Source organism: Janthinobacterium sp. SUN206 (assembly GCF_030587305.1).
Taxonomy (GTDB): Bacteria; Pseudomonadota; Gammaproteobacteria; order Burkholderiales; family Burkholderiaceae_D; genus Janthinobacterium; species Janthinobacterium kumbetense.
Genome location: NZ_JAPWIB010000001.1, coordinates 1,536,154 through 1,648,408, shown reverse-complemented (window position 1 = coordinate 1,648,408; position 112,255 = coordinate 1,536,154). Strand labels below are relative to the sequence as shown.

109 protein-coding genes, 6 tRNA genes and 1 pseudogene (2 of these 116 running past the window's edge) are annotated in these 112,255 nt (G+C 62.7%); 75 read left to right on the top strand and 41 right to left on the bottom strand.

Annotated features, from left to right (window positions below):
* On the bottom strand, positions 1-259 hold the beginning of the coding sequence (locus O3300_RS07435; RefSeq protein WP_305052594.1) for a tetratricopeptide repeat protein. Its footprint begins 623 nt before the window's first position; only the first 259 of its 882 coding nucleotides appear in the window; it begins with the start codon at positions 257-259; the stop codon falls past the left edge of the window.
* 153 nt (positions 260-412) lie between these two features.
* Between O3300_RS07435 and O3300_RS07430 the strand changes: the two genes are divergently transcribed.
* Entirely contained in the window at positions 413-1,177 is a 765-nt protein-coding gene (locus O3300_RS07430; RefSeq protein WP_305052593.1) for an AraC family transcriptional regulator, read from the top strand.
* Between the two features lie 58 nt (positions 1,178-1,235).
* Entirely contained in the window at positions 1,236-2,183 is a 948-nt protein-coding gene (locus tag O3300_RS07425; RefSeq protein ID WP_305052592.1) for a DMT family transporter, read from the top strand.
* Positions 2,184-2,205: 22 nt separating this feature from the next.
* Here O3300_RS07425 and O3300_RS07420 read toward each other — a convergent pair whose 3' ends face one another.
* The 3 genes from O3300_RS07420 to O3300_RS07410 all read right to left on the bottom strand — a co-directional run bounded on the left by O3300_RS07420 (position 2,206) and on the right by O3300_RS07410 (position 3,876).
* Complete coding sequence (locus O3300_RS07420; protein WP_289897335.1) at positions 2,206-2,772, bottom strand: carboxymuconolactone decarboxylase family protein; 567 nt, start codon at positions 2,770-2,772, stop codon at positions 2,206-2,208.
* 108 nt (positions 2,773-2,880) lie between these two features.
* A complete protein-coding gene (locus tag O3300_RS07415) occupies positions 2,881-3,228 on the bottom strand; it encodes a hypothetical protein (protein WP_099667338.1) in 348 nt (115 codons plus the stop codon).
* Between the two features lie 147 nt (positions 3,229-3,375).
* A complete protein-coding gene (locus tag O3300_RS07410) occupies positions 3,376-3,876 on the bottom strand; it encodes an Lrp/AsnC ligand binding domain-containing protein (protein ID WP_070222192.1) in 501 nt (166 codons plus the stop codon).
* Positions 3,877-3,982: 106 nt separating this feature from the next.
* Between O3300_RS07410 and O3300_RS07405 the strand changes: the two genes are divergently transcribed.
* The 16 genes from O3300_RS07405 (at position 3,983) to O3300_RS07330 (ending at position 20,309) form a co-directional block, all read left to right on the top strand.
* Positions 3,983-5,272, top strand: a complete 1,290-nt coding sequence (locus O3300_RS07405; protein ID WP_099667339.1) for a D-amino acid dehydrogenase — start codon at positions 3,983-3,985, stop codon at positions 5,270-5,272.
* 13 nt (positions 5,273-5,285) lie between these two features.
* Positions 5,286-6,404: an alanine racemase gene (gene alr / locus O3300_RS07400; RefSeq protein ID WP_289910643.1), complete on the top strand. Its 1,119-nt coding sequence runs from the start codon at positions 5,286-5,288 to the stop codon at positions 6,402-6,404.
* An 88-nt stretch (positions 6,405-6,492) separates the two neighbouring features.
* Complete coding sequence (locus tag O3300_RS07395; RefSeq protein ID WP_099667341.1) at positions 6,493-7,050, top strand: NADPH-dependent FMN reductase; 558 nt, start codon at positions 6,493-6,495, stop codon at positions 7,048-7,050.
* Positions 7,051-7,212: 162 nt separating this feature from the next.
* Positions 7,213-8,763 (top strand): sensor domain-containing diguanylate cyclase, encoded by a 1,551-nt coding sequence (locus tag O3300_RS07390; protein WP_305052591.1) that lies wholly within the window; start codon positions 7,213-7,215, stop codon positions 8,761-8,763.
* Positions 8,764-8,917: 154 nt separating this feature from the next.
* A complete protein-coding gene (locus O3300_RS07385; protein ID WP_305052590.1) occupies positions 8,918-10,351 on the top strand; it encodes a cytochrome ubiquinol oxidase subunit I in 1,434 nt (477 codons plus the stop codon).
* The gene (gene cydB / locus O3300_RS07380; protein ID WP_099667344.1) at positions 10,341-11,348 is read left to right on the top strand and encodes a cytochrome d ubiquinol oxidase subunit II; all 1,008 of its coding nucleotides are present in this window, start codon (positions 10,341-10,343) and stop codon (positions 11,346-11,348) included. Before O3300_RS07385 ends, cydB begins: the two co-directional genes overlap by 11 nt.
* Complete coding sequence (locus O3300_RS07375; protein ID WP_305052589.1) at positions 11,348-11,479, top strand: DUF2474 domain-containing protein; 132 nt, start codon at positions 11,348-11,350, stop codon at positions 11,477-11,479. The genes cydB and O3300_RS07375 overlap by 1 nt, the downstream gene beginning before the upstream one ends.
* A complete protein-coding gene (locus O3300_RS07370; protein ID WP_305052588.1) occupies positions 11,479-12,012 on the top strand; it encodes a hypothetical protein in 534 nt (177 codons plus the stop codon). Before O3300_RS07375 ends, O3300_RS07370 begins: the two co-directional genes overlap by 1 nt.
* Before the next feature lie 45 nt (positions 12,013-12,057).
* The gene (locus O3300_RS07365; RefSeq protein ID WP_305052587.1) at positions 12,058-12,483 is read left to right on the top strand and encodes a hypothetical protein; all 426 of its coding nucleotides are present in this window, start codon (positions 12,058-12,060) and stop codon (positions 12,481-12,483) included.
* Between the two features lie 127 nt (positions 12,484-12,610).
* Entirely contained in the window at positions 12,611-12,952 is a 342-nt protein-coding gene (locus O3300_RS07360) for a hypothetical protein (RefSeq protein WP_305052586.1), read from the top strand.
* A 1-nt stretch (position 12,953) separates the two neighbouring features.
* Positions 12,954-14,312, top strand: a complete 1,359-nt coding sequence (locus O3300_RS07355) for a TolC family protein (protein ID WP_305052585.1) — start codon at positions 12,954-12,956, stop codon at positions 14,310-14,312.
* A 2-nt stretch (positions 14,313-14,314) separates the two neighbouring features.
* A complete protein-coding gene (locus O3300_RS07350) occupies positions 14,315-15,697 on the top strand; it encodes a multicopper oxidase family protein (RefSeq protein WP_305052584.1) in 1,383 nt (460 codons plus the stop codon).
* A 184-nt stretch (positions 15,698-15,881) separates the two neighbouring features.
* Positions 15,882-17,537: a methyl-accepting chemotaxis protein gene (locus O3300_RS07345; RefSeq protein WP_305052583.1), complete on the top strand. Its 1,656-nt coding sequence runs from the start codon at positions 15,882-15,884 to the stop codon at positions 17,535-17,537.
* 78 nt (positions 17,538-17,615) lie between these two features.
* Complete coding sequence (locus tag O3300_RS07340) at positions 17,616-18,389, top strand: transporter (RefSeq protein WP_305052582.1); 774 nt, start codon at positions 17,616-17,618, stop codon at positions 18,387-18,389.
* Between the two features lie 93 nt (positions 18,390-18,482).
* Positions 18,483-18,995: a hypothetical protein gene (locus O3300_RS07335; RefSeq protein WP_305052581.1), complete on the top strand. Its 513-nt coding sequence runs from the start codon at positions 18,483-18,485 to the stop codon at positions 18,993-18,995.
* 15 nt (positions 18,996-19,010) lie between these two features.
* Positions 19,011-20,309: an NAD(P)/FAD-dependent oxidoreductase gene (locus O3300_RS07330; RefSeq protein ID WP_251348150.1), complete on the top strand. Its 1,299-nt coding sequence runs from the start codon at positions 19,011-19,013 to the stop codon at positions 20,307-20,309.
* A gap of 57 nt (positions 20,310-20,366) precedes the next feature.
* Here the strand turns inward: O3300_RS07330 and O3300_RS07325 are convergent, their stop codons facing one another.
* On the bottom strand, positions 20,367-20,882 hold the full coding sequence (locus tag O3300_RS07325; protein WP_305052580.1) for a DUF6265 family protein: 516 nt from the start codon (positions 20,880-20,882) through the stop codon (positions 20,367-20,369).
* A 147-nt stretch (positions 20,883-21,029) separates the two neighbouring features.
* On the opposite strand from O3300_RS07325, the gene O3300_RS07320 reads away from it, so the two are divergent.
* Complete coding sequence (locus O3300_RS07320; RefSeq protein ID WP_305052579.1) at positions 21,030-21,629, top strand: hypothetical protein; 600 nt, start codon at positions 21,030-21,032, stop codon at positions 21,627-21,629.
* A 27-nt stretch (positions 21,630-21,656) separates the two neighbouring features.
* Here O3300_RS07320 and O3300_RS07315 read toward each other — a convergent pair whose 3' ends face one another.
* Entirely contained in the window at positions 21,657-22,370 is a 714-nt protein-coding gene (locus O3300_RS07315) for a sensor histidine kinase (protein ID WP_099667356.1), read from the bottom strand.
* Between the two features lie 282 nt (positions 22,371-22,652).
* Here O3300_RS07315 and O3300_RS07310 point away from each other — a divergent pair, with 282 nt between their 5' ends.
* Positions 22,653-23,048, top strand: coding sequence for a hypothetical protein (locus O3300_RS07310; RefSeq protein ID WP_077406391.1), 396 nt, complete (start codon positions 22,653-22,655; stop codon positions 23,046-23,048).
* 74 nt (positions 23,049-23,122) lie between these two features.
* Here the strand turns inward: O3300_RS07310 and O3300_RS07305 are convergent, their stop codons facing one another.
* Positions 23,123-24,106 carry a diguanylate cyclase domain-containing protein gene (locus O3300_RS07305; protein WP_305052578.1) on the bottom strand — a complete coding sequence of 328 codons (984 nt, stop codon included), beginning with the start codon at positions 24,104-24,106 and terminating at the stop codon, positions 23,123-23,125.
* Positions 24,107-24,412: 306 nt separating this feature from the next.
* Complete coding sequence (locus tag O3300_RS07300; RefSeq protein ID WP_305052577.1) at positions 24,413-26,902, bottom strand: ATP-binding protein; 2,490 nt, start codon at positions 26,900-26,902, stop codon at positions 24,413-24,415.
* A gap of 427 nt (positions 26,903-27,329) precedes the next feature.
* On the opposite strand from O3300_RS07300, the gene O3300_RS07295 reads away from it, so the two are divergent.
* The 3 genes from O3300_RS07295 to O3300_RS07285 all read left to right on the top strand — a co-directional run bounded on the left by O3300_RS07295 (position 27,330) and on the right by O3300_RS07285 (position 27,718).
* Positions 27,330-27,406: transfer RNA gene (locus O3300_RS07295), tRNA-Arg, on the top strand.
* Positions 27,407-27,488: 82 nt separating this feature from the next.
* A tRNA-Arg gene (locus O3300_RS07290) sits at positions 27,489-27,565 on the top strand.
* A gap of 76 nt (positions 27,566-27,641) precedes the next feature.
* Positions 27,642-27,718: transfer RNA gene (locus O3300_RS07285), tRNA-Arg, on the top strand.
* 113 nt (positions 27,719-27,831) lie between these two features.
* Here the strand turns inward: O3300_RS07285 and O3300_RS07280 are convergent.
* Positions 27,832-30,000 (bottom strand): hypothetical protein, encoded by a 2,169-nt coding sequence (locus O3300_RS07280; protein ID WP_305052576.1) that lies wholly within the window; start codon positions 29,998-30,000, stop codon positions 27,832-27,834.
* A 270-nt stretch (positions 30,001-30,270) separates the two neighbouring features.
* Between O3300_RS07280 and O3300_RS07275 the strand changes: the two genes are divergently transcribed.
* A tRNA-Arg gene (locus tag O3300_RS07275) sits at positions 30,271-30,347 on the top strand.
* 55 nt (positions 30,348-30,402) lie between these two features.
* Here the strand turns inward: O3300_RS07275 and O3300_RS07270 are convergent.
* Positions 30,403-31,278 (bottom strand): AraC family transcriptional regulator, encoded by an 876-nt coding sequence (locus O3300_RS07270; RefSeq protein ID WP_305052575.1) that lies wholly within the window; start codon positions 31,276-31,278, stop codon positions 30,403-30,405.
* A gap of 114 nt (positions 31,279-31,392) precedes the next feature.
* Between O3300_RS07270 and O3300_RS07265 the strand changes: the two genes are divergently transcribed.
* Both O3300_RS07265 and O3300_RS07260 read left to right on the top strand, forming a co-directional pair.
* On the top strand, positions 31,393-32,349 hold the full coding sequence (locus tag O3300_RS07265; RefSeq protein WP_305052574.1) for a phytanoyl-CoA dioxygenase family protein: 957 nt from the start codon (positions 31,393-31,395) through the stop codon (positions 32,347-32,349).
* Positions 32,350-32,443: 94 nt separating this feature from the next.
* A complete protein-coding gene (locus O3300_RS07260) occupies positions 32,444-33,589 on the top strand; it encodes an alpha-hydroxy acid oxidase (RefSeq protein WP_251348158.1) in 1,146 nt (381 codons plus the stop codon).
* Here O3300_RS07260 and O3300_RS07255 read toward each other — a convergent pair.
* The 3 genes from O3300_RS07255 to O3300_RS07245 form a co-directional block, all read right to left on the bottom strand.
* Positions 33,586-34,092 (bottom strand): ATP-binding protein, encoded by a 507-nt coding sequence (locus O3300_RS07255; RefSeq protein ID WP_305052573.1) that lies wholly within the window; start codon positions 34,090-34,092, stop codon positions 33,586-33,588. The genes O3300_RS07260 and O3300_RS07255 overlap by 4 nt on opposite strands.
* Before the next feature lie 192 nt (positions 34,093-34,284).
* On the bottom strand, positions 34,285-34,941 hold the full coding sequence (locus O3300_RS07250) for a hypothetical protein (protein WP_305052572.1): 657 nt from the start codon (positions 34,939-34,941) through the stop codon (positions 34,285-34,287).
* Between the two features lie 41 nt (positions 34,942-34,982).
* On the bottom strand, positions 34,983-35,750 hold the full coding sequence (locus O3300_RS07245) for a CPBP family intramembrane glutamic endopeptidase (RefSeq protein WP_099667366.1): 768 nt from the start codon (positions 35,748-35,750) through the stop codon (positions 34,983-34,985).
* 179 nt (positions 35,751-35,929) lie between these two features.
* Between O3300_RS07245 and O3300_RS07240 the strand changes: the two genes are divergently transcribed.
* The 7 genes from O3300_RS07240 to O3300_RS07210 all read left to right on the top strand — a co-directional run bounded on the left by O3300_RS07240 (position 35,930) and on the right by O3300_RS07210 (position 41,044).
* On the top strand, positions 35,930-36,493 hold the full coding sequence (locus O3300_RS07240) for a GNAT family N-acetyltransferase (protein WP_305052571.1): 564 nt from the start codon (positions 35,930-35,932) through the stop codon (positions 36,491-36,493).
* 62 nt (positions 36,494-36,555) lie between these two features.
* The gene (locus tag O3300_RS07235; protein ID WP_305052570.1) at positions 36,556-37,095 is read left to right on the top strand and encodes a GNAT family N-acetyltransferase; all 540 of its coding nucleotides are present in this window, start codon (positions 36,556-36,558) and stop codon (positions 37,093-37,095) included.
* Positions 37,092-37,802 carry a response regulator transcription factor gene (locus O3300_RS07230; RefSeq protein WP_305052569.1) on the top strand — a complete coding sequence of 237 codons (711 nt, stop codon included), beginning with the start codon at positions 37,092-37,094 and terminating at the stop codon, positions 37,800-37,802. The genes O3300_RS07235 and O3300_RS07230 overlap by 4 nt, the downstream gene beginning before the upstream one ends.
* Positions 37,799-39,022, top strand: a complete 1,224-nt coding sequence (locus O3300_RS07225) for a HAMP domain-containing sensor histidine kinase (RefSeq protein WP_305052568.1) — start codon at positions 37,799-37,801, stop codon at positions 39,020-39,022. Before O3300_RS07230 ends, O3300_RS07225 begins: the two co-directional genes overlap by 4 nt.
* A gap of 71 nt (positions 39,023-39,093) precedes the next feature.
* Positions 39,094-39,969: a PHB depolymerase family esterase gene (locus O3300_RS07220; protein ID WP_305052567.1), complete on the top strand. Its 876-nt coding sequence runs from the start codon at positions 39,094-39,096 to the stop codon at positions 39,967-39,969.
* 89 nt (positions 39,970-40,058) lie between these two features.
* Entirely contained in the window at positions 40,059-40,535 is a 477-nt protein-coding gene (locus O3300_RS07215; protein ID WP_305052566.1) for a hypothetical protein, read from the top strand.
* Entirely contained in the window at positions 40,532-41,044 is a 513-nt protein-coding gene (locus tag O3300_RS07210; protein WP_305052565.1) for a DUF1993 domain-containing protein, read from the top strand. The genes O3300_RS07215 and O3300_RS07210 overlap by 4 nt, the downstream gene beginning before the upstream one ends.
* A gap of 3 nt (positions 41,045-41,047) precedes the next feature.
* Here O3300_RS07210 and O3300_RS07205 read toward each other — a convergent pair whose 3' ends face one another.
* The 3 genes from O3300_RS07205 to O3300_RS07195 are packed head-to-tail and all read right to left on the bottom strand — an operon-like array spanning position 41,048 to position 43,436.
* Entirely contained in the window at positions 41,048-41,503 is a 456-nt protein-coding gene (locus O3300_RS07205) for a hypothetical protein (protein WP_305052564.1), read from the bottom strand.
* Entirely contained in the window at positions 41,500-42,477 is a 978-nt protein-coding gene (locus O3300_RS07200) for a D-2-hydroxyacid dehydrogenase (RefSeq protein ID WP_305052563.1), read from the bottom strand. The genes O3300_RS07205 and O3300_RS07200 overlap by 4 nt, the downstream gene beginning before the upstream one ends.
* Positions 42,474-43,436, bottom strand: a complete 963-nt coding sequence (locus tag O3300_RS07195) for a LysR family transcriptional regulator (RefSeq protein WP_099667375.1) — start codon at positions 43,434-43,436, stop codon at positions 42,474-42,476. Before O3300_RS07195 ends, O3300_RS07200 begins: the two co-directional genes overlap by 4 nt.
* A 175-nt stretch (positions 43,437-43,611) precedes the next feature.
* On the opposite strand from O3300_RS07195, the gene O3300_RS07190 reads away from it, so the two are divergent.
* The 6 genes from O3300_RS07190 (at position 43,612) to O3300_RS07165 (ending at position 51,605) form a co-directional block, all read left to right on the top strand.
* On the top strand, positions 43,612-43,797 hold the full coding sequence (locus O3300_RS07190; RefSeq protein WP_251348171.1) for a hypothetical protein: 186 nt from the start codon (positions 43,612-43,614) through the stop codon (positions 43,795-43,797).
* Positions 43,794-44,654 carry an alpha/beta hydrolase gene (locus O3300_RS07185; RefSeq protein ID WP_251348172.1) on the top strand — a complete coding sequence of 287 codons (861 nt, stop codon included), beginning with the start codon at positions 43,794-43,796 and terminating at the stop codon, positions 44,652-44,654. The genes O3300_RS07190 and O3300_RS07185 overlap by 4 nt, the downstream gene beginning before the upstream one ends.
* 271 nt (positions 44,655-44,925) lie before the next feature.
* On the top strand, positions 44,926-46,170 hold the full coding sequence (locus O3300_RS07180) for an efflux RND transporter periplasmic adaptor subunit (RefSeq protein ID WP_099667377.1): 1,245 nt from the start codon (positions 44,926-44,928) through the stop codon (positions 46,168-46,170).
* A gap of 2 nt (positions 46,171-46,172) precedes the next feature.
* Complete coding sequence (locus O3300_RS07175; RefSeq protein WP_099667378.1) at positions 46,173-49,373, top strand: efflux RND transporter permease subunit; 3,201 nt, start codon at positions 46,173-46,175, stop codon at positions 49,371-49,373.
* 44 nt (positions 49,374-49,417) lie between these two features.
* Positions 49,418-50,863 carry an efflux transporter outer membrane subunit gene (locus O3300_RS07170; RefSeq protein ID WP_305053137.1) on the top strand — a complete coding sequence of 482 codons (1,446 nt, stop codon included), beginning with the start codon at positions 49,418-49,420 and terminating at the stop codon, positions 50,861-50,863.
* A 265-nt stretch (positions 50,864-51,128) separates the two neighbouring features.
* Positions 51,129-51,605, top strand: coding sequence for a fasciclin domain-containing protein (locus O3300_RS07165; protein WP_257219082.1), 477 nt, complete (start codon positions 51,129-51,131; stop codon positions 51,603-51,605).
* 80 nt (positions 51,606-51,685) lie between these two features.
* On the opposite strand, the gene O3300_RS07160 is transcribed toward O3300_RS07165, so the two are convergent.
* The 6 genes from O3300_RS07160 to O3300_RS07135 form a co-directional block, all read right to left on the bottom strand.
* Positions 51,686-51,952 carry a hypothetical protein gene (locus O3300_RS07160; RefSeq protein WP_152257397.1) on the bottom strand — a complete coding sequence of 89 codons (267 nt, stop codon included), beginning with the start codon at positions 51,950-51,952 and terminating at the stop codon, positions 51,686-51,688.
* 55 nt (positions 51,953-52,007) lie between these two features.
* Complete coding sequence (locus O3300_RS07155; RefSeq protein WP_099667380.1) at positions 52,008-52,346, bottom strand: hypothetical protein; 339 nt, start codon at positions 52,344-52,346, stop codon at positions 52,008-52,010.
* A 115-nt stretch (positions 52,347-52,461) separates the two neighbouring features.
* On the bottom strand, positions 52,462-53,484 hold the full coding sequence (locus O3300_RS07150; protein WP_305052562.1) for a serine hydrolase: 1,023 nt from the start codon (positions 53,482-53,484) through the stop codon (positions 52,462-52,464).
* A gap of 205 nt (positions 53,485-53,689) precedes the next feature.
* Positions 53,690-54,022 carry a hypothetical protein gene (locus tag O3300_RS07145; protein ID WP_289897371.1) on the bottom strand — a complete coding sequence of 111 codons (333 nt, stop codon included), beginning with the start codon at positions 54,020-54,022 and terminating at the stop codon, positions 53,690-53,692.
* A 41-nt stretch (positions 54,023-54,063) separates the two neighbouring features.
* On the bottom strand, positions 54,064-54,417 hold the full coding sequence (locus tag O3300_RS07140) for a hypothetical protein (protein WP_289897372.1): 354 nt from the start codon (positions 54,415-54,417) through the stop codon (positions 54,064-54,066).
* A 222-nt stretch (positions 54,418-54,639) separates the two neighbouring features.
* Positions 54,640-54,951, bottom strand: coding sequence for a hypothetical protein (locus O3300_RS07135; RefSeq protein WP_077406305.1), 312 nt, complete (start codon positions 54,949-54,951; stop codon positions 54,640-54,642).
* A gap of 281 nt (positions 54,952-55,232) precedes the next feature.
* Here O3300_RS07135 and ligD point away from each other — a divergent pair.
* Positions 55,233-56,153 (top strand): annotated as a pseudogene (ligD, locus tag O3300_RS07130) (non-homologous end-joining DNA ligase); the annotation flags it as partial.
* Here ligD and O3300_RS07125 read toward each other — a convergent pair.
* Entirely contained in the window at positions 56,137-58,470 is a 2,334-nt protein-coding gene (locus tag O3300_RS07125) for a PAS domain S-box protein (protein ID WP_305052561.1), read from the bottom strand. The pseudogene ligD and the gene O3300_RS07125 overlap by 17 nt on opposite strands.
* A 141-nt stretch (positions 58,471-58,611) precedes the next feature.
* Entirely contained in the window at positions 58,612-59,589 is a 978-nt protein-coding gene (locus tag O3300_RS07120; protein WP_305052560.1) for an SDR family oxidoreductase, read from the bottom strand.
* Positions 59,590-59,716: 127 nt separating this feature from the next.
* Between O3300_RS07120 and O3300_RS07115 the strand changes: the two genes are divergently transcribed.
* The 6 genes from O3300_RS07115 (at position 59,717) to O3300_RS07090 (ending at position 63,211) form a co-directional block, all read left to right on the top strand.
* A complete protein-coding gene (locus O3300_RS07115; RefSeq protein WP_305052559.1) occupies positions 59,717-60,298 on the top strand; it encodes a TetR/AcrR family transcriptional regulator in 582 nt (193 codons plus the stop codon).
* 67 nt (positions 60,299-60,365) lie between these two features.
* Positions 60,366-62,018, top strand: coding sequence for a SulP family inorganic anion transporter (locus O3300_RS07110; protein WP_305052558.1), 1,653 nt, complete (start codon positions 60,366-60,368; stop codon positions 62,016-62,018).
* Complete coding sequence (locus O3300_RS07105; RefSeq protein ID WP_305052557.1) at positions 62,015-62,404, top strand: Imm1 family immunity protein; 390 nt, start codon at positions 62,015-62,017, stop codon at positions 62,402-62,404. The genes O3300_RS07110 and O3300_RS07105 overlap by 4 nt, the downstream gene beginning before the upstream one ends.
* Position 62,405: 1 nt before the next feature.
* Entirely contained in the window at positions 62,406-62,690 is a 285-nt protein-coding gene (locus O3300_RS07100; protein WP_305052556.1) for a hypothetical protein, read from the top strand.
* Complete coding sequence (locus O3300_RS07095; protein WP_305052555.1) at positions 62,680-63,057, top strand: DUF2750 domain-containing protein; 378 nt, start codon at positions 62,680-62,682, stop codon at positions 63,055-63,057. The genes O3300_RS07100 and O3300_RS07095 overlap by 11 nt, the downstream gene beginning before the upstream one ends.
* Positions 63,050-63,211, top strand: a complete 162-nt coding sequence (locus O3300_RS07090) for a hypothetical protein (protein WP_251348185.1) — start codon at positions 63,050-63,052, stop codon at positions 63,209-63,211. Before O3300_RS07095 ends, O3300_RS07090 begins: the two co-directional genes overlap by 8 nt.
* Before the next feature lie 4 nt (positions 63,212-63,215).
* On the opposite strand, the gene O3300_RS07085 is transcribed toward O3300_RS07090, so the two are convergent.
* From O3300_RS07085 to tssF, 7 genes are all read right to left on the bottom strand, one after another.
* A complete protein-coding gene (locus tag O3300_RS07085) occupies positions 63,216-63,695 on the bottom strand; it encodes a GNAT family N-acetyltransferase (protein WP_305052554.1) in 480 nt (159 codons plus the stop codon).
* 82 nt (positions 63,696-63,777) lie between these two features.
* Positions 63,778-64,884, bottom strand: coding sequence for a T6SS immunity protein Tli4 family protein (locus tag O3300_RS07080; protein ID WP_305052553.1), 1,107 nt, complete (start codon positions 64,882-64,884; stop codon positions 63,778-63,780).
* A 1-nt stretch (position 64,885) separates the two neighbouring features.
* Entirely contained in the window at positions 64,886-66,796 is a 1,911-nt protein-coding gene (locus O3300_RS07075; RefSeq protein ID WP_305052552.1) for a triacylglycerol lipase, read from the bottom strand.
* Positions 66,793-69,390: a type VI secretion system Vgr family protein gene (locus O3300_RS07070; RefSeq protein ID WP_305052551.1), complete on the bottom strand. Its 2,598-nt coding sequence runs from the start codon at positions 69,388-69,390 to the stop codon at positions 66,793-66,795. Before O3300_RS07070 ends, O3300_RS07075 begins: the two co-directional genes overlap by 4 nt.
* A gap of 12 nt (positions 69,391-69,402) precedes the next feature.
* Positions 69,403-69,657: a PAAR domain-containing protein gene (locus tag O3300_RS07065; RefSeq protein WP_092605755.1), complete on the bottom strand. Its 255-nt coding sequence runs from the start codon at positions 69,655-69,657 to the stop codon at positions 69,403-69,405.
* Between the two features lie 29 nt (positions 69,658-69,686).
* Positions 69,687-70,676, bottom strand: a complete 990-nt coding sequence (tssG, locus tag O3300_RS07060; RefSeq protein ID WP_305052550.1) for a type VI secretion system baseplate subunit TssG — start codon at positions 70,674-70,676, stop codon at positions 69,687-69,689.
* Positions 70,676-72,481, bottom strand: coding sequence for a type VI secretion system baseplate subunit TssF (tssF, locus tag O3300_RS07055; protein ID WP_305052549.1), 1,806 nt, complete (start codon positions 72,479-72,481; stop codon positions 70,676-70,678). The genes tssG and tssF overlap by 1 nt, the downstream gene beginning before the upstream one ends.
* A gap of 175 nt (positions 72,482-72,656) precedes the next feature.
* Here tssF and tssK point away from each other — a divergent pair, with 175 nt between their 5' ends.
* From tssK to O3300_RS06995, 12 genes are all read left to right on the top strand, one after another.
* The gene (tssK, locus tag O3300_RS07050) at positions 72,657-74,003 is read left to right on the top strand and encodes a type VI secretion system baseplate subunit TssK (RefSeq protein WP_305052548.1); all 1,347 of its coding nucleotides are present in this window, start codon (positions 72,657-72,659) and stop codon (positions 74,001-74,003) included.
* Between the two features lie 165 nt (positions 74,004-74,168).
* Positions 74,169-77,231, top strand: a complete 3,063-nt coding sequence (locus tag O3300_RS07045; protein WP_305052547.1) for a PAS domain-containing hybrid sensor histidine kinase/response regulator — start codon at positions 74,169-74,171, stop codon at positions 77,229-77,231.
* Positions 77,228-79,393, top strand: a complete 2,166-nt coding sequence (locus O3300_RS07040) for a HAMP domain-containing sensor histidine kinase (RefSeq protein WP_289914218.1) — start codon at positions 77,228-77,230, stop codon at positions 79,391-79,393. Before O3300_RS07045 ends, O3300_RS07040 begins: the two co-directional genes overlap by 4 nt.
* A 175-nt stretch (positions 79,394-79,568) precedes the next feature.
* Complete coding sequence (locus O3300_RS07035) at positions 79,569-81,791, top strand: EAL domain-containing protein (RefSeq protein ID WP_251348195.1); 2,223 nt, start codon at positions 79,569-79,571, stop codon at positions 81,789-81,791.
* A 141-nt stretch (positions 81,792-81,932) separates the two neighbouring features.
* Entirely contained in the window at positions 81,933-82,799 is an 867-nt protein-coding gene (locus tag O3300_RS07030; protein WP_305052546.1) for an urease accessory protein UreD, read from the top strand.
* A 25-nt stretch (positions 82,800-82,824) separates the two neighbouring features.
* Positions 82,825-83,127, top strand: coding sequence for an urease subunit gamma (locus O3300_RS07025; protein ID WP_034751936.1), 303 nt, complete (start codon positions 82,825-82,827; stop codon positions 83,125-83,127).
* A 93-nt stretch (positions 83,128-83,220) separates the two neighbouring features.
* On the top strand, positions 83,221-83,550 hold the full coding sequence (locus O3300_RS07020) for an urease subunit beta (protein ID WP_251348197.1): 330 nt from the start codon (positions 83,221-83,223) through the stop codon (positions 83,548-83,550).
* Position 83,551: 1 nt separating this feature from the next.
* Positions 83,552-85,252: an urease subunit alpha gene (gene ureC / locus O3300_RS07015; protein WP_305052545.1), complete on the top strand. Its 1,701-nt coding sequence runs from the start codon at positions 83,552-83,554 to the stop codon at positions 85,250-85,252.
* A 13-nt stretch (positions 85,253-85,265) separates the two neighbouring features.
* Positions 85,266-85,781, top strand: a complete 516-nt coding sequence (gene ureE, locus O3300_RS07010; RefSeq protein WP_305052544.1) for an urease accessory protein UreE — start codon at positions 85,266-85,268, stop codon at positions 85,779-85,781.
* Positions 85,781-86,461 (top strand): urease accessory protein UreF, encoded by a 681-nt coding sequence (locus O3300_RS07005; protein WP_305053136.1) that lies wholly within the window; start codon positions 85,781-85,783, stop codon positions 86,459-86,461. Before ureE ends, O3300_RS07005 begins: the two co-directional genes overlap by 1 nt.
* 23 nt (positions 86,462-86,484) lie before the next feature.
* Complete coding sequence (ureG, locus tag O3300_RS07000) at positions 86,485-87,123, top strand: urease accessory protein UreG (RefSeq protein WP_305052543.1); 639 nt, start codon at positions 86,485-86,487, stop codon at positions 87,121-87,123.
* A complete protein-coding gene (locus O3300_RS06995; protein ID WP_289914223.1) occupies positions 87,120-87,680 on the top strand; it encodes a HupE/UreJ family protein in 561 nt (186 codons plus the stop codon). The genes ureG and O3300_RS06995 overlap by 4 nt, the downstream gene beginning before the upstream one ends.
* On the opposite strand, the gene O3300_RS06990 is transcribed toward O3300_RS06995, so the two are convergent.
* Positions 87,677-88,288, bottom strand: a complete 612-nt coding sequence (locus O3300_RS06990; RefSeq protein WP_305052542.1) for a 1-acyl-sn-glycerol-3-phosphate acyltransferase — start codon at positions 88,286-88,288, stop codon at positions 87,677-87,679. The two genes, O3300_RS06995 and O3300_RS06990, sit on opposite strands and share 4 nt — an antisense overlap.
* A gap of 249 nt (positions 88,289-88,537) precedes the next feature.
* Here O3300_RS06990 and O3300_RS06985 point away from each other — a divergent pair, with 249 nt between their 5' ends.
* Positions 88,538-88,759 (top strand): hypothetical protein, encoded by a 222-nt coding sequence (locus tag O3300_RS06985; protein WP_077406246.1) that lies wholly within the window; start codon positions 88,538-88,540, stop codon positions 88,757-88,759.
* A gap of 163 nt (positions 88,760-88,922) precedes the next feature.
* Here O3300_RS06985 and O3300_RS06980 read toward each other — a convergent pair whose 3' ends face one another.
* The 5 genes from O3300_RS06980 to O3300_RS06960 form a co-directional block, all read right to left on the bottom strand.
* Entirely contained in the window at positions 88,923-89,987 is a 1,065-nt protein-coding gene (locus tag O3300_RS06980) for an alkene reductase (protein ID WP_099667401.1), read from the bottom strand.
* Positions 89,988-90,055: 68 nt separating this feature from the next.
* Positions 90,056-90,352, bottom strand: a complete 297-nt coding sequence (locus O3300_RS06975; RefSeq protein WP_034751927.1) for a helix-turn-helix transcriptional regulator — start codon at positions 90,350-90,352, stop codon at positions 90,056-90,058.
* A 124-nt stretch (positions 90,353-90,476) separates the two neighbouring features.
* The gene (locus tag O3300_RS06970) at positions 90,477-91,649 is read right to left on the bottom strand and encodes a helix-turn-helix transcriptional regulator (protein ID WP_305052541.1); all 1,173 of its coding nucleotides are present in this window, start codon (positions 91,647-91,649) and stop codon (positions 90,477-90,479) included.
* A 73-nt stretch (positions 91,650-91,722) separates the two neighbouring features.
* Positions 91,723-92,298 carry a hypothetical protein gene (locus tag O3300_RS06965; RefSeq protein ID WP_099667403.1) on the bottom strand — a complete coding sequence of 192 codons (576 nt, stop codon included), beginning with the start codon at positions 92,296-92,298 and terminating at the stop codon, positions 91,723-91,725.
* Between the two features lie 158 nt (positions 92,299-92,456).
* Positions 92,457-92,819, bottom strand: coding sequence for a DUF1304 domain-containing protein (locus O3300_RS06960; protein WP_077406232.1), 363 nt, complete (start codon positions 92,817-92,819; stop codon positions 92,457-92,459).
* A gap of 208 nt (positions 92,820-93,027) precedes the next feature.
* Between O3300_RS06960 and sugE the strand changes: the two genes are divergently transcribed.
* A complete protein-coding gene (gene sugE / locus O3300_RS06955; protein WP_034783172.1) occupies positions 93,028-93,348 on the top strand; it encodes a quaternary ammonium compound efflux SMR transporter SugE in 321 nt (106 codons plus the stop codon).
* A gap of 23 nt (positions 93,349-93,371) precedes the next feature.
* A complete protein-coding gene (locus O3300_RS06950; RefSeq protein WP_289898402.1) occupies positions 93,372-93,701 on the top strand; it encodes an SMR family transporter in 330 nt (109 codons plus the stop codon).
* A 161-nt stretch (positions 93,702-93,862) separates the two neighbouring features.
* On the opposite strand, the gene O3300_RS06945 is transcribed toward O3300_RS06950, so the two are convergent.
* A complete protein-coding gene (locus O3300_RS06945; RefSeq protein WP_369812264.1) occupies positions 93,863-94,825 on the bottom strand; it encodes a succinylglutamate desuccinylase/aspartoacylase family protein in 963 nt (320 codons plus the stop codon).
* A gap of 150 nt (positions 94,826-94,975) precedes the next feature.
* Between O3300_RS06945 and O3300_RS06940 the strand changes: the two genes are divergently transcribed.
* A complete protein-coding gene (locus O3300_RS06940; RefSeq protein ID WP_305052539.1) occupies positions 94,976-96,088 on the top strand; it encodes an acyltransferase in 1,113 nt (370 codons plus the stop codon).
* 3 nt (positions 96,089-96,091) lie between these two features.
* Here the strand turns inward: O3300_RS06940 and O3300_RS06935 are convergent, their stop codons facing one another.
* A complete protein-coding gene (locus O3300_RS06935; RefSeq protein ID WP_305052538.1) occupies positions 96,092-96,556 on the bottom strand; it encodes a hypothetical protein in 465 nt (154 codons plus the stop codon).
* A 136-nt stretch (positions 96,557-96,692) separates the two neighbouring features.
* Between O3300_RS06935 and O3300_RS06930 the strand changes: the two genes are divergently transcribed.
* The 12 genes from O3300_RS06930 to O3300_RS06875 all read left to right on the top strand — a co-directional run bounded on the left by O3300_RS06930 (position 96,693) and on the right by O3300_RS06875 (position 107,442).
* Positions 96,693-96,769 (top strand) — tRNA-Val (locus O3300_RS06930).
* 89 nt (positions 96,770-96,858) lie between these two features.
* Positions 96,859-96,935: transfer RNA gene (locus tag O3300_RS06925), tRNA-Val, on the top strand.
* 210 nt (positions 96,936-97,145) lie between these two features.
* Positions 97,146-99,053, top strand: coding sequence for a threonine--tRNA ligase (gene thrS / locus O3300_RS06920; protein WP_102294334.1), 1,908 nt, complete (start codon positions 97,146-97,148; stop codon positions 99,051-99,053).
* A gap of 12 nt (positions 99,054-99,065) precedes the next feature.
* A complete protein-coding gene (infC, locus tag O3300_RS06915) occupies positions 99,066-99,626 on the top strand; it encodes a translation initiation factor IF-3 (protein WP_205711303.1) in 561 nt (186 codons plus the stop codon).
* A 227-nt stretch (positions 99,627-99,853) separates the two neighbouring features.
* Positions 99,854-100,051 (top strand): 50S ribosomal protein L35, encoded by a 198-nt coding sequence (rpmI, locus tag O3300_RS06910; RefSeq protein ID WP_038493025.1) that lies wholly within the window; start codon positions 99,854-99,856, stop codon positions 100,049-100,051.
* A gap of 26 nt (positions 100,052-100,077) precedes the next feature.
* Positions 100,078-100,437 carry a 50S ribosomal protein L20 gene (gene rplT / locus O3300_RS06905; protein WP_010399214.1) on the top strand — a complete coding sequence of 120 codons (360 nt, stop codon included), beginning with the start codon at positions 100,078-100,080 and terminating at the stop codon, positions 100,435-100,437.
* 147 nt (positions 100,438-100,584) lie between these two features.
* Complete coding sequence (pheS, locus tag O3300_RS06900) at positions 100,585-101,601, top strand: phenylalanine--tRNA ligase subunit alpha (protein ID WP_034751917.1); 1,017 nt, start codon at positions 100,585-100,587, stop codon at positions 101,599-101,601.
* Between the two features lie 78 nt (positions 101,602-101,679).
* Positions 101,680-104,106 (top strand): phenylalanine--tRNA ligase subunit beta, encoded by a 2,427-nt coding sequence (pheT, locus tag O3300_RS06895; RefSeq protein WP_305052537.1) that lies wholly within the window; start codon positions 101,680-101,682, stop codon positions 104,104-104,106.
* 170 nt (positions 104,107-104,276) lie between these two features.
* Positions 104,277-104,624: an integration host factor subunit alpha gene (locus O3300_RS06890; protein ID WP_010399205.1), complete on the top strand. Its 348-nt coding sequence runs from the start codon at positions 104,277-104,279 to the stop codon at positions 104,622-104,624.
* Positions 104,625-104,634: 10 nt separating this feature from the next.
* Entirely contained in the window at positions 104,635-105,039 is a 405-nt protein-coding gene (locus O3300_RS06885) for a MerR family transcriptional regulator (RefSeq protein ID WP_305052536.1), read from the top strand.
* A 210-nt stretch (positions 105,040-105,249) separates the two neighbouring features.
* Entirely contained in the window at positions 105,250-105,882 is a 633-nt protein-coding gene (locus tag O3300_RS06880) for a response regulator transcription factor (protein WP_034783185.1), read from the top strand.
* A gap of 144 nt (positions 105,883-106,026) precedes the next feature.
* Complete coding sequence (locus tag O3300_RS06875) at positions 106,027-107,442, top strand: CHASE3 domain-containing protein (protein ID WP_077406205.1); 1,416 nt, start codon at positions 106,027-106,029, stop codon at positions 107,440-107,442.
* A 77-nt stretch (positions 107,443-107,519) separates the two neighbouring features.
* Here the strand turns inward: O3300_RS06875 and O3300_RS06870 are convergent, their stop codons facing one another.
* Both O3300_RS06870 and O3300_RS06865 read right to left on the bottom strand, forming a co-directional pair.
* Positions 107,520-108,329, bottom strand: a complete 810-nt coding sequence (locus O3300_RS06870) for a Crp/Fnr family transcriptional regulator (protein WP_034783188.1) — start codon at positions 108,327-108,329, stop codon at positions 107,520-107,522.
* Between the two features lie 225 nt (positions 108,330-108,554).
* The gene (locus O3300_RS06865; RefSeq protein ID WP_305052535.1) at positions 108,555-110,612 is read right to left on the bottom strand and encodes a methyl-accepting chemotaxis protein; all 2,058 of its coding nucleotides are present in this window, start codon (positions 110,610-110,612) and stop codon (positions 108,555-108,557) included.
* A 174-nt stretch (positions 110,613-110,786) separates the two neighbouring features.
* On the opposite strand from O3300_RS06865, the gene O3300_RS06860 reads away from it, so the two are divergent.
* A protein-coding gene (locus O3300_RS06860; protein ID WP_369811518.1) for a peptide chain release factor 3 crosses the window boundary here: on the top strand, positions 110,787-112,255 show its 5' portion. Its footprint extends 220 nt past the window's final position; the window shows 1,469 of its 1,689 coding nt (coding positions 1-1,469); it begins with the start codon at positions 110,787-110,789; the stop codon falls past the right edge of the window.

Sequence of the window (112,255 nt, the reverse complement as noted above, 5' to 3'; positions counted from 1 at the left end):
CAGCATCGCCGGCTGCCGCGTGGGCGCGCAGGAAAGCGGCCAGGCTGGAAAAGTGCGGCTGGATGCGCCATTCGTCATGCCACGTTTCGACGACGATGGGTTCGGACGCTTCGCGGCCGATGGGCCAGTACAGGCCGAACGTGTCGCCATTGCCCAGCGCGCCTTCGAAGAAGGGATTGAAGCCGAGCGGCGGGTAGGGTGCGCTGTGTTGCCAGTCTTGTTCCACCGAGGTGTGGGCGAGTTGTGCAGGTAGTAGCATGGAAGTGGCAGAGGAAAAAACGTCAGTGTAGAGCAAGCGGGCGCTACTGGCGCGCACCGTCGGAGCGTGTGGCGGCACGCCAGGCCTGGAGCATTGCCGTGCTGATAATCGCCATGCTGATAAAATAATTGCTTCTTCGCCCAGGCCGGCCCCATGTCCAGCACCCCCCATCCTGCCATCGACCTCAGCTTTCGTAGCTACGCGGAAATCGGCGCGCCGAACCGGCATGACTTCGTGCAGCTGGTGCTGCCCCTGCACGGCCAGTTGCTGCTGGATATCGACGGCAAGCAGGGCAAGGTAGATGCGCAGCAGGGAGTGGTGATCCCGGCCAAGACCTGGCACGCCCAGCATAGCCGGGTGGCCAACCACTCGATCATTCTCGACGTGGATGCGGCGGCCGTGGAGCAGGGCAGCTGGGGCCGCCTGCTGGAGCGGCCGTATGCGGCGCTGGGGCCGGGTGCCCGCAAGCTGATCGAATACCTGGGCATCATGGCGGGGCAGCAGGCGCTGACGCCGGCCGTCATCCAGGGCTGGACACCGCTGCTGCTGGACACCTTGCTGCAGACCGCGCCGCAGGTCCGCTCGCGGCTGGCCGCGCTGCTGGCGCGCGTGCAGGCCGAGCCTGGCTTGCCCTGGTCGACGGCATCGATGGCGCGCTTTGCCAACCTCAGCGTCAGCCGCCTGCATGCACTGTTCCGCGAAGAAATGGATACCAGTCCGCATGCCTGGCTACAGCAGCAGCGGATAGGGCGGGCCTGCGACTTGCTCACCGCCAGCGACGCCAGCATTGCCGAGATCGCGCTGGCGGCCGGATTTTCCGAGCAGAGCGCGCTGACGCGGGCCATGCGCGACAGCATCGACGCCACGCCAGCCGCTTACCGGCGCCAACGTCGCGAGAACCGGTCAAAAACGCAGTAGATGGCGCCAAGAATGGGCGCGCCGCAGCGGCCACAATCTCCTTTTCGGGAGATTGAATATGTTGCAAAAGAATAAGACACGCCTGGGCATGCTGGCCGGTATCGCTGCGGGCGCGCTGTGGGGCCTGGTGTTCCTGGCGCCGGCGCTGCTGCCCGCGTTCCAGCCGCTGGAATTGTCGGTGGGTCGCTACCTGGCCTACGGCCTGATCGCGGCCGTTCTGGTCGCGCCGTCGTGGCGGCGCCTGCTGCGCAGCCTGGGCTGGCGCGAATGGCGGGGCTTGATCTGGCTCAGCCTGACCGGCAACATCATCTATTACGTGCTGCTGGCCAGCGCCGTGCAGATGGGCGGGGTGGCCATGACGTCGATGGTGATCGGCCTGCTGCCGCTGGTCGTCACGTTCGTGGGCAGCCGCGACCGGCATGCCGTGCCCCTGCGGCGCCTGATTCCTTCGCTGGTGCTGAGCGCGGGCGGGCTGGCCTGCATCAGCTGGCAGTCGCTGGCGCATCCGGGCCACTCGTCCCTGCTGGGGTTGCTATGTGCGCTGGCGGCGCTGCTGTCGTGGACGGTGTATGCGGTTGGCAACAGCCGCTGGCTGGGGCGGCTGCGCTCGGTGTCGGCGCAGGAGTGGAATCTGCTGACGGGCGTGGTCACGGGCGCTGCCGCGCTGCTGCTGGCCATTCCCGTCGCGCTTGCCGCACCGGCCCAGCATGGCACCACGGCGTGGCTGCAGTTTGCCGGCGTCGTCACGGGTGTGGCGCTGCTGTGTTCAGTCGTCGGCAATGGCTTGTGGAACCATGCCAGCCGCGTCCTGCCGCTGACCTTGATGGGACAGATGATCGTCTTTGAATTCCTGTTTGCGATGCTGTACGGCTACTGCTGGGAGCAGCGCTGGCCCACGCTGGCCGAGGCGGCGGCCGCCATGCTGTTGCTGGCAGGCGTGGCGGCGTGCGCCGCGGCGCACCGGTCGCAGCGGACGGCCAGCGCGGCGACGGCCCGGGCGGCATAAGGCGCGGCGCGGGCCAGGCCCTTCAGTCGCGTTCCGGCACCGGCACGTTAAAGCCGTTCAGCGTCGTCGATACCAGTGCGTACAGGCCCACGAGGTAGATCAGCTCGTTGATGCCATGCTGGCCGAAGGTGGCCAGCGCCAGGCGGTACAGCGGCTCCGGCAGCGTGCCGCCACGGCTGAGCGCGTAGGCCAGGTCGTAGGCCACGCTTTCCTGCTTGTCCAGGTCGAGCGGCTTGACGTCCGCTACCAGCGTGGCGAGGCGCTCGGCAGGCATGCCTTCGCGTTCCGCGACGGCGATGTGGGCGTAGATTTCATAGGCGGCGTTGTAGCGCGCGCCAACCACCAGGATGGCAATCTGGCGCACCTTGTCGGGCAGCGTGGCGTTGGCCGTCATGGCCAGGGTCAGGTTCCAGATCGCCTTGCCGATGGCCGGTTCGTGCAGCCACGGATTCCACGGCCCCATCAGGGCGCCATCTTCGCGTACGGCGATGAAATCGTTGAAATTGCTGGTGATGCCTTTGCGCATATCGTCGTACAGCGGCTGTTGTTCTTGTGTCAGGTCTTTCGGAGCGATCAGGGGCAGGCGCATGGAAACTCCTTGCAGGGTAGGTGGGCGGTGGGCGGCGGGAGCCAGCAGCCAGTATAGCCATCTGGCTGGCGGCTGCCTTACGCTGTCGCACACGTGCGCGGCCTGCGCCTACCTGCGCGGCTCGTGGATGCGGAACTTCTTGACGATGCCGGCCTGGTCGAACATGACGGCCACTTCGCGCGTGCCTTTTTCGCCCAGCAGGGGGATCAGCCGCGTCACGCTGGGCGTCTTCAGCTGGTTCTTGTAGACCCAGACTTCATAGCCGGGATCGAAGCTGACGACGGTGGCGTTGCCCAGGGCCGCGTCGAGGTCGAGGCGGGTGGTCTTGCCGACCTTGATGTTTTGATAGATGGCGCCATTGTCCGGCGCACGGTTGACCTTGTATTCACTGGCGGTGCACATGGCCACGGCCAGGCCCGCGAGGCAGGAAGCTGCCAGTTTTATCAATGTGTTCATATGGACTCCCAGTGTGCATCACTGCTTCCAATCTCAGAGGGGACGGGCGTGATGTCAGGAGGGAGTGTGCTTGTGTCGCCGCGAATGTGCTACAAGATTATACAAAGGTGCAAAATTTGATGCTGTCGGTACCGGCAGGCGGTACCTTCAGCGATTTTGCAGTACGTCGGTCGACAGCGCCAGGGTTTCCTTGATTTCTTCCATCACCACATAGCTCTTCGATTGCGCGGCACCCGGCAACTGCAGCAGCATGTCGCCCAGCAACTTGCGGTACTCGGCCATTTCATGGATGCGCGCCTTGATCAGGTAATCGAAGTCGCCCGACACCAGGTGGCATTCCTGCACTTCGGGAATCTGCAGCACTTCGCGGCGGAATTGCTCGAAGGCGGACGCGGATTTTTGATTCAGCGTAATCTCTACAAAGACGAGCAGCTTGGCGCCCAGCGCGGCCGGGTTCACCTTGGCGTGGTAGCCCGTGATGACGCCGTCGCGCTCCATGCGCTTGACCCGTTCGATGCAGGGCGTAATGGACAATCCCACCTGTTCGCCCAAGTCTTTCATCGAGATGCGGCCATCCTGTTGCAGGATGCGCAGGATGTGGCGATCCAGCTTGTCGAGGCCACGTGCCGATTCTTTAAGGATTCTCATGATTTATTGCTGAATATCTCGATTTATACGTGAACAAATACTGGCTCTTTCCCAATATGATAGCGGTTAATCTGGCGTCAGCCTAAAAAAATATAATGAGGAAACTATGCGTATTGTGATTCTGGGTAGCGGCGTCATCGGCGTCACCAGTGCTTACTATCTGGCCAAGGCAGGACATGAGGTGACCGTCATCGACCGCCAGCCGGGCCCGGCACTGGAAACCAGCTTCGCGAATGCGGGGCAAATCTCGCCCGGCTACGCTTCGCCATGGGCTGCGCCCGGCATTCCCCTGAAGGCCGTGAAGTGGATGATGCAGCGCCACGCGCCCCTGGCCATCTCGCTCGACGGCAGCGCCGCCCAGCTGAAATGGATGTGGCAGATGTTGCGTAATTGCACACCGGAAGCGTATGCCGTGAACAAGGAACGCATGGTGCGCCTGGCTGAATACAGCCGCGACTGCTTCAAGGTGCTGCGCGCCGAGGCCGGCATCACGTATGAAGGCCGCCAGCAAGGCACGATGCAATTGTTCCGCACCGAAAAACAATACAACGACGCCGCCAAGGATATCGAAGTATTGAAAGACGCGGGCGTGCCGTACGAAGTGCTGCAGCGCAACGAACTGTCGCGCGCCGAGCCGGCCCTGGAAGCGGTCAAGGATAAACTGTTCGGCGGCTTGCGCCTGCCCAACGATGAAACGGGCGATTGCCAGCTGTTTACCACGCGCCTGTCCGAGATGGCCGAGGCGCTGGGCGTGAAGTTCCGTTATGGCGTGTCCATCGATGCATTGCTGACACAGGGCGACGAAATTGCTGGCGTGCAATGCGGCGCGGAAATCGTCAAGGCCGATTCCTATGTCGTGGCGCTCGGCTCCTACTCGACGGGCTTCATGAAGCCGCTGCTGGACATTCCCGTGTATCCATTGAAGGGCTATTCGATCACCGTGCCTATCGTTAACGCGGCCAAGGCGCCCGTGTCAACCATCCTCGATGAAACCTACAAGATCGCTGTCACGCGTTTCGACGACCGCATCCGCGTGGGCGGCATGGCGGAAATCGCCGGCTATAACCTGAACCTGAACCCGCGCCGCCGCGAAACCCTGGAAATGGTCGTCAACGACCTGTTCCCCGGCGGCGGCAACACGGCCGAGGCTACCTTCTGGACGGGCTTGCGCCCGATGACTCCGGACGGCACGCCGATCGTCGGCCGCACGCCGTTGCGCAATCTGTTCCTGAACACGGGCCACGGCACCCTGGGCTGGACCATGTCCTGCGGTTCCGCGCAATTGCTGGCCGACCTGATGTCGTCGAAAAAGCCGGCCATCCTGGCCGACGACCTGTCCGTCAGCCGCTACAGCGGCGCGCAGGGCAATGGCAAACTGCAGCACGCGGTGGCTTGAGATGGGGGCCAGCATGCCTCCCAAGGAACGTAGCGGCGCCATCCTGACGGTGGACCTCGATGCCGTGCGCGCCAACTACCGCTTGCTGCGCGACAAGGCGCACCCGGCCGCCTGTTCGGCCGTCGTGAAATCCGACGCGTATGGCCTGGGCGCCGCGCAAGTGGGCGCGGCCCTGTATGAAGAAGGGTGCCGCCATTTCTTCGTGGCCCACCTGGAAGAGGGCATCAGCCTGCGCCCGCACGTGGCGCCGGACGCGTCCATCTTCGTGCTGCACGGCCCGCCCGTCGGCACGGAAGGCGAATTCACGGCCCATGGCTTGACGCCCGTGCTCAACAGCGAGCCGCAGGTGGCGGGCTGGCGCGCGCATGCAAAAGCGCTGGGCAGCACCCTGGACGCCATCGTGCAGGTGGATACGGGCATGTCGCGCATGGGCTTGTCGCCGCAGGAAATCGACGCCTGGCTGCTGGACCCGCACTTTCTTGACGGCATCAAGGTGCGTTACCTGATGAGCCACCTGGCGTGCGCCGACGAGCGGAGCAACCCCATGAATGGCGAGCAGCTGGCCCGTTTCATCGCCATCCGCGCCCGTTTGCCGCAGTACCGCGCCAGCCTGGCCAATTCCTCGGGCATCTTTTTGTCGCCCGATTATCACTTCGACCTGGTGCGCCCGGGCGCGGCCCTGTACGGCATCGGACCGCAGGGCGGCGAACCGAATCCCCTGCGCTCGGTTGTGCGCCTGCAAGGCAAGGTCTTGCAGACGCGCACGATCGCCGCCGGCGACCACGTGGGCTACAGCCGCCGCTACACGGCCAGCGAGCCGCGCCAGGTGGCGACGGTGTCCGTCGGCTATGCCGATGGCTGGCTGCGCAGCATGAGCAATCAGGGCCTGGCCATCGTCGACGGCGTGAAAGTGCCGCAGATCGGCGCCATCTCGATGGATTCCATCACCCTCGACGTGAGCGCCATCGCCGGCGACCGCGTCGCGCCGGGCAGCCTGGTCGACCTGATCTGCGCCGAACACCCGGTCGACGCCGTGGCGGCCATGGCCAATACCATCGGCTACGAGGTGCTGACGAACCTGGGCGGGCGCTATTACCGCGAGTACCGGGGCCTGGCTGGCGGCGCACGCTAAACAGCGCAAACCCCATGATTGTGTGGCAAGATAGTCCTGCAGTGAAGTTCACTCCAGGGCTATTTTTTCACCATCATCGGGGATATATATGAGTCAATATAACGTTGCTATCATCGTCGGCAGCCTGCGCAAGGATTCCTTCAACCGCAAGCTGGCCGACGCCATCATCAAGCTGGCGCCGCCCGAGTTTTCCTTCAAGCACATCGAGATCGGCGACTTGCCGCTGTACGACCAGGATGACGACGGTGCGCAGTCCGAGCAGGTGCTGCGCCTGAAATCGGAAATTTCCGCATCGCAAGCCTTGCTGTTTCTCACCCCCGAATACAACCGCTCGATTCCCGGCGTGCTGAAAAACGCCCTCGACCAGGGCTCGCGCCCGTACGGCCAGAGCGTGTGGGGCGGCAAACCGGGCGCCGTGCTCGGCGTTTCCGTCGGCGCCACGGGCACGGCCCTGGCGCAGCAGCATTTGCGCAATGTGCTCGCCTACCTGGACGTGCCGCTGCTGGGACAGCCTGAAATGTTTATCCAGGCCAAGGAAGGCCTGTTCGACGAGCATGGCGGCATCGGCCCGGCCAGCCTGGGTTTCTTCCAGGGCTGGATGCAGCGCTACGTGGACTGGGTCCGCAAACACGCCATCCACGCTTGATGCATGTCAAGGCGGCAACGCTCGGCGTTGCCGCTTGTACACATTCTTTGACCATTGATGCCAAGATTTCAATATTGGCACGGGTGTCTCGGTATAATGCGCCCTTTCTTTAGCGCAATACTTCTTCTTGTCGACCCCATGTGGACTAAACCTGTTCTGCGCATGAATTTGCGCCGCTTGATCGTGCTCGTGGCCTTTACCAGCGCCCTGGTGTCCCTGGCCAATACCTTCTATGCCAGCTACAGCGTGCAGCGCCAGCTGCTGATCGATACCACCCTGGAAGCGAACCACGCCTACGCCAGCAAGCTGGCCAGCACGGCCGAGGACTTCCTGCAATCGGCGCGCCAGCAACTGGCCTACAGCGCTAGCGGGCTGCCTTCGCGCATGGGCGACGAGCAATGGCTGACGGACGAGGCGCAACGCCTGCGCCTGCAAACGAACAGTTTCAATTCCGTGCTCATCGTCGATGCCCAGGGCAAGGTGCTGGGCGTGTCGCCGGAAACCCTGGCCCTGAAAAACCGCACGCTCGATTCGGCCGGCGCGATCCAGGCGCTGCGCGAGCGGCGCCCGCTGGTGACGCAGCCGTATGTGTCGTCGGCCGGCAACCTGGTCGTGTTCATTTCGCATCCCATCCTGGGCAAGGATGGCCGCTACCTGGGCTACGTGGGCGGCAGCATTTACCTGAAACAGAAAAACATCCTGTACACCATGCTGGGCCAGCATTACTACCGCGACGGCTCCTACCTGTACGTGGTCGACCAGAACCGGCGCCTGCTGTACCACCCGGACCCCGACCGCCTGGGCGACGTGGCCGGCAGCAATGACGTCATCGACGCCATCATCGCCCAGCAGGGCGGCGGCAACCGGCGCATGAACAACAGCCTGGGCGTGGACATGCTGGCCGGCTACGCCATCATGCCGTCGACGGGCTGGGGCATCGTGGCGCAGCGCCCGACGGCCATGACCCTGGCCCCGCTGAACCAGCTGATGGCCAACACGGTATGGCATTCCCTGCCCATCGCCTTGCTGAGCCTGCCATTCATCTGGTGGCTGGCCAGCCTGATTTCGCGCCCCCTGGTGCAGCTGGCCGAAGGCGCGCGGCGCATGGATGCGCCCGGAACGGCCGAGCACATCGCCGCCATCCGCTCGTGGTATGTGGAGGCGGCGCAAATCAAGAAAGCCCTGCTGAAAGGCTTGGCATTGTTGCAGAACAAGATCGGCAAGTTGAAGACCGACGTGCAGACGGACCCGCTGACGGGCCTGTCGAACCGGCGCGGCATGGCGGCGGCGCTGGAAGGGTGGCAGGCGCAGGCGCGGCCGTTTTCCGTCATCGCCATCGACATCGACCATTTCAAGCAAGTCAACGACCGCTGGGGCCATGCCGTGGGCGACGAAGTCATCCTGCGACTGGCGCAGCTGATGCGCGCCTGTTCGCGCGATGCCGACGTGCTGTGCCGCAATGGCGGCGATGAATTCATCATGCTGCTGCCCGATGCCGACCTCGACGTGGCCATGCAGGTGGCCGAGCGCTTGCGCGCCAAGGTGGCCGCCGCCGTGATTCCCGGTGCGGGCCTGGTCACGATATCGCTGGGCGTCGTGTCGTCGGAACAGGAAGCGGGCAGCACGGACGCCGTGCTGCGCGCCGCCGATGCGGCCCTCTACGTGGCCAAGGAAAACGGCCGCAATTGCGTGGGCATCACGGAGCCCGCCTGACGCGCTTTTCCGTTGGACCGGCTTGACCTTGTCATTCGGTAAACGTCAAACTGATCCTATGTTTTCTCCCGTTTCTGAGTCTGTTATGTTTTACCCGGAAAGCCTAGAGTGGAGGCCTGGGTAAAACAGACGTCACACGTCGGGAAGGCAACACATGTTAGGGCTTACGGCACTGGAACTGGCGCGCGTCCAGTTCGGCTTCACCATCTCGTTCCACATCATTTTTCCTGCAATCACGATCGGCCTGGCCAGTTACCTGACGGTGCTGGAAGCGGCGTGGCTGCGCACGCAGGACGGCGTGTACCGCGACCTGTACCATTTCTGGTCGAAGATTTTCGCCGTCAACTTCGGCATGGGCGTCGTTTCCGGCCTCGTCATGGCGTACCAGTTCGGCACCAACTGGAGTTTCTTTTCCGATTACGCGGGCAGCATCACGGGGCCGCTGCTGGCCTATGAAGTGCTGACGGCCTTCTTCCTGGAAGCGGGCTTCCTCGGCGTGATGCTGTTCGGCTGGCACCGCGTGGGGCCCGGTCTGCACATGTTCGCCACGGCCATGGTGGCGCTGGGTACCCTGATCTCGGCCACGTGGATCATCGCCTCGAACAGCTGGATGCAGACGCCGCAGGGCCATGAAATCATCGACGGGCGCGTCGTGCCCGTGGACTGGCTGGCCGTCATCTTCAATCCCTCGTTCCCGTACCGGCTGCTGCACATGAGCGTGGCCGCCTTCCTCGCCACGGCCTTGCTGGTGGTGGCGTCGGCCGCCTGGCATTTGCTACGCGGCAATGACAATGTGGCCATCCGCAAGATGATGACCATGGGCTTGTCCATGCTGCTGGTCGTCGCGCCCATCCAGGCCGTCATCGGCGACGTGCACGGCTTGAATACCCTCGAGCACCAGCCGGCCAAGCTGGCCGCCATGGAAGGCCACTGGGAAAACACGGGCAACGAAGGCACGCCGCTGATCCTGTTCGGCTGGCCCGACATGGCGCGCGAAGAAACCCTGTACAAGGTGGAAATCCCCCGTTTGGGCGGCCTGATCCTCGCACACGACTGGAATGGCACGATTCCCGCCCTGAAGGAATTTGCGCCGCGCGACCGGCCCCCTTCCGCCGTCGTGTTCTGGTCGTTCCGCCTGATGGCGGGGCTGGGCATGCTGATGATCGCGCTGGGCATCTGGAGCGCATGGTTGCGCTGGCGCAATACCTTGTGGCGCTCGCGCCTGTTCCTGCGCTGCGCCCTGTGGATGGGACCGAGCGGACTGGTGGCCATGCTGGCCGGCTGGTACACGACGGAAATCGGCCGCCAGCCGTGGACCGTGTACGGCTTGCTGCGCACGGAAGACGCCGTCTCGGCCCACGGCGCCACGCAGCTGGGCATCACTTTGCTGTTGTTCATCGTCATCTATTTTGCCGTGTTCGGCACGGGCATCGGCTACCTGCTGCGCCTGATCCGGGTGGGGCCGCAGCCGCAGGAAGGGGAGAGCGTCGAGCATGGCGGCCCCGGCCAGGAACGCACGCCTGCACGGCCGATCTCGGCCGCGCATCTGGAAGAGCAAGCGCAAGGAGGACATTCGCATGGGCATTGATCTGCCACTACTGTGGGCCATTATTATCTTGTTCAGCATCATGATGTACGTGGTGATGGACGGTTTCGACCTGGGCATCGGCATCCTGTATCCGTTTTTCCAGGACAAGAGCGAGCGCGACGTGATGATGAATACGGTGGCGCCCGTCTGGGATGGCAATGAAACCTGGCTGGTGCTGGGCGGCGCCGGCATGCTGGCGGCCTTTCCGCTCGCGTATTCCGTCGTGCTCAGCGCCTGCTATCTGCCGCTCAGCTTCATGCTGATGGGCCTGATCTTCCGCGGCGTGGCCTTCGAATTCCGCTTCAAGGCGCGCGAGCACGAGCGCCACGTGTGGGACAAGGCCTTCATCGCCGGCTCGGTGGCGGCCGCCTTCTTCCAGGGCGTGACCCTGGGCGCCTACATCCAGGGCATGCCGGTGGTCAACCGCAGCTATGCGGGCGGCGCGCTGGACTGGCTCACGCCGTTTTCCCTGTTCACGGGCGCCGGGCTGGTGGCGGCGTATGCCTTGCTGGGCAGCACCTGGCTGATCATGAAGACGCAGGGCGGCCTGCAGGCGCGCGCCGTGCGCCTCACGCGCGTGCTCGTGTGGCTGCTGCTGGGCGTGATCGCCGTCATCAGCGTCTGGACGCCGCTGGTCGACCCGGCCATCGCCGCGCGCTGGTTTGCGCTGCCGCAATTGTTCTGCTTCCTGCCCGTGCCGCTGCTGGTGCTGGGCGCGGGCTGGCTGCTGCTGCGCTCCCTGCGGCAGGGGCGGCAGGCGGCGCCGTTCCTGTGCACGCTGGCGCTCGTCTTCCTCGGCTATACGGGCCTGGGCATCAGCGTGTGGCCGCACATCATCCCGCCATCGGTCTCGATCTGGGAAGCGTCGTCGCCGCCGCAAAGCCAGGGCTTTACGCTGGTGGGCGCGCTGTTCATCATTCCCGTGATCCTGATGTATACGGTGTGGTCATATTATGTGTTTCGTGGCAAAGTCCTGCCGGAAGATGGGTATCACTGATGCAAGGACAACAGACATGGTGGAAACGACTGGCCTGGATGGCCGGCCTCTGGCTGGCCAGCGTGGCGACCCTGGGCTTGGCGGCCTGGGCGATGCGCCTGCTGATGCGGGCGGCGGGGATGGGCCGCTGATGGCGGACGGGCAAGCATCCGGCATCCGCTGCGAGGTCGGCGGCCGGCGCCATCCGCTGGCCTTCCTCGGCTGCCGCGGACTCAATTACGGCCAGCACAGCGCGCTGCCGCTGCATCCGTTCCGCCTGAGCGTGCCGGAAACGGCGCTGGCCGGCCTGCTCGACGAGCCGTTCAACAGTTTTCTCCAGACTTGCCGCGAAGACGATTTGCAGTACGAGGAAAGCGACTTGCCCGAGCTGATGCATGCCGGCTATCCCGACATCACGGCCATGCTGGCGGGCCACCGGCCGCTGCTGGCCGGGATGCTGCTCGACTTCATGATCGGCGATGTGATGGATGCGATCGGGCGCGCCAGCGGCTACCGGCCCCTGCACGCGCGCTACTGGGGCGATGTCGAGGCGGCGGACGGCCGCGCGTACTTCACCGTGAATCAAGTGCAGACCGTGTCGTTTGCCGATGGCCAGGTCATCTTCGAAGGGCAGGGCTACTACGGCGTGTACGTAATCTGGCTGACGCATGGGCAGCGAGCGTGAATAGGGACTTGACCTTCCTCATGTGGGAAGGTTTATAGTGGTGTCATGAACCGTGCCTTTTCCCGCTTTCTCGCCCGCTCGCTGCTCTGGCTGCTGGCCGTCACGCTGCCCATGCAGGGCTTTGCGTCGGCCATGCGCAGCTGCTGCGTGGACGAGCTGGCGGCGGTGGTCACGGTCGCCGTCGAGGCAATGTCTACGCCCCAGTGCCACAGTATGGCCGACATGGCCGACATGCTGGTGGCGGACCAGCCGATGAAAATGGTCATGGACGATGGCGGCGCCATGCACCATGGCCACGATTGCAGCAACCATGGCGCTTGCACCGTGGGCGCCGCGGCGCCGCCCGGCATGCCGCCCCTGCATGCCTTGACCCTGCGCGCGCCGCCCCCGGCGCTGGCGCCCGATTCCCTGTTCGCCGGGCATATCCCGTCCGGTCCCGAACGTCCCCCGAGAAGCACGCGCTCCGCCTGACCGCCCGTTGAACCTGGCGGTGCCGCCGTCGCACGTCCCTGCAGCTTGTATCGTGCACCGTGTTCCGGCCGCGCCAGCGTTCCAGTCGCGCGCCCGCCGCGCCATACCCTGCTCTTCAAGGAATACCATGAAATACCTGTTCAGCTTTGCGCTGGCTGTGCTGCCGCTGGCCGCCGCAGCGCAGTCCCAGCCCGCCCCGCAAGAGGCGCAAGCCTCCGTGCCGGCCACCACTTACCGCTCCGCCTTCGCAGGCTACCGTCCCGCCGCCGAGGATGACGCCACGCCCGACCAGGCCTGGCGCGCCGTCAACGACAAGGTCGGCAAGGCTGGCGGCCACATGGGCATGATGAAGATGGGCGGCCACAAGATGGAAGGCCATGCCATGAAGGGCCACACGATGCCGATGGATAAGCCCAGCCCCAAGCCCGATGCCCAGCCGGCCCCGCAACTTCAGCACGAAGGACACTGACATGCCACGTTTCACCAAATCAACTTGCCTCACGCCGCTGGCGCTGGCGGCCGTCCTGCTGCTCAGCGGCTGCGCCAGCTTCAGCGCCGATGGCGGCATGCAGGCCGTGTCCGCGCTGGCCGACGCCCGCACGGGCGCACCCGAGGCGCTGGCCGACAAGGGCGGCGGGGAAAAACTGGCGACCTTGCTGGCCCAGCCCCTGGACGCCGACAGCGCCGTGCGCATCGCCCTGATGAACAACCACGGCATGAAAGTGGCGCTGGCCGAACTGGGCGCGTCCGAGGCGGACCTGGTGCAGGCGGGGCGCTTGCGCAATCCCGGCCTGTCGTTCGGCCGCTCGCATGGCAGTCACGGCAATGAAATCGATCGCGGCGTCAGCTTCGACCTGGCCGGCTTGCTGACCATGCCGATGCGCGTGAACATCGAACGGGGCCGTTTCGAGCAAGCCAAGCTGCAAGCGGCCGGCAGCGCCGTGCAACTGGCGTCGGATACGCGCCGCGCCTACTTCAACGCCGTGGCTGCCGTGCAGACGGAACAGTTCATGCAGCGGGCGCTGCTGTCGGCCGAGGCGGGCGCCGAACTGGCCACGCGCTTGCAGCAGGCGGGCAACTGGAGCCGCCTCGACCAGGCGCGCCAGCAAGTGTTTTACGCGGACGCCGTCGGCGACCTGGCCCGCGCGCGCCACCAGGCCACGGCCACTCGCGAGCATCTGACGCGCTTGCTGGGCCTGTGGGGCAAGCAGACGACGTTCACCTTGCCGTCGCGCTTGCCCGATTTGCCGGCCAAGCCAGCCGAGGCGGGCAATATCGAGGCGCAAGCCATGGAGCAGCGCCTCGACGTGCAGATGAGTAAACTCGACGCGCACGCCACGGCCAGCGCGCTGGGCCTGTCCAAGGTGACGGGTTTCATCAACGTGCTCGACGTGGGCTACACCAACAAGAGCACGAGCGAGGCGCCGCGCGAAAACGGCTACGAAGTGTCGCTGGAGCTGCCCCTGTTCGACTGGGGTTCGGCGCGCAATGCGAAGGCGCAAGCCATGTATGAGCAGTCGCTGCAGCGCACGGCGGGCACGGCCGTACGGGCCCGCTCGGAAGTGCGCGAGGCGTATTCCAGCTACCGCACGGCCTACGACCTGGCGCGCCACTACCGCGATGAAGTCGTGCCGCTGCGCAAGACGATTTCGCATGAAGTATTGCTGCGTTACAACGGCATGCTGGCCAGCGTCTTCGAACTGCTGGCCGATGCGCGCGAGCAAGTTGCCAGCGTCAACGGCGCCATCGACACCCAGCGCGATTTCTGGATTGCGCAAACTGAATTGCAAGGCGCCATCAATGGCAGCGGCCCTGCCAACAAGGAATAATGATGATTACACGTAGAAACTTTTTCATGAATGCGGGCGCGGTCGCCCTGAGTGCGGCAGCGGTGAGCCGCGTGGGCGCGGCATCGTTGCCGGAAGCCGTCAGCATGGCCGGCGCGGAGACGAAGGCGCCGCCACCGCCGCCGAACGGACGGCCGTACAACCCCGTCATCACCCTGAATGGCTGGTCCTTGCCTTGGCGCATGAACAACAACGTCAAGGAATTCCACCTCGTGGCCGAACCCGTCGTGCGCGAACTGGCGCCCGGCATGATGGCCAATCTATGGGGCTACAACGGCCAGTCGCCCGGCCCCACCATCGAAGTGGTGGAGGGCGACCGCGTGCGCATCTTCGTCACCAACAAGTTGCCGGAACACACGAGCGTGCACTGGCATGGCCAGCGCTTGCCCAACGGCATGGACGGCGTCACGGGCCTGACCCAGCCGGGCATTCCTCCCGGCAAGACCTTCGTCTATGAATTCGTCGCCAAGCGGCCCGGCACCTTCATGTACCACCCGCACGCGGATGAAATGACGCAGATGGCCATGGGCATGATGGGTTTCTGGGTGACGCATCCGAAAGACCCGAACTTCATGAAGGTGGACCGCGATTTCGTCTTCTTGCTGAGCAACTACGACATCGACCCCGGCAGCTACACGCCGAAGATCATGACCATGACGGATTTCAATCTGTTCACGTTCAATAGCCGCGTCTTCCCCGGCATCGACCCGATGGTCGTGCGCCAGGGCGACAAGGTGCGCGTGCGCGTGGGCAATCTGACCATGACGAACCACCCGATCCACATGCATGGCCATGAATTCGAGGTGACGGGCACGGATGGCGGCTGGACGCGCCCCGAATCGCGCTGGCCCGAAGTGACGACGGACGTGGCCGTGGGCCAGATGCGCGCCGTCGAGTTTACTGCCACGGACCTCGGCGACTGGGCTTTCCACTGCCACAAGTCGCACCACACGATGAATGCCATGGGGCACGACGTGCCCACCATGATCGGCGTCGACCACCAGGGCGTGGCGGCGAAGATCAATCAATTGGTGCCCGGCTACATGGTGATGGGCGAGCGGGGCATGGCCGACATGGGCGAGATGCAGATGCCGATCCCCGACAATACCTTGCCGATGATGGCGGGCGACGGCCCCTTCGGCGCCATCGGCATGGGCGGCATGTTTACCACGGTCAAGGTGCGCAAGGATCAAAAAACCGGCGATTACCGCGATCCGGGCTGGTACAAGCACCCGGCCGGCAGCGTGGCCTATGAATGGACGGGCGCCTTGCCGGAACCCGTGCGCGGCCAAGGCACGGGCAAGCTGCCGGCCAAGGGCAGCGTCGAGATGACGGTGCGCAAGCCGGCCAGCCATAGCGGACATTAATTGTCGGCATTTCCGAGATGACAGCGAACGGCTTGCCTAGCATGGCAAGCCGTTTTGCATGTTGCTATAAATCAAGGAATTGTTGTTTGGTGACAATCCGAGCATTTTTTTCCGTGTTTTTTCTTTATATTCAAGCCAGTACGCTCCAGTTGCATCGAGTATCGGCCAGTCTATGGGAGAAATCATGTTGAACCGGATGAAGGTGGGAACGCGCTTGCTGGCGGCATTCTTTTGCGTCGCGCTGATGGGGGCCATCGTGGCCGGCATCGGCATCTTCAACATGGGCAAGATCGATACCATGGCGGGGCAGATGTACAACCATGAACTGTTGGGCTTGTCGTACATCAAGGAAGCCAACATCGCCTTGATCAAGGTGGGCCGCGCGCGCAGCAATTTCTTGCTGGCCACGACCGCCGAGGAGCGCGCCACGCGCCAGGCCGATATCGCCAAATTCCTCGAGTTGAATAAAAGCTATTTGGCCAAGGCGGAACCGCTGTTCGTCACGCCGGCCGCCAAGGAACTGTTTGCCCGCTTCGCCGCCGTCGAAGCGGAATATATCGCCACCATGCAGCAGGCGCTGACCCTGGCCGCGGCCGAGCCGCTGGCCCAGCGCAGCGCGCAACTGACCGAGCTGCTCAACAAGACGCGCCAGCATGCCGATGAACTCGACGGCGTGCTGGACAAGCTGTCGCAGCAGAAGGAAGAGCGCGCCAAGGCTGCTTCCGAGCAGGCGTCCGGCGTGTATCAGGCCAGCCGCAGCTTCATGATCGCGCTGGTGCTGGGCAGCGTGGCGGCAGGCCTGGCGCTGGGGGCGCTGATCACGCGCGGACTGACGCGCCAGCTCGGTGGCGAACCGGCGTATGCCGTCAAGATCGCCGGCGCCATCGCCGAGGGCGACCTCACCGTCGATATCCGCACGGCCAGCCACGACAGCGCCAGCCTGCTGTTTGCCATGAAAACCATGCGCGACAAGCTGGTGGGCATCGTCAGCCAGGTGCGCTCGGGCACGGACACCATCAACACGGCCTCGGGCGAAATTGCCCAGGGTAACCTCGACTTGTCGTCCCGCACGGAAGAGCAGGCCAGTTCGCTGGAAGAAACGGCGTCGTCGATGGAAGAGCTGACGTCGGCCGTGCGGCAGAATGCGGACAATGCGCGCCAGGCCAATGCGCTGGCCGGCGCCGCGTCCGACGTGGCGGGCAAGGGCGGCGCCGTGGTGGGGCAGGTGGTGCAGACGATGGAATCGATCAATGCTTCGTCGCGCAAGATCGTCGACATCATCAGCGTCATCGACAGCATCGCCTTCCAGACGAACATCCTGGCCTTGAACGCGGCCGTGGAAGCGGCCAGGGCGGGCGAGGAGGGGCGGGGATTTGCCGTCGTCGCATCCGAAGTGCGCAACCTGGCGCAACGCTCGGCCAGTGCCGCCAAGGAAATCAAGATTCTGATCGGCGACTCCGTCGAGCAGGTGGAAATCGGCTCCAGACTCGTGCATGACGCGGGCAAGACGATGGATGAAGTGGTCACCAGCGTGCGCCAGGTGGCCGACATCATGCAGGAAATCACGGCCGCCAGCGCCGAGCAAAGCGCCGGCATCGAGCAAGTCAACCAGGCCGTGCTGCAGATGGATCAGGTGACGCAGCAAAACGCGGCCCTGGTGGAAGAGGCGGCGGCCGCCGCCGAATCGCTGCAGGACCAGGCGCAAACCCTGACGGAACTGGTGGGCGTGTTCCGCCTGCATGCCCAGGCGCAACAGATGGCCGTGCCGGCGTCCAGCAATGTCACGCCGCTGCGCCGGCCGGTGCCGGCCGCCAGGCAGGGCGTGCGGCGCCTGGCCTGAAATGGGGCGGGTCCGGGCGCAATCGGCGCGGCAGTGGTAGGCTGTCGTTATTGCGCGTTTGCCACTTCCGGGTTTCCCATGCCGTCTTCTTCCCTGCCGCTGTTGTGTTTCTCCGTGTTATTGCTCTCCCTGCCGCCGCTGGCGCAGGCGCAGGAGGGCGATCCCGTGCTGCCGTACCGGCCTTCCGTGGCCAGTCCCGCCCAGCTGCCTGTGCCGGGCCAGCTGGAATTCGAGGCGGGCGGCCTGCTGTCGAAAACGGACGACACGCGCCGCGCCAGCCTGCCGTACACGTTCAAACTGGCGTTCAGCCCGGAATGGGGCGTATTGCTCGAAGGCGAGGGCTTCGTGCGCGCGCGCGACGACACGGGGCGCCGCGAAACGGGCGTGGGCGACACGACGGTCGTGCTCAAGCGCGCCTTTTTGCTCGACAGCGCCACGGCGCTGGGCCTGGAACTGGGCTGGAAGTTGCCCACGGCCAAGGACAGCATCGGCAGCGGCAAGAGCGACGTGTCGCTGAACGGCATTTTCAGCCGCGACCTGGGCGCCGTGCACATGGACGCCAACCTGAACGCCACGCGTCTGGGGGCATCCGACCCGCATACCGGCAGGGTGCAAACGGGCTGGGCGACCTCCTTTTCCACGCCCGTCAGCGAGCGCTGGGGCGCCACGGCGGAAGTGTCGGGCACGCGCTTGCGCGGCGCGCCGGCAACGGCGCAGCTCTTGCTGGCCGCCACCTACAGTCCCACGCCGCGGCTGGCCATCGATATCGGCATGGCGCGCGGCTTGACGGCGGCGTCGCCGGACTGGTCGCTGTTCAGCGGCGTGGTCGTGCCTTTAGGCAAGCTGTGGTGAGATTGCCACGGCAATCCTTATGTGTCCTTGCGAACAAACAGTTGGTTGCACAAGGTCTACAATTGCGGCATAACTGATAAAAGGAGTGTCCCCATGAAAACCCTGATTCTTGCCGCCGTCTTGCTGTCGGCCGCTACCGCTGCCGTCGCCCAGGTGGGCGTCTCCGTCACCGTCGGCCAGCCGGGCTTTTACGGACGCATCGACATAGGCGACTATCCCGCGCCGCAATTGATCTATGCCCAGCCCGTCATCGTGCAGCGCCCGCAATACTATTCGGCGCCCCCCATCTATTTGCGCGTGCCGCCCGGCCATGCGAAACACTGGTCCAAGCACTGCCGCAAGTATAATGCCTGTAACCAAGAGGTATATTTCGTCCAAGATAGTTGGTATAACAACCAATATGTGCCCCGTTACCGCCAGCAGCATGGCGACCATGGCCGTCCCGACTACCGGGACCATGACCGTGATCGTGGCCATTACGACAAGCATGATGACAAGCGCGATAAACATGAAGGCAAGCGCGACAAGCATGATGACAAGCCAGGCAAGGGCCATGGCAATGGCAATGGCAACGGCAATGGCAATGGCAACGGGCACAGGGATTAACAAGCAGGAGGATCTTTGCATAGTAAAATCGTTATCGTAGGGGGAGGTGCAGGCGGCCTGGAGCTGGCCTGCAAACTCAGCCGCAAGCTCGGCGCCGGCCAGGTCACCCTGGTCGACAGCCGCCTGTACCATATCTGGAAACCGTCGCTGCATGAAGTGGCGGCCGGCACCCTGGACATTCATCAAGAGGGCCTGTCGTATCAGATGTTGGCGCATGACAATGGTTTTACCTATGTCTATGGCCCCCTGATCGCACTCGACGCCGCGTCGAACAGCCTTACCGTGGGCGCCATCGCCACGGACAAGGATGAGCAACTCTTGCCGCAGCGCACTGTCAGCTACGACCAGCTGGTGCTGGCCGTGGGCAGCACCTCGAATTACTTCGGCGTGCCCGGCGCCCAGGAAAACACGATTTCCCTGAATGCCACGGAAGACGCCGAACGTTTCCGGCTGACCCTGCTGAAACTGCTGGCCATGGCCGAACAGCGCCAGGGCGACGCGGGCCATCCCGGCGTCGACATCGTCATCATCGGCGGCGGCGCCACGGGCGTGGAACTGGCGGCCGAATTGCGCGAAGCGAGCGGCGTGTATGCCGCGTATGGTTTCCAGAATCTCAACGCCATCAAGGATGTGCGCATCACCCTGCTCGAAGGGGCGCCGCGCATCCTGGCGCCGCTGCCCGAGCGCGTTTCCATCGCCGCTTCGAAATTGCTGCACCAGCACGGCATCACCGTGGTGACCGATACGCGCGTCACCACCATCGAAGCCGACAAGGTGACGGTGGCCAGCGGCACCAGCTATGCGGCCGACATCTGCGTGTGGGCCGCCGGCATCCGCGCGCCGGAATTCCTGTCTACCCTGGGCTTGCCGACCAACCGCGCCGGCCAGCTGGAAGTGACGGGCATGCTCAACGTGCAGGGCCATGCGAATATCTTTGCGCTGGGCGACTGCGCCGCCTGCATGGGGCCGGACGGCAAGCTGGTGCCGCCGCGCGCCCAGGCTGCCCACCAGCAAGCCGATTACCTGCTGAAAACGTTCCTGCTGCAAGCGAAGGGCAAGCCGCCGCAAACCAAGCCGTATGAATACCTGGACTACGGTTCGCTCGTGTCCTTCGGCCGCACCACCTCGGTTGGCACCCTGATGGGTTCGCTGAAGGGCCTGAGCTGGTTCGTCGAAGGATTTGTTGCGCGCATGATGTATGTGAGCCTGCACCTGATGCATCACAATGCCGTGCTGGGCAGCGTGCGCACGGCCGTCATGGCCATGGGCCGCTTCCTGATCAAGCGCAGCACGCCGCAAGTCAAGCTGCACTGATCGCGCTGTAGTAAACGGTTTGCGCCGGATCAAACAAGGGGCCTTGCGGCCCCTTTTTTATTTGCCGCGCGCGGCAGGCGCCGCTTCGCAACGGCCCCGCGTCATGGGAAAGTCGATGGTGGTGAATTTGCCCTTCAAGGTGCCGACGATGCTGGCATGCAGGATGCGCTCGCTGTCGCGGCGGTAGATGATGCGGCTCGGAAAATCGTTATCCAGGTTGGCGAAGATGAATTCATTCGGCTTGTCCTGGCGCAGCAGGTTGAAGATCACGGGCGGCTGTCCCGACGGCTGCACGATGTAGGCCAGTTGTCCCGGTTCCGTGAGGCGGATCTGCACGAATTCAAAGGCCGTCGTCTTGCCGCCCTTGACGGTGCGGCTGGTGCCGAGGATGGTGCCGCCGGCGGCCGCGCTCCATTGTTCGCCGGAACCGGGTTCGGCACCGTCGACGTTCCAGCAGCCGGCCAGCCAGGCCAGCTTGTCCACGGTTTCCGGCGGCGGCACGGTATTGTCGGCGGCCTGGGCGGCGCCCATGGCCAGCAGCGCTGCCAGCAAGGTCGTTGCGAGTCGTTGCATGCCATCTCCTGTCGTTGCGATGTTAGCGGTCACTGGGGCACGCCGGCGGCGCGCCTGCCCAGTGTAGCCGATGCTGGGCTGCACACGGCAAACACTTTATACTCGGGAAAGATGCCGACCGTCACCACCATCACGCCAAGGACAATCATGCACGATACTTCCACGCAGCCGCGCGGCGCCGTAAGGCCGGGCCAGTTCGACGACCGCTACCTCAGCCTGAAAAGCCTTGGCCTGGACCCGGAGCAGCTCGATTTTTACCAGCTGCTGCTGGCCTGCAGGGCGAAGGGGGACGCCGGGGAAAGCCTGCGGCAGGTCGTGCGTTTCCGCACGGATGGCTATGGCAAGTCCCGCTTCATCAGCGGCCTGGACGCGTTGCCGGCGCCGCTGGCCACGTTTCCCCTGTGGCGTGCCGAGCTTGACGGCTGGCCCGGCGAACTGGCGCGCGAGGACTTGCTGGCGCGGGCCAGTGCAGCGCTGGAGCAGCCGGCCGGCGTCTTTCTCGCCTCGGCCGGCTGGCGCACGGCATTGCCCGACATTTGGCAAACCCTGCTGGTGCTGGGATGGCGGCAGGCGGGTTCCCCGGCCGATGCCGCCCTGGCGGCCCAATTGACGGATGTGTTGCGTGTTGGACATTTCTTGCAGGTGCTGGAAGGCGATCGCGCCAGCCTGGCCGGGCATGGCGCGCGCCGCGATGTGCTGGGGGCGCAACTGCTGTTGCCGGAAGAGGGCATGCCGCTGCCCCGTTGAGGCGGGCAGGGCGCCCGCTGCGGGAAATTATTCTTTTGGCGTAATGCGCGGCAAGACGACGGTCAGGGCCGTGCCGCCTTGCGGATTGGCCGTCAGGCTCAGGGTGCCGCCCAGGTAATGCACGCGCTCGCGCACGGAGCGCAGGCCGTGCTTGCTCATTTCGACGGGCTCGTTGGCCGGCAAGCCGCTGCCGTTATCCTTGACCGTCATCATCAGCGCCTCGTCATTGTCGTCGATGATGATGTCCACCTGCGTGGCGTGGGCGTGCGCGGCGATGTTGCCGAGCGCTTCTTCCAGGGTACGCAGCAGGGCCACGCCCACGTTGCGCGGGCAAATCAATTCATCTTCGGGCAGGCTGCAGCGCACGGTGATCTTGTGCTGTTCGGCAAATTGCGCGGCCAGCTCACCGAGCGCGACATTTACGCCGAGAAACTCGAGCTTGTCGTTCCACAGCTTCATCTGCATCTGGCGGTTGGTCTCGATCACATTCAGCAGCAATTGCTTCATCGTTGCCGCGCGGTCGAGCAAGGCGGCTTCCTGCGGCATCTTTTGCGTCAGCAGCGACAGGTGCATGGTGAGCGCCGTCAGCGAGGAACCGAGGCTGTCGTGCAGCTGGCGCGACAGGGCGCGCCGTTCATTGTCCCAGCTGGTGTTGACATGGCCGAGCAGTTCGCTGAGGTCGGCGGCGCGTTCCGCATCGGCCTGGGACGCTTCCTTGTTCGGATCTGTTTGTGCGGACATAGCGCCCCGTGAATGGTGAAAGGTGAGGACCAAATTCAAGTTGTGGATCATACATGAGGATTTCATCGCGGGGCGCATGGATGAAAAATTTCTGTCTTTTCGGCAATTTTAATCTCCTTCCATCATTTTTATGTGATAGGCAATATTATCGTTTGCGCCAGCGGGCACCGTTCCCGTCGTTACGTACGGCTGCGCACATACCGGGGCGCGGCACGCTGCCATAGTGGGGCTGTGCCTCCCCCATGCAGCACTGGCCCGCTTACCGAAACGAAAGGACATGCCATGAATATCGATACCATCGTCGACAAGGAATACCTCGACAAAAGCTTCCGCGACATCGTCAACGCGCCCATCAGCGCCCTGCGCGGCGTCAGCGCAAAAGACGCCAAGGCCTTGCAGCAGGCGTTTGGCGTGACCACCGTGCGCGAATTGTCCAACCTCAACTTCGTCAAATGGGCCAGCGCGCTGGCCATCCTGGCCGATGAAGAGGGCATGAGCGGCGAAGAGCGGGCCAAGGAAGAATTGCTCGACGACGCCGTGGAAATGACCTTCCCCGCCAGCGACCCGATCTCCGTCGATGCGGGCATCACGCGCATCGAAGTGTCGCCCGACACCGTCAATGCGCAAACGGACCACCAGCATGCGGGCCAGCATGAAGTGACGGCTGGCAAGAAATAAAGCCTGCAGGACATGAAAAAACCGGCTGGCCGCAAGGCTTGCCGGTTTTTTTTACGCGCCGCACGGCGTCACGGTCAGGCGATCGATGGAATGCTGCTTTTCTGCATGTTGACCTGCGCCGCGATCACCTCGTGCGGCGTGCAGCAAAAGCGGTTCTTGCCGGCGCGCTTGGCTTCATACAGGGCCGTGTCCGCCGCGCCGAGCAGGGATTCGACGGTGCTGGCGTCGTCCGGGTAGATGGCGATGCCGATGCTGGTCGACAGGCGCAGGGTCAGGTCGTTGATGAAATACGGCTCGGAAATGACTTCGATCAGCTTGGCGGCCGGTTCGCGCGCGTCGCCCTTGCCGGCCAGGTTGCCCAGCACGATGACGAATTCATCGCCGCCGATGCGCGCCACCGTGTCTTCCTTGCGCGACGCGCCCACCAGGCGGGCCGCCACCATTTTCAGGATCTCGTCGCCATAGCCGTGGCCGTAACTGTCGTTGATGGCCTTGAAACCGTCCAGGTCCAGGTACAGGATGGCCGACTTGCCGCGGTTGCGGGCCGATTGCTGCAGCGTATGCTCGATGCGGTCTTCCAGCAGGCGCCGGTTCGGCAAGCCCGTCAGCGGATCGTGCAGCGCCAGTTCCTGCTGCTGCTTGCTGTATTGCGCCAGTTCCTTGTACAGCAGGCGCACTTCCAGCATGTTGTGGATGCGCTTGTGCACTTCCATCAGGTCGAAGGGCTTGCTGATGAAGTCGCGCGCGCCCGCTTCCAGGGCGGCGATCTTGAAACTCGGTTGCGCCGTGAGGGCCAGCACGGGCAGGTAGCCGCCATGTTCGATTTCTTTCAAGCCTTTCATGACCTGGAAACCATTGAGTTCCGGCATTTGCAGGTCGAGCAAGATCAGGTCGTAGCAATGCTCCTGGTGCAGGGGGCAAACCTGTGCCGGACGCATGGTGGCCGTGACGTTGGTATAGCCGGCATCGCGCAGGATTTCCAGCATCAGGTCGACATTGTCGGGTGAATCGTCGACGACCAAAATTTTGGCTTTCAAAATCTCATCTTGGCTGGGCATGTAAGGTCTCGGTTATACGGTCTATGCAACGCTGGCTTCTACCGCAGATGATGGGCTGACGGCGGTGGAAAAGATAGTAGCGCCTTGCAACAAGATAGGGCGCACAACTGCGCATGAACTCGCTTCTGCCGTTCTCCCCGGCCAAGGTCGCCGCTTCCAGCCTGCCGTGCAGGTGTGCTTCTGCATTTCAGTGTAGCAAACTTCAGCTTAGTTGCTTGTAGGACAGTGCCGCGTCTGAAAGTAGGAAGGCTGACCCATGAAAATAGTCATTTTGTACTGCACTATTTATTTCTTTGCATCATCTTTTTAAGATGGTGTTTTGCGCTCCCGTCCCGGGCGCGCAGCGGCCAGCTGCGCCACGGCCGCCACCAGTCCGGCCGGGTCGAGCGGCTTCGAGATCCAGGCCTGGAAGCCGCTGTCGAGCGCCCGCTGGCGATCTTGCGGTTGCGCAAACGCCGTCAGCGCCAGCGCGGGCAGCCGGGCCAACTCCGGGGCGGCGTGCGCGCGCACTTGCGCCAGCAAGTCGAAACCGTCGGCGTAGGGCATGCCGATGTCGCTGACCAGCACATCCGGGCGCACCTGCTCCAGCAATTGCAGCGCTTGCGCCACGCCGCCGGCGCCGTGCACTTCGGCATTGTTGTCGCGCAAGATGCGTTCCGTCAGTTCGCGTGCGTCGGCGTCGTCATCGACCAGCAGCACCTTGACGCCGCGCAAGTCATGGCTGGAGGGCGGGGCGCTGCCCGCCTGGCGCGCGGCGGCCGGCGTGCCCAGCGGCAGGCGCACGGTAAAGCTGGCGCCCTGCATGTCGCCGGCGCTGCTGACGGTGACCGTGCCGCCATGCTGCTCCACCAGATGCTTGACGATCGCCAGTCCCAGCCCCAGGCCGCCGTGCCGGCGCGTGGTGGAGGCATCGGCCTGGCGGAAGCGGTCGAACACGTGCGGCAGGAAATCCTTCTTGATGCCGACGCCGTTGTCGGCCACCGTGATGGACAGGCGCGACGCCTCGCGGCGCACGCCGATATCGACCCGCCCCCCTTGCGGCGTGAACTTCAGGGCATTCGACAGCAGGTTCCAGATCACTTGCTGGATACGGCTGGGGTCGCCCGTGATGGTGCCCGCATCGCTGGCGATGTTGCAGTGGATGGCGATGTGCTTGGCGTCGGCCGCCGGGCGCAGGGTTTCGATGGCCGAGGCGATGATGCTGGCGGGCGCCAGGGTTTGCAGGTCGAGCAATACCTTGTCGGAGGTGATGCGGCTCATGTCGAGCAAGTCCTCGATCAGCTGCGCCTGCGCGCGCGCATTGCGTTCGATGCTTTGCAGGCCGCGGTGCAGGTCGGCCTGGTCGCGCGTGCCGCGCCGCAGCACCTGGGCCCAGCCGAGGATGGCCGACAGGGGCGTGCGCAGCTCATGCGACAGGGTGGCGAGAAAATCGTCTTTCAGCTGGTTCGTGCGCTCGGCTTCGGCGCGCGCCTCGCGTTCGCTGTCGAGCAGTACCTTGCGCTCTTCGGCGGCCCGCGTGGCGGCCGCGTACAGGCGCGTATTGTCGAGCGCGACGGCGGCCTGGGCCGCGATGGCCGAGACGATGCGTTCGCTGCGCGCGCTGAACATGCCCGCCTGCGGATGACCGAGCAGCAAGCGCCCCAGCAACAGGCCCGAGCGGGAGCTGACGGGCAGGCTCAGGCAGCTGCGCAGCGGCGGCGCGCCATCGGCGCTGGCATCGGGCGCGGCCAGCAAGTCGTTCTGGCGCATGGCCGGCCCCTGGCGCAGTTCGGTGGCGATGGCATCGGCCTGGCGCATGCTGATGCCGTTGACGGCGCGCGCCGAGGGCAGGGGCGCGGCGCTGTCGGGAATCTCGCCCGCATCGTCATAATAGAAGGCGCCGAAGCGCGCGCCGCTGATGCGCGTGGCTGCATCGACGGTTTCCTGCAGCAGGGCGGGCAAGTCGAGGGTGCTGGCCAGGGCCGCCCCTGTATTGTTGAGCAATTCGAGCACGCGCGTTTCATCGCGCAAGGCTTCCTGCGCGCGCTTGACCTGGTCGACGTCGGTGCTCGTGCCAAACCAGCGCAGCAGCTGGCCGCCCCGGTCGCGCACGGGATTGGCGCGCGTCAGGAACCAGCGGTACTGGCCGTCGGCGCCGCGGATGGGAAATTCCATTTCGAAGGGCGTGCCGTCGCGCAAGGCGGCCTTCCACGCGTGCAGCATGGGTGGCAAATGCTGTGCGTGATAGGCGATGCTCCAGCCGTCGCCCGCCATCTGTTCGGCGCTGGTGCCCGTGTAGTCGTGCCAGCGCTGGTTGTACCAGGCAATGGTGCCGTCGAAGCTGGCGATCCAGGCCAGTTGCGGGATGGAATTGGCCAGCGCGCGCAAGTCTTCCTCGCTGTGGCGCAAGCTTTCCTCGGCCGCCTTGCGCTGGCTGATGTCCTGGATGTACGTGGTCAAGCCATCGCTGGAAGGGAAGATGCGCACTTCCAGCCAGCGCCCCAGCGGCCGGTACAGCAGTTCGAAGCTGCAGCTGTGCTGCTGCGCCATGGCGCGCCGGTATTGCACTTCCAGCTCCGTCCCCTGCAGGGCGGGACAGGCTTGCCACAGGCTGCTGCCCGCCAGGCTGGCGCCGGGCGGACGCTGCGGTGCGAGCATGTCGGCGCCGCGCGTATTGATATAGCGGATGGTCCAGTCGCGGTCGAGCAGGCAAAAGCCATCGGTGATGCTTTCCATTAAGTTTGCCAGGCGCTCGCCGGAGAGGCTCAGCGGCGCTGATGGGGGCAGCAGATCTTGCGTGCGGTCAGGCTTGGCCATCGGAAATCCTGCAACAGTGAGTCTGCCGCACGGGCTCTTGCCCCGCCGGGCCGCCGCCGCTAAGCTCAGTTAAATGGGTCATGATGGTCAATGCCCGCGCCATGAATGAGGGGAGGCACAAGCGCCCCTGTCTGGCTGGTATTGTAGCCCCAAGCGGCGCAGCGCCACCGCACGCTTGCGCGTTGCCTGCAGATAGCACTGGACAGGCTGGAAAGCAGTCCCTATAATCCCGCTTCTTTCGAGACAGCAACTTCTCGATTCGCTGGAAGCTCCTGTGAAAGCAGAAGTGTCCATCGATAAAAAGGCGTCAGCTTTTTAGCAGTGAAAAGGTAGTCGATCATGCGGGGCGGTATTCTGCAAAATCAGCTAAGCGATTGAAAAATCGAACTTTTCAAAGCGAAATGAATACGCTATAATGTTTGCCTGCGCGGCTGTAGCTCAGCTGGATAGAGTACTTGGCTACGAACCAAGGGGTCGTGGGTTCAATTCCTGCCAGCCGCACCAGAATACTGAAAATCAGACTTTGCCTGGTTTTGTTGTAACAAGTTTCACCTCCATGTCGTTCGTGGAATGTTGTAGAAGTTTTGCGGCTGTAGCTCAGCTGGATAGAGTACTTGGCTACGAACCAAGGGGTCGTGGGTTCAATTCCTGCCAGCCGCACCAGTATTGCCAGTATCGGGTTTCCCGTGCTGATGAAAGTTTCAAGCTTCGCGCCGTCCGGCGAAGTGTGTCAGAGTTTGCGGCTGTAGCTCAGCTGGATAGAGTACTTGGCTACGAACCAAGGGGTCGTGGGTTCAATTCCTGCCAGCCGCACCAGTATTTGCAGTAAAGGAAAACCCGGAAAGTTCGCTTTCCGGGTTTTTTTTCGTCCGGCGCAACTGCAGCGGGCCGCCGACGGCGCGGCCTGCCGCAGTTGCGCCAATATCCCATCAATTCGGATACGGCTGGCCCGAGGACGCCTGGTTGCCCAGGACGATGGTGGTCACCCACAGCCCGCCATTCGTCACGGGGCCGGTGAACTTGAACAGCGAGCCGCCCGATTGCGCCGGGTCCGCCACATTCGACGCCAGGCTATTCAATCCCGAGGTCGTGAAGGTGCATGCGGTTTCTTGCCCAACAGCATTTTGTTCCGCGTTCAGCACGGGCGTGGCGCCATTGAACAGGTACAGGCCGCAATTGTCCATTTTCGATCCGTAGGTGGCGGACTGCGTGTAATTGAAGGTCACCGCGCCATCGAGCAGGGTGGCGGCCGGGATGGACGACAGTTTCGCCGGCGTGATGCTGGTGATCGTGGCGAACAGGCTGGCCTGGTTTGCCCGGGCAAACGCTTTCGACAGGGGCACCGCATTGATCTGGAACGGGAAGGCGCTGACGGGGCCGTTCGCTGTTTTCAGGGTCCAGACATACACCTTGCCCGGCGCCACTTTCGTCTCGTCGATGCAGGCCGTGCCGGCGCCCAGGCCCGGCGTGCCGGCGGGCAAGCTGGCCAGGTCCTGGCAGCTCTGGATCGCTTCCGCGTTATTGTAGAAAGCGCTGGCAGCGCCATTGCTGTCGGCAATCCGCATGTGGGTGTAGCCCGTGGCTGGCAGGATCAGCTGCAATTTGCTGCCGGCCGTGCCCGGTGTCTGGAAGTCGCCGAATGTCGTCAGGCCCGGTCCCCGCACGTCGATCTTGTTGATGGCCGGATTGTCCTGCAGCACGGTGTCGAGCTCGACGTGCGCGGCCCATTCGCGCGCAAAGGTGGCCGCGCCCGCACCGTCGAGGCTGCGCTGGATGCGCGCATTCATGTGCATGTCCAGGTGGCCGCTGCCGGCCAGCTTCCAGCCGCCGGCACAGGCGCTGGTATCGCTCGTCTTGACCAGCTTCCAGTTGAGCATGCCCGCATCTGTTCCTATGCGCAACTGTACCCATGCGCTGCTCGGCTTGCCTGCGGTGAAGCCGATGGCTGTCGCCCCGGCGCCCAGGCGATTGTTGATGAAGTCGGCGACGCGCGATGTCGAGGTGCTGCTCGACGACGTCAGCGTGGCGATTTCATCCGTGCTCAACGGTTGCATGTTGACGCTGGCCAAGCCCAGCGCTTCGATGGTCAGCCCGGCATGAGCGGCCTGGTCGGTGCTGGTCAGGGCCGACACGATTTCCGCCTGGCCCACACCCGTCCCCATATTGAAGGCGCTGTCGATGAACGGCGACACGGCCGCCGTCGACGGCGCGACGAAGCCCGTCTTCGGATACAGGGCGCTGAGCGAGGCCATGCAGGCGCGGATTTCCGGCAAGACGCTGGCCGCGGCGTTCGCCTTGAGCAAGTCGGCATCCGATGGCGGCGTCGCTGCGGGGATGGTGGCGGCGCCGCCGGCGGCGGCAGGCAAGGTCACGCTGCCCAGCGTGCTGTTGGTGGCAATCAGGGTGACCGTCGCCATGGCGCCTTGCGCTTCCGCGGGCGCGACGAGAATCTGGTCCAGCACGGCATCCATCCCCGTGCCGTTGGCAACAAAGGCGCCCGTCAGCGGATTGGTGTTGCTGGCGTTAATCGGTTTGATCATGGCGACGACTGCGGCGATGGCCGCATCGAGCCGTTGCTGGGTCGCGGCACTGGCCAGCGCCGCGGTGCAGGCGGCCGGGACGGCATTGGCAACGGGCGCGCAAACGCTTGCCAGGGTGGCGCCGCCGGGCTGACCCGACGCCGTGGAAACGATCAGGTCGGTCAGCGGCGTGATATTGACGGTTTGTCCCGCTGTCGTGGCGATGGAATTCATGGTCACTTGCTTGCCGCCGGCCGTGCCGGTGATGCTGAGGAGAAAGGGCGCCGTCATGCCGCCCACGTCGAGCGTGTATGCCCCGCCGGCGCCGGTACTGACCGCCACGGATACTTTGCCCTTGCTATCGATGGCAATCACGCTGCCCGCGACGGGCGCGCCGACGGCGGCGGTGCCGCTGAGCGTCGTGGCTGGCGGCGGTACAACGGGCACGACGGGAGGGATGGGTGCAACGGGGGCGACCGGGTCGGCGGGGGTGCTGCTGCCGCCGCCGCACGCGGCCAGCATGAGGGCGGCCGCGCAGGCGGCAGCCAGAGGCAATAATTTGTGCAAGTTCTTCTTCATGGTATCCCCTTAGTATTTTTATTAAAATTACTGCTAGTAAACATTCTCAAAGTTTTCCATGAATTGCAATTTATTTTTCTTGGATGTATTAATAATGCGCAACAAGTAACAAAGCTGTCGGTTTCGCGCCGCAGTCTGGAAAGAAATGTGATGAAATGAGCAAGAGTGCGGCGTGCGTGTGCCGCCGCAAGACAGGAGTGGCCGCCAATTGTGAAATATCGCCGCCACGGCTTTGCCATTCTGCAAAGCCCTGCTATAATCTTGTCTTAGGCGGCTGTAGCTCAGCTGGATAGAGTACTTGGCTACGAACCAAGGGGTCGTGGGTTCAATTCCTGCCAGCCGCACCAGAATATCGGGGGTCAGATTGTAAAATCTGATCCCCTTTTTCGTTTCCGAATGGATTTATGCTGCGCCTGTGGCGCCGCGCCGGTATTGCTGGCGAAACGCGCGCGGCGTCACCTGCCTGGCGGCGCGGAACTGGCGGTTGAAATGCGCGAGGTTGCGGTAGCCCGCCTCTTGCGCGATGACGGCGATGGCCAGATTGCTTTCGATCAGCTGTTGGCAGGCGCGGCCGATGCGCAGCCGCGCCAGGTACTCGCCGGGCGTGCAATGCGCGTGGCGCTTGAAACAGCGGTGGAAGGCGCCCAGCGACAGGGCCGCCCGCTGCGCCAGCGTTTCCAGTGCAATCTCTTCCCGGAAATGCGCGTGCATGAAGTCAAACACGATTTCCATGCGCTTTTGCTGGCCATCGGCATGCACCGGCGCCAGCGCTTCCGAGGCCAGCGGCTGCGCACCGCCATCGCCAGCCAGGTCCAGCAGCACGTCGAGCAGCAGCGGCAGGCGCTGCGGTACGGGCAGCGCATTCAATTGCAGTAGTTTCTCTGCGCTGCGCGCGCTCGTTGCCGGCGAAAAATGCAGGGCGGGGCCGGCGCGGCGCGCCAGTTGCCGCACGCCGTGCAACTCCGGAAAACAGGCCGCCAGCTGTTCCACCCATTCCAGCGAAAACCACACGACGACGGCCAGCATCGGCTGCGTGCCGTCGATGCGCTCGCTGGCCGACCAGGTGTGCGGCAAATTCGGTCCCAGCAGCACCAGGTCGCCCGGTTCGAAGTCGCCCAGGTGGTCGCCGATATAGCGTTGTCCCCGCGCATTGACCGTCAGGGTCAGCTCGAATTGCGGGTGGTAATGCCAGAGGAAGGGAATCGCATCGAGTTCGCGCCACAGCAAGCCCCAGGAGTGGCCCGTCGGAATCGTGACTTGTTCAAATAAAGGCGTCATTGTGACGTTTTAAGGAGGGTGGTGGTCAGGATAGTATCAGTTTTGGTTGCTGCGCACGCATTTTACGCGGCACTGCCGGAGCACAATCTGTCCACACCAACACAGGAGACAGTGATGCAAAACCGATATCAATACGGCGAAGACCGTCCCGGCAATCCATCCGTGGCTTACACGGAACAAACCCAGTTGCGCGACATACAAAAACAGCTGCCCCTGCGCGTGCTGTCCAACAGCGATTTCCTGCACTGGCAAACCTACGGTTACGTCATCGTCAAGGATGCCGTGACGCCGGAACAGGTGCGCCGCACGACCGATTTCCTGTGGGAATTCCAGGGACTCGACCAGCACGACCCCTCTACCTGGAATCGGGACCAGTTGCGCGACCACGCGATGAAAGAGCTCAACGGTTCCGGCATGGTCGAGGCCTATCACAACCAGACCCTGTGGGATAACCGCCAGACCCAGCGCGTGTACGACGCCTTTGTCGACATCTGGGACCGTCAGGATTTGTGGGTGACCATCGACCGCGCCAACCTGAACACGCCGAACAATGGCAAGCGCAAGTTCGGCGGCTTCATCCACTGGGATGCCGACACCACGCTCGACCCGCTGCCCGTCAACGTGCAGGGCGTGCTGGCCCTGTCCGACACTTCGCCCGACAGCGGCGGCTTTCAATGCTACCCGGAACTGTTCAACAATCTGCTGGCGTGGCGCAAGACCGTGCCGCAAGACCGCAACCCGTGGCAGCCGGATCTGGCGACGGTGCCGTATCCGATGGAATTCATCGCCATGAAGAAAGGGGAGTTGTTGATCTTCAACAGCCTGCTGGCGCACGGCATCCGCCCGAATACATCGACGGATCAGGTACGCCTGGCGCAATACATTTCCTTCACGCCAGCCCAGGAAGACAATCAAGCCTTGCGCGACTGGAGAGTGCAAAGCTGGCGCGAGCGCAGCGCGCCGCAAGGCTATGCATTCCCTGGCGATCCCGAGGAAAAGGAACAGCTGCGCTATCCGCAGGCGCAGCTGACTGCGCTGGGCGAGAAGATCCTCGGCGCGCGCGGCTGGTAAACGTCGCGCCGCGTCCGATGGCATTGCCTGCCGGATAGACAATTGCCGGCAAATGCACGATCATGGCTTGACTTGCCATCGACCGAGGAAACGCATGAGTATCATCACCTGCATCGAAGACTTGCGCGTGCTGGCCCAGAAACGGGTGCCGCGCATGTTTTACGACTACGCCGATTCCGGTTCCTGGACGGAATCGACGTACCGCGCCAACAACAGCGACTTCGCCAAGATCAAGTTCCGCCAGCGCGTGGCCGTCAACCTGGAAAACCGCAGCCTGGCCTCGACCATGGTGGGCCAGCACGTGTCGATGCCGGTAGCCCTGTCGCCCACGGGTTTGACGGGCATGCAGCATGCGGATGGCGAAATTCTCGCGGCCCAGGCGGCCGAGCAATTCGGCGTGCCGTTCACCCTGTCGACCATGAGCATTTGCTCGATCGAGGACGTGGCGGCGAACACGACGAAACCGTTCTGGTTCCAGCTGTACGTGATGAAGGACCGCGAATTCATCAACCGCCTGATCGACCGCGCCAAGGCCGCCAAGTGCGGCGCGCTGGTATTGACGCTGGACTTGCAGGTGCTGGGCCAGCGCCACAAGGACTTGCGCAACGGCTTGTCGGCGCCGCCGAAACTCACCATTCCGAATATCCTCAACATGGCCACCAAGCCGCGCTGGGTGGCGGGCATGCTGGGCACGAAACGGCGCGGCTTCGGCAATATCGTCGGCCACGCCACGTCCGTGTCGGACATGTCGTCCCTGTCGGCCTGGACGCAGCAGCAGTTCGACCTGAGCCTGTCGTGGGCGGACGTGGAATGGATCAAGCAGCGCTGGGGCGGAAAACTCATCATCAAGGGCATCATGGACCCGGAAGACGCGCGCCTGGCCGTGGAAAGCGGCGCCGATGCGCTGATCGTTTCGAACCACGGCGGACGCCAGCTCGATGGCGCGCAATCGTCGATCGAAGCCTTGCCCGCCATCGTCGACGCCGTCGGCAGCCAGATCGAAGTGCACATGGACGGCGGCATCCGCTCGGGCCAGGACGTGATCAAGGCCGTGGCGCTGGGGGCGAAAGGCGTGTACATCGGCCGCCCCTTCCTGTACGGCCTGGGCGCCATGGGCGGGCCGGGCGTCACCAAATGCCTGGACATCATCCGCAACGAACTGGACCTGACGATGGCGTTTTGCGGCTTGCGCGATTTGCAGCAGGTGGATAAGAAAATCCTGCTGCCGGGGACGTTTTAAGTGGCAATCCGCACGACATGAAAACCTTCGGCCTCTGAAGGCGGCACGAAATGGCGCGTGATGGCGTCAAACTCGGCGTCGCTGGTGGAAAACGGGTGCAGCCCGCTGGCATTGCGCTGGCGCAAGCGCGCCTTGCATTCCTCATCCGTCACGTCCAGGTAATGCAGCACGTGCGGCGTGCCCGCCTGCTGGAACAGCTCGCGCATCCAGGCGCGGCTGGCCGGCGTATTCGCGGGAAAATCGAGGACGACGGACGCGCCCGCCTGCAGCATCTGCAGGCACAAGGGGGCGATGGCCGCGCGCAGCCGCGCCGCGCAGGCCGCGTAGTCGGCCAGGCTGGCGATCTGGCCCGGATACAGCTGCGCCAGCAAGCTGTCTTCGCTGATGCGCACGGTGTGCGGCGCCTCCGCAAGGCGGGCGGTCAGGGTGGATTTGCCCGAGGCAATCTTGCCGCACACGAGGTGCAGGGTGGGGGAGGCGGTGGTGCTGGAGGTAGGGGACATGGTCGCTCGCTAGAAAGAAATAATGCCTGCGAGACGTCTTGATCTATTGCTGCAAATCAAAGCCGCCTCCCGGGCGGCTTTGGCAATCTCAGTCCTGCCAAGCCACCATCGGTCGAATGGCGGCAATAATCGATGGCAGGGGCGGGAATGGCGATTGCATGACTGAACGATGCCATGGAATGGCGGGCGCTGTCAATTGTCCAGGCGCGTCCACGGCTCGCGGAACGCGGCCGCATCGAGCGGCTGGGCATGCGGGTCGTCGTGCTGGAACAGGCCGCCGATCAGCATATCCTGGATGGCGCCCGTGAAACCGCCGTATGGCGAGGCACTACCCCACTGGCGTTGCGTGTGGGCAAAGACGACGGCGTCTTGCTGCGCCGCCAGCTGCGTCAAGGCGTGCCGCAAGGCGGCGGCCGCTTCCGGACCCATGTCCGTGGCGATGGCGCACACCAGGCGCTGGCCAAATTGCAAGGGCTTGCCTGCCAGTCCCAGCAGCGACTCATTGGCCAGGGCGAGGAACACATCGGGCGCCTGGTCGTCCTTTTCGCAAATGGTCCAGGTGGGCGCCCACGCTTCCAGGCTCATGAAGCGGGCGTCGCGTGTTTCCGGCGTGTGCGTCCACTTCGCGTGCGACTTGTCGTCCCAGCCCAGGCGGCCAAAGGAAATCGGCTTGCCCTTGGGATTGTATTGATGGCTGCGCACGCCGGGCTTGCCCCTCGTCCGCGCTTGCGCCATGAGGCCATCGAGGCCGGCGGCAAACGGCATCCATTGCGCCGCATCCCATAGCGGCGCCGCAGCGGGCGCGGCCAGCAGCAGGAATACTTCGTAATCACGTGAAAAAAACGCCATGCAGCTTCCTCGGCAAGTGGGTGGAAAATTGTGTCGCAATATTATAGTGGCGCTTGCGACAGGGCGGCGCGCTGGCTGGGGCGCAGCAGGTAGACGCCGTACAGGCACAGCGGCAGCACGGCCAGCAGGGCGATATACGGCAGGATCGATGCGCCGTCTTCGGCCGGGTTGGGCAAGGTGGCCGTCACGAGAGCGTAGTCCCACAAGCCATGCACGAGCACCATGGGCCAGATGGAGCGGGTGCGCAGGCGGATGGCCGCGTAGCCGACGCCCTGCAAGGTGGCGGCCACGGCTTGCCACAAGGCGCCGCTGACGTCGCCCGTGGCCAGACCGTTGGCCGTATGGGCCAGGCCGAACAGTGCCGAGGACATCAGGACGGCGGGCCAGACGGCGTAGCGCTCCAGCATGCCTTGCAGCAAGATGGCGCGGAACATCAGTTCTTCCGAGACGGCCACCAGGGCCGCATTGCAAGCGACGATCAGCAGCACGCGCGGTTGCGGCCAGCCGCCGGCCCAGGCCAGCAACAGCATCAGCAGCGCATACAGCAGGGGCGGCGAGACGAGCCACAGCGTTTTCCATGGCTGCGGCGCGCACAGGCCCGCCGCGCGGCGGCGGCTTGAGGCCAGCAGAAGCGCCAGCGCGAACAGGGCGGCCAGCGCCCACGACAGGCCGATGCGGCCGGTGACGGCGGCGCCCGGCAAGGCATAGCCGGCCGCTTCCAGCCAGCGGCCGCCCAGGCTCAAGCCCAGCCAGATGGCCAGTGCGATGAGGGTGACGGGCATGGTGAGGGCGATTCTAGGGAAGGGCATGGTTGGCTTCGGTGTTGGCCGCGTCGGCTACTGCGTACATGGGCGAATCATGAAGTTGCATCAATGATATGGTGGAAATATTGCCATACTACATTAAAAGCAGGCGTACAAAATTGCCACATCGTTATAGTTGCATGGAATAATAAGCATTCGTCCGTTTGCCGCCAGACTGGAGAGCCATGACCTACAGCAAGACCATCACCACTGAACGATTGATCCTGCGCAAGCCGCAGCCGTCCGATGAGGCGGCGCAGTTCGCCATGCATTCCGACCCCGAAGTGATGCGCTATTTCAGCGAACCGCCCTGGGAAGACACGGGCCGCGCCACGCGCCAGATTGCCGAGGACATCGCCGCTTTCGAGAAAGAGGAATTCTTCCGCTTCGCCGTCGAGCTGAAGGCGACGGGCGAATACCTGGGCAGCTGCAGCCTGTTTTCCGAGCACCGCCAGAACCGCCGCGCCGAGATCGGCTACGCGCTGGGCCGCCCGTACTGGGGCAAGGGCTATATGCACGAAGCGCTGTCGGCGCTGCTGGAATTCGCCTTCATCGAGCGCGACCTGAACCGCCTGGAAGCCGATATCGACCCGCACAACGCCGGTTCGGCCAGCGCCCTGGAACGCCAGGGTTTCAACAAGGAAGGTTTTTTGCCCGAACGCTGGATCGTCGGAGGCCAGGTCAGCGACTCGGCGCTGTATGGCTTGCTGCGCCGCGAGTGGGAAGCGCGGCGCCAGGGCGCCGCGTGAGCGGACAGGTTGGCGACGCGTTCCAGCAAACGCCAGGCCGCAGCTGAGGAGGATGCCAGGCGATGAAAGCTGCTGATTTGCCCGCTTCAGGCCACCCGCTGGTGACCTTGCGCCCGCTGGAATACAGCGACGCGTCCGCCTGGTATGCCTACCTGGCGGACCCTGCCGTCGTGGAGCACACGAGCTGGAACTTGCAGTGCGCCGACGATTTGCAGGCCAATTTCGATGACTATGCCTCGGCCCAGCCATCGTCGTCCCTTCGTCTGGCCGTCGTGCTGCGCGACGGTGGCCGGCTGGTGGGCACGATTGGCTTCAATGCCATTTCCCCGCAGCACCGCACGGCTGAAATCGCCTACGATCTTGCTCCTGCCGTGTGGGGGCAGGGCGTGGCCACGTCCGTCGTGAACGCTGTCGTGGACTGGGGTTTCCAGTGCCTCGGCTTTCTGCGCATCCAGGCCACTGTGCTGGAAAGCAATGAACGTTCGGTCCGCGTGCTCGAACGCTGCGCTTTCGAGCGGGAGGGCTATCTGCGCTGTTACCGGCAAGTTCGCGGAAGATCCTGCAATTTCTGGCTGTATGCGCGCATTGCCGGCGTGCGATGAACAAGCTACCCTTGAGTATCCTGCTGGTGGAAGACCACCTGGCCATCGCGCGCCAGGTGCTCGATTTCCTCGATGGCTTGCGCTGGCAGACGGACCATGCGGGGACGGGTGCGCTGGCCGTGCAATTGGCCACGCGCAACAGCTATGACGTGGTGCTGCTGGACCTGAACCTGCCCGACATGGATGGCTTGCAAGTGTGCCGCGCCATCAAGGCGGCCGCGCCCAGCAAAGTGCCGATTTTGATGCTGACGGCGCGCGATGCGTACGAAGACAAGGCGCGCGGCTTTCGCGATGGCGCCGACGATTACCTGACCAAGCCGTTCGACTTGCGCGAAGTGGCCTTGCGCTGCGAAGCGCTGGCGCGCCGGCAGCAGTTGCACGTGCACCAGGAAATGCGCGTGGGTCCGTTTACCTTGCAGACGCGCGCAGGGCGCGCCCTGTTTGGCGACGCACCGCTGCCATTGACGCAGACGGGTTTTAAAATTCTGTTGCTGCTGTGCCGCGAATACCCGCACGCCGTCTCGCGCTCGGCCTTGCTGCAGCAACTGTGGGGCAGCCAGCCGCCCCACAGCGACGCCCTCAAATCGCACATCTACGCGCTGCGCAAGCAGCTGGAGTTGCTTGGCGGGGCTGGCGCGGCAGGCATGCTGGTGACCATACCGCAGCTGGGCTACCGCCTGGCCTTCGACGCTGCGGCATCGCCATGAGCCAGTCGATCCGGCAGCGCCTGTTTGCCGCCCTGGCCGGCTTCACCATCCTGCTGTGCCTATGCTACACGGGCCTGGCGCTGGTGATTGCGTATGTGACGGAAGACATGCTGGTGCAGCGCCTGCTCGAGCGCGAAGCGGCGGCCGTCAGCATGCGCTGGCAGCAGCACGATAAGCTTACGCCTTCTGGCAGCGACCTCATCACGGTTTATGGCAGTTACCTTGACTTGCCTCAAGCGGTGCGTGCGCACGTGCCGCCGTCCGCCCCGCGCGGGGAAGTGTTTACGACGACGGGCCAGCATTATCACGTGCTGGCGCTCGATATCGTTGCCGGCGGCCAGCCGCAGCGCGCATACCTGCTGGCCGACGTGGCGCCCGTGCTGGTGGTCTCGCGCCTGGTGCGGGAAGTGGGCGGCGTCGTGGCTGGCGTGGCGCTGGCGCTGATCGGCCTGGCGCTGCTGCTGGCGTACTGGCTGGCGCGGCGCCTCGTGCTGCCCTTGCAGAGATTGGCCCAGGAAGCGCGCCGGCTGGCGCCCGGCGGCGCCGTCCATTTCAGCGAGCGCGACCGCCCCGACGAGATCGGTTTCCTGGCGCGCCGCCTGGAAACCACCTTTGCCGAATTGCAGGCGGTGTTGCGGCGCGAACAGGCATTTGCCCGCGACGTCAGCCATGAATTGCGCACGCCGCTGACCCTCATGCACAACACCCTGGCGCTGGACGATGCGCCGCCGCTGGGCAAGCAGGAGCAGGCGCAGCTGCGGCAATCCACGCACGAGATGCGCGCCACCATCGACGTGCTGTTCGCGCTGGCGCGGGCCGAGCAATTGCCGGACGACGTGGTGGAGTTGCGCGGCTGTATCGAGCAATGCCTGCTGCGCCTGCTCGACGAACACCCTTGGGATGCCAGCCTGCTGACCCTGGACTTGCCGGAGCGGCTGGAGGTGGTCGGCAATCCGCAACTGATCATGTTGCTCCTGAATAATTGCCTGGCGAATGCGTTGTTCCATGGCGGCCCCGATAGCCGCATCGGTATTGCGTTTGCACAAGGTTGCCTGAGCATCCAGAATACCGTGCAGCCGGGACAAGCGCCACGCATCCACGGTTTCGCGCACGGCCAGAACCTGCTGCTGCGCCTGGCAAAAGCCATGCACTGGGACATTGCTTTCCATCCGGGCGCGACGCAGTTCCGTGTCGCCATCGTGCCGGCCCGGGCGCAATAAAGTCGGTGGATTTCACCGCGATTTCACCTGCCCTTGCATATGCTGGCTGCTCTTTTACTTAAGGGAAGCCCATGAAAATCGCCGTCAGCCTGTTCATCCTGTCCTGCCTGTCCATGCCCGTGCTGGCCCAGGTGCAATCGCTGCAGCTCAAGGACGACAAGCGCCGCTACATTGTCTACACGCCGGCTGCGTATCAAAGCCAGCCTCAAAAGACCTTTCCCGTCGTCTTCAATTTCCATGGCGGCGGCATGAGCATGGCGGAACAAATGCTGTACACGCAGATGAACAGGGCGGCCGAGCGGCACCAGTTCATCGTTGTGTATCCGCAAGGTATCAAGCAGGATTGGAACGTGGGCTTCGGCATGGATTACCTGGCGGGCACGGACGATGTCGGCTTTACGCAAGCGATGTTGAGCAAACTCAAACAGGATTACCGCATCGACGAACAGCGCGTGTATGCCACGGGCCTGTCGCGCGGCGGTTTCTTTGCCCTGCGCCTGGCGGCCGAGCTGCCGCAGCAGTTCGCCGCCGTCGCCTCGGTGGGGGCGCCCATGCCGGAACCGGTACGGCAGCATCACAGGAAGACGGACAAGGTCGGCATGCTGCTGATACAGGGCACGGCCGATAAGGTCGTGCTGTTTGAGGGCAAGGCCGCCAGCTATCTGTCGGCGGAAGATACGTTCGATTACTGGCGCCAGCACAACGGCATCGAAGGTGCCAGGCCGCAGCCGCGCCTGCTTCCTGGCCCCGCTGGCGACGCCACGCAAGTGAGCTGGCTGGAGCAGGACGCCGCTGGTGCCAGCGTGGTCTTGATCACCGTCAAGGAGGGCGGCCACACGTGGCCGGGCGCCGATGCCTTCAACGTCGGCCTGCCCATAGGCAAGACCACGCGCGGCATCGATGCGAATGAGGTCATGTGGGGGTTTTTCAGCCGCCATCGCCGTTGACGCCATGCTAGGATGGCGGCGCATGGCGTAACCATCAAGCAACGGGAAAGGCAGGCACAGTGGCATTATCAACAGCAGGCATCGCGGCCATGGCCGCGGCAATCTTTGCCAAGCCCGGCGCGGCCGTGGCGCAGGCGTATTCGCAGATGGAACGGGAAACGCTGTATTTCCACTCGCCTGCCGAGCTGTGCGCGTATGCGGCCAGGCTGGAAGCCGAAGGGGCCGGCGAGGTGTTCCTTGCCGTGCATTACCCGGACATGGCCGGGCACTTTGCCCCGTGCCGTATCGCCCTCGACCCGGCCAAGTGCGGCGGCCTCACCTACCGTTACGTGTGCGAAGGCTGGGGCGTCATCCGCGTCTACCTGCGCCTGTCCAGTGGCAAGGGACTGGCGTCGCATGTGAGCGCCAATTCGCAGAAGCGCGCGGAAAAATGGCAGCCCCTTTACCCGGACTTTGGCCAGACCGATGCCTGGGACTGGGCCGCCGTGGGCCGCCATGAACGCCGCCTGATCCGCGTGCTGAAGCAGGCCGTGGCGCACGATGCGGCGGCAGGAGGCTCGTCATGACAGGCGTGACGCCCATCCACCCGGCCGCCATCTTTTGCCGTTCCCTGGCGCAGCTTTCCGCCATGCTGGACAAGACCGGCACCGCGCCGCACATGCTGGCGGCGCGCCTGCACCCCGACATGCTGCCATTCGCCCAGCAAGTGCGCGCGGCCGTGAGCTTTTCCCTGCGCGGCTGCTGCCCGCTGGCAGGGTTGGATGTAGCTGATTTCAGCGCCGCCGCCAGCCTGCAGGAACAGATCGCACACACCATGCGCTACCTCAAGGACATTCCCGTGGAGCGCTTCGACGGGCCGCCAGACCGCATCTGCCGCGACCGCGCCGGCTTCGCCGACATCGCGCTGCCGGCCGGCGAGTATTTGAACCTGTACATCCTGCCGAATTTCTACTTTCACTTCAGCATGGCGTATGCGATCGCGCGCAGCGCCGGCGCGGCCATCGGCAAGGGCGATTTCGATGGCTATCACGCGTATGCGCCGGGGTTTTCCTTCGAGCGGCCTGCCGCGCCGTAGTTCCTATAAGCCCGCGTCTTTCCACGACGCCAGCCCCAGCCGCTTCAACAGCCGGCCCGACAGCCCGCAGCTCCAGCAACTGATCTGGATTTGCCGCTGCCGCGCCGGGTCCGCATGCCAGGCTTGCTCGGCGTAGTCGAGCAGGGCGTCGCTGAGGGCAGAGTTGTCGGCGACGGGCGGCAGGCGCGACATCAATTCAAGCACGCCGTGGGTAGCCTCCTTGATCTGCAACAAACCTGCCAGCAGGGCGCGCAGGACGGCGCCGTCGATGTTGCTGCTTGCTTGCGTGAAACGTTGCTGCCAGCACGGGCTGCGCGCCTGCCACAGGGCCAGCAGCGCAGGCACGTCGGCGGACTGCAGTTGCCCGATCAGCTCGTCCGCCTCGAGAAACAGATCGAGGCGGTCGTATTCATCGTCGTCGCTGCACAGCAGTTCATCCAGCTCGGTTATCAGACTCATGCCACCACGTTCGTGGGCGCACCCCGTTCGAACGCTTCCACGTTGCCGATCAAAATGTCGGCCAGCTTCTGCATGGCTTCGCCGCTTGCCCAGGCCGTGTGCGGGGTGAGGATGAAGTTGGGCAGGCGCAAATTGAGCAGCGGGTTGTCGGGCGGGGGCGGCTCCTTCGATAACACGTCGAAACCGGCGCCGGCGATCACGTCGTTCGTCAATGCCTCCGCTAGCGCAGCTTCATCGACGAGGCCGCCCCGCGCCGTGTTGATCAGCAGCGACGTGGGCTGCATGCGCGCCAGTTCCTTTGCTCCGATGATGTTGCGCGTCTTGTCCGTCAGCGGCAGGTGCAGGCTTAGCACGTCGGAACTGGCCAGCAATTCGTCGAAGCCCACTTCCTTCACGCCATCTTCATTGATGGGCGAACGGTTGTGCACGATCACCTGCATGCCGAAGGCGCGGCCCAGCTGGGCCACGGACTTGCCCAGCGCGCCATAGCCCAGCAAACCCAGGCGGCTGCCGGCCAGGTCGCGGATCGGGTGGCCGAACAGGCAGAAGCGGTCGGACGCCTGCCACAGGCCCGCTTCCACGTCCGCGCGGTAGGCGATGAGCTGGCGGCGCAGGGCCAGCATCAGGGCCAGCGTGTGTTCGGGCACGGTGGCGCGCGCATAGTCGCGGATATTCGCCACGACGATGCCCCGTTCGCGGCAGGCGGCCAGGTCGAGGATATCCGTGCCGGTAGCGGCCACGGCGATCATTTGCAGGTCCGGCAATTGCGCCAGCTCGGCCGCGCGCAGCGGCACCTTGTTCGTGATGGCGATGGTGGCGCCTTGCAGGCGAGCCACCGTCTGTTCGCTGCCCCTGGTGTGCGCATGTTCTTCCCAGCTGTGGGCGAAGGCGGGCGGGCGCACGGTGGCGATCAGGCTGTCGCGGTCGAGAAAGACGATGCGGTGCGGGTGCGGCGATGTGCTTGCTGCGGTCATGGCTGGGCCTCGGTCTGGGTGGCGCGCGCGCTGGGAAGGCTGCTCTTGCCCTTGAGCTGCGTGGCCGGGTGGTTGGTAAACATGTCGGCGACCCATTCGACAAACACGCGCACCTTGGCGGACAGATGGCGGTTGGGCGGATAGATCACGTGGATGGGCAGCGGGTCGGATTCCCATTCGCTGAGCAATTCCACCATTTTGCCTTGTTCTATCAGGGGCGCAAGCATGAAATGCGTCATTTGCACGATGCCCAGGCCCGCCAGGCCGGCGGCCGTGTAGGCATTCGAATCGTTCAGGGCGATATGGCTGGGCATGGCGATCTGGATGCGGTCGCCGGCGCGCGTGAAATCCCAATCGAAGGTTTTACCGGTCTTGGCGGAGAAGAAATTCACGCCCCGGTGCTGCGCCAGGTCGTCCGGATGCAGCGGCGTGCCGTGCTGCGCCAGGTAGCCGGGCGAGGCGCACGTCATGAAGTGCAGCACGCCGACCCGGCGCGCGATCAGGTTCAGGTCGCCCAATTCGCCGCCGCGCACGGCGCAATCGACGCCTTCCTCGATCAGGTCGACGGGGCGGTCGCTGCAGCCCAGTTCCAGCGAGATGTCCGGATAGCGGGCAAAGAAATCGGGCAGGGCGGGGATGATCAGTTCGCTGGCCAGGGCCGTGGGCGCATCCACGCGCAGCCGCCCGCTGGGGCTCAAACGCGTGCGCGACAGCGATTCCTCCGCCTCGCGCACGTCCGACAGGATGCGCACGCAGCGTTCGTAATACGCGGCGCCATCGGACGTGATGCTGACGTGGCGCGTGGTGCGGTTGAGCAACTTAACCGACAGGCTCGCTTCCAGCGACTGGATCAGGGTCGAGACGGTGGCTTTCGGCAGCTGCATGTTTTCCGCCGCGCGCGTAAAGCCGCCCGCATCGACGACTTGGATGAAAACTTCCATGGCTTGCAGCTTGTTCACTTGATTCCTTATCACTTTATGCTTGATTATTCATAATCCTGAACAATCAATTCGTCATTGCACTCTTTATCAGATTGTAGATCAAGTCTATAGTTGTTGTACTGCAGCATAAATGTAGATGCCGCAGGAAGTTCACAGGAGAAAAATCATGGGTCATCGGAATGGAATCTTTGCAGTGCTCGCTCTCGCTATGAGCTCGCTCGCTTTGGCCGCGATGGTATCGACGGATGCATACTCGATGGCGGCGCAAAGCGAAGCCAGCGGTTATAGCGCCCTGACCCATGAAGTGGGCGGCGTCGCCCTGTTGTGCCTGAACGACACGGTGCTCGATGCTGCGGTACCGCCGGTGGTGGCGCAATGAGCTTTGCCGACACCGCTGCCGAACTGGCGCCTGGCCAGGCGCTGAAGATACGTGACATCCAGGTGCAGGGCGCGCAGGATGCGCTCGGCGCGCGCGTCTATACGGCCGGCGTGCCGGGCGCCAAGCAGCCGAACCTGATGGTCTTCTTCCATGGCGGCGGCTTTGTCGACGGCGACCTGGACGACGCGGACGACTTCCTGCGCTGCCTCGTGCTGAGCAATCCCGACCACGTGGTGCTGGCCGCGAACTACACCTTGGCCCGTGTGCGGCCATTTCCCGCCGCCGTGGAAGACGCGCATGCCGTGCTGCTGTGGGCAAAAAAGAACAAGTCCAAGCTGGGCTGGACGGGCAAGCAGATGGTCGTGTCGGGCATCGAGGCGGGCGCCAATCTGGCCGCCGTATGCGCGATGATGTCGCGCGACCGGGGCGGACCGCCCCTCGCGGGCCAGGTGCTGATCATGCCCATGCTCGACCCCGGCCTGTCGACCTGCTCGATGCGTTCCTTGCCGACCTGTCCCGACCTGGCGGAAGTGGCGGACCAGTGCGCCGCCGCCTACCGCGGCTACCTGCCGAATGCCGCTGACCGTACCCACCCGTACGCGTCGCCATTGCAGTCGAGCCGCCTGAAGAACCTGCCGCCAGCCTTGATCTTGTCCAGCGAAGACGACCCATTGCGCGACGAGGCTGAACAATACGGCAGCAAATTGATCGCCTGCGGCATCAAGACGACCGTGCGGCGCATGGCCGCCGCGCCGCTGCAAGACGCCACCGCCCGCAATGAGTGCGCGTGCAAGGTGCAGGTATTGAGCGAAATTAGCAGTTTCGTCGCCGGACTGGGGCAGGAGCCCGAGTCATGACGCCGCCATCCGCGGCACCGCAAAAAAACTTACACTAATCAGTTTACTTTTTGAGTTTTGGTTGCTACACTACGCAGTGTAGTTCCCTTCCTGCCTGAGTTGTGCGTTCGCACAGCCAGCTTCGTCGTCCCCGTCCGCTTTTAAGCAGCTGGCGGCCTGTTTACCTTTGATCGAGCGCCGTCGGGCGCCATGGCACCACCATTCACTTTTTAAGCTGGGTTGCTTCCTGCCGCCCATACCATTAGAAATTTTCATAAAACAGGGAAATAAAATGAAAAACGTTCAACAATTTTCCACTCTGCTGAAGCCCCTGGCTGCCTCGCTTGCGCTGGCAGGACTGGTGGCCGTGAGCCTGGCTGGCTGCGATTCGGCCAATAGCAAGGTGCCCGACGCGCCAGCGGCCGGCGGCCCGCCCATCTCGGCCGCCGCCGTGGTAGAAAAACAGATCACGGAAACGCAGGAATTCTCGGGCCGCCTGGAAGCGATCGAACGCGTGGAAATCCGTTCGCGAGTCGGCGGCTTCATCACGGCCGTCAACTTCAAGCCGGGCAGCGAAGTCAAAAAAGGCGACGTGCTGTTCGTCATCGACCCGCGCCCATTCCAGGCCGAAGTGTCGCGCGCCGAAGGCACGGCTGCCTCGGCCCGCGCCAAGGCGGAACTGGCCAAGCTGGAACTGTCGCGCGCTGAAAAGCTGCTGGCTGAAAAAGCCATCGCCCAGCGCGAATTCGATGAAAAGGCATCGGGCTTGAAAGAGCTGGACGCAAATGCCCGCTCGGCACAAGCCGCGTATGAAGCTGCCAAGCTGAACCTGTCGTACACGCAGGTGCAGGCGCCGATCAGCGGCCGCGTCAGCAAGGCGGAAATCACCGTCGGCAACCTGATCGACGCTTCCGCCATCCTCACCTCCGTGGTGTCGACGGACCGCATCTACGCCAGCTTCGACGGCGATGAAGATACGTATCTGCGCGTGGCCGGCACGGCGCAAAAGGGCACGCCCGTCACCGTCAAGGTGGGCCTGGCCAACGAAACGGGCTTCCCGCACGAAGGCAAGCTGGAATTCGTCGACAACCAGCTCGATCCGGCCACGGGCAGCGTGCGCATGCGCGCCACCTTCGCCAACGCCGAGCGCCAGCTGGTGCCGGGCCTGTTCGCGCGCATCCAGCTCGACGGCGGCAACGGCCCGCAGGCGCAAAGCACGGCGCTGTTGATCAGCGACCGCGCCGTCGGCACGGATCAAAGCCGCAAATATGTGTACGTGGTGGGCGCCGACAACAAGGCCGAATACCGCGCCGTCAAGCTGGGCCCGAATTCGGACGGCTTGCGCGTGGTGCGCGAAGGCTTGAAGGCGGGCGAAAAGATCGTCGTCAACGGCTTGCAGCGCGTGCGTCCCGGCGCACCGGTGACGCCGCAGATGGTGGCCATGGATTTCGACCCGACCGCGCCTGTCGCTCCCGCAAAACCTGAAGTAAAAGACGCCAAGATCGCCGCGAAAGCAGCATCGACTTCCAAGGAATAAACATGAATTTTTCCCGCTTTTTCATCGACAAGCCGATTTTCGCGGCGGTGCTGTCGATTGTCATATTCGTGGCCGGGCTGCTGTCGATTTTCGGCCTGCCCATCTCCGAATATCCCGACGTCGTGCCGCCATCCGTGGTGGTGCGCGCGCAATACCCGGGCGCCAACCCGAAAGTGATCGCCGAAACCGTGGCCGCGCCGCTCGAAGAGCAGATCAACGGCGTCGAGAACATGCTCTACATGTCCTCGCAAAACACGTCCGATGGCGCGATGATGCTGACCGTGACCTTCAAGATCGGCACCAACGTCGAGCAGGCCGAGACGCAGGTGCAGAACCGCGTGCAGCGCGCCTTGCCGCGCCTGCCCGAGGAAGTGCGCCAGATCGGCGTGACGACCGTCAAATCGTCGCCCAACCTGACCATGGTGGTGCATCTGGTCTCGCCGAACAAGCGCTATGACGACATGTATCTGCGTAACTACGCGGTGCTGAACGTCAAGGACCAACTGGCACGTCTGCCCGGCATGGGCGACATCCAGATCTTCGGCGCCGGCGACTATGCCATGCGCATCTGGCTCGACCCGCAAAAGGTAGCGGCGCGCGGCATGACGGCCAATGACGTCGTCGACGCCATCCGCGAGCAGAACGTGCAGGTGGCTGCCGGTGTCATCGGCGCTTCGCCGGCGAAAAACTCGGACTTCCAGCTGACCGTCAATACCCAGGGCCGTCTGCAGACGCCCGAGGAATTCGGCGCCATCATCGTGCGCACGAATGCCGACGGCGCCGTCACGCACCTGAAGGACGTGGCGCGCGTGGAAATGGGCGCCAACAGCTACTCGCTGCGTTCGCTGCTGAACAATAATCCTGCCGTCGGCATGGGTATTTTCGAAGCGCCGAACGCCAACGCGCTGCAACTGTCGTCCGACGTGCGCGCCAAGATGGACGAACTGAAGAAAGACTTCCCGCAAGGCGTGGAATACCGCATCGAGTACGACCCCACGCAGTTCGTGCGCTCGTCCATCGAAGCCGTGATCCATACCCTGCTGGAAGCCATCGCCCTGGTGGTGCTGGTGGTGATCATCTTCCTGCAAACCTGGCGCGCCTCGATCATTCCGCTGCTGGCCGTTCCCGTGTCGATTGTCGGTACCTTTGCCGTGATGCTGGGCTTTGGCTTCTCGATCAACACGCTGTCGCTGTTCGGCCTCGTGCTGGCCATCGGTATCGTCGTCGATGACGCCATCGTGGTGGTGGAAAACGTCGAGCGCAACATCGAGGAAGGCTTGTCGCCGCGCGACGCCACCATCCAGGCCATGAAAGAGGTGAGCGGTCCTATCGTCGCCATCGCCCTGGTGCTGTGCGCCGTGTTCGTGCCGATCGCCTTCGTGCCCGGCCTGTCCGGCGAGTTCTATCGCCAGTTCGCGCTGACCATCGCCATATCGACCGTGATTTCCGCTTTCAGCTCGCTGACCCTGGCGCCAGCCCTGTCGGCCGCGCTGCTGAAGCCGCACGATGCGCCGAAAGACGCGCTGACGCGCGGCATGGACATGGTCTTCGGCCGCTTCTTCGCCTGGTTCAACCGCTTCTTCGGCCGCGCTTCGCACCGCTATGAAGCGGGCGTGAAGGGTGTCCTGGGCCGCAAGAGCGCGTCGCTGGGCGTGTATGCGCTGCTGGTCGTTGCCGCCATCTTCACCTTCAAGTCCGTGCCGGCCGGCTTCGTACCAGCGCAGGACAAGCAATACCTGGTGGGCTTTGCGCAATTGCCTGACGCCGCTTCGCTGGACCGCACGGAAGATGTCGTGCGCCGCATGTCCGACGTCATCAAGTCGGTGCCTGGCGTCGAATCGACCATCGCCTTCCCCGGCCTGTCGATCAACGACTTCACCAACGCGCCGAACGCCGGCATCGTGTTCGCCACCCTGAAGCCGTTCGATGAGCGCAGCAGCAAGGAATTGTCGGGCGGCGCCATCGCGGCCGAGATCAACAAGCGCCTGGGCGGTATCCAGGACGCCTTCATCATGGTCTTCCCGCCACCGCCCGTCAACGGCCTGGGCACCATCGGCGGCTTCAAGATGATGATCGAAGACCGCGGCAACCTCGGTTACGACGCGCTGTACAACGCCACCCAGTCGCTGGCCGCGAAAGCGTACCAGACGCCGGAACTGGCGGGCGTGTTCTCTGGCTACCAGATCAACGTGCCGCAGCTGTTCGCCGACGTCGACCGCGTGAAAGCCAAGCAGATGGGCGTGCAGCTGCAAACGATTTACCAGACCTTGCAGATCAACCTCGGTTCGCTGTACGTGAACGACTTCAACCAGTTTGGCCGCACCTACCAGGTGCGCGTGCAAGCCGATGCCGCGTTCCGTTCGCATGCCCAGGATATCGCGCAGCTGAAAGTGCGTAATGACAAAGGCGAAATGATCCCGCTGTCGTCGTTGATGCGCGTCAAGGATAGCTATGGTCCGGACCGCGTACAGCGCTACAACGCGTATGCTGCAGCCGATTTCAATGGCGGCGCCGCGCCTGGCGTGTCGAGCGGCCAGGCGCAAGCCGCGCTGGAACGCATCGCCAAGGAAGTGCTGCCGCAGGGGATTTCGTATGAGTGGACGGAGCTGACCTACCAGGACATCTTGTCCGGCAATACGATGATCTATGTCTTCCCGCTGTGCGTGCTGCTGGTGTTCCTCGTGCTCGCCGCCCAGTATGAAAGCTGGACCCTGCCGCTGGCCGTGATTTTGATCGTGCCGATGTCCATCCTGTGCGCCTTGCTGGGCGTCAAATTGACCGGTGGCGACAACAACGTGTTTACGCAGATCGCGCTGTTCGTGCTGGTGGGGCTGGCGTCGAAGAATGCGATCCTGATCGTGGAATTTGCCCGCGAACTGGAAGAGCATGGCCGCACCGTCGTGCAAGCGGCGCTGGAAGCGTGCCGCCTGCGCCTGCGTCCGATTTTGATGACGTCGATCGCCTTCATCATGGGCGTGGTGCCCCTCGTGTTCTCGCACGGCGCCGGTTCGGAAATGCGCCATGCGATGGGCGTGGCGGTGTTCGCCGGCATGCTGGGCGTGACCTTCTTCGGCCTGTTCCTGACGCCCGTGTTCTATGTACTGCTGCGCACCCTGGCGCAGCGTTTTGAGAAAAAACCAGCCGATGCTGCCGCCAAGCCTGCCGCCGCGCCAGCATTGAACCTGGAAGGAGATATATATTGAAAACCAAGGAAATCATCTGGCGCGTCAAGCCTGTGCTGACCGCCATGGCCGCAGCCGTGCTGCTGGCCGCCTGCGCGGCGCCCGAGTTCAAGCAGCCGCAGATCGAGACGCCTGCGGCGTTCAAGGAAGCGCAAGCCTTGCCCGCCGTGCAGACGGCGGCCGACGGCACGCGCTGGAAGCAGGGCGTGCCAGCCGAGCGCCAGGCGCGCGGCGAGTGGTGGCTGGCCTTCAATGATCCGGCCCTCACAAACCTGATCAACGAAGCCACGCAGGCCAATGCCAACCTGGCCGTCGCCGCCGCCCGCGTCAAGCAGGCGAGGGCGATTGCCGGCATCGCCGAAGCGGACCGCATCCCGCAAGTGGGCGTGAACGTGGGTGGCCAGCGCAACCGCGCTTCCGCCGTGTCGCTCGGCTTGCCGAACGGCGCGCCGGTGGCGGCGACCAACGTCTACCAGGCGAATCTGACGGCCAGCTACGAAGTCGACCTGTTCGGCCGCGTGGCGGCTAACGTCAGCGCCTCGCGCAGCGATGCGCTGGCCGTGGAAGCGACCTATCGCTCGGTGCTGCTGTCCTTGCAGGCCGACGTGGCGCAAACCTACTTCCAGCTGCGTGCCACGGACGCCGAACTGGCGACATTGGCCCAGACGGTGCGCCTGCGCGAGGAAAGCGTGCATGTGAACCAGCGCCGCTACGACCTGGGCGACATCGGCGAATTCGATCTGTCCCGTGCCCGCACGGAGCTGTCGACGACGCGCGCCGAAGCCATCGGCCTGCAGCGCCAGCGCGCGACCAGCGAACATGCGCTGGCCGTCCTGCTGGGTAAACCGGCCGCCAGCTTCACGGCGACCGTCAACCCGCTGCAGGACAGCGGCTTCCTGCCCGTGATCCCGGCCGGCATGCCGTCGTCCCTGCTGGAGCGCCGTCCCGACATCGCGTCGGCGCAGCGCACCATGGAAGCGTCGAATGCGCGCATCGGCGTGGCGAAATCGGCCATGTTCCCCGCCTTGACCTTGAACGCTTCCGGCGGCGGCGCGTCCGATACGTTCTCGGACATCTTCAAGTGGAGCAGCCGCTCCTGGCTGCTGGGCGCCCTGATGTCGATGCCGATCATCGATGGCGGACGCAATAAAGCTGCCGTGAGCCGCAGCGAAGCGCAGCTGGAAGAGTCGGTGGCGACGTATCGCCAGAGCGTGCTGGTGGCGTTCGCCGAGGTGGAAGACAACCTGGCCGGCCTGCGTATCCTGTCGGGCCAGACGCAGCAGATCGACGAAGCCGTCGTTTCGGCGCGCCGCTCGGCCGACCTGGCGCAAAAGCTGTACGACGCGGGCCGTTCCAGCTACCTCGATCTGCTGGATGCGCAGCGCAACCTGGCGGCCATCGAGCGCAATGCCGTGCAATTGCGCGGCAACCGCGCCGTCACCACGGTGGCGCTGATCCGCGCCCTGGGCGGCGGCTGGGGAGATGCCGAGCCGCAGGTGGCGGCCAACTGATTTCCGGCACCGCGGGCTGGCATGTCCGGCCCGCGGCAAGGAAAACATCGTCAAAACGGCGTCGTGCGCTTGCACGGCGCCGTTTTTTTGTTTTCAGCGAGTTGAATCCGTTTGCGGCAAGGCCGCGTAAGTACTCCTGCAATCACGCAAACGCAGTCATCCAGGAGATACCATCATGCGCACCTTTATTCCCGCAGCACTGTTTGTCACCGCCTTTACTTCCCTGCTGGCCGCCAGCGCCCCGTTTGCCGCCGACATGACGACCATGGTGGGCGGCCAGAGCATGTACCCGAGCAAGGACATCGTCGACAACGCCGTCAACTCGGCCGACCACACGACCCTGGTCGCTGCCGTCAAGGCGGCCGGCCTGGTCGATACCTTGAAAGGCAAGGGCCCGTTCACCGTGTTCGCGCCGACGAATGCGGCCTTCGGCAAGCTGCCGGCAGGCACCGTCGACACCCTGGTGAAACCGGAAAACAAGGCGACCCTGACGAAAATCCTCACCTACCACGTGGTACCGGGCAAATACGACTTCAAGGCGCTGGCGAAGGAGATCAAGATGCATGACGGGAAGGCGACCCTGCCCACGGCCAGCGGGGGCAAGCTGATGTTCGCCATGAACGGCATGCACAACATCGTCGTGATGGACGAGGGCGGCAATAGCGCCAACATCAGCACCTATGATGTGTATCAATCGAATGGCGTGATCAATGTCATTGACACGGTCTTGATGCCGAAATAAGCGGACGAAAGAGAGTACGAAATAGCGGACGAAAAAAAAAGACAGGGAAACCCCTGTCTTTTTTGCCTGCATGGCGCCGATTACTTGGCTGGCGCTGCTGCTGGTGCGGAAGCTGCCGCTGCGGCCGGAGCTGCTGGCGTTGCCGGTGCTGCTTTCTTCGCCTTGTGATGCTTGGCTTTCTTGTGCGCGGCCGGTTTGACGGCGGCTGGTGCTTCAGCCTTGGCTGCCGGTGCGACGGCGGCGGCAGAAGCTGCTGGAGCGGCCGGTGCTGCAGGTGCGGCTGGCGTCTGGGCGAAAGCGGCGGTGGCGAACAGGCTGGCGATCAGGGTGGCGATAACTTTTTTCATGATGAAATCCTATAAGGTAATGGTGCGAATAAAAATCGGGTGCTGATGGACTGGATTACTTGCTTGCTGCAGGCGCTGCTTCAGCGGTGGCCGACGCCAGTTTGGCATCTGCCTTGGCCTTGGTTTTTTTCGCAGTGTGATGCGCCTTGGCCTTGGTGGTGGCAGCTTCCGTTTTTGCGCTGGCGACTTCCGTTTTGGCGGCGACGACAGCTTTCGCTTCCTTGGCATCCGCTTTCACGACGGCTTGCGCTTCCTTGGCGTCAGCCTTGACGACGGCCTTGGTGTGGGCTGCTTCCACTTTGGCGGGAACCGAGGCTGCGGGAGCTGCTGGCGTTTGAGCAAAGGCAGCGGTTGCGAACAGGCCGGCGATCAGGGTAGCGATTACTTTTTTCATGGTGCAGTCCTCAGTGGTGGTTTGTCTGGTATGTCTGTTGGTGCCGGGATGATTCCCGTGTCACTGAGCATAAAACGCGCCCCCGGACGCTTGCGTTGACGGTCATTACAATCGCTTACATCTGCGTGGCATCCGCGGCCAAAATGGCTTTCAGGATGTCTTCCGAACGGCGCTGCCCGTAGCCCTTGCCGTACGCGCTCGATGCGATGCTCACCACCATGCGGCGCGCCGGTATCACATAGATCTTGTTGCCGCCATTGCCCGAGGCGAAATGCACGGCGATCTTTTTCCCGGCCACGTCCTGCGTCTTCGCGTACCAGAAATAGCCGTAGCTGTCGGCATAGCGGTCGACGGCGCCGATGGCCACGCGCGGCGCCAGCGCTGCCTTGAGCCAGGCGGCGTCGATCACTCTCTTGCCGTCAAATACGCCGTCGTCCAGCACCATCTGGCCGATTTTTGCCGTGTCGCGTGCGCGCAGCGACAGGTTGCCCTGGCCTTTCGGGTGGCGTGCCACGTCGCGGCCCCAGCTCCAGCGCGTGATGCCCAGCGGCGCGAACAGCGCCTTGGCGGCGTAGTTTTCCAGGTCGGCGCCGCTGGCGTTTTCCACCACGCGCCCGGCAATGTACGAACTCAGCGAGTTGTAGCGGTAGATGCTGCCCGGCTTTGTTGCGGCCGGCACGCCGCGCACGAAGGCGGCGGGGTCGGGCGCTTCATCGAGCTTGTCTTCATTGCCGGGCGAGTGTTCGTCTTCATCGAAGGCGGCCAGGCCCGAACGCATGGTCAGCAAGTCGTCGAGGACGACCTTGCCCGCCGGGCTGGCAGCGACTTCGGGCCAGTAGCCGCCCACCGTTTTTGTGGTCGCCAGCTGGCCGCGCGCCACGGCCGCACCGACCAGCAGCGCGGTGATGCTCTTGCCGGCCGAGCGGATGTCGTGCAGGGTGTCGGCCGTCTCGCCGTTGTAATAGCGCTCGGCGACGATGGCCCCGTCGCGCAGCACGACGACGGCGCGCAAGTCGCCATGGCTGTCGCGGTCCTGGGCTTGCAGGACTTGATCGAGGGTGGCGGGGGCGCTGTCCTGCGCCAGGGCAGGGCATGACAGGAAGAGGGCACTCAATAGTGAGAACGGCAGGCGGCGCATGGACAGCTTTCGTGGCGATGGTCGGATAGCCAGTGTCGCCCAATTGCGCCGTTTTGTCGCGCGCAAGCTGGCCTGTTCGATGAAGTTTGCGTGAAGGCGCGCCGCACGAGCGCCATGCAAAAAGGACAGCCGAAGCTGTCCCTGGTACGCGAAGTGGCCACGCAAGCGCAGACCCGGCGGATGCGCTCCCGTGGCTACATTTGGCTTACTTTGCCGGTGTGGCAGCAACTGCGGCGTCCGCTTTTGCCGCATCCGCTTTTACTTTGGCTTTGGCGGCCTTGTGATGGGCCTTGGCCTTGGTGGCTTTGGCGTCGGCCTTGGCGCTGGCGACATCGGCTTTCGCATCGGCGGCGACGACCGCTTCCTTGGCGTCCGCTTTCACGACAGCCTTGGTTTCCTTGGCTTCTGCCTTGGCGACGGCTTTCGTGTGGGCCGCTTCCGCCTTGGCGGGAACCGACGCTGCCGGGGCGGCAGGGGTTTGGGCGAAGGCTGCGGTAGCGAACAGGCCGGCGATGAGGGTAGCGATAACTTTTTTCATTTTATTTTCCTGGCGAGTGATAAGTGATGATGTGTCGATGATTACTTGGCGGCTGCTGGCGCTGGTACAGATGCTGGCGCTGCAGCGGTGGCCGAAGCCAGTTTTGCGTCGGCCTTGGCCTTGGTTTTCTTGGCTTTGTGGTGCGCTTTGGCCTTGGTGGCAGTTGCTTCCGTTTTTGCGCTGGCCACTTCCGTTTTCGCGGCGACGACGGCTTTCGCTTCTTTTGCGTCCGCTTTCACGACGGCTTGCGCTTCCTTGGCGTCGGCTTTGACGACAGCCTTGGTGTGCGCCGCTTCCACTTTGGCGGGGACCGACGCTGCCGGGGCGGCAGGGGTTTGGGCAAAGGCTGCGGTAGCGAACAGGCCGGCGATCAGGGTAACAATTGCTTTTTTCATGGTGCAGTCCTCTGTGGTGGTTTGTCTGGTATGTCTGTTGGTGCCGGGATGATTCCCGTGTCACTGAGCAGAAAACGCGCCCCGAAAGGTTATGGTTGACCTTGTTTACACTTTCTTACAATCAGGTGATTTAAGCGACGTTCATTGAAGAAGGTGGCATGAAAATGCAAAAAGACAGCCGAAGCTGTCTTTTTGTGTGGCGCTGAAAATGCGCGGAGGGACTTACTTGGCTGCTGCTGCGGTTGCTTCAGTCTTGGCTTCGTCAGCCTTGGCTTTGGCTTTTTTCGCTTTGTGATGGGCTTTTGCCTTGGTGGCGGCTGCGTCGGCCTTGGCGCTGGCGACATCGGCCTTGGCATCGGCGGCAACGGCTGCTTCTTTCGCATCGGCTTTGACTACGGCCTTGGTTTCCTTGGCTTCCGCTTTTGCCACTTCCTTGGTGTGCTTGGCTTCGGCCTTGGCAGGCACGGCTGGCGTTTGAGCAAAGGCTGCGGTAGCGAACAAGCCGGCGATCAGAGTAGCGATTACTTTTTTCATGGTGCAGTTCCTCGAGAAGTGGGGTTGTAGTTCAGGAGATGCATTTCCCCTGTCACTGGGCCAAAAACGCGCCGTAAGGCAATCGCGTTGACAACGATTTGATCTAATTACAAACACTTACATTTGCCGGGGCGAGCGCTCTGTTAGCTGGCGTACCGCGCCAGGTGCCGCGGCGGCCCAGACTCAAGGCCACGCGCCGTTCCGGGGACGGTGTCAAGCTCAAATGCGGGCTGTGCCAGGAATTCGTCACCGGCGGCGGCCCGATCGACAGGGAGAAGACGATGCAGAACACATCCACGCCGGACGGCGCCTTGCCGGCCAGTTTCAGGGTCAGCCATGCGGACCGGGTCATCGACAGGGACAGCGGCGCCAGGAAGATCGACCTGGTGCGCTATTACGCGCTGGTGGGCAGGCTGATGCTCGTGCATCTGCGCGGCCGGCCCGTGTCGCTCGTGCGCGCGCCGGCCGGCGTGGGCGGCGAGCTGTTCTTCCAGAAACATGCGGAGTCGTCGGCCATGCCCGGTGTCAAACAGCTCGATGCCCGGCTGGATCCCGGACACCCGCCCATGCTGGCCGTGGCCAGCCTGCAAGGCTTGCTGGCGGCGGCGCAGTGGAATGTGGTGGAGTTTCACACGCAAAATGCGCTGGCCAGCGCCTACGACACGCCGAACCGCCTGGTGTTCGACCTGGACCCGGGCAAGGGCGTGGCCTGGCCCGCCATCCGGGAAGCGGCCGTGCTGCTGCGTGCCTTTTTGACGCAGCTGGGCTTGCCCGCGTTCCTGAAAACCAGCGGCGGCAAGGGCTTGCACGTGGTCGTGCCGATCCGCCCGCAACACGACTGGGAGACGGTGAAGGCGTTTTCGCAAGCCATCGTGGCGCACATGGCGCAGCACATCCCGACGCGTTTTGTCGTCAAGAGCGGTCCCGCCAACCGGGTCGGCAAGATTTTCATCGATTATTTGCGCAATGGCCGGGGCGCCACCACCGTGTGCGCCTGGTCGGCCCGCACGCGTTCCGGGCTGGGCATCTCCGTGCCGCTGGCCTGGGAGGAACTCGACCAGCTGAAAGCGGGCGACCAATGGACCGTGGGCAATGTCCACAGCCGTCTCGACGTGGGCAACGCGCCGTGGGATGGTTATGCGCGCAGCGCGAAGGGACTCGATGCGGCGATGAAAAAGCTGGCCTTCAGTCCTCTTGCCTGAACGGCAGGACGGCGCGCGCCAGCTGCAGCGCTTCCTCGATGGCCGCATTGAGCAGGGTGATTTCGACGGGCTTGGTCAGGTAGCGGAAAAACCCCGCGGCTAGGCCATGCCGGATATCGCCCTTCATGGCATTCGCCGTCAAGGCGATGACGGGGATGTGCGCCGTGCGCGTATCGTTGCGCAGGATGCGCTGCGCCTGGTTTCCATTCATGCCGGGCAGGTTGATATCCATCAAGATCACGTCGGGGCGGCGTTCCAGCGCCAGCGCGATGCCCTGGCGCGCATCGGTGGCTGAGATCAAGCACAGGTGGGGCAGGAAGCTGACGATGTCTTCCACCAGGCGCAGGCTGGCCGGATTGTCTTCCACGTACAGCAGCAGCGCCTGGCCGCCGGCATCGTCCCCGGCGTCGACGGCATCGCCGGCGGCTACGGGCAGGCATTCCGTTTCCGCCTGCCCGGCGGGCGGCGCAGCCATCGTATCGAGTTCGATCCAGAACACGCTGCCCACGCCGAGGCAGCTGTGCACGCCCATGTTGCCGCCCATCAGCTCGACCAGGCGCTTGGTGACGACCAGGCCGATGCCCGTGCCTTCCTCGCTGCCCGCCTCCTGTCCCAGGCGGTTAAACGGCTGGAACAGCTCGGCCATCTGCGCATCGTCCAGTCCCTTGCCCGTGTCGCGGATGGCGATGCGCACGCGTTGTGCCTCGGGCTGCGAGACTTCCAGCTCCACCTTGCCGGCCGGACGGTTGTACTTGATGGCGTTTGACAGCAGGTTCAGCAGCACTTGCTTGAGGCGCGTATGGTCGGCCCTGAGCGTCAGCGCCTCGCAGGCCGGAAACACCAGGTGAATCTGGCGCTGCTGCGCCTGTTCTTCCACCATCACGCGCACTTCCTCGATCAGCGCGGGCAGCGTCACCGCTTCCATCGACAGGCTCAGGCTGCCTGATTCGATCTTCGCCAGGTCGAGGATTTCATTGATCAGGGTGAGCAGGTGGCGGCCCGAGGTGACGATGTTTTGCACGAAGGTGCGCTTTTGCAGCGCGGTCGCGGGCAGGGCTTCATTGGCCAGCAGCTGGGCGAAACCGAGGATGGCGTTCAGCGGCGTGCGCAATTCATGCGACATGCTGGTGAGAAAGCGGTCCTTCGCCTGGCTGGCCCGTTCGAGTTCGATTTTCTGTTCGTTCAGCGTGCGCTCGATGCGCTTGCGCTCCGTGATGTCGCGGATGGCCGACGAGACCAGCACGCCTTCCTCCGTTTCCAGCGGCGACAGGCTGATTTCGACGGGAAACTCGGTGCCGTCGCGGCGCAAGCCGTACAGTTCCAGGCCCGCGCCCATGGAGCGGGCGCGCGGCGCCGCGGAAAAGGACTGGCGGTGATGCGGATGATCGTGTGCATAGCGGGCCGGGATCAGCACTTCAACATTGCGCCCGAGCAACTCCGCGCGCGAGTAGCCGAACAGGCGTTCCGTTTGCGAGTTGACGAGCACGATCTCGCCATCGCCGTTGACGATGACGATGGCGTCCGGCGCCGATTCGAGCAAGCCGCGGAACTTTTGCTCGGCCCGGCGGCGGTCGCTGACGTCGCGGATGGCGCTGATGACGAAGGTGCCGATTTCCGTCTGGATCGGCGACAGGCTGATTTCCACGGGGAATTCGACGTTGTCTTTGCGCAAGCCCAGCAATTCCAGGTCGGCGCCCATGGTGCGCGTGCGCGGCTGGTCGAAATAGCGCGCGCGGTGCCCCACGTGGGCATGGCGCAGGCGTTGCGGCAGCAGGCTATCGATTTGCCTGCCGCTCAATTCGCCTTCCGCATAGCCGAACAGGCGCTGCGCCTGCTGGTTGGCCAGCACGATGGCGCCCGTCGCATTGACCATGATGACGCTGTCCGGCGTCGATTCGAACAGCACGCGGTAGCGCGCGTCGACGAACTGGGCGTCGCGCGCCGCCTTCAGCAAGGTCGTGTCCTTCATGGTGGAAATCAGGTAGCGGGGGCCGTCCGGTGCGCGCTGTGCGGCCTGGCAAGCCACGTCGACGTAGATGAGCTCGCCATCCTTGCGCCGCCGCAGCGATTCGCGGTCGTAGCTGCCGTGCAGGGTCAGCTGCTCGGCGATCAGCGGGCCAGCTTCGGCCTGTCCCGGCAGCGAGATCAGTTCCCACAGCGTGCGGCCCAGCGCTTCGTCGCTGGCATAGCCGAAAATGCGCTGCGCCCCCGCCGTCCAGCGCACGACGACATGGTCTTCGCTCGTGATGACAACGCCGCCAGGGGCGCCGCTGAGGATAAGCTGATCTAACTCGGCATCCATTTTTTCCGCACGCATGACAGGGCTTGCCGGGCGGCAGGCTGTGTGCATAACGTAGCGAGAAGCTTGACCAAAGTCAATGCATTTATCTTCCTGGCGATGCTGCCGCAGCGGGTGCGTGGTTCAGGCCGTCTTGTGCAAGTTCCCGCGCGCCATCGCTCAATCCCCTGCGCTGCCGGTGACGGGCAGGACGATGCCGCTGATATAGCTGGAACAGGCGGGGGAGGCCAGGAAGACGTAGGCGGGCGACAGTTCCTCGGGCTGGGCCGGGCGGCGCATGTCCGTGTCCGCGCCGAATTGCCGGATGTCCTCGGGCGACTTGTCGGCCGGGTTGAGCGGCGTCCACACGGGGCCGGGCGCGATGGCGTTGACGCGGATGCCCTTGTCCAGCAAGTTGCCGGCCAGCGCCATGGTGAACGCATGGATGGCGCCCTTGGTGGTGGAATAGTCGAGCAAGTGCTTCGAGCCGTGCAAGCCCGTCACGGAGCCCGTGTTGATGATGGACGCACCGCGCTGCAAGTGGGGCAGCACGGCCTTGGCCATGTGAAAGTAGCCGTAGACATTGGTTTTCATGGTGAGGTCGAAGCGTTCCTCGCTCAGCTCCAGCAGCGATTCGGCGTGTTCCTGGAAGGCGGCGTTGTTCACCAGCACGTCGATATGGCTGAACTTGTCCAATACCTGGCTGACGGCTTGCTGGCAAAAGCCCTGGTCGCGCACGTCGCCGGCAATCAACAGGCAGCTCTGGCCTTCCGCTTCCACGTAGCGCTTCGTTTCGTGGGCGTCCGCGTGCTCGTTCAGGTAAATGATGGCGACATCGGCCCCTTCGCGCGCATACAGCACGGCCACGGCGCGGCCGATGCCCGAATCGCCGCCCGTGACGATGGCCACCATGCCGGCCAGCTTGCCGCTGCCGCAGTAGTCGGGCGCCAGGAAACGCGGTTTCGGCTGCATCTGCGCCTCGCTGCCGGGCTTGTCCAGGTGCTGGGCGGGCAGGGGAGGCGCCGGGTGGCTGCGGCTGCCCGTCTGCACGGGGGATTTGCTGTCGCGTTTATCTTGCCTGGCGGCATCTCGGCTGTCCTGCTCCTGCTGGATGCTGCGCTGCAAATTGCCGGCGGACTGGTCCTTGTTCTCGTTCATGCTGGCCTCCCTGGAAACGACTATCCAGTATCGGCGCGGCACCCGCATCGCACGGTGCGCTTGCTAACAGAGTGGCGCAAACGGGCGCAAAGTTATATGATGGTTGACATAAATGTGGGAGGGCAGCATGAAAGTGAGCAGGGAGCAGGCGGCGCTGAACCGCGAGCGCATCGTGGAGGTGGCGGCAAGGTTGTTCCGCGAAAAGGGCTATGACGGCATCGGCGTGGCCGACCTGATGAAGAACGCGGGCCTCACGCATGGCGGCTTCTATGGCCATTTCGCGTCCAAGGAAGACTTGATGATCGAGGCGTGCCAGTATGCCTTGAATAAGTCGCTGGAAGGCTGGCGGACCAAGGTCGCCAGCGACCCGCAGCGGGCGCTGCCGGCGATTATCGACAACTACCTCACCCCGAAACACCGCGACCAGCCCGGCGGCGGCTGTCCGGCGGCGGCCATGGGCGTCGACGTGGCGCGCATGTCGCCCGGCGCGCGTCCCGCGTTTACCCAGGCCACGCAGCAGCAGTTCGCTTTGCTGCAGGGCTTGCTGCCCGACGGCGCGCCGGATTGCACGCAGGAGCGGCGGCGCCAGCAGGCCATCGCCACGTTTGCCGCCATGGTGGGCGCCATGGTGCTGGCCCGTTCCGTCGATGACGAGTCCCTGTCGGCGGAAATCCTCGACGCCGTGAAGGCGCAATTGCTGCAAGACTGATCCCGTGCCCCCTGTCAGCCGGCCTCGTCGCATGATAGGCTTCGGTTTTCAGATTTCGGGATCATTCATGCTGCTCTGGCTCAGGCAATACCGGCGTCCTCTGTTGGCCGGAGACATCACCGCCGGTATCGTGGTCGCCATGATGATGGTGCCGCAAGGCATGGCTTACGCGCTGGTGGCCGGCTTGCCGCCCGTGGTGGGTATCTACGCCAGCATCCTGCCGCCCGTGCTGTACGCCCTGTTCGGCAGCAGCATGACGCAATCGGTGGGCCCCATGGCCATCGTTTCCCTGATGACGGCCGCCGCACTGGCGCCGCTGGCCGACCCCGGTTCCTCCCTGTATATCGTGCTGGCCGCCCAACTGGCTTTCATCAGCGGCCTCGTCCTGCTGCTGTGCGGCGTGCTGCGCCTGGGTTTCATGGCCAGTTTCCTGTCGCGCCCCGTGATCAGCGGTTTCAGCAATGGCGCCGCGATATTGATCATCTGGGGGCAGATCACGCCCTTGCTGGGGGCAACGCTTCCCCACTGGCATGCGCCCAGCCTCGTGCTGGGATTGTCCGGCCTGCTGTTCCTGTGGCTGGCCAAGCGGTACGCGTCGCGCCTGCTGCGGCGCTGCGGTCTGAACCCGGTGGCGGCCGACGTGGGCGCGCGTCTGGCGCCGATGGCGCTGGTGCTGGCCGGCATCGCGCTCGTCGCCTATGGCGGCCTGGAAGCGATGGGCGTGCAGACGACGGGCCACGTGCCCAGCGGCTTGCCGGGCCTGAACCTGGCGACCTCGAGCGCCCATTGGCGCACTTTGCTGTCGCCAGCGCTCTTGATCGCCTTCATCATCTTCCTGATGAGCATGTCCGCCGCACAGACCCTGGCGCAAAAACGGGGCGAAAAGCTGCATACCAACCGCGAACTGCTGGGCCTGGGCGCGGCCAACGTGGCCAGCGCGCTGTCGGGCGGCTTTCCCGTCACGGGGTCGATTTCGCGCTCGGCCGTCAATTTCCAGGCGGGCGCCAACACGCCGCTGGCCAGCATCATCACGGCCGGCTTGCTGGCGCTGGCGCTGGTGGCGCCCACGGGCTGGCTGGCCCTGCTGCCGCTGCCCGTACTGGCGGCTACCATCATCTTTGCCGTGTCCAGCCTGCTGGACTGGGATACCTTGAAACTGTCGTGGCGCTACGACCGCAGCGATGCGGTGGCCCTGTTGGCGACGACGGCCGGCGTGCTGGTGCTGGGCGTGGAAGCAGGCGTGGTGATCGGCGTGCTGTTGTCGATGGGCACCCTGATCTGGCGCGCCAGCCGCCCGCACATCGCCGTCCTGGGGCGTATCCCGAACAGTGAGCACTTCCGCAACGTGGAGCGCTATGAAGCGCAAACCTTGCCGGACGTCTTGCTGTTGCGCATAGATGCGGGCTTGTTCTTCGGCAATGTCGAGGCCGTGACGGAGAGGGTGGAAGACGAATTGCGCGGCCACCCGACGGCGCGCCACCTGGTGCTAGTGCTGTCAGCCGTCAACCAGATCGACAGCACGGCCTTGCTGGGCTTGATCGAACTCAATAGCGCGCTGGCCAAGCGCGGCATCAGCCTGAACCTGGCCGAAGTGAAGGGACCCGTGATGGACCGTTTGCGCCAGAGCAGTTTATTGAAAGACTTGAGCGGCAAGCTGTACCTGAGCACGGCGCTGGCGACAAACGATTTGAGCGGGAAAAAGAGTGGAGAACCGGCATGACGATGGAACTGAATCTGCATGGCGAACCGCGCGCCGTTGACACCATTGCTGCGCTGGAACAGGCGCTGCAGGAGGCGCGAACTCTGGCCCAGTGCGAACTGTGGCTGACCCTGGCCACGGATGCGGAACAGGGCCCGGCCCTGTGCATGCTGCGCAATGGCGGCAATGCCTGGCTGATGTATCTGTCGGGACAGGACGACCTGAGTTTTCACTCGCTGGGCGACGAAGAGGCGGACGGCGGCTGCAGCTACCTGTTGGCCAATGGCCAGGTGGACGAGTATCCGGAAGCGTGGTGCGTGGAGGTGGAAGAATGCCAACGGGCGTTTGTTGCGTTCTTCAAGACAGGCGGGGCGCGGCCGGCCGCCATCGCGTGGGAGGCGGATTGACATGCCGCAAACCATCATCGCCGATATCGACAAGGACTTGTTGGCCGCGCTGGACGCCAGGGCAGAGTTATTGACGCTGCACGCCATCCTGCTGCGCTACCGCGCCAGCGGCGTGAAGGCCGCGCAAGTGGCGGCCTTGCTGCAGGAATTGCGTCCGTCTATGGAGGACGGCGCGCCGGAAGGGCCGCTGGAAGACGTGATACTGGACGCCCTCGACATGGTGACGGGCTGGTGCACGCCGCAGCTGCGGGTATGGGACGAGGCAGGGGACGAGCATGCATCCTGACAAGTTCAAACAGGTGGCGGGGCTGCCGTCCGCCGAGCGCCATGCCTACTTTGTGCGCAAGGTAGCCGATACGCAAGAAGTGTGGGGTTTGCACCATGACGGCTGGGCCACGGCGCAGCTTGACGGCAAGGTGGCGATACCGTTCTGGCCGGAAGCGGCATTCGCGCAAGCGTGCGCCAGCGGCGACTGGGAACATTTCCAGCCGCGTGCCATCGCTCTCGATGATTTTCTGGCTAAATGGCTGCCCGGCATGGCGGAGAATAAACAGCTGGCTTTCGTGTTTCCCGTGCCGCAAGGCAGCGCCAGCATCGCAGAGCCTGCCGATTTGCTGAGCGATGTGCAACATGAATCAGAGCAATATGAATGAGGAACGCCTGGACGCCTGGTATGACGGCTCGGCCATCTGCCTGATCGCCGTCGGCGCGCAAGGCGACCCGCTGGACCTGGGCGGCGACGAGGTGCGCGCCCTGATCGCGAAACTGCAGCAATGCCTGGCCGAGTCCGAAGCCGGCCAGGACTGAAGGCTCAGGCGGCCGCCAGCGCCTTTTCCATCGCCACGCTGGCCAGGCTGATGCCGCTGGGGTGCGCATACGCTTCCTCTCGCAAGGAAATAAACCCTGCGGCCCGGTAAAACGGCACGGCATTGAGCGATGCGGACAGGTGCAGACGCGCAATGCCGCGCCCGCGCGCCAGCTGCTCCAGCGCCGCCAGCAGCCGCTTGCCGATGCCGAGTCCCGCGCGCGCCGGATCGACGAACACGGCCTCCACTTCCTGCTTGTCCGCATCGAGCATGGCGTAGCCGGCAATGGCTTCTCCCTGCATCGCCACGACGCCACCACCCGCGGCCAGCATGGCGGCATACGCCCGCGGCACAGGTGTAGCCGTCCACGCAGTAATTTGCTCCGGCGCATAATGCGTGGCGCAACTGACGCGCACGGCCACCGTGCGCAGGGCCCACAGGGCATCGATATCGGAATCAAGGGCGGGACGCAGGGTGATGGTCATGGACGCTTTCCGGGCAAAAGGCCATGCTAGCGCAATGGCTGGCAGCACGCCAGCAAGAGTTCATGCTGCGCTCAGCCAGCCGTCACTGCGCCGGCTTGTCCGGATCGATATAGTAGGACCCCGGCGGTGCACCCGGTACTTTTACCCGGAACTTCAGGCCGGACAGCAGCTTGTCCCACAAGGCGATAGCCTCCTCGTCGCTCAGCGATGATGCTTCGGCGGCACCGACCATGTTGTGGGCGACTTTGGTGTACATCTTGACTTCCAGTACGGACGGATTTGCGATGTCTTTCGGTTTGCCTACCAATGCCCATTCAAAATCATGGACACCATCGGTACGCCGTATCAGCGACTCTTCGCCTTTCCAGTGTTGAACGGTGCGCTTGCCTTCGCGTAGCAAGGTGCGCTTGGGATAATTGCTCCCCTGTATATCTTTTGCACTTTGTATGCGGTTAAGCAAAGATAACTCTTCCCGTTCCTCTTTCTCAAACTGTTCGGGTGGATAATCGCCGTATGCATCCTTGTTTGAGCTGATGGAAAAACGCACATCTGGAAGACTTGGAATATAAATACCTGCACTATCGATTTCTTGCGTCTTATATAATTGTTCCGCCAAAAAACCATGTTCGAGGCAAAGCCCGGGATCTTCAGGAACCTCCTCTTCATCACGCAATCGAATATTTTTGGCGAGAATATGCTGACGTTTAGCCACATCTTCCTCTCGTTGCCCATTCGATACGGCATCTCCTGCGATGAATGTGAAATTCCCTTTGGTGATATAGGTTCGAAAAAAGAAAAGATTAAATTCCTTGGCTATGCTGCTTTCATAATAGCGTAACTGCCAGCTATTTTCGATGGGGCCTTCTTTTTTGTAAGTTATTTCCGCAGTTTCATCTTTAAAATATATTCTTTCTATGTCCTCATTAATTATAGATGCGACTTTTTCTGAGTTTGCTTCAATTATGTTAATATCCCCACTTCCAATTATTAATTTTGTTCCTATTGGAACTTTCAAGGCATAGCGACCAAAGCACAATAGTTTTGTTTTTGAAAATATGGTTGTCAGGCGATCATTTAATTTTACAGTTCCAGGCACGATTTCCTCCTTGTCTGTGTAGGTTTGTGTGCAAGCGTTTATTGAGGATGTAATAATTGTGAAAATAAATATTTTTCTAAATAGGGTTTTCATTTCAAGACCAATCTGATTTTTTTGCGATCTGAACTATGGAATAAATCATCGATGCCAAGACTTTTTTGTCTGCGTAGCTATCCTGATGTTTATAGCCGGTGCCTTCTTTCTGCCCGTGGCGGAAAAGATTGCCTTTAATATGTTGAGCTGAATGGGTTGCGGGAACAGTGTCGTCGCCGGGTGATGCCGCTGTTTGTAGTTTTAGTTTCAATACGCGTGATCCAGCTTGAACGGTCAGTGTTCCCTTCGCATCGTCACTAAGTAATTTCCATTTTTCTGCCGAAGGGACTTGATCTTTTTTTGAAAAGTCAAATAGTCCTTCATTCATTCCGTCAATGACTTTGAAAACTATTTCTCCGTAACTAAGAAATTCTTTTGAGTCGCAATAACTGGCATAGGTTAAGTTGTGAAATGAATTTTCTATTGATTTTGAAAAAATAGAAGCTTCTGTTAATCTTTTCTTTACATTTCCCAAACCGCCGCCTCGGCCATCAGGGATATTTGCGGGATTTATCCATAGTGGATTGATCAGGCGCCACCAGTTACCGGCCGGCTGCAGATAAATACTTTCTAATGCCGTTTGTTTGTCAGAAGGCCAGCTCCACAGTACTTGGTCTTTTGCATCGATCACTTTAAGCCAGTTCGAACCATAGGCTGTGCCTGGCATCATTTCTAATGGAGCAGGTGCGTTCGCCAGGACGGCTGTGGCATGTTTGCCATCGATACCAAGAATTTTTGCTTCGACGTCCGCCTTAAAGCCAGAATTTTCCTTGAATCCGAACCGCATGCGTTTATACGCGCCTGCTGCGCCTGTCGATGGCATGACGTTGTGATAAATACCTAGTATATTGATATTTTTGTCATTAACTAGGTTGCCATAGTTTGGATGTATCAAGGCACGCGCTAATAACCCGCCCATACTATGCGTGACCAGGATTACTTCTTTACATTTAAAACCGCATTTCTCGTATCCTGCGACAAGACCACGTATTCGCTCCGCAATGACTTTTGCGGAGTCTGCATTGCTCTTCAAGAAATTGTAGCCCATGGCATGAACGGGGTACCAGCACGGAGCTATTGTTTTAAGATCTGCCTCGGTAATGGTCGCGCCAGAGGATGCCCCAAATTCCTGAGGATTTTTCATCAACAGCGATGTAATTTCAGGATGTGAACTTTTTTCACTTTTTGATGATTTTTGTCGCCAGTTAGGTAATACTTCTCCTTTTTTTATTATGTTGTTCATGAAAAATTCTGTAGTTTTTAGCATTTCTCCATAGGCGCCGGTAAAAAGTACTTCACTCCAACCTCGCCAACGGGCAATTTGTGCCGGTGTTTCACGCACATCCGGAGAAAGGTAGGTGTCCAGTACGCCTGGTGACTTGTAGGATGCATTTTCTGCTCGTTTTTTCTTGCTGATAGTAATTAATGGCGGAACTTCAGGAAGATCATGCGGAATGTTTTTATGCCGTGTATCAGAAGTCACTGTAATGCTTCCACTAGGTTCAAATCTACCTTTGTTTTCGGTGTATATATAGTATTCAACCTCGGTTTCATTTGGATCTAGGGCCATTTGGCGCTGCGCCGGTGATGCAGTTCTAAACCACCCGCCAATTCCATTGCCTTCGACTGCATTAATTTTTCCTACAGCATCCAACATATCATCTGGCCTCCAGGCGATGTTGTCGGTTTTATCCAGTTCTTTTTGACGTGTCTTGCTCATGCGTAAATTGCTACCCATAACCCCAGGTAGAAATATGATAGGAATTATTTTCTTGGGTGGAATAGTTACGTCATGACGAATCGTATCTTTTATTTCAGTCAGATTAACTGTGTATTCCGCCCATCCGCCAACAGTCTGCCGAAACTCGCCTTGGTGATTGCCGTGCTTATTCAAGTCCGTATCGTCACTCATGGAAGTTCTCCCTTGTAGCGTATTGTGTAGCTATCCATGCCATCCCCTTTCTGTACAGGGGTGTGTCCATCACTGCTACTCTTTTCGCTGATTTTGTGGCCATCTTCGCGTATTAACTCAAAAGCTATATCAGGGGCAGGTGTACCATCGACTTGCAGTAGCCGCACGGCCTGATCAAAACGGGTTATTGGCCTCTCATTAAATTCCTGCGACACGCTCTTTGGCGCCAAGGTTTCCAGGTTGCCGTTGAAGAGCACAGGGGCGGACGTAAAGAACTGCACTTTGTCGCTGATTTCCAGCATGTGGTTGGCGCCGTGCAGGCGTACGCCTTTCTTGCCCTTGATGTTGACCCAGTCCGCTTCGCTGATCAGAGACAAGACTTTCTGGGCGAGGATTTCCACCTCGTCGCTGTGGGCCTGGATGGACACCTTGCCGCTGGCGGCGATCAGTTTCATGCCAGCCTTGTGCACGAACAGGCTGAAGGTCCTAGCGATGCTGGCAAACAGGCTGTCGCCGCTGGCGAGTGAAATATTCTTGCTGCTGGTGAGCGCCACATGCTCGCTGGCGGCCAAGTGAATCGACTGGGCCGTGCTCAGCTCGATGCCGGCCGGACTGGCCAGCAGTAGATGCGGTTCGGACAGCTCAGGGAAATCGCCGGCGCTCCCCTTGATGGCAGCGTTTTGCCGCTGGATGGATTCGGCCACGGCGCCTTGTTGTGCTGCGCTGTCTTGCGCGCCGGCGTCGACGGCCATGCTGGCCAAGCCTTGCTGTAATTGGCGTGCTTGCGCCAGGCGAGCCTGTGTTTCGTCGAGTTGTTTGACCGAGCCACCGCCTGTCGACGTTTCGGTAGTGATCAGCATGCCTTTGGCCGCGCGCAGGGCGCCCCAGGCGTTGCTGGCCAATTCAAAACCCACACCGCGCGCCTCCTTGCGGCCTGCGTTGTCGTCGATGCGGGTGATGTTGCCCAATGAAAGCCGGCTATCCTGGTGCTCGCTGCGCAGCTGCGCCTGGATCGCCCCCTTGGTATCGTCGAGCACGAGATGGTTGGCGCTGCGGGCGCCCAGTTCGCGGCTGCGCAAGCCGGACAGGGCACGTTGCTGCGGCAATTGCCACGGCGGCGGATTGGCGCTGTTGTAGACTACACCAATGACGATGGGGTGGTCGATATTGCCGTCCTGGAATTGCACGACGACTTCCTGGCCCACGCGCGGCAAGGCGATTTGCCCCATTTGCGGTCCCGCCATCGGCATCATGACCCGTATCCATGGGGAACTGTGCTCATCGAATTCACCCAGGCGGTCCCAGTGGAATTGCAGGCGTATGCGTCCCAGTGCATCGGTATGGATTTCCTCCCCGGCCGGCCCGACGACCAGCGCCGTCTGCACGCCGGCAACGATGCATGGCGTGCTGTTGTAGCTGCGGCCCGGCCGCCAGCGGATGTCCCGACGTGCGCATACCAACTTGTTGACATAGTGGGAAGGTGTGCCGGGGCCAACCTGATAATTATTGCTGGCGCTATGCACGACTGACAGGATCAGGTACTCGCGTTCGGCAATGCTGTCAGGGCGTTCCTGGCCGGGCTGGCAGCGTTTTTCCTCGGCGCTGAAATGTCCATCGAGCCGGAAACAAAGGCCTGGCTGTGCGCCACGGTGATTGCCGGCCGCCTCGAAATACTGGCGCAAATGGTCGCTTTCTTCCATGCGGCGTTGCGCCAGGGATTCTCCCTCATCGATATTCTTATAGCCATAGGCGCCCGTGTTTTCATATAGCTCGTGGGCAAATACATCACCCTGGCGATTCAGGGAGTAGCCGCTGGCAAGGCGCGGTTGGGGATTTTTATAGTCGAAACTGGCCAAGGTCAGCTGCCCGGAGCCGAGCCGGCGCACGGCTTGCCACTGTTGCAGGCCATCGTCTTCCATGGAACCCGACTCGGAGTGGAAATGCATGGCGCCTTCGCCGGATGCCGTGGCGATCATGTCTGCCAAGGTGCTGTTGTCTGCGAGCCAAAGCGTATGGCCATCGGCGCGGTGCTCGTACCAGTAATGCCAGCCCAGCGCCTCCCAGCGCCGGTGCAGGTGGTTGTAGTCCGTTTCATTGTGCTGGTTGGCGCAGGTGATCTGCGGATCGGCGCCATGGATGCTGGTTTTCCAGTCGCGCTGATCGTAATGGGCAAAGGTCGTCTCGGTCAGCTGCATCACGCTTTGGCCATGAAAGGACACGTTGTCCTGACGCAGCCGGGCGAAGGCCAGCCATGGTTGCAGCACCATGCGGTACCACGCAAAGCCGCCATCGGCGCGCAACAAGCAAAACTCGCCCACGTAGCCGTTAAAGTGGCGCAGCGTGCCATCGTCGCGCACCATGGAAATGGTGACCATGCGGCCCATCATGGCTTTGAGCGCAATATGCGCGTCATCGGACAGCAGTTCGGCCTCGAAACGGAAGTCGCGCGACACCTCCTCCCTGGCCGTCAGCGAATTGACCAGCAGGATGGCGCCGGCTGGCCCATCTTCATGGGGGAACTCGATCTTCAGCAGGCGCCGGTCTTGCGCGGCGAGGTCGATGGCCGACAGTGCCGCCTGGATGCTTGCATGCATGGCCTGCCTCCGTTACAGGGATGTGATCAGGTGGGCGCCGCAGGCGGTGGCATCGCCGTCATAGGCGTACGGCTTGCCCATGTGTTTTGCGCCGGCGCCATCCGGCGTGATCGGAAAACTGCCCTTGCACTTGGGGCAGAACGTTGTGTCGTCAGCCAGCGCCGCAGTCTTCCCCATGACGGTGCTGCCGGACGATGCGCTGGTGACCTTGCCACCGTGATCGGTTGCGTCTCCGAGCCGGATGACGCCGCGTCCCGCATGTTTCATGCTTGCCTCACTTTCCAGGTGTGAGCTGCTCAAGCCAGCTGCAGCAAATAGCGCACTTCCGCGCCGTGTACCTTGTTTTGTGCTGCCTGCAGGAATGTCGTCCAGCCCAGGCGGCGCCTTTCCGCAGGGTTGGAGCTCAGAAGCAGGGGAGTAATGCATGGCGGACTCAATATCAGCCGTATTTCAAATTGCAAGTCCGGTACGCCAAACAGCGCCAGCATCTTTGCCAGTGCCACCGCCCCTGCACTGCGCGGCAGGAAGCGTTGCAGGCCGGCGGGATCCAGCGGGCCGATATGCAGGCACACGCGCATGTCATGGCGCCAAAGCCGCAGGCCAAGCGTTGCGCCGCGCGCCAGGGTAAAGTTGACATTGCCTAGCAGGCTGCGGCGGTTTTTTTCCAGGTAGTCCCAGCTACCGACAAATTGTTGCAGGACGACTGGTACGCCGCAGTACTCGGCCAGCACGGGGCCGATCGCTTGCGCGGAGACGGGGCGGCAGCGCAGCAGACCCGCGTACCAGGCCGCGACATCCTGCGTCACGGCATCAGTTTCGCCACTCGACGGCAGCGCAGCGCGCCGCACCCCGGCCAGTGCCGTCAGCAAAGGCAATTGTGCATCCGCTGCCCGGGTCTGCATCGTGGATTCCAGTCGATACTTTTCCCACGCCTGGTAATACAGCGCGACCATGCGGTGCGAAAAGATATCGAGGAAGGCCGAGACGCCAGCGTCTTGGCCCGACAAGCGGTAGGCGGCGATGCGTTCCGAGTGGTGCATGGGCAAGGTGCCGCCGACGCCCAGAAAACGCATGAACGTCGGTATCAGAGTCAGCTGTTCATTGTCGTCAAGTGAAAGCCGTTCGATTTCACTGGCCGGAAAATTCAACGACAGGCTGTTCTTGAAGCGCAGCACCTGGTCGAAGGCTTGCGCATGGGACACGTTCTGCTGACTTAGCCAGCACAGCAGAATACGCACCGCCTGCACGAACTGGTAGCGGTAGGGCTCGGCCAACAAGCCGAGCATTACACCAGATTCTGCAGTCCGCTTCTTGGTTTGCATCGGATCAGCTCCTCTCCGCTTTGCCTTGACAGCGCCACCAGTTCGATGAAACTGTTGATTTGCACATACAACCCAAGGAAATGATCGATAACCTGCACAAACAGGTATATGCCGCTGCCGACGAACGCTTCCTCGTCAAGTGTGATGCGTACCTCCACGCCATGCGCCAGCGAGGTGCCGCGCTTGTGTCGCAGCCATGTCGTGGTCGGCGAGTGCGACAGCGCGACGATGCCGCCGATCTGGCGTTGCGAGCTTGCCGATTGGGACAGGTCATACAGCGTCAGCATTTCACGTAGTGCCGGCAGGCCCTCCTGGACCAGCGCGTGATGATTCAGCGTCAGGTGCGAAATCAGTCGCCAGTGCAAACCCGCGCCCGGCGAGAAGCGGCGCGGCTGGCTGGGGCGTCGCAGCATGTGCAGTGCAGATCCGCCGCCGCACGGTTGCAAGTCTCCTTGCGGCTGGCCGTATTTGAGTGCAAGGGGAAGATCGCGGTTACTGCAGGTCAGCGACAGCGACAGGCTGGCCTTTTCATGGATCAAGGGATTGAAGTCGCTATCGACCAGCGTGATTTTCTTTTCGTGGCCAGGACTGTTGATGGCCAAAGCCATGTCGTGGCGTACGACCCAGTAATGGCCCTGTTGCGCCGCGCCCTCGCCATGGCGCAGGCTGTACAGCGGGCGAAATTCGGTCAGCGTGCTTTCCCCTCCCCGTTGGCGCAGCAAACGCACAGCATCGACAGTGACGACTTCGTATCCATGGGCATGGGTGGCATGGGCTAGCACGGAGTAGTCGGTTTTCTGCCGGGTAACGGCGATAGGCACGCCTTCTTGGCGGAAGAGATTGACCGCCGGACTGCAGCCCAGCCTTAAGTTTTCGCTGGAAATACTGGACAACATGCGCGCCGCAGCGGAATCGGGTCGCAAACCGGCCATGCACAGATGCAGGGTAAAGCGCTGGCAACCAGGCGGCAGGGCCGCACTCAGCGCCGCGATATCGATGTCAAAGAAGTTGAATTTTTCCGGATACGCAAAATACTCGCACAGGATGCGGTAGGCCGGCTGCGAACGGGCACCGAAAGGTATCAAGGCATCCGTGTCGCCGAAGCCGACGGGCGTCAGAGGCAAGGCGGGCAAGGCTATCCATTGCACCGCGTCAATTGATACAAAAGCACAGACGGTCTGCATGAACAAGGCATCGCGCAAGGCGGCGGAAAAAGAAGCTTCGCCATCGATGAAAACGCGCAGTGATGCGGGCGCCGTATCGAGATGCCGGATGCCGATGTTCAGCGAGGAACTGGCCGATGCTGGCAGGCGCACGCCTGGCGGCGCCTTGATCATCGCATCGAAAACTGCGCTTTCCAGTACCGATACTCCTGTCGTCATGTCGTAGACCGTCTTGAAGCGGCAGCGCACGCCGCGCACAGGCGTTGCGTCCATTTCACTGCCGGCCGACAGGCGCAAGACACCCGCTCCAGCAGCTATGGTGGGCTGGTGCACGATAGTGCACGATGGAAAGGGGCGCAGATAATGGGGGAACAAGGCTTCGAACAAGGCTTCGGTAAATTGCGGATAGTCGTCATCGAGTCGTTTCGAGATACGCGCCGCCAGCATGGCCACCGATTCGATCAAATGTTCGACGTGCGGGTCTTCGCAAGATTCGCCGGACATGTGCAATTTGCCGGCGATTCTCGGATAGCGTTCGGAGAACTCACGGCAATGTCGCCGCAGCATCACCAACTCGCGTTCGAAATACGGCAGCAAGTCCTCCATCTCTCATTTCCTGTGTCTTTGCGGCGGAATGGCCAGTATCCGAGCGTTTGCTCAAAGGTAAATTGCGTTTGCGCAAATAATTGAACAGGGTTGCTGCGCAACATCAATAACTTCCAGGCTGGCAACATCAGACTGGCAAGGTAGCAGGATTCCAATGGTCAACATGGAGAACGCAATGACTTTGCCATCCAAATTACTTTGGTCCGAAGGGCTGGCTATCGGTCCCCAGCAATTCCAGCAGCTGGACCGCTACCATGAAGCGCGCCTGCAGCGTCTGGTTTCATTGATTAATCCACATTTGTGGGGTGTGCATGGCGTCTGCTGGAATGCGGACGCACTTGCCAACAATAGCCTGCGGGCGGATGCCATGTCGCTCGTCTTTCAGGATGGAGAAGTCTTTGAAGCACCGCTTGGCGATGTATTGCCCAGTGCGGTTGACCTGTCCAAGCTACCTTCCAGCGAACATAGTTTTACGTTTTATGCCGCGCTGCCCGTATTGCAGGCACATGGCGGCAATTTGCATTCTGCGGGTGCGCGCTATGTCCAGGTGGATATCGAAACCCCGGATCTGTTCAGCGAGGCAGTCAGCATAGACGTGGCTTACCTGAAGAAACGTGTGTACCTGCTATCGCAACTGGACCCCCTGCATGATTACCTTGCCATCCCGGTGATCCGCTTGTACCGCGCTGGCAACGGCGGCTTTGAAGTCGATACTTCCTTCATTCCACCCGGCCTGACCATCAGCGCCGAGTCTTCGCTGCAGAAAATGCTCGAGTCACTGATCGACCGCATGGGCGCGAAAATCGAGGCGCTGTACAGCCGTCACCGTCAGCCCGGAAAAAATACGGTTGAATTTCATGGCGGGGATGTTTCCTCGTTCTGGATGCTCAATACCTTGAGCACGGCCAGCGCCACGCTCAGTCATTGCGCCAGTTACCGACGCCACCATCCCGTGTATCTGTTTGAGAAATTGATGGCGTTGGCCGGTGGCTTGATGACGTTTTCGAAAAAATACACACTGGGCGACTTGCCGGCCTATTGTCACGATGACGCCGCTCCCGGTTTCGGCAAGCTCGATGGCATCATTCGCGACCTGATCGATACTGTGCTCCTGTCGCGTTACTTCCCGATTGCGCTGTCCAATGACACGCAACAAAATACCCACTATCACGGCTTGCTCGATGCCAAGCGGATTGACCGCCAGACCGAACTTTATCTTGCGGTAAACGCCGATATGCCGGCGCTGGAATTGGTCGCCACGGTGCCGTTGCAGTTCAAGATTTCATCTCCGGACAATATCGAACTATTACTCGGCCGTGCCCTTCCGGGTGCCGAGTTGCGCCATATGGCCCAGGTTCCTGCCGAGGTGCCAATACGGCCCAATACGTATTACTTTTCGATCGATAACAAGGGCAGTATTTATGACAGCATGATCAAGGCCCAGGCGATTGCGATTTATGTGCCGTCTGGCATAAAAGGGTTAAAGCTGGAATTGTTCGGTATCAGCGGCACCGCCGCGTAACGATGGCTGGCGTTACGCGAGGGTGTATTGTCAAAAGATTGCCCTAAGGAATAGACTTGCCCCTGCAGTTGACGTTATCATGTTTTTGTAAGTGTCGGTGGCTGAGCAGTCAGCGCATAGTTGAAACATGGTGACAGGCGGGGGTGAGCATGGGCATGGCGAAGGATGCGTGAGGTGCCTGGCGGCGGGCTGGGCAGGGCAGCGGTGCGCCGCTGTGGCTGCGCATTGCTGCTGGTATGCTGTGTTGCCGCGGCCCCGGCCGCCGTGCCGGCCGCGACGCCGGACTTGGCGGCGCCGCACCAGGGGCAGCGCGTGCTGTTTCTCAACGCTTACGATTACGGCCGTGCCGGCGTGGAATCGTACACGCGCACCTATGTGGCCGCCATGGCCGCCGCGGGCCTGGCCAGCGAAGACATCATGGTCGAGCACCTGAACCTGAATACCCAGGGCGACCCGGCGCTGCGCAATGAGATGCGTGATTTGTTGCTTTTAAGATACACCAAGATGATGGGCCGCAAGGCCGACCTGATCATCGCCATGCAGCAGCCGGCGCTCGATTTGTTGCTGTCGGACCTGGCGCCGCTGGCGCGCGGCGTGCCCGTGCTGGCGATCAATACCTCGGGCAAGGCCTTGCCGGCCGGCAGTCCGTCTTCCATCTGGCAGCAAAAGGCGAACGTCGATTTTGCCGGCACGCTGGCGCAAGCCATGGCGCTGTTCCCGGAGACCAAAACCATCGTCATGGCCGTCGGCGCCAGCGAGGCCGACCAGGCCCTGAAGCGCAACATGCAGCAGGCGGCGCAGGCGTGGCAGGGCAAGGTGACCATGCGCTACCTCGATGACCTGACCCTGGAACAGATGCGCGCGGCCGTGGCGCGCTTGCCCGCCGATACGCTGCTGGTGGCGGGCAATGTCAACCGCGACGTGGACGGCAATATCGCCACGCCGGTGCAGTTTGCCGCCCAGCTGGCGCGGCTGGCCAATGTGCCCGCCTTTGGCATGTATAACGCGACGGTCGGCAAGGGCATCCTGGGCGGCTCCATCCTGCACATCGAGCGGGCCGCGCAGCAGGTGGCGCAGATGTCGCTGGCCGTGTTGGCCGGCAAGGCGCCTGCCGCGCCGGGCGCCTTGCTGCCGCCGGCGCACCCGGTGCCCATGTATGACTGGGAACAGCTGCAGCGCTGGGATGCGGATATCAGCCGGCTGCCGCCGCACACCCTGTTCTTCAACCGTCCGCCGCAGCTGTGGCACGAGCACCGCGTCGCCGTGCTGTCGGCCGGCGCCGTGTTTCTCGCCATGGCGTGCATGCTGAGCGCCTTGCTGCTGCAGCGCCGCCGCCTGCGCCGCGCCGAGAGCGATGCGCGCGAAAGCGAGCAGCGCTTCCGCATCCTCGTCGAGCATGCGCCCGAAGCCATCGTCGTGTATGACCTGGACCTGGACCGCTTCATCGACGCCAACAGCAGCGCGCAGCGCATGCTGGGGATGTCGCGCGAAGCGCTGCTGGCGCGCGGGCCGTTCGACCTGTACACGGGCGAGCAGCCCGATGGCCTGCCGCTGGGACTGATGATGGAAGAGCATCTGCGCCGCGCCATGCTGGGCGAACCCATCCTGGTCGAGCGCAATGTGCGGCGCGCCGACGGCAGCATCTTTCCCTGCGAAGTGCGGCTGGTGCGCTTGCCGATGGAAGGGCGGCGCCTGGTGCGCAGCGGCATCGTCGACATTTCCGAGCGCAAGCACAGCGAGCAGGAACTGCTCGGCTACCGCGACCATCTGGAAGAGCTGGTGCAGCAGCGCACGGCGGCCCTGTCGGTGGCAGTCACCGAGGCCGAATCGGCGAACCGCGCGAAAAGCGTCTTCCTGGCCAACATGAGCCACGAATTGCGCACGCCCTTGAATTCCGTGATCGGCTTTTCGCAGATGATGGCCGATTCGAGCAGCATGTTCGAGGAAGAAAAGCATAACCTGGCCATCATCAACCGCGCCGGCCATCATTTGCTGACCTTGATCAACGATATCCTGGAATTGTCGAAGATCGAGGCGGGCCGCATGCAGCTGCAAGCGGGGCCCGTGGACTTGAACGGCTTGCTCGACGAGGTACTCGAGATGGTGCGCATGCGCTCCGGCGACCAGGGCATCGCGCTTCGGCTGGAGCGTTCCGGCGTGCCGCCGCTGGTGCGCCTCGACGGCGCCAAGCTGCGCCAGGTGCTGCTCAATTTGCTGTCGAATGCGCTCAAGTTCATCGAGCAGGGCAGCGTGACCCTGTCGCTGGCCTGCCAGGCAGACAAGGATGGGCAAGTGGCGCTGGCGTTTGCCGTGCGCGATACGGGCAGCGGCATCGCGCAAGAGGACCTGGAACGCATCTTCGAACCGTTCGTGCAGGCCGACAGCGCCGTGGCGCAGGCCGGCACGGGACTGGGGCTGACCATTTCGCGCGAATTCGTGCGCCTGATGGGCGGCGAGCTGCGCGTCGAGTCGACCTTGGGGGCCGGCTCCGTGTTCCACTTCGACTTGCGCGCCCCCTGCGTGCAGTGCCCTGCCGCCGCACCGCTGGCGCCGGGCCGCGTGGCGCGCCTGCCGGCGGGCCAGCGCGGGCGCACGGTGCTGCTGGTCGACGATGACGACAACTGCCGCAAGCTGCTGGCCGGCTTGCTGGCGCCGCTGGGCTTCCAGCTGCAGGAGGCGGCCGGCGGCGTGCAGGCGCAAGCCATGCTGGCGGCGCAGCGCTACGACATCGTGCTCAGCGACTGGCGCATGCCGGACATGGACGGCCTGACGCTGACGCGCTGGCTGCGCGCGCAACCGGCGCTGGTGCAGCCGCGCCTGGTGATCATGACCGCCTCCGCCTTCGAGGAAGAAAAGCAGGAGGCGCTGGCCGCCGGCGCCGACGGCTTCCTGCGCAAGCCGATTGAACAGGAACACCTGTTCGCCATGCTGGAGCAGCAACTGGGCGTGCGCTTCCAGCGCACCGCCGCCGCGCCGCCGCGCGTGCCGGCGGCCGCCTTCGACCTGCAGCAGGCGCTGGGCCAATTGGGCGCGGCCGAACGGCAGGCGCTGCTCGAATCCGTGCGGGCCCTCGATTTGCGGCGCAGCGCCATCGTGCTGGCCGGCGTGGCGACCAGCCTGCCGCAGCTGGCCGCGCACATCGCCGCCATGCTGGAACAGCACCAGTACCAGCCGCTGTGCGCCTTGCTGGCGCAGCTGGCCAGCGAACCGCAGGGCGAAGACGCATGACGGTTCACGCATCCAAGGGCGCGCGCCTGGGCGGCGTCTCCATCGTGCTGGCCGTCAGCGTGGCGCTGACCTTTGTCGTCACCGCGCTGCTGCTGGTGTTTGCCGTGCTGTTTTACCAGTCCGAACGCGAGCAGCGCTGGCAGCAGCTGCACCGCAGCCTGGCCCTGAGCGCCGACCAGCTGGCCGTGGCCATCGAACTGCCCTTGTGGAATCTCGATGAAAAGCAGATGCAGGCCATCATGCGCAGCACGCTGGGCAAGCGCGATCTGGTGGCCAGCTCCCTGACGCCGGGCATCGGCAAGGAAGCGCTGGTGCTGCGCCGCACCGCGACCGGCGCCATCGGCAGTTTTTCCTCGCTGTCCGCGGAACCCGGCTGGCTGGTGCAGCGGCGCCCCGTGACGATGGGCGGGCAAGTCATCGGCAACGTGGCCGTGTATGCGACGCCGGCCCTGCTGCACGCGCAGCTGCGGCAACGCGCGCTGGGCATCGGCGCCATGATCGTGGCGCTCGACGTGATCCTGGTGGCCAGCATCTGGCTGCTCATGTGGTGTCTGATGCTCAAGCCCCTGAAGGCGATCGGCCAGTATGCGGCCGGCGTCCAGGCAGGGCAGAGCGAAGCGGCCGGCACGCCGCCGAAAGCGTGGTTCCTGGGCGAGCTGCGCACGCTGTACCGTTCCATCCGCGACATGGTGGCGCTGCTCGACAGCCGCTACCGCGCCTTGCAGCGCAGCGAGGAGCGCGTGCAGATGGCCACCGGCGCGGCCAGCATCGGCATCTGGGACTGGAACGTCATCAACGATGCCTTGCAGTGGGACGAGCAGATGTATGCGCAGTTCAAGGCCGATGCGGACAGCGCGATGGCGCCGGCGGCGATCTGGCGCGCGGCGCTGATGCCGGACGACGTGCCGGCGGCCAAGGAGGCCCTGCGCGCCGCGCTGAGCGCCGGCCAGGCCTTCACGCACGAGTACCGCATCCTGTGGCCCGATGGCGCCATCCGCTACATCAAGGCCGATGCCGTGATCTTCCGCGACGGGCAGGGGCGGCCCATGCGCCTGGTGGGTTCGAACTACGACATCACGGCGCACCGCGAGGCCGAACTGGAACTGCTGCGCCACCGCCATCACCTGGAAGAACTGGTGGCCGAGCGCACGAGCGCCCTGTCGGTGGCCGTCAGCCAGGCGCAGGCGGCGAACCGCGCCAAGAGCACCTTCCTGGCGAACATGAGCCACGAACTGCGCACGCCCTTGAATTCCGTGATCGGCTTTTCGCGCCTGATGGCCGCCTCGCCGAACATGCAGGACGATGAAAAGCGCAACCTGGCCATCATCCACCGCTCCGGCAATCATTTATTGACGTTGATCAATGAAATCCTCGAACTGTCGAAGGGCGAGGCGGGGCGCCTGCACGCGCAGACGGCCGTGGTGGCGCTGGCGCCCCTGCTGCAGGAAGTGATGGACATGCTGGGCATGCGCGCCGAGCAGCAGGGGCTGGCCTTGCGCCTCGATTGCGCCGATGTGCCGGCGGCCGTGCTGCTTGACGCGACGCGTTTGCGCCAGGTGCTGCTGAACCTGATGTCGAACGCCGTCAAGTTTGCCGGCGGCGGCGAGGTCGCCTTGCGCGTGCGCGGCGAGCGGCGCGATGACGCCACGTGGCGCCTGTCGTTCGCCGTCAGCGACACGGGCATCGGCATCGCCCCGGAAGACCAGCAGCGCATCTTCGAGCCTTTCGTGCAGGCCGACAGCGCGGGACCGAAGGATGGCACGGGCCTGGGCCTGGCCATCTCGCGCGAATTCGTGCAATTGATGAAAGGCGAACTGACGGTGGAATCCATGCCGGGGCAGGGCGCCACCTTCCGTTTCAGCATACCCGCGCAGGCGGCCGAGGCACCCGTGGCGGCGCCCGTGCCGTTGCCCGTGGCGCCGGCGCCCGAGGCGCCGCCTGCATTGCGGGCGCAAGACTTGCTGCTGCTGGCAGGGGAAGAGCGCGCCGCCTTGCTGGTGGCGCTGCGCGAATTGAACCTGGCCAGGGTGGCCCTGTTGCTGGGCGCCTTGCCGCCGGCGGCCGCGCCCGTGCTGGCGCCGCTGCAGGCGATGCTTGACCAGCATCAATACCGTCAGCTGTGCGACTTGCTGGAGAATGAGGGCGCGCTGGCGCACGCTTGAAAAGTGTGGGCTGACAACATCGGATTCGCTGAAAAGACGGACTAAGTGCCGCCGATGGATGGTGCTAAATTGCAATAAAGATTATGATGATAGTACGTAGTTCATCGCAAAGAAATGTCTTGTCCAGCGCGGCAACGGACCGCCGCGCCTCATCCAAAGCTGAGAGAACTGCTACATGCACCGCGATTTTTCGGAAGTGAATTCGAAGGGCGAAGTACTGATCGTTGAAGATACGCCGGCTTCGCTGAAGCTGTTGAGCGATTTGCTGGGCGGCGCCGGCTATGCGGTGCGCCAGGCGCCGAACGGCGAACTGGCCCTGTGGACGGCCCAGGCGCGCCCGCCCGAGCTGATCCTGCTCGACGTGCGCATGCCCGGCCTCGACGGCTTTGAAGTGTGCCGCCGCCTGAAGGAGATACCGTCCCTGCGCCAGGTGCCGGTGATCTTCCTGTCGGCCCAGTACGACACGGACGACAAGGTGCGCGGCTTCGCGCTGGGTGCCGTCGATTTCATCGCCAAACCCTTCCAGGCCGAGGAAATCCTGGCCCGCACGGACGCCCACGTGCGCCTGGCGCGGGCGCAGCTGCAGCTGGCGCAGGAGCGCGCCAACCTGGAACGGCGCGTGGCCGAACGCACGGCCGAACTGGAGCAGGTGGCCAGCACCTTGGCGCGCGAAGTGCAGATCCGCCGCGCCAATGAAGAATTGCTGCGCCTGTCGGGCCAGGTCTTCGAAGCGACGCAGGACGCCATCCTGATCACCGATCCGGCCGGCGTCATCGTCACGGCCAATCCCGCCTTTACGCGCATCACCGGCTACGCGGCGCAGGAAGTGGTGGGCACGGACATTTTGCGCCTGCACGCCGAATACACGGGCGAGGCCGTGCTGCTGGCCCTGCGCCAGGGCTTGCGCAGCAGCGGCTGCTGGTCGGGCGAGGTGCAGACGCGGCGCAGGAGCGGCGACACCTATCCCTGCCTGCTCAGCGTCTCCACCGTGCACGGCCCCGACGGCGCCGTCGTCAACTACATCGGCGTCTTCCTCGACATCAGCGAGCGCAAGGCCGAGCAGCATCTGATCGATTTCCTCTCCTACCACGACGCGTTGACGGGCTTGCCGAACCGCGTGCTGCTGCGCGAGCGCTTCGAACAGGCGCGCGCGAACGCCCTGCGCGACAGCCAGCAGGTGGTGCTGATGTGCCTGGATCTGGACCGCTTCAAGAACATCAACGATTCGCACGGCCAGGCCGTGGGCGACAAGGCGCTGCAAGTGGTGGCGCGTTTCCTGTCCGGCTGCGTGCGCGAAGGCGACACGGTGGTACGCCAGGGCGGCGACGAATTCCAGATCCTGCTGCAGGACGATGCCCTGCTGGGGCGCACGCTTGCGCTGGCGCAAACCATCCTGGCCGGCTTGCGCGAGGAACTCAGCGTCGATGGCGAGCGCCTGGCGCTGACGACCAGCATCGGCATCGCCATGTGCCCGGCCGACGGCGACAGCCTCGACGACGTGCTGCGCCACGCCGACACGGCCCTCGTGCGCGCCAAGGAAATGGGGCGCGACCATTACGCCTTCTTCACGGAGCGCATGGGCAGCGACATCCGCGCCCGCCTGGCGATGCAGCAGCAGCTGCGCGGCGCCATCGGCCGCGATGAATTCGAAGTGCACTACCAGCCGCAGATGTGCTTGCGCACGGGCGCCTTGCTGGGCGCGGAAGCCTTGCTGCGCTGGGATAACCCGGTGCTGGGCAAGGTGCCGCCCGGCCTGTTCATCGCGCTGGCCGAGGAATATGGCTCGATCACGGCCATCGGCGAATGGGTGCTCGAAAGCGTCTGTGCGCAAATCCGCGCCTGGCACGACGCGGGCCTGGGCAGCATCAAGGTGGCCGTCAACCTGTCCGGCAAGCAGTTCGCGCAAGACCGCACGGTGCCGTTCGTCGAGGCGGCCTTGCGCAAATACGCCATCGCGCCCGCCTGCCTGGGCATCGAAATCACGGAAAGCACGGTGATGGGCGACCCGGACAAGGCGGTGGCGGCCCTGACGCGCCTGAAGGATATCGGCGTGGGCATTTCGCTCGACGACTTCGGCACCGGCTATTCCAGCCTCGGCTACCTGAAACGCTTCCCCATCGACGTGCTGAAGATCGACAAATCGTTCGTCGACGACGTCACCACCAGCAGCAGCGATGCGGCCATCGCCCGTTCCGTCATCTCGCTGGCGCACAACCTGGACATGCGCGTCATCGCCGAAGGCGTGGAAACGCGCGAGCAGGTGGATTTTTTGACGGAACACGGCTGCGACGAAATGCAGGGCTATTATTTCAGCCGCCCCCTGGCCGCGGAAGCCTTCACGGCCTTGCTGCGCGAACGGCGCGTGCTGACGGTGGCGCCGGCAGCCGTGTCGGCATAAGCACACCCCGCGCCGCGCCTGTACTGTAATTGCACTGATATGGTGCGGGCGCCGCAATGCGGTGCATGATTCTCACGTTTCTTCCCTCTGACGCTGGCATGCATCCTGCTTTGTAAATCGTTATTTACACGATTGCAGTGCATGCCAGACAGCCCACATTTCGCAACGCCTTCTGCCGCCAGCGCGCACAGCGCCTGGCAGGCGCATTTGCGCCTGGGCTTTGCGCTGCACGATGGCGTCAGCCGTCTCGTAGAGCGCACGCACAGGGGCCCCCTGCGCGTGCAAAAGCCCCTGTATCCGGAAGGCGATGCCGTCTGCCACGCCATCGTCATCCATCCGCCCGGCGGCGTGGTGGGCGGCGACCAGCTGGCCGTCGACGCCACGGTGGGCGAGGGCGCGCACGCCTTGCTCACGTCGCCGGGCGCCGCCAAGTGGTACCGCGCGAACGGCCATGTCTCGGGCCAGCACCTCGTGCTGCGCGCCGGCAGCGGCGCCGCCATCGAGTGGCTGCCGCAGGAAAGCATCTTCTTTGACCAGGCTTGCGTGCGCCTGCGCCACGAGGTGGAACTGGCGCCGGACGCCGGCTACATCGGCTGCGACATCGTCTGCCTGGGCCGCAGCGCCTCGGGCGAAATGTTCAACACGGGCAGCATCAGCCAGCAGGTGCAGATACGCCGCGGCGGCAAGCTGCTGTGGTGGGAGCAGGGCGTGCTGGCCGCCGGCGGCGCCCTGATGGTCAGCCCGCTGGGACTGGGGGGCCACACGGTGTGCGCCACCCTGATCGCCGTCGGCATGCCCGTTTCTCCCGCCGTGCTGGCGGCCGTGCGCGAGATCGCCGTGCCGGCCGGCGCCGCGTTTGGCGCCACGCACATGAAAGCGCTGGTGGTGGTGCGCCTGCTGTGCGGCGACAGCGAGGCGGCGCGCCGCATCATGCTGGCCGCCTGGCAGCTGCTGCGTCCCGCCATGCTGGGACGCGACGCCGTCGTGCCCCGCATCTGGAACACTTAATCAGGAAAGAAGCGCAAGGAAAACCATGGACCTGACTCCCCGCGAAAAAGACAAGCTGCTCATTTTTACGGCCGCGCTGCTGGCCGAACGGCGCCTGGCGCGCGGCTTGAAGCTCAATTATCCGGAAGCGGTGGCCCTGATCAGCGCCGCCATCATGGAAGGCGCGCGTGATGGCAAGTCGGTGGCGCAGCTGATGTCGGACGGTACAAAAATTCTGTCGCGCGCCGACGTCATGGACGGCATCGCCGAGATGATCCCCGATATCCAGGTGGAAGCGACTTTCCCCGACGGCAGCAAGCTGGTGACTGTGCACCACCCGATACCGTAGTTTTTCGAGCGGCCAGGGCGCCACCCGCGCCGTGGCTGTTTTTGCGCCGGCGACCGGCCGGCAAGCATAACGCGATCTTTGAAGGAGCCCCTCATGACCCCAGGCGAATACAAATTGGAAGAAGGCGAAATCAGCCTGAATGCGGGCCGCGCCACGGCTACCGTGGTGGTGGCCAACCGGGGCGACCGGCCGATCCAGGTGGGCTCGCATTTCCACTTTTTCGAAGTCAACCCGGCGCTGGCTTTCGAGCGCTGGCGCGCCTACGGCATGCGCCTCAATATCACGGCTGGCACGGCCGTGCGCTTCGAACCGGGCCAGCAGCGCACGGTGGAACTGGTGGCGCTGGCGGGCGAGCGCAAGGTCTACGGCTTCAATGGGGCAGTGATGGGTGAACTGCAAGACACTCCACCGGGAAAGGATTGAGATGGCCAGCATTCCCCGCAGCGCATACGCCGAAATGTTCGGCCCCACCAAGGGCGACCGCATCCGCCTGGCCGACACGGAACTGTTCATCGAGATCGAGCATGACTACGCGATCTACGGCGAAGAGGTGAAATTCGGCGGCGGCAAGGTGATCCGCGACGGCATGGGCCAGTCGCAGCGCTGCGCGGCCGAGGTAATGGATACCGTCATCACGAATGCCGTCATCCTCGACCATTGGGGCATCGTGAAAGCGGACATCGGCCTGAAAAACGGCCTGATTTTCGGCATCGGCAAGGCGGGCAACCCCGACATCCAGCCGGGCGTGACCTTGGCCATCGGCGGCGCCACCGAGATCATCGCCGGCGAAGGCATGATCGTCACGGCCGGCGGCGTCGACACGCACATCCACTTCATCTGCCCGCAACAGATCGAGGAAGCGCTGATGAGCGGCGTGACTACCATGCTGGGCGGCGGCACGGGGCCGGCCGTGGGCACGGCCGCCACCACCTGCACGCCGGGGCCGTGGCATTTGCACGCCATGCTGGCGGCCGCCGACGCCTTCCCGATGAACCTGGGCTTCATGGGAAAAGGGAACGTCAGCCTGCCGCTGCCCCTGGAAGAGCAGGTGCGCGCGGGCGCCATCGGCCTGAAACTGCACGAAGACTGGGGCAGCACGCCGGCCGCCATCGACAATTGCCTGTCGGTGGCCGACCGCATGGATATCCAGGTGGCGCTGCACAGCGATACCCTCAACGAGGGCGGCTTCCTGGAACACACCTTGGCGGCCTTCAAGGACCGCACCATCCACACGTTTCACACGGAAGGGGCGGGCGGCGGCCATGCGCCCGACATCATCGCCGCCGTCGGGCAAGCCAACGTGCTGCCCTCGTCGACCAACCCCACGCGCCCATTCACCGTCAACACGCTCGACGAGCACCTGGACATGCTGATGGTGTGCCACCACCTGGACCCGGCCATCGCCGAAGACGTGGCGTTCGCCGAGTCGCGCATCCGCCGCGAAACCATCGCCGCGGAAGACATCCTGCACGATATCGGCGCCATCTCGATGATGTCGTCCGACTCGCAGGCGATGGGGCGGGTCGGCGAAGTGATCATGCGCACCTGGCAGACGGCGCACAAGATGAAGGTGCAGCGGGGCGCGCTGGCGCCCGACACGGCGCGCAGCGACAATTTCCGCGCCAAGCGCTACATCGCCAAGTACACGATCAACCCGGCCATCACGCATGGGATCTCGCACGTGGTGGGTTCCATCGAGGCGGGCAAGATCGCCGACATCGTGCTGTGGAAACCGGCTTTCTTCGGCGTCAAGCCGTCGATGATTTTAAAAGGCGGCATGATCGCCGCCGCGCAGATGGGCGACCCGAACGCCTCGATTCCCACGCCGCAGCCCGTGCACTATCGCATGATGTTCGGCGCCTTCGGCGGCGGCCTGAAAAAGTCGTTTACGTTTGTCTCGCAGGCGGCCTACGAGCTCGATATCGGCCACCAGCTCAAACTCAATAAATCCGTCATCGCCGTGAAGAACATGCGCGGCTTGCGCAAGCACGACATGGTCCACAACAGCGCCACGCCGCACATGGAAGTGGACCCGGAAACCTACGCCGTGCGCGCCGACGGCCAGCTGCTCGTGTGCGAGGCGGCATCCGTATTGCCCATGGCGCAGCGTTATTTTCTATTTTAAGCGGGAGACAAGCATGCTCACTTTGCATACCAAACTGACGGCAGACGATCATCGCGCCGCCGTCGCCCAACTGGTGCTGCCCTACGACCAGCGCGAAAAATGCCGGCTGCGCGCCGTGCTGTCGAATGGCGAGGATGTCGCCGTGTTCACCGTGCGCGGCACGGTGCTGCGCGACGGTGAGCGCATGACGGGGCCGGAAGGAACGGTGGTGCAGATCGTCGCCGCGCGCGAACCGACCTATCTGGTGCAGTGTGCGGATGCGCATACCTTGCTGCGCTGCGCCTTCCACCTGGGGAACCGCCACACGCAGGCGCAGGTGGGCGACGGCTTTTTGCGCATCCGCAAGGACGTGGTGCTCAAGGAGATGCTGGAAGGTTTACAGGCGACTGTGACGGAAGAAAGCGCGCCGTTCGAGCCCGAGGCGGGCGCGTATGGCGGCGGCCATGGCCACCACGATGGTCACGGCCAGCACTTGCTGGCGCCCGTGCCGCTGCGGCAGAAGATCCACCGCCCCGGTGACACTGCATGATGCAGGCGTCGGCCCTGCTGCATTTGCTGCAGTTCGCCAGCCCGGCCTTGCCGATCGGCGCCTACAGCTATTCGCAGGGGCTGGAAGCGGCGCTGGAGTCAAACCTGGTGACGGATGCGGCCACGGCGCGCGAATGGATCGCCCAGCATCTGGCGCAGGTGGTGGCGCGCTGGGAGGCGCCCCTGTGCTGGCGCTTGATGCAAGCCTTCGAAGCGCAGGATCTGCACGCCGTGCAGCGCTGGAGCGAGCGTTTCATCGCTTCGCGCGACACGGCGGAATTTCGCGCCGAAACCATCCAGATGGGCTATTCGCTGACCAAATTGCTGGCCGAGCTGGGCGTGGCCGACGGCGTGCTGATCGACATGCTGCAGGGCCAGCCGGAGGTGGCCCTGCCCACCGCGTATGCGTGCGCCGTGGCGGCGCTGGCCATTCCGCGCGAAGAAGCGTTGCTGGCCATGCTGTTCGCGTGGGCGGAAAACCAGGTGCTTGTCTGCGTGAAATCCGTGCCGCTGGGGCAGGTGGCGGGCCAGCGATTGCTGCTGTCGCTGCGGCCCGACCTGGAAGCGGCGGCCCTGACGGCGCAAACCTTGCAAGACGACGAGATGGGCAACTGGGCGCCCGGCCTGTCGCTGCTGTCGATGCGGCATGAAGTGCAGTACAGCCGGCTGTACCGCTCCTGAACACTACCACGAGAGACTACAACATGACATCGATTACCTCAAACCCCCTGTGCGTCGGCATCGGCGGCCCCGTCGGCTCGGGCAAGACGGCCCTGTGCGAAATGCTGTGCAAGGGCATGCGCGAACGCTACGACATGGCCGTCATCACGAACGACATCTATACCAAGGAAGACATGGAAATCCTGCTGCGCGCCGATGCCTTGCCGGCCGAGCGCCTGATGGGCGTGGAAACGGGCGGCTGCCCGCACACGGCCATCCGCGAAGATGCGTCGATCAACCTGGAAGCCATCGCGCGCATGCAAGCAGACTTTCCGAATCTCGACTTGATCCTGGTCGAATCGGGCGGCGATAACCTGGCCGCCACCTTCAGCCCGGAATTGTCGGACTTGACGATTTACGTGATCGACGTGGCTGGCGGCGAAAAGATCCCGCGCAAGGGCGGGCCCGGCATCACGCGTTCCGATTTGTTGATCATCAACAAGACGGATCTGGCGCCCTACGTGGGCGCCAACCTGGACATCATGGCGCAGGACGCCAGGCGCATGCGCGGCGAACGTCCCTTCGTGTTCACCAACCTGCGCAGCGGCGACGGAGTGCAGGTCGTTATCGACTTTATCCGCGAGCAAGGTTTGCTCGATCAACCAGGCAAGGAGCTGCAATGAGCGCAAGACTGATGAAGAAAACGGCCGCCGTGGCGGCGCTGTGCCTGCTGGCCTTGCCCGCCATGGCCCATCCCGGTCATGGCGAGAACGCCGGCTTCCTGGCCGGTTTCGCCCATCCGTTCACGGGCATCGACCATTTGCTGGCCATGCTGGGCGTGGGTATCTGGGGCGGCCAGCAGCGCGGCGGCCTGGCCCAGCCCGCCACTTTTCTCGGCATGATGCTGCTGGGCGCGCTGGCCGGCATGGTGGGATTGACGGTGCCGGGGCTGGAAACGGGCATCGCCGCCACGGTGGCGCTGGTGGGGCTGGCCATCGCGCTGGCGCTGGCCTTGCCGAACTGGCTCGGCATGGGCCTGGTGGGCGTGTTTGCCTTGGCGCATGGCAATGCGCATGGCCAGGAATTGCCGGCCGCCTCGGCCGCGTGCGGCTTCATGCTGGCCTCGGCTGTCTTGCTGGGTACGGGACGTTTCCTGGGCCAGGTATTGGCCGAGCGCATGCTGCGCGTGGCCGGCGTGGCCTTGACGGCCGCCGGTGTGGTGTTGATGGGACTGAATTAAGAACCGGGACGGCGCTCCGACAGCACGATGGGCGCCGCCTTTTCCGGATGCAAGCCCTGGTGGCCCGCATATACGGCGGCAATGGCGGCCATGTCGGCATCCTTGTCGCCCGTCAAATATAAATGGTCGACGACGCCCAGCACCTTGTTCGGATAGTCGATGTACACCAGCAGCAAGGGTACCTTGGCCGCCACGGCCAGGTGATAAAAGCCGCTTTTCCAGTTCGGACGGTAGCTGCGCGTCGCTTCCGGCGTGATGGCCAGCCAGTACCAGTCGGCGGCCAGCATGCGTTCGGCCTGGCGGCCGATGGTGCCGCTGGTGGTGCTGCGGTCGACGGGTTCGCCGCCCAGGTAGCGCAGCACCTTGCCCATGGGGCCGCGGAACAGGGAATCCTTGGCCAGCCAGCGGAAAGGCAAGGACAGCGCCCATTTGCCAAACAGGCCCACCATGAAATCCCAGTTGGACGTGTGCGGGTAGACGACGGCGATGCCGCGCGGCCCCGGTAGGGGACGGAAGCGCATGCGCCAGCCAAACAGGTGCAGCACGCGCAGCGCGCAACGCTGGTGCCAGGTCGGCAAGTCGCCCGCTTGTACAAATAAATCGTCCATTGATACCCTTCAGTGACACTGTTCTTAATGGGATGGCGCTGGTGGCCATTTTCCTTGAAGCAAAATTCTGCGCAGGCATTCTATACGGGGCTGGCGATGGCGACAAGCAGCCGAGGCCGCTATTCATGCGGTGTCGGGGCCGTTGCTGCTGCTATTTTAACGATGCTTGACCTCCGTGTCGGGCACTAAATGCGCACAATGTGGTCAAAACTTCATGCAGTGTTGATCCACCCGACAGGGAGCCATGGCATGAAAAACAGCATCGACGAGGTGAATGGGGAGAATGTGCGAACGGACAAGGTGATGGCCGAGCTCGTCGAGCGGGGCGTCGCCTTCCACCACGCACTGGGGCGGACGGTGGCGACAGCGTATTTGCGCGAGCACGCGGTACCGGTCGAGGTGATACGTCGCGTCTTCAGCAGCGTGCAGGCGCGTCGCCCGGCCCGGCCGGCACGGCGCCGATGGCGCTGAAGGTGAGGGAACGGCGCGGCGGCGTCAATAAAGAAGCGAAAAAAGCGGCGGACGCGGCGATCGTCACGCAGTCAGTGCGTTGGTATCGTCGCGTCCGCCGACAGGGGGAATGGGCGGCGCAGTGCCGCTCAGGGGGCTTTCAGGGTGCCGCTCAGCTTGCCGTTCAGGCTTGTGCCGCCAGCGCCGGGTAGTCCGTGTAGCCGGCAGCGTCCGGCGCGTACAGGGTGTCCGGGTTCAGCGGATTCAAGGGCGCGTCGCTGTGCAGGCGGGTGGGCAGGTCGGGGTTGGCGATGAACCACAGGCCAAAGGCGACGGCATCGGCTTCGCCCTTGGCCAGCAAGGCTTCGGCCGCCGCCTTGTCCATTTTCTCGTTGGCGATGTACACGCCGCCGAACTCCTGCTTCAGGTACGGGCCCAGGCGGTCTTCGCCCAGCGCTTCGCGGGCGCAGATGAAAGCGATGCCGCGTTTGCCCAGCTCGCGTGCCACGTAGCCGAAGGTGGCGCGCGGGTCCGAGTCGCCCATGTCGTGCGCATCGCGGCGCGGCGCCAGGTGCATGCCCACCTTGTCGGCGCCCCAGACTTCGATGCAGGCGTCCGTCACTTCCAGCATCAAACGGGCGCGGTTTTCAATCGAACCGCCGTAGTTGTCGGTGCGCAAGTTGGTGCTGTCTTGCAGGAATTGGTCGAGCAAATAACCATTGGCGCCATGGATTTCCACGCCGTCGAAACCCGCTTTTTTTGCATTTTCGGCGCCCAGGCGGTAGGCCGCCACGATGCCGGGAATTTCTTCCGTATCGAGCGCGCGCGGCGTGACGAACTCCTGTTTCGGACGCACCAGGCTCACGTGGCCGGCCGGCTTGACGGCGCTGGGCGCCACGGGCAAGTCGCCATCGAGGAAGACGGGGGCGGAAATGCGGCCCACATGCCACAGCTGCAGCACGATCAGGCCGCCAGCGTCATGCACGGCCCGGGTGATGTGTTTCCAGCCTTCCACCTGTTCCTCGGACCAGATGCCCGGCGTGTCGGCGTAGCCCACGCCCTGCGGCGTGACGGCCGTCGCTTCCGAGATGATCATGCCGGCCGAGGCGCGTTGCGTGTAGTACTCGGCCATCAGGGCGTTGGGCACGCGGCCCGGATTGCCGGCGCGCGAACGCGTCAGCGGCGCCATGATGATGCGGTTTTTCAGTTGCAGACTGCCAATGGTGATGGGGTCGAATAAAGTTGCCATGATTATCATTTCCTTGTTGGGGCCGGTCGAGCGGCATTGAGACGGAGTTATCGAGATGAAAGCTGTGCTTACAAACCTTGCTGCATGTGATCGAGAAAGGCCTGGATGGTGGCTTCGTTGCGGCTGAAGAAACTCCATTGGCCCACCTTGGTTGCGGAAATCAGGCCCGCCTTTTGCAAGCTGGCCAGGTGCGCCGAGACCGTCGATTGCGACAGGTTCAGGCGGCGGTCGATCAGGCCGGCGCACACGCCCAGGTGCAGCGGGTGGTCCTGCTCCTGGAAATACTGTTCCGGCTCCTTGAGCCATTGCAAAATCTGCCGGCGCACCGGATTGGCCAGCGCCTTGTGGATGGCGTCGATATCCATATTGTTTCTCCTGAACATACAATTCGCTTTTCAGCGATGCATATATCGTATTTTCCAAATTCTAATATCGCAATATTACGATATAAATGAAAAGCGTGCTGGCGGCGCGCGTTTTTGAACGGATTCAGGCGGGAAGGGGATTGCGCTGCAGCACGGCCGGGCCCGTCAACACGATGCGCACCAGGTCCACCTGGCGCTGGGCGCCGGCCTTGGCGGTGGCGCTCTTGATCTGCGTGCGCGCCGTGTGGATGGAAATGCGCTGGCGTTCGGCGTATTCCTGCAGGGAATAGCCGTTGACGAGCGCTTCCGTCAAGCGCGCCTCGGCCACCGTCATGCCATAGAAATTGCGCAGGGTGGCGGCCAGGGAGGTGATCAGGTCGCTGCTATCGCTGAGAAAGACGGCGATGGCGCTGGCCGAGCCGAACGGACTGTGCCAGGAGGGCAGGGGCGTGACGCGCAGGCGCAGCTGTTCGCCCGTCAAGCCGCTCAGGTTGAGCACGCCGCCGGGACCGCCAGCCGCCGCCGTGCCCGTTTGCGCCGCCTCGTGCAGCATGCGCCGCAGCGCGCCGTTGTCCGCTTCACGCGGGCAATACAGGGGCGCGCCTTCGCGCAACTGCAGCAGCCGCGTCGCAACCGTCATGGCCAGCGCCCGCTCGTTGGCGTACAGCAATTGCGACGTGGCGTCGAGCAGCAGCACGCCAAACGGCAGCAATTCCAGCACCTGGGTGGAACTCCGGGACAGCACTTCCAGCCGGCGCAGCTTGCGCTGCAGGGCAAAGGCCGTCTGCAAATGCGGCATCAGGCTGCGGATCAGCGCCAGCTCGCCCGCCTCGTAGGCGCCCGCCCGTTCGCGGCGCACCACGGTGACGTTGGTGGAGCGCTCGGCGCGCAATTCGACGATGGCCGCCGCCGTATAAAAGATGTCTTGCGGGCGCAGCCAGTCCGCCCAGTATTCGGTTTTCTTCAGGCAATGGTCGGGAAACAGCATGGAGCCGGTGACGACGGCGCCTTCGTGGTGCAGGGTGGCGTCTTCCAGCCAGACATTGCGCGCGCCGTAATAGCTGGCAAAGCTGGCCATGGCATCCGTTTCGAAGCCATAGGTGGCGGACAGGCCGCTGCCGGGCAGCTGGACGTCGACCGAGCGGTTGCTGAAATCATTGGCCCAGATCAAACCCGCGTGCGATTTCAGCTGGCGTGCAAAGGCGGCTAGGAAATCTTGCCATTGGATATGTTGTGTGGCCGCTTCATAGATCAGGGTAATCAGTGCCTGGCTGGCGACGGCAAGCGATGGCGTCATTGGCGATCCTCATGGCGGCAAGCGGTGGACAAGGTATGGCGCGGGCGGCCTTGGCAGCGGCCGCCCGGCTTCCCTAGCGCGATTCCAGCCAGCTTTTGCCGCCGGAGGTGCACGTGCTGAGGCTGGCGTACTGGCTCACATAGTTGTAACCGCTGCCGCAGCCCCCTTCGCCGGATTTGACGGGGCCGTAGCAAGCGCCTTCATAGCTGAGCTTACCATTGACGGTGGTGCTTTTGACACAGAAATTGTAGTTGCTGGCCACGGTGTTGTTGGGCAAGGTGGCGCCGTTGTTTTGCCCGCAGCCGAGTTCCTTGCTCACGGAGCGCGCGTAGTCGACCATTTTCTGGTACGTGCCGCTGTAGTAGGTATCCGCCTTGGCCTTTTCGCCCTGCTTGCAGGCGGCGATCACGCTGTCATAGCCGGAATCGGCCTGGGCGTAGTTGCCCGATACCTGGATGCCGCAGGCGCTGGCCTGCTTGCGTTCCGTATCGCTGATCAGATTGTTGTACTGGCAGGTGGACGAGGTGCCGCCGCTGGCGCTGGTGGAGCCGCCGCCCGAGCCACTGTCGGCGCTGCCGCCGCCACCGCAGGCGGACAGCATGAGGCAGCCGAGCAAAGTGACGGCAAAGGTGGTTGGATGTGCTTGCATGATTTTCCCTGTGGACGGTGACTTGCCACCATGTGTCTGGTGGTATCTTTGCTACAAGGAATTGTATCGGGCATGTTTTTTGGAAACATCACCCATTTGGGGTATGCGCCGGCGGCACGGAGTGGGGTAGGGCGGCTGGCTGGCCGCCCCGGCGGGGATCAGGCGAAGTGGAACAGCAGCAAGGCGATGACGGCAGGCACCGTTTGCAGGTAGAGGATGCGCGTCATGACGGTGGCCGCGCCCCATGCGCCGGCCACGGCGATGCACGCCAGGCCGAACACGGTAAACGCATGGGCAATGGCCGCGTCCGGGTGAAAAAAGCCCAACGCCAGCGCCGCGACGAGAAAACCGTTGTAGCAACCCTGGTTCGACATGGCGGGACGCACGATCTCCGCTTTTTCCTTCGACAGGCCAAACACCTTGCGCCCGCGCGCATCGAACAGCACGGTTTCCAGCAGCACGATATACACGTGCAGCAGCAGGATGAGGGCGGTAAGAATCTGGGCCAGAAGTAGCATCATTGTTCCCGAGAGTGAATGGATGCGGCAATTATGCGGCCATCAGCATGTTTTTTGGCAACTTTCGATTGGAGCGGCCGCACTAGAAAAATGTGCTGGCGGCAAGCCTTTTCACCCGATGGTATACTTTTCCTTTTGCTCCTGTGGGGACGACCCCGCTCGATGACGGGGCTGCATGGCGGGGACGACCCTGCCGCCTCAGGAGAGTACGATGGCGTGGATTATTTTGGTATTGGCTGGTTTGCTGGAAATCGGCTGGGCCATCGGCCTCAAATACAGTGCCGGCTTTACCCGCCTCGTGCCATCCGTGCTGACGGCTATTTCCATGCTGGGCAGCGTGGTGATGCTGGGCCTGGCCTTGCGTACCTTGCCGCTGGGCACGGCGTACGCCATCTGGACGGGCATCGGCACCGTCGGCACGGCCATCTTCGGCATCATGGTGCTGGGCGAGCCGGCCAGCGCCGCGCGCATCGCCTGCATCGCCCTGATCGTGTCGGGCATCCTGGGCTTGAAATTGCTCAGCCCTCAATAAAGGATGCCAGCATGAGCCTCGCCATGACGTATTTCTACCTTGCCATCGCCATCATCGCCGAAGTGATCGCCACCAGCGCCTTGAAGGCGTCCGAGGGCTTCAGTCGCTTGTGGCCCAGCGTCATTACCGTGCTTGGCTACAGCATCGCTTTCTGGTGCCTGTCCCTGACCTTGAAGGTCATTCCCACCGGCATCGTGTATGCGATCTGGTCGGGCGTGGGCATCGTGCTCATTTCCGCCGTCGGCTGGTTCTGGTTCAAGCAAAGCCTGGACACGCCGGCCTTGATCGGCCTGGGGCTGATCATTGCCGGCGTGCTCGTCATTAACTTGTTCTCCAAGTCCGTCGGGCACTAAGAGCCTATCCCAGTAGATGAATACATCCCCTGCTGGCGCCCCTCAGAAGCGGGGACTGCGTTGATCGTCGTCGCGTGGCTCGCCACGCGTCCTCCTCACGCCTTGTCCGCGCTCCTGATGAACTGCCAGCAGATGACGCTCCCTACTGGAATAGGCTCTAATCAAAAGCTGCTGGCAACCCGCGCCAGGTAATACCACTCCGCATTGGCCGCCGCATTGACGTCGGGGAACAGGATATAGGCGTCGAATTCGGCCGTCACGGGCGTGCCGTCCGCGCGCACGCCGATCTGCTCGCCCTGTTTGACCTTGTCAAAGCTGGACCAGGTCTTGATGAAGCGGTCGCTTGCATGCAGTTTGTCGTGCACGACGACCATGTTCAGCGCTTCCATGTCGGCGTCGGCGATGGCTTCCGGTTGCGGCACGTCAATGAAACCGAGGAAAGCCAAGGTGTTCATGATGGCGCGGTAAGCGACATCCGGTGCGGCCGGGTCCGCGTGCTGGCCGCATTCCAGGGTGAGGGCGTAACCGCCCGTTGAGCGCATGTATTCCGTCGTGCCCACGCCGTAGCGCAAGACCAGGCCCACCTGGTCGCTATTGCCCAGGCGGCGCTGCACTCCCTGGCCATACGCATGCAGCCAGCCGTCGACGAAGCGGCGCACGCCCAGGCGGCGCGCCAGCGCGCGTTCCTTTTCTTCATGTTTAAAAGGTTGCAGCGGGCCGTCGTTGTTGCGCGGTCCCACCATGACGAAGGGTTGGCTGTCGGCATTGAACGAGTGCAAGTCGAGCAGCACGTCATGCTGGCCCAGCAGCGGGCACAGCCAATTGGCGATGCGGTCTTCGAAATCTTGCGGATTGTCGTTTGGGAACAGGTTGCGGTTCAGGTTGCGGTCGCCGCTGCGCACGCCCTTGGCGTAAGCGAGCGGGTTGGTGATGGGCACGAAGGTGACGCTGCCGGCCACGATGGACAGGGCGCCGCTGTCGAGTTCAGCCATCACGCGGTGGATGCCCTTGGTGCCGCAGGTTTCATTGCCGTGCACGGCGCCGGTGACGATCAGGCGCGGGCCGCTGCCCTGGCCCGTGTAGTTGATGGACTTGAAGTGGAGTGCGCTGCTCATGCTGGACATATCCTATTGGTATCAGGGAAGGGAAAGCGGGGTCGGCATATTTTAGCGGGATTCGCGGCAGGTACCCGTAAAAATGTCGCCAGGAATGTACCCATCGCCCACCCCGGCATGGCATGATCGGCGCCAATGTTGTTTTCCCTTGCCGATTCCATGACCAGTACGTCCCATCCTTCCCGCCTGTACGGCCTCGACACCTTGCGCGCGCTGGCCATCGTGCTGGTCTTCATGAACCATTATTTGTTGTTCGTCAGCGAGGGCGGGGCGTTTGGTTTTTGGGGAGAAATCGGCTGGACGGGCGTGGACCTGTTCTTTGCCCTCAGCGGCTACCTGATCGGCAACCAGATCTTTGCGGCCTTGCGCAGCGAGCACGGCTTTTCCTTGCCGCGCTTCTATGCGCGCCGTTTGCTGCGCACCTTGCCCAGTTTCTATGCCGTGCTGGCCCTGTATTATCTGTGGCCCGCGTTTCGCGGCGATAGCGCGCTACTTCCCTTGTGGAAATTCCTGACGTTTACGCAAAACATCAATCTGACGCCGGGCACGGCGTTTTCCCATGCGTGGTCGCTGTGCGTGGAAGAGCAGTTCTACGTGCTGCTGCCGGCCGTGGCGCTGGCGATCGCGGCTTGCCGCAAGTCCCTGCTGTGGGCGTGGGTGGCCGTGGCCGCCAGCTTTATCGTCGGCATGCTGCTGCGTGCTTATCTGTGGGATGAATATGTGCACGTGCCGCGAGGCGGCCTCGGCTATTACAAATACATTTATTACGCGTCGTGGTGCCGTTTCGACGAGCTGGTGGCGGGCGTGGCGCTGGCGCTGCTGAAAAACTACCACCCTGGCGCCTGGCTGCGCCTGACATCCTATGGCAATCGCACCTTGCTGGCGGGAATCTTTGGCACGGCGCTGATGTTTTACGTGTTCGTCGCCGATCACTATGGTTATTGGGTGACGGTGTTCGGCTATCCGGCCCTGGCCGCCAGTTTTACCTTATTGCTGATCGCCGCGCTGAGTCCTGCCAGTGCTTTGTATCAATTGCGCGTGCCGGGCGCGGCCAGCCTGGCCCTGTGGTCATATGCGATTTACCTGCTGCACAAGCAGCTGTGCATCCTGCTGCGGCCCTTGTTGCAAGACGTTGGCCACGGGCCGGACGGTGCGCCGGCGATACTGGTCAGTATCGCTGTCAGCATCGTCACGGGCTGGCTCTTATATAGATTGGTGGAAACGCCGTTCATGCGCTTGCGGGCGCGCTATGTGCCTGCCAATCACGCGTGACGATTACATGTCGATCACGTCCAGTCCCCGCGGTGTGTCCACCAGTAATTCCAGGATGGCATGCACGCGCAGGTTCGTCTCTTCATGTGCAGTGTTGAAGATCAGGGCGCGCAGGCCAGGCACGGCTTCCATGATGTGCTCGCTGGCGTAGGCATTGATCAATAACAAGACCAGGTCCGTGGCGCCCGCGCCCGGTTGGCGCCGCAGCCGGTCGTGGATCACGTTCAGCAGCGCGCGCTGCATGCGCGGCGTGGGATTGGTGATATAGGCGAAGACGCTCGGCGTGTTGGCGATGGCTGCGCAGAGGCGCCGTTCCATCTCGTCGGGTTTTACGTCGGAGGCGATATCGAAATACGCGGCATCCCAGCGCGTGCGCGCATACGGGTGGCCGGGCGGGAAAGAGTCGGCCGTTTCAAAACCGCAGATGCGGCTCAGGGTTTTCAGCCAGGCGAATAGGGTGGAGTTCATGCCGCGATTCTAGCGGCATTCCGCGTGCGCCGGGCCCTCTCCATATAAAGGGGGCTGACGCCCGGAGAGTGATTAAAGTTTCCTGTAAAAGAGCCCTTGTCATTCTGGGAAAGCCTCTCTATAATGCTGGTCTTCGGGGCGGTTAGTTCAGCTGGTTAGAATACTTGGTCGACATCCAAGGGGTCGGGGATTCGAATTCCTCACCGCCCACCAGAATTTAGCAGTAAGCAGTTTTCAAGAGTTTTAAGCTGGCGCAAGCCGCAAGCGGTCATTTGAAATACAATGATCAACAAAAGTTTTACGGGCGGTTAGTTCAGCTGGTTAGAATACTTGGTCGACATCCAAGGGGTCGGGGATTCGAATTCCTCACCGCCCACCAGAATGCAGTTAGAGAGAAAGGTAAAACCGGTTATGACACCGCGAACTACTACCAAGCTTTGGGAGTGACGCTAGTCGAACGGGTTTCCTTTGTCTCAAGAAAGTGAAAAACGCGGCTAGTCCGCGTTTTTTTGCGTCTGCGTTTTCCTTTCAGTTATTTACCCATCACATTGCAGTTTTACCTGGCGCCAGCGCCGATATGGAGATCAATATGCTTACAATCCGACTTCCCGATGGTTCCGCCCGTCAATTTGACGGCCCGGTCACCGTGGCCCAGGTTGCGGCCAATATTGGTACCGGCCTGGCCAAGGCTGCCCTGGCCGGCAAGGTCGACGGCAAGCTGGTCGATACTTCCTATCTGATCGAGCAAGACGCGGAACTGGCGATCGTGACGGACAAGGACGCCGATGGCCTGGAAGTGATCCGCCACTCGACGGCCCACTTGCTGGCGTATGCCGTCAAGGAATTGTTCCCGGAAGCGCAAGTGACTATCGGTCCCGTGATCGATAACGGTTTTTACTATGACTTCGCCTACAAGCGCCCGTTCACGCCGGAAGACCTGGTCGCGATCGAAAAGAAAATGGCGGAACTGGCCAAGAAGGATGAGCAAGTCACGCGCAAGGTTGTCGCGCGCGACGAAGCCATCGAATACTTCAAGGGCATCGGCGAAGCCTACAAGGCTGAATTGATCGGTTCGATCCCGGCCGACCAGGAAGTGTCGCTGTATTCCGAAGGCAAGTTCACGGACTTGTGCCGCGGCCCCCACGTGCCATCGACGGGCAAGCTGAAAGTCTTCAAGCTGATGAAGCTGGCTGGCGCCTACTGGCGCGGCGACTCGAAAAACGAGATGCTGCAGCGTATCTATGGCACGGCCTGGGCCAAGAAGGAAGACCAGGAACTGTATCTGCATAACCTGGAAGAGGCGGAAAAGCGCGACCACCGCAAGCTGGGTAAACAGCTCGATTTCTTCCATTTCCAGGAGGAAGCGCCAGGCCTGATCTTCTGGCACCCGAAAGGCTGGTCGATCTGGCAGCAAGTCGAGCAATACATGCGCAATGTGTACCAGGTCAATGGCTACCAGGAAGTCAAGGCGCCGCAAATTCTCGACCGTGGCCTGTGGGAAAAAACCGGCCACTGGGATAATTACCGTGAAAACATGTTCATCACGGAATCGGAAAACCGCGCCTATGCGCTGAAACCGATGAATTGCCCTGGCCATATCCAGATTTTCAACAATGGCATGCGCAGCTACCGCGACTTGCCATTGCGTTACGGTGAATTCGGCCAATGCCACCGCAACGAGCCGTCGGGCGCCTTGCACGGCATGATGCGCGTGCGCGGCTTTACGCAGGACGATGGCCACATTTTCTGTCTGGAAGAGCAGATCGCCGGCGAAGTGACGGCGTTCCACCAGCAGGCGATGGATGTCTACACGGCTTTCGGCTTTACGAATATCGACGTGAAACTGGCGCTGCGCCCGGATAACCGCATCGGTACGGAAGAGTCGTGGGATTTCGCCGAGGAATCCCTGCGTTCGGCCCTGCGCGCCTGCGGCGTGGAGTGGACGGAATTGCCGGGCGAGGGTGCATTCTATGGTCCGAAGATCGAATACCACCTGAAAGACAGCCTGGGCCGCGCATGGCAAGTGGGTACCGTGCAGATCGATCCGTCGATGCCGGGTCGCCTGGGCGCCGAATATGTGGCCGTGGATAACACGCGCCAGGTGCCCATCATGCTGCACCGCGCGATCGTCGGCTCGCTGGAACGTTTCATCGGCATCCTGATCGAACACTATGCGGGCGCCATGCCGCTGTGGTTGTCGCCGGTGCAAGTGTCGGTGTTGAATATTTCCGACGCTCAAGCCGATTATGTACAGGAAGTTACAACAAAACTGCGCAAAGCGGGGCTGCGCGTACAGGCTGATTTGCGTAACGAGAAGATTACCTATAAAATACGTGAACATTCCGTACAAAAATTGCCTTACATCTTAGTAATTGGCGACAAAGAGCGGGATGCGAATACAGTGGCCGTGCGGGCGCGGGGCAATGTCGATCTGGGCGTCATGTCCGTCGATGCCCTGATTGAGCGACTCAAACATGAAGTCGACACCAAGGCCTGACGAGGAAACTCGCTGCACGACCGTCTTACAAGATTTTTAAAGGAAATTACAATAGCTACTGACAAGTCACATCGCATCAATGGCGAAATCACTGCCCCTGAAATGCGTTTAAGCGGGGTCGATAACGAGCCACTCGGTATCGTAAGTTTGGCTGAAGCCTTCCGCCTGGCGGAAGAGGCAAACGTCGACCTGGTGGAAATTGCGCCTACCGCGCAGCCACCGGTGTGCCGTTTGATGGACTACGGCAAATTTAAGTATTCGGAGCAAAAGAAAGCTCACGAAGCCAAATTGAAGCAAAAGATCATCCTCGTGAAGGAAGTCAAATTCCGTCCGGGGACTGATGATGGTGACTACAATATCAAGTTGCGTAATCTCATCAAGTTCCTCGAAGATGGCGATAAAACCAAGATCACCTTGCGTTTCCGCGGTCGTGAGATGGCGCATCAGGATATTGGCTTCCGCATGCTGGAACGTCTGAAAGCCGATCTGGAGCCGTACGGCCAGGTCGAGCAGTTCCCGAAGATGGAAGGCCGCCAAATGATCATGGTTCTTTCGCCTAAGAAGAAGAAGTAAGATACAATAGCGTTTTACTGTGGGTGGAAACTGCTCGCGCCGGCATTGGCGCGGTGTCAAACCCCAGGCAGAATTTGCGCGGCCCGGTCAGCAATGTCCGGGCCGCGTGAACTGTAGTGGACTCGCATCCGCTGCACAACATGTGAAAGCAGGCATCTAAGCGCAGCGTCGTGTTGCCACCTGCAATCCTGTTATAAATGGAGCTGTCCGTAAGAGGACAGATTGCTATGCCTAAAATGAAGACCAAAAGCTCCGCGAAAAAACGTTTTCGCGTGCGTCCAGGTGGAACAGTCAAGTCGGGTCACGCGTTCAAACGCCACATCCTGACCAAGAAAACCACCAAAAACAAACGTCAGTTGCGCGGTACCCGTAACATCAACGCATCGGATGTCACATCCGTCATGCGCATGATGCCGACTGCTTAATCTCACACTCAATTTAAGGAGTTATTATGCCTAGAGTAAAACGTGGGGTTACAGCTCGTGCCCGTCATAAGAAGATTCTTGTTCAAGCTAAAGGCTACCGTGGTCGCCGCAGCCGTGTATACCGTGTTGCCAAGCAAGCAGTTATGCGCGCTGGCCAATACGCTTACCGCGATCGCCGCAACAAGAAACGCGTTTTCCGCCGCCTGTGGATCGCCCGTATCAATGCCGCTTCCCGTGAGCATGGCGTAACGTACAGCGTATTCATGAACGGCTTGAAAAAAGCAAATATCGAACTGGACCGTAAAGTCCTGGCCGATATGGCTGTGATGGACAAGCCAGCATTCGCTGCGATTGTCAACGCAGTTAAAGCAAAAATCGCTGCGTAAGCATCGGTCATTGCACAACGTCATCCGTAGGGTGACGTCATAAAGAGCGGGGCAGGGGTTTTAACACCTTATGCCCCGTTTCCGTTTTTGATTGTTGGATTTTAGATAACTGAGTCCAGAATTGATGTCCAAAACAGGAAATGCCGCATGAACTCCCTAGAAGAACTCGTCGTCTCGGCCCAGGCTGACTTTATCGCCGCCGCAGACGCTGCCGCACTTGAAAACGCCAAAGCCCGCTACCTGGGCAAGACTGGCCAGATTACTGAAATGATGAAGGGCCTGGGCAAGCTGGACCCGGACGCGCGCAAGGCGCAGGGCGCCTTGATCAACGCCGTCAAAGTGCAGATCGAGGACGCGCTGACGGCGCGCCGTGATGCACTGGCCGATGCCCAGATGCAAGGCCGCCTGAACGCCGAAGCGATCGACGTGACCCTGCCAGGCCGTGGCCGCATGCCCGGCGGCATCCATCCCGTGATGCGCACGTGGGAACGTGTCGAGGAAATCTTCCGTTCCATCGGTTTCGACGTGGCCGACGGCCCCGAAATCGAGAACGACTGGACCAACTTCACGGCGCTCAACAGCCCGGAAAACCATCCAGCCCGTTCCATGCAAGACACTTTCTACATCGACGGCAACGATACCGATGGCAAGCCCTTGCTGCTGCGCACGCACACGAGCCCGATGCAGGTGCGCTATGCGCGCACGCACACGCCGCCGATCAAGGTCATCGCGCCGGGCCGCACCTACCGCGTCGACAGCGACGCCACCCATTCGCCCATGTTCCACCAGGTCGAAGGCCTGTGGATCGCCGAAGACATCAGCTTTGCCGACCTGAAGGGCGTGTACCTGAACTTCGTCAAGGCCTTCTTCGAGACGGACGACTTGCAAGTGCGCTTCCGCCCGTCGTACTTCCCGTTTACGGAACCGTCGGCCGAGATCGACATCGCCTTCGGTTCGGGCCCGCTGAAAGGCCGCTGGCTGGAAGTGTCGGGCGCCGGCCAGGTGCATCCGACCGTGGTGAAGAACTTCGGCCTCGATCCCGAGAAATTCATCGGTTTTGCTTTCGGCTCCGGCCTGGAACGCTTGACGATGTTGCGTTACGGCATCAACGACCTGCGCCTGTTTTATGAAGGCGACTTGCGTTTCCTGAAGCAGTTCAACTAAGCATTGTTCCGTTTGATTCATGGCGCTTGAGCGCCTGTGCGCTCGCGCTGTGAGCTTTGACCCTTTGAAGGCTTGATTATGCAATTTTCCGAAAACTGGCTCCGTACCATGGTCGATCCGAAGATGACTTCGGACGAACTGGCCCATCTGCTGACCATGTCAGGTCTCGAAGTCGAGGACGTCGATCCTGTCGCGCCCCCGTTCTCGAACGTGGTGGTGGGCCTGGTCCTGGAGATGGAAAAACATCCGAACGCGGACCGCCTGAATGTGTGCCAGGTCGACGTCGGCACGGGCACCATGCTCAACATCGTTTGCGGCGCGCCGAACGTGCGCCCTGGCTTGAAAGTAGTGTGCGCCATGGCCGGCGCCGTGCTGCCGCCTGGCGCCGATGGCAAGCCGTTTGAAATCAAGGTAGGCCAGCTGCGCGGCGTCGAGTCGCAAGGCATGTTGTGCTCCGCGCGCGAATTGAAATTGTCGGAAGAAAACGCCGGCCTGATGGAGTTGCCGGACGACGCGCCGATCGGCCAGAATTTCCGCGATTACTTTGCGCTCAACGACTTGAAATTCACCATCAAGTTGACGCCGAACAAGGCGGACTGCCTGTCCGTGCTGGGCGTGGCGCGCGAAGTGTCGGCCTTGACGGGCGTGCCCCTGAATGCGCCGCAGTTCCGCACCGTGCCTGTCACCAGCGATGAAGTGTTGCCAGTGAAAGTCAGCGCGCCGGACCTGTGCGGCCGTTTCACGGGCCGCGTCATCCGCGGCTTGAACGCCCGTGCCGCCACGCCGGACTGGATGAAGCAGCGCCTCGAGCGCAGCGGCCAGCGTCCGCTGTCGGCCCTGGTCGACATTTCCAACTATGTCATGCTGGAACTGGGCCGTCCCAGCCACGTGTTCGACCTGGCAAAGATCCACGGCAGCCTCGACGTGCGTTGGGGCCAGGCGGGCGAATCCGTCAAGCTGTTGAACGGCAACACCATCGCCGTCGACGAGTGGCTCGGCGTCATTGCCGATGAGCAGGAAATCGAATCCTTGGCCGGCATCATGGGCGGCGACGCCAGCTCCGTATCGGACGATACGGACAGCATTTACCTGGAAGCGGCTTTCTGGTGGCCGAACGCCATTCAAGGCCGCGCCCGCCGCCTGAATTTCTCGACCGATGCGGCGCACCGCTTCGAGCGCGGCGTCGATTTCGCCACCACCGTCGAGCACATCGAGCGCATCACGGCCCTGATCGTGGAAATCTGCGGCACGCCAGCGACCACCGTCGGCCCCGTCGACGACCACGTGGTGAACTTGCCGCAACGCCAGCCTGTGTCGATGCGCACGGCGCGCGCGCAAAAAGTCATCGGCGTGCCGCTCAACGATGAGCTGATCGCCGATATCTTCACGCGCCTGGCCCTGCCATTCACCCTGGCGGACGGCGTGTTTTCCGTGACGTCGCCCAGCTACCGTTTCGACATCGAGATCGAGGAAGACTTGATCGAGGAAGTGGCGCGCGTGTACGGCTTTGAAAACATCCCGACCTTGCCGCCCGTGGCAGCGAACGTGATGCAGATTGCACCAGAAAATACCCGCTCCTTGTTTGCGGTACGTCATGAGCTGGCCGACCTGGGCTTCCAGGAAGTGGTTAACATGAGCTTTGTCGATACGGCATGGGAGCGCGATTTCTCGGGCAACACGAATCCGATCAAATTGCAGAACCCGATCGCCAGCCAGATGAGCGTGATGCGCTCCTCGCTGATTGGCAGCCTGATCGCCAATGTGCGCTACAACCTGAACCGCAAGACGAACCGCGTGCGCATTTTCGAAGTGGGCGCCATCTACCAGCGCGACGACAGCGTGCAAAACGGTCCCCTGTCGGTGGCCGGTTACGCCCAGCCGAAGCGCGTGGCGGCCATGGCTTACGGCGCGGTGGCCGACGAGCAGTGGGGCCAGGCTGCGCGCACGGTCGACTTCTTCGACGTGAAGGCGGACCTGGAAGCGCTGTTCGCGCCGCTGGTCTTGCGTTTCAGCAAGGCGGAACATCCGGCCCTGCATCCGGGCCGTTCGGCCAACGTGGAGCTCGATGGCAAGGTCATCGGTTTCATCGGAGAACTGCACCCGCGCTGGATGCAAAAGTATGACTTGCCGCTGGCGCCTGTGCTGTTCGAAGTCGATGCCGCTGCCCTGACGCAACGAGTCGTGCCCGTGTACCAGGAAATCTCGAAATTCCCTGGCGCCAGCCGCGACCTGGCCGTGGTCGTCAAGCAATCGGTGGCCGTGCAGGATCTGCTCGACAGCTTCCACGCCGCCGCCAAGTCGAGCCCGGCAGCGCGTATCGTGCAAGCCATTGTTTTATTTGATGAATATCGTGGAAAAGGGCTGGAAGCGGATGAAAAAAGCCTTGCTTTCCGGATTAGCTTGCAAGATACTCAAAACACCCTGCAAGACGATGTCGTCGATGGCCTGATGGCTGTCCTGATCGATGCGGCCAAGCAGGGCCACGACGCGAAACTGCGTTCGTAATTACCGGACTGGCCGTCGCCTTGCGTGACGGCCTTTCCGTCGTCAACCGTAGACGAGCTTGCCATGTGGCGGGCTCGGGCGCACAGAAAAGGCAGGGCAGGAAAATTAATAACAGCGACGTTGATTCCGCCGTACTGCAGTCCGCACTGGCCGCAGATCTGCATCGGGCCATGCTGGTTGCCAAAGTGCGCCAGGAAGCGGAAAAAGATTTACCCACCTTGACCAAGGCGGAACTGGCCGAACTGTTGTTCGAGCAGGTGGGCCTGAACAAGCGCGAAGCGAAGGATATGGTCGAGACCTTTTTCGACGAGATCCGCAATGCGCTCGAACGGGGCGAGGCCGTCAAGCTGTCCGGTTTCGGCAATTTCCAGTTGCGCGACAAGCCGCAGCGGCCGGGCCGCAATCCGAAGACGGGCGAAGAGATTCCCATCACGGCGCGCCGCGTCGTGACCTTCCATGCGAGCCAGAAGCTGAAAAGCATGGTCGAAGAGACCAGTCCGCTGGCACGTGCTGCCTGAGTGAGTGGCGATGAACGAGCGCATCAGTAAAACCGAGTTGATCGCCTTGCCGCCCATTCCGGCGAAACGCTATTTCACGATCGGCGAGGTGAGCGAGTTGTGCGGCGTCAAACCGCATGTATTGCGCTACTGGGAGCAGGAGTTTTCCCAGCTCAAGCCAGTCAAACGACGTGGTAACCGCCGTTATTATCAGCACCATGAGGTGCTGTTGATACGCCGCATCCGCGAATTGCTGTACGAGCAAGGCTTTACCATCAGCGGTGCCCGCAATAAGCTCGATAGTCGTGGCGCTTCGCATGCCATCGCCGACGACCTGCCGGTGCTGCCGGCCGTGCCCGTCGCGCCGCAGGAAGCGCCGCTGGACCGCGTGTGGATACGCAATGAATTAATTGCGATTTTAAACTTGCTAAAATAAGATTTGTACCAATATAGGTGGGGTTGTCCGGTAGCAGTTGACTGAGTTGACTATACTGCATGGGCGCTCGGCCTTGGCGCTGACGCTACCGTACTGCGCGCCATATTTTGAATATAATGTTAATGTTGCGTTTTTGTTAGTGACGCTAAGCCGGAGCAGCGTTCAGGTTCCGGTAGTCTTTCCCAGGCCAGGAAAATTTAAGGGGAAACAATGATACGCGTTGCCATTTGTGATGATCACCAAATAGTACGAGCTGGATTCAAACAGATTTTTTCGTCGTCGAGCGATTTCAGTGTGGTGGCGGAAGCCGGTACGGGGCGCGAAGCGCTCGATATCGCCCGCCGCGAAATTTGCGATGTATTGCTGCTCGATATAGCCATGCCCGATCAGAGCGGCATCGATACCTTGCGCACGATCCGCCAGGGCCAGCCGGAATTGCCCGTGCTGATACTCAGCGGCTATCCCGCGCAGCAATACGCATTGAACCTGTTCAAGATGGGCGCGAATGGCTATCTGAACAAGGAATGCGAGGCCGACGAGCTGATGACGGCCGTGCGCACCGTGTTCCAGGGGCGCCGCTATGTCAGCTCCACCGTCGGCGAGTTGCTGGCGCAATCGTTCGACCGCGACACGAATGCCGCGCTGCACACGGAATTGTCGGACCGCGAATTCCAGGTCTTCCTGCGCCTGGCGCGCGGCGCCACCGTGTCCGATATCGGTGTCGCCTTGTCGCTGAGCATCAAGACGGTGAGTACTTACCGTACGCGCATCATGGAAAAAATGGGCTTGCAATCCAACAGCGACTTGACCTATTACGCAATGAAAAACAATTTGCTTGACTAGCGCTGCGGTGCGATCATGGAAACATGATCGCTCAGCCAGCCAGCCGGCACGACTTGTGCAGTGCAGCAGTTTGTGGCGAGGACTATAATTGGCCGGCGCCGGCGCTCTTTCCCGCGCCGAACCTTGCTAAGGATGCACATCAGGATGTATTTCACCGCTGAACCGGCCCCGAATCACCGCCTGCCCCTCTACAAGACGATCCTGTGCGTGACTTGCGCCTTGCTGCTTGTACTCAATGGTTTCAGTCTCTATCATAATCTGCAGTCGCTGAAGGGCACGAACGCCTTGCTCAGCCAGAGCGCCCGCGTGGCGGATCGCCTGCAGTATTTGAACGTGCTCGTGCTCGATGCGGAAAGCAGCTTGCGCGGCTATTTCATTTCCGGCTCCGAAACCTATCTGGGGCCGTCGAAGACGGCGACCACGGAAATTGAAAACGAATTCAACGAGCTGCAAACCTTGCTCGCGGGCAGTCCCACCCAGCTGAAAAACCTGGGCCAGCTGAAAAGCTTGATCCGTCGCAAGATGTCGATGTTGCAACAGTCGATCGATGTCTACAAGCAGGGCGGGCTGGCCGAGATCGTCAACATTTCCCGCGTGACCGATGACCGCGCCACCATGGACGAGATCCGCCTGCAAGTGGTGATCATGACGCGCGAGCAGAATGAAGCGTTGTCTTCCGGCAGCGCCGCCTTTTACCATGAGTACCAGAAAGCCGTGCTGCTCGGCATCGGCATCAATGCCCTGGCCATCCTCGTGCTGATCATGTTTTACCAGCTGGTGCGGCGCAGCTTCCAGAATCGCGCGGCCGTCGAGTATGCACTGCAGAATGCCAACGACACTCTGGAGTCGACGGTCAGCAAGCGTACGGAGCAGTTATCCGTGCTGTCGCGTCATTTGATCAGCGTCAATGAAGTGGAAAAGGCGCGCCTGGCGCGCGAATTGCACGATGAACTGGGCGCCAACCTGACCTCGATCAGCATGGACCTGGGCGCCGTCACGCAGCAACTGGCGCACACGCAGCCGGAACTGGCCGCGCAATTGCGCCGCGCCAAGGCCACCTTGCTGGAAACGGTGGAACTCAAGCGCCGCATCGTCGAAGACCTGCGCCCCAGCCTGCTGGACAACCTGGGCCTGTGCGCCGCCATCGAAAGCTATTGCGAGGATTTTGCGCGCATGAGTTCCGTGCGCTGCGAAACGGACGTGGCCATCAATATCGACAACCGCGAAGCCACCCTGACGATTGCCCTGTTCCGTATCGTGCAGGAATCGCTGACCAACATCCTGAAATATGCGCGCGCCGGCATGGTCAGCGTGACCTTGAAGCGCAATGAGCACGGCCTGGTGCTGCGCGTAATCGACGATGGTATCGGCATCACGGAAGATGCGCTGCAAAAACCCATGTCGCACGGCTTGCTGGGCATGCGCGAGCGGGCCTTGTTGCTGGGCGGCACTCTCACCGTGCGCCAGGGGCCGGAAGGCAAGGGCACGTGCGTGGAAGCCGTGATTCCCCTGCCGCTGACGCCGGAGCCGGAAGACATCGATGCGGATGCCGAAGCGTAATGGACGTTGATGCAAGAAAAATGGCCGGGCATGCAGCCCGGCCATTTTTTTATCTGTCTTGCCTGATCAGCAGCGCATCAGCAGCGTGATACGTCGCGCAGCAAGCGGTCGTATTCCGTCTTGGCCACCTTGTAGCACTCGCCCGCATAGCATTCCAGGCCGGCGCGGTCCAGCACCGTGATATTACCGCGGCGATAGTGGATCAAGCCTTCTTCCTGCAGCTTGCCGGCGGCGGCCGTGATGCTTTCGCGGCGCACGCCCAGCATGATCGAGATCAACTCTTGCGTCACTTTCAATTCGTTCGATGGCGAACGGTCCAGGCGGTCCAGCAGCCAGCGGCACAGCTTTTGCTCGATCGAGCTGTGACGGCCGCCGACGGCGTTCTGCGCCATTTGCGCAAACAGGGCGTTGGTGTAGCGCATCAGCAACTGGGGCAGGGCGCCGCCCTGGTTGAAGGCGTCGCGCAAGCTTTGCGTCTTCAGGCGGTAGCCGTAGCCGGCGCTTTGCACAACAGCCGTGCACATGGCGCGTTCGCCTGCCAGCAGCGAGGCACCCGCCACGCCTTCATGGCCGACGACGGCGATTTCCGTCGTGGCGCCGTCTTCCATGACATACAGCAAGGAAATGATGGCGGTGGTAGGGAAGTAGCTGTATTCCAGGTTGTTACCGTAGGCATACAATTCCTTGCCGAAAGGCAGTTCCACCAGTTCCAGGTCTTCGAACAGCGATTCGAGCGCGGCGCGCGGCAGGGCCGCCAGCAATTCATTTTGTTGGGCACTGCTGAGGCTAACCCGCGACGCAAGCTTGATTTCCCGACCGGCCGCAGGCATGGCGCGCGGCAGCAACTGGTTCTTCTGGACCGGGGCGATAAGTTGAGTATGGCTCATAGTATTCCTCACAGGCTTTTTACATCGGAGTGCGACTGCCGCGTTGCTGGTCAAAAAAGTTGCTGCATCCATCTGGGAACAGCGTTTTTTTCGACCGCGCGGTGCAGATCGCGATGTAGCTACTTTAAAAGCTTATGTAAGTGGCGAACATAAGATTAGCAGTCGCCACTTTGTAGTCTCTTTTGAGGCGAAATTGTAGTCCTTGTCCTACGTGCACACTTTTGACTAGCTAGCCTTGCGCCGTTCTGCGCGATTTTGTGATATGACGCGCGGCTTGTTGGCGCTCCACAGGCCGGCCGGACGCACGCTGGGCAAGCCGTCGCGCACGGTTGCGGCGGGTGTCTGGCGCACGTTTGGCGCCTCGTGCTCCCCCAGGCGGAAGCGGCTGACGGCCTGCGTCAGCGCCTCGCCTTCCTGGTGCAGGCGCTGCGAACCGGCGCGCGCCTCGTCGACCAGGCTCGCATTCTGGCGCGTCATGTCGTCGATTTGCGCCAGCGCGCCGTTGATGCGGGCGATTTCGCCATTCTGCTCGGCGCCGGCGCTGCTGATGCGCCCGATGACGACGGACACTTGCTGCACCGCGTCGACGACTTGCCGCATGGTGCTGCCGGCCGCGTTGACCAGGTCGCCGCCCGCGTCCACGGTGGCCACGGAGTCGCCGATCAGGCGCTTGATCTGCTGCGCCGCTTCGCTGGAGCGCTGCGCCAGGCTGCGCACTTCGGACGCGACGACGGCAAAGCCGCGTCCCTGTTCGCCCGCGCGTGCCGCTTCCACGGCCGCGTTCAGGGCGAGGATATTCGTCTGGAAGGCGATGCCGTTGATTACGCCGATGATGTCGACGATCTTGTGCGAGCTGGCCTTGATCGAGGCCATGGTCTCGACCACGGCGCTGACGGTCTCGCCGCCGCGCAGGGCCACTTCGGCGGCCGACGCCACCAGGGTGCGCCCCTGTCCTACGTGGGCTTCGTTGCGGCCCACGGTGGCCGTCAGCTCGCGCATCGAGTCCACGGTGGCGCCCAGCGCGTCCGCTTGCGTGGCCGTGTGGCCGGACAGGGCCGCGTTGCCCTGGGCGATATCGGCGCCGGCCGCGGCGATGACGGCCGCGCCGCCGCGGATTTCCTGCACCAGGGTGGCCAGGCCATGCGTCATGGCGCCGAAGTCGCGCACCAGGTCGCCGATTTCGTCGTGCGCCTGCGAGGTGATGCGCTGCGACAGGTCGCCCGCTGCCGCGGCGCCCACGGCCACGCGCAATTGCTGCACGTCGCGCGCGAAGGCGGCATAAAAGCCCGCGCACAGGTAGGCGGCGGCCAGCAGCACCAGCAGCATGGCCGCCAGGATCAGGGCGCGGCGCGCCTCGTCGCGGGCGATGCGCTGCGCCAGCAAGCCGTCCAGCGCGGCGGCGGAGGCGCCGGACAGCGCGTGCAGGGCGTCGATGGCTTGCATGCCGGCCGCGTGGAATTGCGCGCCCGACGTCTGGTCGTAGGAATTCGTCACTTCATTCTTCGTGCGTTCGAGGAAGGCCAGCGCGGCCGGCACGGCTTTCAGGGCCGGCTGCAGGCTGGCGCGCAATTCCGGCTTGGCCGCGATGATTTCGTCGAAGCGGGCCGGCAGGCGTTCCAGTTCGTGGCGCGCGATCAGGGCGTTGGCGTTGACGAGTTGATCTTCATTCGCCTCGAACAGCCCCGTGTCGATGTAGGCGGCGCCGCGCCCGCCGATGTCGGACAGGCTCTCGGCCAGGTCGGGCAGGGTGGCGGTGAAGGCGGCGCTCAGGTGGTTGGCGCCCGCGTCCGGGTCCAGGCTCAGGTGCGAGCGGTCGGCTACCAGCTGGCCCAGCTTGGCCGCCTGGCGCAGCAGCGCCGTGTGCGCCGCGTAGCTGTCGCGCGCCGCGAGGCCCGTCTGGCGGCCCAACAGGGCTTGCCACTGTTTCGTCAGTTCGGCCGCCTGGGGCAGGCCGGCGCCCGCCGGCAAGCGCGCCAGGGCGGTCAGCGCGGCCGTGATGCGCGCATTCAGGGCCGTGTTGTCCATGCCCGCCTTGCCGCTCAGGCGCAAGTGCTCGAGGCCGCGCCGCTGTTGCAGCAGTCGCGTGCCTTCCTGCAACTGGCGCACATAGGCCACGCCCCGCTGCGCATCCTGCGCCTGGGCCAGCGACTTGCCCAGTTCCGAGATCAGCAGGGTGGTTGCCAGCGCCAGCGGCAGCAGGAAGACCAGGCAGACAAGCATGAATTTGGGCAGCAGGCGCAAGCGCTGCATGAGGCGGATGGCGGGGGTGAGGAGCATTTTCATCGGGTTTCCAGGGTAGGGTGACAACATTTCTGCAGTGCAATGTTGCCTGCGGATTGTGACCCCTTGATGAAGTGCGCCGCGATGCGGTCAGTTTTGCCGTTCGCCAGAGTGAAGCAGTTCACACGGAAGGCCGATCCTTCTGTAAAATCGAGGGTTTTTTGCGAGGGCCATATTATGGTCACCAATATGGCCAACGAGAACGACATCAACACCCCCGATTCCAGCGACAGCGCAGACAACGCCGCAGCGCCAGTGAGCAGCAAGGCGCCGGCCGTGATCGCGCGCGAAGTGCAGCGCCGCCGCACCTTCGGCATCATTTCCCACCCGGATGCCGGTAAAACTACCCTGACGGAAAAACTGCTGCTGTTCTCGGGCGCGATCCAGATGGCCGGTACCGTCAAGGCGCGTAAATCGGGCCGCCACGCGACGTCGGACTGGATGGAGATCGAGAAGCAGCGCGGCATTTCCGTCGCTTCCTCGGTGATGCAGTTCGAATTCCGCGACCACGTCGTCAACCTGCTCGACACCCCGGGCCACCAGGACTTCTCGGAAGATACCTACCGCGTGCTGACGGCGGTCGACTCGGCGCTGATGGTGATCGATGCGGCCAAGGGCGTGGAAGCGCAGACGATCAAGCTGCTGGCCGTGTGCCGCATGCGCAATACGCCGATCGTCACCTTCATGAACAAGATGGACCGCGAGACGCGCGATCCGCTCGATCTGCTCGACGAACTGGAATCGGTGCTGAAGATCCAGTGCGCGCCCGTCACCTGGCCTATCGGCATGGGCAAGAACTTCCGCGGCGTGTACCACCTGCTGAACGACGAAATCATGCTGTTCAAGGCCGGTGAAGAGAAGGCCGACGGCGCCTTCGAAATCATCAAGGGCATCGACAACCCGCGCCTGCAGGAGATGTTCCCGCTTGAGATGGATCAATTGCGCATGGAAGTGGAACTGGTGCACGGCGCGTCGAACCCGTTCAACCTGGAAGAATTCCTCTCCGGCGTGCAGACGCCCGTGTTCTTCGGTTCGGCCATCAACAACTTCGGCGTGCGCGAGATACTGTCCGCGCTGGTCGACTGGGCGCCGGCGCCGCGCGAGCGTGACGCTACCGTGCGTTCGGTGGCGCCGTCCGAGCAGCCATTTACCGGTTTCGTCTTCAAGATCCAGGCCAACATGGACCCGGCCCACCGCGACCGCATCGCCTTCCTGCGCGTGTGCTCGGGACGTTTCGAGCGCGGCATGAAGGTCAAGCACTTGCGCCTGGGGCGCGAGATCAAGGTGTCGAACGTGGTGACCTTCATGGCTTCCTCGCGCGAACAGGTGGAAGAGGCGTACGCGGGCGACATCATCGGCTTGCCGAACCATGGCAACATGCAGATCGGCGACAGCTTTTCCGAAGGCGAGATGCTGACCTTTACGGGCATCCCGTACTTCGCGCCAGACTTCTTCCGCTCGGTGCGCATCCGTAATCCCTTGAAAATCAAGCAGTTGCACAAAGGCTTGCAGCAGCTGGGCGAAGAGGGCGCGGTGCAGGTCTTCAAGCCGGTACAGGGCGGCGAGCTGGTACTGGGCGCCGTCGGCGTGCTGCAGTTCGAAGTGGTGGCCAGCCGTTTGCTCAACGAGTATGGCGTGGACGCCGT

Excerpts from the sequence above, each read along its gene's own strand:
- O3300_RS07430 (WP_305052593.1), top strand. The coding sequence starts at position 413 with ATGTCCAGCACCCCCCATCCTGCCATCGACCTCAGCTTTCGTAGCTAC.
- O3300_RS07425 (WP_305052592.1), top strand. The coding sequence starts at position 1,236 with ATGTTGCAAAAGAATAAGACACGCCTGGGCATGCTGGCCGGTATCGCT.
- O3300_RS07420 (WP_289897335.1), bottom strand. The coding sequence starts at position 2,772 with ATGCGCCTGCCCCTGATCGCTCCGAAAGACCTGACACAAGAACAACAG.
- O3300_RS07415 (WP_099667338.1), bottom strand. The coding sequence starts at position 3,228 with ATGAACACATTGATAAAACTGGCAGCTTCCTGCCTCGCGGGCCTGGCC.
- O3300_RS07410 (WP_070222192.1), bottom strand. The coding sequence starts at position 3,876 with ATGAGAATCCTTAAAGAATCGGCACGTGGCCTCGACAAGCTGGATCGC.
- O3300_RS07405 (WP_099667339.1), top strand. The coding sequence starts at position 3,983 with ATGCGTATTGTGATTCTGGGTAGCGGCGTCATCGGCGTCACCAGTGCT.
- alr (WP_289910643.1), top strand. The coding sequence starts at position 5,286 with ATGCCTCCCAAGGAACGTAGCGGCGCCATCCTGACGGTGGACCTCGAT.
- O3300_RS07395 (WP_099667341.1), top strand. The coding sequence starts at position 6,493 with ATGAGTCAATATAACGTTGCTATCATCGTCGGCAGCCTGCGCAAGGAT.
- O3300_RS07390 (WP_305052591.1), top strand. The coding sequence starts at position 7,213 with ATGAATTTGCGCCGCTTGATCGTGCTCGTGGCCTTTACCAGCGCCCTG.
- O3300_RS07385 (WP_305052590.1), top strand. The coding sequence starts at position 8,918 with ATGTTAGGGCTTACGGCACTGGAACTGGCGCGCGTCCAGTTCGGCTTC.
- cydB (WP_099667344.1), top strand. The coding sequence starts at position 10,341 with ATGGGCATTGATCTGCCACTACTGTGGGCCATTATTATCTTGTTCAGC.
- O3300_RS07375 (WP_305052589.1), top strand. The coding sequence starts at position 11,348 with ATGCAAGGACAACAGACATGGTGGAAACGACTGGCCTGGATGGCCGGC.
- O3300_RS07370 (WP_305052588.1), top strand. The coding sequence starts at position 11,479 with ATGGCGGACGGGCAAGCATCCGGCATCCGCTGCGAGGTCGGCGGCCGG.
- O3300_RS07365 (WP_305052587.1), top strand. The coding sequence starts at position 12,058 with ATGAACCGTGCCTTTTCCCGCTTTCTCGCCCGCTCGCTGCTCTGGCTG.
- O3300_RS07360 (WP_305052586.1), top strand. The coding sequence starts at position 12,611 with ATGAAATACCTGTTCAGCTTTGCGCTGGCTGTGCTGCCGCTGGCCGCC.
- O3300_RS07355 (WP_305052585.1), top strand. The coding sequence starts at position 12,954 with ATGCCACGTTTCACCAAATCAACTTGCCTCACGCCGCTGGCGCTGGCG.
- O3300_RS07350 (WP_305052584.1), top strand. The coding sequence starts at position 14,315 with ATGATTACACGTAGAAACTTTTTCATGAATGCGGGCGCGGTCGCCCTG.
- O3300_RS07345 (WP_305052583.1), top strand. The coding sequence starts at position 15,882 with ATGTTGAACCGGATGAAGGTGGGAACGCGCTTGCTGGCGGCATTCTTT.
- O3300_RS07340 (WP_305052582.1), top strand. The coding sequence starts at position 17,616 with ATGCCGTCTTCTTCCCTGCCGCTGTTGTGTTTCTCCGTGTTATTGCTC.
- O3300_RS07335 (WP_305052581.1), top strand. The coding sequence starts at position 18,483 with ATGAAAACCCTGATTCTTGCCGCCGTCTTGCTGTCGGCCGCTACCGCT.
- O3300_RS07325 (WP_305052580.1), bottom strand. The coding sequence starts at position 20,882 with ATGCAACGACTCGCAACGACCTTGCTGGCAGCGCTGCTGGCCATGGGC.
- O3300_RS07320 (WP_305052579.1), top strand. The coding sequence starts at position 21,030 with ATGCACGATACTTCCACGCAGCCGCGCGGCGCCGTAAGGCCGGGCCAG.
- O3300_RS07315 (WP_099667356.1), bottom strand. The coding sequence starts at position 22,370 with ATGTCCGCACAAACAGATCCGAACAAGGAAGCGTCCCAGGCCGATGCG.
- O3300_RS07310 (WP_077406391.1), top strand. The coding sequence starts at position 22,653 with ATGAATATCGATACCATCGTCGACAAGGAATACCTCGACAAAAGCTTC.
- O3300_RS07305 (WP_305052578.1), bottom strand. The coding sequence starts at position 24,106 with ATGCCCAGCCAAGATGAGATTTTGAAAGCCAAAATTTTGGTCGTCGAC.
- O3300_RS07300 (WP_305052577.1), bottom strand. The coding sequence starts at position 26,902 with ATGGCCAAGCCTGACCGCACGCAAGATCTGCTGCCCCCATCAGCGCCG.
- O3300_RS07280 (WP_305052576.1), bottom strand. The coding sequence starts at position 30,000 with ATGAAGAAGAACTTGCACAAATTATTGCCTCTGGCTGCCGCCTGCGCG.
- O3300_RS07270 (WP_305052575.1), bottom strand. The coding sequence starts at position 31,278 with ATGACGCCTTTATTTGAACAAGTCACGATTCCGACGGGCCACTCCTGG.
- O3300_RS07265 (WP_305052574.1), top strand. The coding sequence starts at position 31,393 with ATGCAAAACCGATATCAATACGGCGAAGACCGTCCCGGCAATCCATCC.
- O3300_RS07260 (WP_251348158.1), top strand. The coding sequence starts at position 32,444 with ATGAGTATCATCACCTGCATCGAAGACTTGCGCGTGCTGGCCCAGAAA.
- O3300_RS07255 (WP_305052573.1), bottom strand. The coding sequence starts at position 34,092 with ATGTCCCCTACCTCCAGCACCACCGCCTCCCCCACCCTGCACCTCGTG.
- O3300_RS07250 (WP_305052572.1), bottom strand. The coding sequence starts at position 34,941 with ATGGCGTTTTTTTCACGTGATTACGAAGTATTCCTGCTGCTGGCCGCG.
- O3300_RS07245 (WP_099667366.1), bottom strand. The coding sequence starts at position 35,750 with ATGCCCTTCCCTAGAATCGCCCTCACCATGCCCGTCACCCTCATCGCA.
- O3300_RS07240 (WP_305052571.1), top strand. The coding sequence starts at position 35,930 with ATGACCTACAGCAAGACCATCACCACTGAACGATTGATCCTGCGCAAG.
- O3300_RS07235 (WP_305052570.1), top strand. The coding sequence starts at position 36,556 with ATGAAAGCTGCTGATTTGCCCGCTTCAGGCCACCCGCTGGTGACCTTG.
- O3300_RS07230 (WP_305052569.1), top strand. The coding sequence starts at position 37,092 with ATGAACAAGCTACCCTTGAGTATCCTGCTGGTGGAAGACCACCTGGCC.
- O3300_RS07225 (WP_305052568.1), top strand. The coding sequence starts at position 37,799 with ATGAGCCAGTCGATCCGGCAGCGCCTGTTTGCCGCCCTGGCCGGCTTC.
- O3300_RS07220 (WP_305052567.1), top strand. The coding sequence starts at position 39,094 with ATGAAAATCGCCGTCAGCCTGTTCATCCTGTCCTGCCTGTCCATGCCC.
- O3300_RS07215 (WP_305052566.1), top strand. The coding sequence starts at position 40,059 with ATGGCCGCGGCAATCTTTGCCAAGCCCGGCGCGGCCGTGGCGCAGGCG.
- O3300_RS07210 (WP_305052565.1), top strand. The coding sequence starts at position 40,532 with ATGACAGGCGTGACGCCCATCCACCCGGCCGCCATCTTTTGCCGTTCC.
- O3300_RS07205 (WP_305052564.1), bottom strand. The coding sequence starts at position 41,503 with ATGAGTCTGATAACCGAGCTGGATGAACTGCTGTGCAGCGACGACGAT.
- O3300_RS07200 (WP_305052563.1), bottom strand. The coding sequence starts at position 42,477 with ATGACCGCAGCAAGCACATCGCCGCACCCGCACCGCATCGTCTTTCTC.
- O3300_RS07185 (WP_251348172.1), top strand. The coding sequence starts at position 43,794 with ATGAGCTTTGCCGACACCGCTGCCGAACTGGCGCCTGGCCAGGCGCTG.
- O3300_RS07180 (WP_099667377.1), top strand. The coding sequence starts at position 44,926 with ATGAAAAACGTTCAACAATTTTCCACTCTGCTGAAGCCCCTGGCTGCC.
- O3300_RS07175 (WP_099667378.1), top strand. The coding sequence starts at position 46,173 with ATGAATTTTTCCCGCTTTTTCATCGACAAGCCGATTTTCGCGGCGGTG.
- O3300_RS07170 (WP_305053137.1), top strand. The coding sequence starts at position 49,418 with ATGGCCGCAGCCGTGCTGCTGGCCGCCTGCGCGGCGCCCGAGTTCAAG.
- O3300_RS07165 (WP_257219082.1), top strand. The coding sequence starts at position 51,129 with ATGGTGGGCGGCCAGAGCATGTACCCGAGCAAGGACATCGTCGACAAC.
- O3300_RS07160 (WP_152257397.1), bottom strand. The coding sequence starts at position 51,952 with ATGAAAAAAGTTATCGCCACCCTGATCGCCAGCCTGTTCGCCACCGCC.
- O3300_RS07155 (WP_099667380.1), bottom strand. The coding sequence starts at position 52,346 with ATGAAAAAAGTAATCGCTACCCTGATCGCCGGCCTGTTCGCAACCGCT.
- O3300_RS07150 (WP_305052562.1), bottom strand. The coding sequence starts at position 53,484 with ATGCGCCGCCTGCCGTTCTCACTATTGAGTGCCCTCTTCCTGTCATGC.
- O3300_RS07145 (WP_289897371.1), bottom strand. The coding sequence starts at position 54,022 with ATGAAAAAAGTTATCGCTACCCTCATCGCCGGCCTGTTCGCTACCGCA.
- O3300_RS07140 (WP_289897372.1), bottom strand. The coding sequence starts at position 54,417 with ATGAAAAAAGCAATTGTTACCCTGATCGCCGGCCTGTTCGCTACCGCA.
- O3300_RS07135 (WP_077406305.1), bottom strand. The coding sequence starts at position 54,951 with ATGAAAAAAGTAATCGCTACTCTGATCGCCGGCTTGTTCGCTACCGCA.
- O3300_RS07125 (WP_305052561.1), bottom strand. The coding sequence starts at position 58,470 with ATGCGTGCGGAAAAAATGGATGCCGAGTTAGATCAGCTTATCCTCAGC.
- O3300_RS07120 (WP_305052560.1), bottom strand. The coding sequence starts at position 59,589 with ATGAACGAGAACAAGGACCAGTCCGCCGGCAATTTGCAGCGCAGCATC.
- O3300_RS07115 (WP_305052559.1), top strand. The coding sequence starts at position 59,717 with ATGAAAGTGAGCAGGGAGCAGGCGGCGCTGAACCGCGAGCGCATCGTG.
- O3300_RS07110 (WP_305052558.1), top strand. The coding sequence starts at position 60,366 with ATGCTGCTCTGGCTCAGGCAATACCGGCGTCCTCTGTTGGCCGGAGAC.
- O3300_RS07105 (WP_305052557.1), top strand. The coding sequence starts at position 62,015 with ATGACGATGGAACTGAATCTGCATGGCGAACCGCGCGCCGTTGACACC.
- O3300_RS07100 (WP_305052556.1), top strand. The coding sequence starts at position 62,406 with ATGCCGCAAACCATCATCGCCGATATCGACAAGGACTTGTTGGCCGCG.
- O3300_RS07095 (WP_305052555.1), top strand. The coding sequence starts at position 62,680 with ATGCATCCTGACAAGTTCAAACAGGTGGCGGGGCTGCCGTCCGCCGAG.
- O3300_RS07090 (WP_251348185.1), top strand. The coding sequence starts at position 63,050 with ATGAATGAGGAACGCCTGGACGCCTGGTATGACGGCTCGGCCATCTGC.
- O3300_RS07085 (WP_305052554.1), bottom strand. The coding sequence starts at position 63,695 with ATGACCATCACCCTGCGTCCCGCCCTTGATTCCGATATCGATGCCCTG.
- O3300_RS07080 (WP_305052553.1), bottom strand. The coding sequence starts at position 64,884 with ATGAAAACCCTATTTAGAAAAATATTTATTTTCACAATTATTACATCC.
- O3300_RS07075 (WP_305052552.1), bottom strand. The coding sequence starts at position 66,796 with ATGAGTGACGATACGGACTTGAATAAGCACGGCAATCACCAAGGCGAG.
- O3300_RS07070 (WP_305052551.1), bottom strand. The coding sequence starts at position 69,390 with ATGCATGCAAGCATCCAGGCGGCACTGTCGGCCATCGACCTCGCCGCG.
- O3300_RS07065 (WP_092605755.1), bottom strand. The coding sequence starts at position 69,657 with ATGAAACATGCGGGACGCGGCGTCATCCGGCTCGGAGACGCAACCGAT.
- tssG (WP_305052550.1), bottom strand. The coding sequence starts at position 70,676 with ATGCTCGGCTTGTTGGCCGAGCCCTACCGCTACCAGTTCGTGCAGGCG.
- tssF (WP_305052549.1), bottom strand. The coding sequence starts at position 72,481 with ATGGAGGACTTGCTGCCGTATTTCGAACGCGAGTTGGTGATGCTGCGG.
- tssK (WP_305052548.1), top strand. The coding sequence starts at position 72,657 with ATGACTTTGCCATCCAAATTACTTTGGTCCGAAGGGCTGGCTATCGGT.
- O3300_RS07045 (WP_305052547.1), top strand. The coding sequence starts at position 74,169 with ATGCGTGAGGTGCCTGGCGGCGGGCTGGGCAGGGCAGCGGTGCGCCGC.
- O3300_RS07040 (WP_289914218.1), top strand. The coding sequence starts at position 77,228 with ATGACGGTTCACGCATCCAAGGGCGCGCGCCTGGGCGGCGTCTCCATC.
- O3300_RS07035 (WP_251348195.1), top strand. The coding sequence starts at position 79,569 with ATGCACCGCGATTTTTCGGAAGTGAATTCGAAGGGCGAAGTACTGATC.
- O3300_RS07030 (WP_305052546.1), top strand. The coding sequence starts at position 81,933 with ATGCCAGACAGCCCACATTTCGCAACGCCTTCTGCCGCCAGCGCGCAC.
- O3300_RS07025 (WP_034751936.1), top strand. The coding sequence starts at position 82,825 with ATGGACCTGACTCCCCGCGAAAAAGACAAGCTGCTCATTTTTACGGCC.
- O3300_RS07020 (WP_251348197.1), top strand. The coding sequence starts at position 83,221 with ATGACCCCAGGCGAATACAAATTGGAAGAAGGCGAAATCAGCCTGAAT.
- ureC (WP_305052545.1), top strand. The coding sequence starts at position 83,552 with ATGGCCAGCATTCCCCGCAGCGCATACGCCGAAATGTTCGGCCCCACC.
- ureE (WP_305052544.1), top strand. The coding sequence starts at position 85,266 with ATGCTCACTTTGCATACCAAACTGACGGCAGACGATCATCGCGCCGCC.
- O3300_RS07005 (WP_305053136.1), top strand. The coding sequence starts at position 85,781 with ATGCAGGCGTCGGCCCTGCTGCATTTGCTGCAGTTCGCCAGCCCGGCC.
- ureG (WP_305052543.1), top strand. The coding sequence starts at position 86,485 with ATGACATCGATTACCTCAAACCCCCTGTGCGTCGGCATCGGCGGCCCC.
- O3300_RS06995 (WP_289914223.1), top strand. The coding sequence starts at position 87,120 with ATGAGCGCAAGACTGATGAAGAAAACGGCCGCCGTGGCGGCGCTGTGC.
- O3300_RS06990 (WP_305052542.1), bottom strand. The coding sequence starts at position 88,288 with ATGGACGATTTATTTGTACAAGCGGGCGACTTGCCGACCTGGCACCAG.
- O3300_RS06985 (WP_077406246.1), top strand. The coding sequence starts at position 88,538 with ATGAAAAACAGCATCGACGAGGTGAATGGGGAGAATGTGCGAACGGAC.
- O3300_RS06980 (WP_099667401.1), bottom strand. The coding sequence starts at position 89,987 with ATGGCAACTTTATTCGACCCCATCACCATTGGCAGTCTGCAACTGAAA.
- O3300_RS06975 (WP_034751927.1), bottom strand. The coding sequence starts at position 90,352 with ATGGATATCGACGCCATCCACAAGGCGCTGGCCAATCCGGTGCGCCGG.
- O3300_RS06970 (WP_305052541.1), bottom strand. The coding sequence starts at position 91,649 with ATGACGCCATCGCTTGCCGTCGCCAGCCAGGCACTGATTACCCTGATC.
- O3300_RS06965 (WP_099667403.1), bottom strand. The coding sequence starts at position 92,298 with ATGCAAGCACATCCAACCACCTTTGCCGTCACTTTGCTCGGCTGCCTC.
- O3300_RS06960 (WP_077406232.1), bottom strand. The coding sequence starts at position 92,819 with ATGATGCTACTTCTGGCCCAGATTCTTACCGCCCTCATCCTGCTGCTG.
- sugE (WP_034783172.1), top strand. The coding sequence starts at position 93,028 with ATGGCGTGGATTATTTTGGTATTGGCTGGTTTGCTGGAAATCGGCTGG.
- O3300_RS06950 (WP_289898402.1), top strand. The coding sequence starts at position 93,372 with ATGACGTATTTCTACCTTGCCATCGCCATCATCGCCGAAGTGATCGCC.
- O3300_RS06945 (WP_369812264.1), bottom strand. The coding sequence starts at position 94,825 with ATGTCCAGCATGAGCAGCGCACTCCACTTCAAGTCCATCAACTACACG.
- O3300_RS06940 (WP_305052539.1), top strand. The coding sequence starts at position 94,976 with ATGACCAGTACGTCCCATCCTTCCCGCCTGTACGGCCTCGACACCTTG.
- O3300_RS06935 (WP_305052538.1), bottom strand. The coding sequence starts at position 96,556 with ATGAACTCCACCCTATTCGCCTGGCTGAAAACCCTGAGCCGCATCTGC.
- thrS (WP_102294334.1), top strand. The coding sequence starts at position 97,146 with ATGCTTACAATCCGACTTCCCGATGGTTCCGCCCGTCAATTTGACGGC.
- rpmI (WP_038493025.1), top strand. The coding sequence starts at position 99,854 with ATGCCTAAAATGAAGACCAAAAGCTCCGCGAAAAAACGTTTTCGCGTG.
- rplT (WP_010399214.1), top strand. The coding sequence starts at position 100,078 with ATGCCTAGAGTAAAACGTGGGGTTACAGCTCGTGCCCGTCATAAGAAG.
- pheS (WP_034751917.1), top strand. The coding sequence starts at position 100,585 with ATGAACTCCCTAGAAGAACTCGTCGTCTCGGCCCAGGCTGACTTTATC.
- pheT (WP_305052537.1), top strand. The coding sequence starts at position 101,680 with ATGCAATTTTCCGAAAACTGGCTCCGTACCATGGTCGATCCGAAGATG.
- O3300_RS06890 (WP_010399205.1), top strand. The coding sequence starts at position 104,277 with ATGCTGGTTGCCAAAGTGCGCCAGGAAGCGGAAAAAGATTTACCCACC.
- O3300_RS06885 (WP_305052536.1), top strand. The coding sequence starts at position 104,635 with ATGAACGAGCGCATCAGTAAAACCGAGTTGATCGCCTTGCCGCCCATT.
- O3300_RS06880 (WP_034783185.1), top strand. The coding sequence starts at position 105,250 with ATGATACGCGTTGCCATTTGTGATGATCACCAAATAGTACGAGCTGGA.
- O3300_RS06875 (WP_077406205.1), top strand. The coding sequence starts at position 106,027 with ATGTATTTCACCGCTGAACCGGCCCCGAATCACCGCCTGCCCCTCTAC.
- O3300_RS06870 (WP_034783188.1), bottom strand. The coding sequence starts at position 108,329 with ATGAGCCATACTCAACTTATCGCCCCGGTCCAGAAGAACCAGTTGCTG.
- O3300_RS06865 (WP_305052535.1), bottom strand. The coding sequence starts at position 110,612 with ATGAAAATGCTCCTCACCCCCGCCATCCGCCTCATGCAGCGCTTGCGC.